General features: G+C 73.9%; 72 protein-coding genes and 3 pseudogenes. 32 read left to right on the top strand and 43 right to left on the bottom strand.

From position 1 onward, the window contains the following. Positions 1–292: 292 nt before the first annotated feature. On the bottom strand, positions 293–1,183 hold the full coding sequence (locus tag ACFVVX_RS20765; RefSeq protein WP_387947585.1) for a hypothetical protein: 891 nt from the start codon (positions 1,181–1,183) through the stop codon (positions 293–295). Positions 1,184–1,366: 183 nt separating this feature from the next. Between ACFVVX_RS20765 and ACFVVX_RS20760 the strand changes: the two genes are divergently transcribed. Further along, entirely contained in the window at positions 1,367–1,597 is a 231-nt protein-coding gene (locus ACFVVX_RS20760; protein WP_387947583.1) for a hypothetical protein, read from the top strand. A gap of 169 nt (positions 1,598–1,766) precedes the next feature. Here the strand turns inward: ACFVVX_RS20760 and ACFVVX_RS20755 are convergent, their stop codons facing one another. Together ACFVVX_RS20755 and ACFVVX_RS20750 are read right to left on the bottom strand one after the other, a co-directional pair. Then, positions 1,767–2,828, bottom strand: a complete 1,062-nt coding sequence (locus ACFVVX_RS20755; protein ID WP_387947581.1) for a FecCD family ABC transporter permease — start codon at positions 2,826–2,828, stop codon at positions 1,767–1,769. 89 nt (positions 2,829–2,917) lie between these two features. Further along, positions 2,918–3,889: pseudogene (locus ACFVVX_RS20750) on the bottom strand (FecCD family ABC transporter permease); the annotation flags it as partial. 325 nt (positions 3,890–4,214) lie between these two features. Between ACFVVX_RS20750 and ACFVVX_RS20745 the strand changes: the two are divergent. From ACFVVX_RS20745 to ACFVVX_RS20730, 4 genes are all read left to right on the top strand, one after another. Continuing rightward, complete coding sequence (locus ACFVVX_RS20745; RefSeq protein ID WP_387947579.1) at positions 4,215–5,246, top strand: ABC transporter substrate-binding protein; 1,032 nt, start codon at positions 4,215–4,217, stop codon at positions 5,244–5,246. A gap of 158 nt (positions 5,247–5,404) precedes the next feature. Next, positions 5,405–6,316 (top strand): siderophore-interacting protein, encoded by a 912-nt coding sequence (locus ACFVVX_RS20740; RefSeq protein WP_387947604.1) that lies wholly within the window; start codon positions 5,405–5,407, stop codon positions 6,314–6,316. A gap of 122 nt (positions 6,317–6,438) precedes the next feature. Then, entirely contained in the window at positions 6,439–6,549 is a 111-nt protein-coding gene (locus tag ACFVVX_RS20735) for a zinc-binding dehydrogenase (RefSeq protein ID WP_387947602.1), read from the top strand. A 34-nt stretch (positions 6,550–6,583) separates the two neighbouring features. Then, a complete protein-coding gene (locus ACFVVX_RS20730) occupies positions 6,584–7,213 on the top strand; it encodes a class I SAM-dependent methyltransferase (protein ID WP_387947577.1) in 630 nt (209 codons plus the stop codon). On the opposite strand, the gene ACFVVX_RS20725 is transcribed toward ACFVVX_RS20730, so the two are convergent. The 7 genes from ACFVVX_RS20725 to ACFVVX_RS20695 form a co-directional block, all read right to left on the bottom strand. Beyond that, positions 7,174–9,126, bottom strand: coding sequence for an alpha/beta fold hydrolase (locus ACFVVX_RS20725; protein WP_387947575.1), 1,953 nt, complete (start codon positions 9,124–9,126; stop codon positions 7,174–7,176). The two genes, ACFVVX_RS20730 and ACFVVX_RS20725, sit on opposite strands and share 40 nt — an antisense overlap. 251 nt (positions 9,127–9,377) lie before the next feature. Beyond that, positions 9,378–9,953 carry a TetR/AcrR family transcriptional regulator gene (locus tag ACFVVX_RS20720; RefSeq protein WP_387947573.1) on the bottom strand — a complete coding sequence of 192 codons (576 nt, stop codon included), beginning with the start codon at positions 9,951–9,953 and terminating at the stop codon, positions 9,378–9,380. A gap of 211 nt (positions 9,954–10,164) precedes the next feature. Beyond that, a complete protein-coding gene (locus tag ACFVVX_RS20715) occupies positions 10,165–10,518 on the bottom strand; it encodes a VOC family protein (protein ID WP_387947571.1) in 354 nt (117 codons plus the stop codon). A 377-nt stretch (positions 10,519–10,895) separates the two neighbouring features. Continuing rightward, on the bottom strand, positions 10,896–11,960 hold the full coding sequence (locus ACFVVX_RS20710) for a hypothetical protein (RefSeq protein ID WP_387947569.1): 1,065 nt from the start codon (positions 11,958–11,960) through the stop codon (positions 10,896–10,898). A 282-nt stretch (positions 11,961–12,242) separates the two neighbouring features. After that, the gene (locus ACFVVX_RS20705; protein ID WP_387947567.1) at positions 12,243–12,815 is read right to left on the bottom strand and encodes a dihydrofolate reductase family protein; all 573 of its coding nucleotides are present in this window, start codon (positions 12,813–12,815) and stop codon (positions 12,243–12,245) included. 100 nt (positions 12,816–12,915) lie between these two features. Continuing rightward, entirely contained in the window at positions 12,916–13,653 is a 738-nt protein-coding gene (locus ACFVVX_RS20700) for an SRPBCC domain-containing protein (RefSeq protein WP_387947565.1), read from the bottom strand. Continuing rightward, positions 13,650–14,324, bottom strand: coding sequence for an ArsR/SmtB family transcription factor (locus ACFVVX_RS20695; RefSeq protein WP_387947563.1), 675 nt, complete (start codon positions 14,322–14,324; stop codon positions 13,650–13,652). The genes ACFVVX_RS20700 and ACFVVX_RS20695 overlap by 4 nt, the downstream gene beginning before the upstream one ends. 248 nt (positions 14,325–14,572) lie before the next feature. Here ACFVVX_RS20695 and ACFVVX_RS20690 point away from each other — a divergent pair, with 248 nt between their 5' ends. Then, complete coding sequence (locus tag ACFVVX_RS20690; RefSeq protein ID WP_387947561.1) at positions 14,573–16,588, top strand: glycerophosphodiester phosphodiesterase family protein; 2,016 nt, start codon at positions 14,573–14,575, stop codon at positions 16,586–16,588. Positions 16,589–17,082: 494 nt separating this feature from the next. Here the strand turns inward: ACFVVX_RS20690 and ACFVVX_RS20685 are convergent, their stop codons facing one another. The 10 genes from ACFVVX_RS20685 to ACFVVX_RS20640 all read right to left on the bottom strand — a co-directional run bounded on the left by ACFVVX_RS20685 (position 17,083) and on the right by ACFVVX_RS20640 (position 29,792). Further along, positions 17,083–17,310, bottom strand: coding sequence for a hypothetical protein (locus ACFVVX_RS20685; RefSeq protein WP_387947559.1), 228 nt, complete (start codon positions 17,308–17,310; stop codon positions 17,083–17,085). A 150-nt stretch (positions 17,311–17,460) separates the two neighbouring features. Beyond that, the gene (locus tag ACFVVX_RS20680; protein WP_387947557.1) at positions 17,461–18,180 is read right to left on the bottom strand and encodes a helix-turn-helix domain-containing protein; all 720 of its coding nucleotides are present in this window, start codon (positions 18,178–18,180) and stop codon (positions 17,461–17,463) included. Between the two features lie 540 nt (positions 18,181–18,720). Continuing rightward, on the bottom strand, positions 18,721–20,232 hold the full coding sequence (locus ACFVVX_RS20675; protein ID WP_387947555.1) for a nitroreductase family protein: 1,512 nt from the start codon (positions 20,230–20,232) through the stop codon (positions 18,721–18,723). Continuing rightward, positions 20,229–21,935 (bottom strand): hypothetical protein, encoded by a 1,707-nt coding sequence (locus ACFVVX_RS20670; RefSeq protein ID WP_387947553.1) that lies wholly within the window; start codon positions 21,933–21,935, stop codon positions 20,229–20,231. The genes ACFVVX_RS20675 and ACFVVX_RS20670 overlap by 4 nt, the downstream gene beginning before the upstream one ends. Then, positions 21,932–24,154: a hypothetical protein gene (locus ACFVVX_RS20665; RefSeq protein WP_387947551.1), complete on the bottom strand. Its 2,223-nt coding sequence runs from the start codon at positions 24,152–24,154 to the stop codon at positions 21,932–21,934. Before ACFVVX_RS20665 ends, ACFVVX_RS20670 begins: the two co-directional genes overlap by 4 nt. Then, positions 24,151–25,218: an LLM class flavin-dependent oxidoreductase gene (locus tag ACFVVX_RS20660; protein WP_387947549.1), complete on the bottom strand. Its 1,068-nt coding sequence runs from the start codon at positions 25,216–25,218 to the stop codon at positions 24,151–24,153. Before ACFVVX_RS20660 ends, ACFVVX_RS20665 begins: the two co-directional genes overlap by 4 nt. 59 nt (positions 25,219–25,277) lie before the next feature. Continuing rightward, complete coding sequence (locus tag ACFVVX_RS20655) at positions 25,278–26,585, bottom strand: M16 family metallopeptidase (protein ID WP_387947547.1); 1,308 nt, start codon at positions 26,583–26,585, stop codon at positions 25,278–25,280. Further along, positions 26,582–27,892 carry a M16 family metallopeptidase gene (locus ACFVVX_RS20650; RefSeq protein WP_387947545.1) on the bottom strand — a complete coding sequence of 437 codons (1,311 nt, stop codon included), beginning with the start codon at positions 27,890–27,892 and terminating at the stop codon, positions 26,582–26,584. Before ACFVVX_RS20650 ends, ACFVVX_RS20655 begins: the two co-directional genes overlap by 4 nt. Before the next feature lie 29 nt (positions 27,893–27,921). Then, positions 27,922–28,680 (bottom strand): ABC transporter permease, encoded by a 759-nt coding sequence (locus ACFVVX_RS20645; RefSeq protein WP_387947543.1) that lies wholly within the window; start codon positions 28,678–28,680, stop codon positions 27,922–27,924. Next, the gene (locus ACFVVX_RS20640; RefSeq protein WP_387947541.1) at positions 28,677–29,792 is read right to left on the bottom strand and encodes an ATP-binding cassette domain-containing protein; all 1,116 of its coding nucleotides are present in this window, start codon (positions 29,790–29,792) and stop codon (positions 28,677–28,679) included. The genes ACFVVX_RS20645 and ACFVVX_RS20640 overlap by 4 nt, the downstream gene beginning before the upstream one ends. 392 nt (positions 29,793–30,184) lie before the next feature. Between ACFVVX_RS20640 and ACFVVX_RS20635 the strand changes: the two genes are divergently transcribed. From ACFVVX_RS20635 to ACFVVX_RS20605, 7 genes are all read left to right on the top strand, one after another. Further along, entirely contained in the window at positions 30,185–30,382 is a 198-nt protein-coding gene (locus tag ACFVVX_RS20635; RefSeq protein ID WP_387947539.1) for a hypothetical protein, read from the top strand. Positions 30,383–30,516: 134 nt separating this feature from the next. Then, positions 30,517–31,566, top strand: coding sequence for a hypothetical protein (locus ACFVVX_RS20630; RefSeq protein WP_387947537.1), 1,050 nt, complete (start codon positions 30,517–30,519; stop codon positions 31,564–31,566). Between the two features lie 2 nt (positions 31,567–31,568). Then, a complete protein-coding gene (locus tag ACFVVX_RS20625; protein ID WP_387947535.1) occupies positions 31,569–34,148 on the top strand; it encodes a lantibiotic dehydratase in 2,580 nt (859 codons plus the stop codon). Beyond that, positions 34,145–36,082 carry a hypothetical protein gene (locus tag ACFVVX_RS20620; RefSeq protein ID WP_387947531.1) on the top strand — a complete coding sequence of 646 codons (1,938 nt, stop codon included), beginning with the start codon at positions 34,145–34,147 and terminating at the stop codon, positions 36,080–36,082. The genes ACFVVX_RS20625 and ACFVVX_RS20620 overlap by 4 nt, the downstream gene beginning before the upstream one ends. Then, the gene (locus ACFVVX_RS20615) at positions 36,079–38,064 is read left to right on the top strand and encodes a YcaO-like family protein (RefSeq protein WP_387947529.1); all 1,986 of its coding nucleotides are present in this window, start codon (positions 36,079–36,081) and stop codon (positions 38,062–38,064) included. The genes ACFVVX_RS20620 and ACFVVX_RS20615 overlap by 4 nt, the downstream gene beginning before the upstream one ends. Positions 38,065–38,102: 38 nt before the next feature. Further along, complete coding sequence (locus ACFVVX_RS20610) at positions 38,103–39,755, top strand: hypothetical protein (protein ID WP_387947527.1); 1,653 nt, start codon at positions 38,103–38,105, stop codon at positions 39,753–39,755. Positions 39,756–39,817: 62 nt separating this feature from the next. Beyond that, entirely contained in the window at positions 39,818–40,846 is a 1,029-nt protein-coding gene (locus ACFVVX_RS20605; protein WP_387947525.1) for a thiopeptide-type bacteriocin biosynthesis protein, read from the top strand. Positions 40,847–40,870: 24 nt separating this feature from the next. Here the strand turns inward: ACFVVX_RS20605 and ACFVVX_RS20600 are convergent, their stop codons facing one another. The 5 genes from ACFVVX_RS20600 to ACFVVX_RS20580 all read right to left on the bottom strand — a co-directional run bounded on the left by ACFVVX_RS20600 (position 40,871) and on the right by ACFVVX_RS20580 (position 45,467). Continuing rightward, positions 40,871–42,343: a cytochrome P450 gene (locus ACFVVX_RS20600; RefSeq protein WP_387947523.1), complete on the bottom strand. Its 1,473-nt coding sequence runs from the start codon at positions 42,341–42,343 to the stop codon at positions 40,871–40,873. Positions 42,344–42,433: 90 nt separating this feature from the next. Next, complete coding sequence (locus ACFVVX_RS20595; RefSeq protein WP_387947521.1) at positions 42,434–43,051, bottom strand: ATP/GTP-binding protein; 618 nt, start codon at positions 43,049–43,051, stop codon at positions 42,434–42,436. Further along, the gene (locus tag ACFVVX_RS20590; RefSeq protein ID WP_387947519.1) at positions 43,032–43,391 is read right to left on the bottom strand and encodes a DUF742 domain-containing protein; all 360 of its coding nucleotides are present in this window, start codon (positions 43,389–43,391) and stop codon (positions 43,032–43,034) included. The genes ACFVVX_RS20595 and ACFVVX_RS20590 overlap by 20 nt, the downstream gene beginning before the upstream one ends. A gap of 73 nt (positions 43,392–43,464) precedes the next feature. Continuing rightward, the gene (locus ACFVVX_RS20585; protein ID WP_387947517.1) at positions 43,465–43,872 is read right to left on the bottom strand and encodes a roadblock/LC7 domain-containing protein; all 408 of its coding nucleotides are present in this window, start codon (positions 43,870–43,872) and stop codon (positions 43,465–43,467) included. Continuing rightward, complete coding sequence (locus ACFVVX_RS20580) at positions 43,869–45,467, bottom strand: ATP-binding protein (protein WP_387947600.1); 1,599 nt, start codon at positions 45,465–45,467, stop codon at positions 43,869–43,871. The genes ACFVVX_RS20585 and ACFVVX_RS20580 overlap by 4 nt, the downstream gene beginning before the upstream one ends. Before the next feature lie 608 nt (positions 45,468–46,075). Between ACFVVX_RS20580 and ACFVVX_RS20575 the strand changes: the two genes are divergently transcribed. Then, complete coding sequence (locus tag ACFVVX_RS20575; RefSeq protein WP_387947515.1) at positions 46,076–47,179, top strand: ATP-binding cassette domain-containing protein; 1,104 nt, start codon at positions 46,076–46,078, stop codon at positions 47,177–47,179. Further along, a complete protein-coding gene (locus tag ACFVVX_RS20570; RefSeq protein ID WP_387947513.1) occupies positions 47,176–47,979 on the top strand; it encodes an ABC transporter permease in 804 nt (267 codons plus the stop codon). Before ACFVVX_RS20575 ends, ACFVVX_RS20570 begins: the two co-directional genes overlap by 4 nt. 137 nt (positions 47,980–48,116) lie before the next feature. Here the strand turns inward: ACFVVX_RS20570 and ACFVVX_RS20565 are convergent, their stop codons facing one another. Next, the gene (locus tag ACFVVX_RS20565; RefSeq protein WP_387947511.1) at positions 48,117–49,652 is read right to left on the bottom strand and encodes an MFS transporter; all 1,536 of its coding nucleotides are present in this window, start codon (positions 49,650–49,652) and stop codon (positions 48,117–48,119) included. A 129-nt stretch (positions 49,653–49,781) separates the two neighbouring features. Between ACFVVX_RS20565 and ACFVVX_RS20560 the strand changes: the two genes are divergently transcribed. Beyond that, positions 49,782–50,504: a TetR/AcrR family transcriptional regulator gene (locus ACFVVX_RS20560; RefSeq protein WP_387947509.1), complete on the top strand. Its 723-nt coding sequence runs from the start codon at positions 49,782–49,784 to the stop codon at positions 50,502–50,504. Positions 50,505–50,678: 174 nt separating this feature from the next. Here ACFVVX_RS20560 and ACFVVX_RS20555 read toward each other — a convergent pair whose 3' ends face one another. Together ACFVVX_RS20555 and ACFVVX_RS20550 are read right to left on the bottom strand one after the other, a co-directional pair. Further along, positions 50,679–50,948 (bottom strand): amphi-Trp domain-containing protein, encoded by a 270-nt coding sequence (locus ACFVVX_RS20555; RefSeq protein ID WP_387947507.1) that lies wholly within the window; start codon positions 50,946–50,948, stop codon positions 50,679–50,681. Positions 50,949–51,111: 163 nt separating this feature from the next. Then, a complete protein-coding gene (locus ACFVVX_RS20550) occupies positions 51,112–52,488 on the bottom strand; it encodes a diacylglycerol/lipid kinase family protein (protein ID WP_387947505.1) in 1,377 nt (458 codons plus the stop codon). Positions 52,489–52,746: 258 nt separating this feature from the next. Between ACFVVX_RS20550 and ACFVVX_RS20545 the strand changes: the two genes are divergently transcribed. Together ACFVVX_RS20545 and ACFVVX_RS20540 are read left to right on the top strand one after the other, a co-directional pair. Beyond that, positions 52,747–53,463: a flavodoxin family protein gene (locus ACFVVX_RS20545; RefSeq protein ID WP_387947503.1), complete on the top strand. Its 717-nt coding sequence runs from the start codon at positions 52,747–52,749 to the stop codon at positions 53,461–53,463. 470 nt (positions 53,464–53,933) lie between these two features. Further along, positions 53,934–56,210, top strand: coding sequence for a PAS domain S-box protein (locus ACFVVX_RS20540; protein ID WP_387947501.1), 2,277 nt, complete (start codon positions 53,934–53,936; stop codon positions 56,208–56,210). 114 nt (positions 56,211–56,324) lie between these two features. Here ACFVVX_RS20540 and ACFVVX_RS20535 read toward each other — a convergent pair whose 3' ends face one another. Continuing rightward, on the bottom strand, positions 56,325–56,519 hold the full coding sequence (locus ACFVVX_RS20535) for a hypothetical protein (RefSeq protein WP_387947500.1): 195 nt from the start codon (positions 56,517–56,519) through the stop codon (positions 56,325–56,327). A 389-nt stretch (positions 56,520–56,908) separates the two neighbouring features. Here ACFVVX_RS20535 and ACFVVX_RS20530 point away from each other — a divergent pair, with 389 nt between their 5' ends. After that, the gene (locus ACFVVX_RS20530; RefSeq protein ID WP_387947498.1) at positions 56,909–58,276 is read left to right on the top strand and encodes a PhoH family protein; all 1,368 of its coding nucleotides are present in this window, start codon (positions 56,909–56,911) and stop codon (positions 58,274–58,276) included. A gap of 146 nt (positions 58,277–58,422) precedes the next feature. Here ACFVVX_RS20530 and ACFVVX_RS20525 read toward each other — a convergent pair whose 3' ends face one another. Together ACFVVX_RS20525 and ACFVVX_RS20520 are read right to left on the bottom strand one after the other, a co-directional pair. Then, on the bottom strand, positions 58,423–59,085 hold the full coding sequence (locus tag ACFVVX_RS20525; protein WP_387947496.1) for a response regulator: 663 nt from the start codon (positions 59,083–59,085) through the stop codon (positions 58,423–58,425). Continuing rightward, positions 59,060–60,232, bottom strand: coding sequence for a sensor histidine kinase (locus ACFVVX_RS20520; RefSeq protein WP_387947494.1), 1,173 nt, complete (start codon positions 60,230–60,232; stop codon positions 59,060–59,062). The genes ACFVVX_RS20525 and ACFVVX_RS20520 overlap by 26 nt, the downstream gene beginning before the upstream one ends. 175 nt (positions 60,233–60,407) lie before the next feature. Between ACFVVX_RS20520 and ACFVVX_RS20515 the strand changes: the two genes are divergently transcribed. The 3 genes and pseudogenes from ACFVVX_RS20515 to ACFVVX_RS20505 form a co-directional block, all read left to right on the top strand. Then, complete coding sequence (locus tag ACFVVX_RS20515) at positions 60,408–62,687, top strand: MMPL family transporter (protein WP_387947492.1); 2,280 nt, start codon at positions 60,408–60,410, stop codon at positions 62,685–62,687. Between the two features lie 251 nt (positions 62,688–62,938). Beyond that, positions 62,939–64,552 carry a peptide chain release factor 3 gene (locus ACFVVX_RS20510; RefSeq protein WP_387947490.1) on the top strand — a complete coding sequence of 538 codons (1,614 nt, stop codon included), beginning with the start codon at positions 62,939–62,941 and terminating at the stop codon, positions 64,550–64,552. Between the two features lie 18 nt (positions 64,553–64,570). Further along, positions 64,571–64,813: pseudogene (locus ACFVVX_RS20505) on the top strand (flavodoxin family protein); the annotation flags it as partial. Between the two features lie 2 nt (positions 64,814–64,815). Here the strand turns inward: ACFVVX_RS20505 and ACFVVX_RS20500 are convergent. Together ACFVVX_RS20500 and ACFVVX_RS20495 are read right to left on the bottom strand one after the other, a co-directional pair. Continuing rightward, positions 64,816–65,898: a substrate-binding domain-containing protein gene (locus tag ACFVVX_RS20500; RefSeq protein ID WP_387947488.1), complete on the bottom strand. Its 1,083-nt coding sequence runs from the start codon at positions 65,896–65,898 to the stop codon at positions 64,816–64,818. A 214-nt stretch (positions 65,899–66,112) separates the two neighbouring features. After that, on the bottom strand, positions 66,113–68,962 hold the full coding sequence (locus tag ACFVVX_RS20495; RefSeq protein ID WP_387947486.1) for a polysaccharide lyase family 8 super-sandwich domain-containing protein: 2,850 nt from the start codon (positions 68,960–68,962) through the stop codon (positions 66,113–66,115). Between the two features lie 341 nt (positions 68,963–69,303). Between ACFVVX_RS20495 and ACFVVX_RS20490 the strand changes: the two genes are divergently transcribed. From ACFVVX_RS20490 to ACFVVX_RS20465, 6 genes are all read left to right on the top strand, one after another. Next, on the top strand, positions 69,304–70,353 hold the full coding sequence (locus ACFVVX_RS20490; protein ID WP_387947484.1) for a substrate-binding domain-containing protein: 1,050 nt from the start codon (positions 69,304–69,306) through the stop codon (positions 70,351–70,353). A gap of 319 nt (positions 70,354–70,672) precedes the next feature. Then, entirely contained in the window at positions 70,673–72,130 is a 1,458-nt protein-coding gene (locus ACFVVX_RS20485) for a sugar ABC transporter ATP-binding protein (RefSeq protein WP_387947482.1), read from the top strand. Next, a complete protein-coding gene (locus tag ACFVVX_RS20480) occupies positions 72,127–73,158 on the top strand; it encodes an ABC transporter permease (RefSeq protein WP_387947480.1) in 1,032 nt (343 codons plus the stop codon). The genes ACFVVX_RS20485 and ACFVVX_RS20480 overlap by 4 nt, the downstream gene beginning before the upstream one ends. A gap of 309 nt (positions 73,159–73,467) precedes the next feature. Further along, positions 73,468–73,830, top strand: a complete 363-nt coding sequence (locus ACFVVX_RS20475; RefSeq protein WP_387947478.1) for a cupin domain-containing protein — start codon at positions 73,468–73,470, stop codon at positions 73,828–73,830. Positions 73,831–73,966: 136 nt separating this feature from the next. Beyond that, positions 73,967–74,551: a TetR/AcrR family transcriptional regulator gene (locus tag ACFVVX_RS20470; RefSeq protein WP_387947476.1), complete on the top strand. Its 585-nt coding sequence runs from the start codon at positions 73,967–73,969 to the stop codon at positions 74,549–74,551. 84 nt (positions 74,552–74,635) lie between these two features. Then, positions 74,636–75,616 (top strand): zinc-binding dehydrogenase, encoded by a 981-nt coding sequence (locus tag ACFVVX_RS20465; protein WP_387947474.1) that lies wholly within the window; start codon positions 74,636–74,638, stop codon positions 75,614–75,616. A gap of 123 nt (positions 75,617–75,739) precedes the next feature. Here the strand turns inward: ACFVVX_RS20465 and ACFVVX_RS20460 are convergent, their stop codons facing one another. The 4 genes from ACFVVX_RS20460 to ACFVVX_RS20445 form a co-directional block, all read right to left on the bottom strand. Next, positions 75,740–76,633, bottom strand: coding sequence for a hypothetical protein (locus ACFVVX_RS20460; RefSeq protein ID WP_387947472.1), 894 nt, complete (start codon positions 76,631–76,633; stop codon positions 75,740–75,742). A gap of 504 nt (positions 76,634–77,137) precedes the next feature. Further along, entirely contained in the window at positions 77,138–78,127 is a 990-nt protein-coding gene (locus ACFVVX_RS20455) for an aldo/keto reductase (protein ID WP_387947470.1), read from the bottom strand. Between the two features lie 236 nt (positions 78,128–78,363). Then, positions 78,364–79,278, bottom strand: coding sequence for an arginase family protein (locus tag ACFVVX_RS20450; protein ID WP_387947468.1), 915 nt, complete (start codon positions 79,276–79,278; stop codon positions 78,364–78,366). A 53-nt stretch (positions 79,279–79,331) separates the two neighbouring features. Beyond that, positions 79,332–79,586 (bottom strand): hypothetical protein, encoded by a 255-nt coding sequence (locus tag ACFVVX_RS20445; protein WP_387947466.1) that lies wholly within the window; start codon positions 79,584–79,586, stop codon positions 79,332–79,334. On the opposite strand from ACFVVX_RS20445, the gene ACFVVX_RS20440 reads away from it, so the two are divergent. Then, positions 79,579–80,013, top strand: coding sequence for a DegT/DnrJ/EryC1/StrS family aminotransferase (locus ACFVVX_RS20440; RefSeq protein WP_387947464.1), 435 nt, complete (start codon positions 79,579–79,581; stop codon positions 80,011–80,013). The genes ACFVVX_RS20445 and ACFVVX_RS20440 overlap by 8 nt on opposite strands. A gap of 23 nt (positions 80,014–80,036) precedes the next feature. Here the strand turns inward: ACFVVX_RS20440 and ACFVVX_RS20435 are convergent, their stop codons facing one another. Continuing rightward, positions 80,037–80,915, bottom strand: coding sequence for a glycosyltransferase family 2 protein (locus ACFVVX_RS20435; RefSeq protein ID WP_387947462.1), 879 nt, complete (start codon positions 80,913–80,915; stop codon positions 80,037–80,039). Positions 80,916–80,944: 29 nt separating this feature from the next. On the opposite strand from ACFVVX_RS20435, the gene ACFVVX_RS20430 reads away from it, so the two are divergent. Further along, the gene (locus tag ACFVVX_RS20430) at positions 80,945–81,187 is read left to right on the top strand and encodes a hypothetical protein (protein WP_387947460.1); all 243 of its coding nucleotides are present in this window, start codon (positions 80,945–80,947) and stop codon (positions 81,185–81,187) included. A gap of 121 nt (positions 81,188–81,308) precedes the next feature. Beyond that, positions 81,309–81,653, top strand: coding sequence for a hypothetical protein (locus tag ACFVVX_RS20425; RefSeq protein ID WP_387947458.1), 345 nt, complete (start codon positions 81,309–81,311; stop codon positions 81,651–81,653). A gap of 188 nt (positions 81,654–81,841) precedes the next feature. Here the strand turns inward: ACFVVX_RS20425 and ACFVVX_RS20420 are convergent, their stop codons facing one another. From ACFVVX_RS20420 to ACFVVX_RS20400, 5 genes and pseudogenes are all read right to left on the bottom strand, one after another. Beyond that, entirely contained in the window at positions 81,842–82,546 is a 705-nt protein-coding gene (locus ACFVVX_RS20420) for a hypothetical protein (RefSeq protein ID WP_387947456.1), read from the bottom strand. Positions 82,547–82,657: 111 nt separating this feature from the next. After that, entirely contained in the window at positions 82,658–83,356 is a 699-nt protein-coding gene (locus tag ACFVVX_RS20415; RefSeq protein ID WP_387947598.1) for a hypothetical protein, read from the bottom strand. A 57-nt stretch (positions 83,357–83,413) separates the two neighbouring features. Next, positions 83,414–84,448, bottom strand: coding sequence for a LuxR C-terminal-related transcriptional regulator (locus tag ACFVVX_RS20410; RefSeq protein WP_387947454.1), 1,035 nt, complete (start codon positions 84,446–84,448; stop codon positions 83,414–83,416). Positions 84,449–84,468: 20 nt separating this feature from the next. Then, complete coding sequence (locus ACFVVX_RS20405) at positions 84,469–84,909, bottom strand: ester cyclase (RefSeq protein ID WP_387947452.1); 441 nt, start codon at positions 84,907–84,909, stop codon at positions 84,469–84,471. Between the two features lie 182 nt (positions 84,910–85,091). Beyond that, positions 85,092–85,238 (bottom strand): annotated as a pseudogene (locus ACFVVX_RS20400) (hypothetical protein); the annotation flags it as partial. Positions 85,239–85,840: 602 nt separating this feature from the next. Here ACFVVX_RS20400 and ACFVVX_RS20395 point away from each other — a divergent pair. Beyond that, entirely contained in the window at positions 85,841–86,008 is a 168-nt protein-coding gene (locus tag ACFVVX_RS20395) for a hypothetical protein (RefSeq protein ID WP_387947450.1), read from the top strand. The last annotated feature ends 145 nt before the right edge of the window (positions 86,009–86,153 follow it).

The following is an 86,153-nucleotide window of genomic DNA, read 5'->3' as shown; positions in this document are numbered from 1 at the left end:
CCGGGGGGGGGCCCCGGGGGGGGGGCGGGGGGGGGCCCGCGGTGTTGGGGGGGGGGGCCCCGCGCCGGGGGGACCCCGGCCCGCGGGCCCCCACCGTCGTTCGGGTGCCGGGTTGCCGGGTTGCCGGGTTGCCGGGTTGCTGGGTTGCTGGGGTCGCTGGTCGCTCGGGTCGCTGAAGGGCTGGGGCCCCGGGGCGCTGGTGGCTTTCGGGGCCCTGGAGCTGTTTGCAAAGTCGCGTCGGATCCGACGGGACTTTGCAAACAGCTCCCGCTGCCTCGGGGACCGGGTGGGTTCAGCCGTAGATGCTGTGGCAGAGGCGGGCCTGTTCCGAACCGGCCGGCCAGCGGCCGAGGTGCTCCGCCTGGTCGCAGATCGAGCCCGGTGCGACGGTCGGGGCCGATCCGCCGGGGGCCGCACCGGGCGCCGAGGACGGCGGCGGTGCGGGTGCCGGAGCCGGTGCCCTGGCGGGCGTTCCCGGGGCGCCGGGGGCGGGGGCGATGGTCCGGGAGGGCAGCGGCCGGGCCGTCCGGCCTGGCTTCGGCCGGGTGGTGGCGGCCCCGGGGGTCGCGCCCGGGTCCGTACCGGCGGTCGCGGCCTCCGGCTGTTCGGCCTGCTCGCCGTCCGGGGGCGCGGGTGCGGACGCCATGGCGTCGGCGACCGTCGGGGGAGCCTCGGGCGAAGGGGCGGGCGTCACCCGCAGGGGCGGCGGTGCGGGCAGCAGGCCCGGGGTGGTCGGGGACGGCGAGGCCTCCGGGAGGGCCGCCAGCCCGGACAGCTCAGGCTTCGACCCCGGCCCGCACATCACCAGGACGGACGCCAGGACCACGGCCGTCCCGACCGCGGCGGCCGGCGCCACCCAGCGCGGGCGCCGCCGGGCGGGCGCGGTGACTGCTCCGGAGGCCGGTGGCAGGTACGGGGGCAGCTTGGCACCGGAGGACTGCGGCGCGGGAGCCGGGGGTGGCGCGCCGGTCGCCCCGGCCGGGGGCAGGGGCGGCTGCCAGGTCTGCTGCGGCCACTGCCACGGCGTGGCGGTCGACCGGCTGCCGGTCGGCGGTCCGCCGCTCGGTGGCCCGCCGGTTGGTGATCCGCCGCTTGGTGGCCCGCTGTGCGGTTGGCCGCCGCCCGGTTGGCCGCTGACCGGTTGTGTGCCGCTCGGCCGTGCGCCCCAGGGTTGCCCGTCCATGCCGTTGTCCTCCTGCCGCCGAACCCGTCGCCGTGCTCAACGAGCGCGCCGACGCCGGGACATGACCCGTAAGAGGGTTCCGGTGCATCACCGCCGGCCGACCGGTACGCCGTGCGGGCGCCCCCGTCCGCTGCCTGCCGCGGCCCGCGTGCGGAGCCAGGGGGGCCGTCACATGCTGGGGGCATGGAAACCAACAGCACGGCAAGTCCCCTGGTCGACATCGCGGAGTTCCGCACCGACAGCCGCTACCGGCTGGTCCACTTCGAGGGCCACGGCTGGGAGCCCCTGGCCCCGGAGGAACTGGAACCCCGGATCCACCAGCTCTTTCCCGACCTGGACCCGCGCGACCCGGTGCGCGTCCACTGGACCGACCGGCCGTGGGAGTGGCCCGCCTGGCATCCGGGCGAGGCCTGAGCGGCGAGCGGCCCGGCTGGTACCCCGGCGGGGCCCGACCGGCCGCCCGCGCCGGAGCGGCGGCCGGTCGGGCCGGGGTTCCGCCACTCCGGGTGCCCTTCTGCCGGTGCCACTCGCGGAGCCGTCCGGGCTCGCGGAGGCGCCCGGTTCCTCGGGGGCGTCCGGTCTCTCAGAGCCGTCCGGCGCGGTGCTGGGTGGCGAGCAGCCACACCAGGTAGCCGCCGCCGAGGACGCCGGTCACCACGCCGACTGGCAACTGCCGCCCGCCGAAGGCCTGCTGGGCGGCCAGGTCGGCGGTGACCAGCAGGGCGGCCCCCATAACGACCGAGGGCACCAGGTTGTGCCCCGGTGCCCGGGTGAGCCGGCGGGCCAGCTGGGGTGCGGTGAGCGCTACGAAGGAGACCGGCCCGGCCGCGGCGGCGGCCGCGGAGGCGAGCAGGACGGCGGCGGCCAGCAGCGCCAGGCGGAGGCGGACGATCGGGACGCCGAGCGCGCAGGCCGCGTCGTCGCCCATCTCCAGCAGGCGCAGGCCCGGGCCGCAGAGCAGCAGGACCACGGGGACCAGCACGGTGAGCAAGGCCAGCAGCGGCAGCGCGTCCTCCCAGCCGCGGCCGTCGAGGCTGCCGGTGAGCCAGAGCAGGGCGCGGGCCGCCTCCATCAGCTTGACCCGGGTGAGCAGATAGCCGTTGACACCGGTGAGCACGGCGGCGAGCCCGATGCCGACTAGCACCAGGCGGTGGCCGGGTACGCCCTGACGCCAGGCCAGCACCCAGATCAGCAGGCCCGCCCCGGCCCCGCCGACGACCGCGCCGCCGGCCAGCGCGAGGCTGCCGCCGCCGGCGGCCACGACCAGCAGCGCGCCGGAGGCCGCGCCCTGGGTGAGCCCGAGGATGTCGGGGCTGCCGAGCGGGTTGCGGACCAGCGCCTGGAGGATGGCGCCGGACAGAGCGAGCGCGGCGCCGGTGAGCAGGGCGGTGACGACCCGGGGCAGACGCAGCTCGTTGACGATGAAGTCGGCGGCCGGGTCGCCGGCGCCGGCCAGGGCGCGCACCACCTCGGCCGGGCCGAGCGGGAAGTCGCCGCTGCCGAGCGCGGCAACCGAGACCGCGAGGGCGGCCAGCGCGCAGGCCGTGCCCGTGATCAGGGCCTGCGGCCGGTAGCGCACGGAGAGGCCGCCGGGGGTGCGGACCGCCCTGATCGGGTCGCGTCGGGGGGTCTGGGTCGGGTTCATGCCCGGGCCGCCTTTCCGCGACGGAGGAAGGGGAACTTTCCGCGACGGACGAGCGGGAGCCCTCCGCGACGGGCGAGGGGGAGTCCTCCGCGACGGACGAAGAGGAGGAAGAACGCGCCGCCGAGGACCGAGGTGACGATGCCGGCCTGGAGCTCGCCGGGGCGCCCGAGCACCCGGCCGAGCACGTCGGAGCCCAGCAGCAGTACCGGCGCCAGCACCGCGCAGTACGGCAGCGTCCAGCGCAGGTCCGGGCCGGTGAGGGCGCGGACCAGGTGGGGCACCGCCAGCCCGACGAAGACGATCGGCCCGCAGGCGGCGGTGGCCGCGCCGCAGAGCAGGGTGACCGCCACGATGGCGGCGGCGCGGATCCGGGCCGGTCGGGCGCCGAGCGCCGTCGCGGACTCCTCGCCCGTCGCCAGGGCGTTCAGCGGCCGGGCCAGCCCGAGGGCGAGCAGCAGGCCGACCAGGACGAACGGCGTGACGGCGGTGACGGTGGCGGGCAGGGCGGCGGCCAGCGAGCCGACCGTCCAGAACCGCATCCGGTCCAGTGACGCGGAGTCGAGCAGCATCACGGCGCTGACGTACGAGTAGAGCGCGGCGTTCAGCGCGGCGCCGGCGAGGGCGAGCCGGGCGGGGGTAGCCTGCCGGCCGCCGCCGACCGCGTACACCAGGACCGAGACGGCGGCGGCGCCGAGCAGGCCGAACCAGACGTAGCCGGTGAATCCGGTGACGCCGAGGAGGGCGATCGCGGAGGCGATGGCCGCCGAGGCGCCCGCGTTGATGCCCAGCAGGCCGGGGTCGGCGAGCGGGTTGCGGGTGACGGCCTGCATGACGGCCCCGGCCACGCCGAGCGCGGCGCCGACGAGCAGCCCGAGCAGGGTGCGCGGCAGCCGCATCCGGTGCACCACGGTGTACGCCGGTGAGGCCGGGTCGGTGAGGCCGTGCCAGGCCTCGGCGAGGGAGAGCGCCTTGGCGCCCAGCGCGAGGCTGAGCACCACGACGGCGGCTAGCAGGAGCAGCGCGGCGAGCAGCCCGAGGGCGCGGCCTGACCGTGGGCGGCCGGAGCCCCGGTGGGCGGGGTCTGGGTGGCCTGGGTCTGAGTGGTCTGGTTCTGAGCGGGCGGGGTCCCGGGGGAGGGGGTTCCGGGGTGGCGGGGACTGGCGGTGGTGGTCCGGTCCGCGGTGGCCCGGTCCGGGGTGCGGTCCGGTGTGTTCGGGCGGCCCCGAGCGGGGGGTGACGAGGTGCATGTTGCTGCTCCGGGAGCCTGCGGACGGATGCCGTCGACGATTGGACGGCGAGAAACTATGGTTAGGCTAACCTAATGTTGATCTCGGGTCGTCATGGCCCCGGTCCGCACGGCTCCCACCACCGAACAAAGGCACCACCATGTCCAACCCCCGGTCCCCACGACCCAGCCGCCGTACCGTGCTCACCGCCGTCGGCGTCACCGGTCTCGGCGCCGCGCTCGCCGCCTGCGGCAGCGGCTCCCAGGGCACGGGCGGTCAGGACGCCGCCGCGGGCAAGGCCTGGTCCTTCACCGACGACCGGAGGAAGACCGTCACCGCCAAGGCCACCCCCCGGCGGATCGTCGCCTTCACCGGCACCGCCGCGGCCCTCCACGACTTCGGCCTCGACGCCCAACTGGTCGGCGTCTTCGGGGAAACGAAGCTCGCGGACGGCAAGGCCGACCCGGGCGCTGGCAACCTCGACGTCGACAAGATCTCGATCATCGGCAACGCCTGGGGCGAGTTCGCCATCGAGAAGTACGCGGCGCTGCGCCCCGACCTCCTGGTCACCCACATGTACGACCCCGACGCCCTCTGGTACGTCCCGGACGAGAGCAAGGACAAGATCCTCGCGCTCGCCCCCAGCGTCGTCGTCACCACCGCCCGGGTGCCGCTCCCCGAGCCCATCAAGCGCTACGCCGAGCTGGCCGAGTCACTCGGCGCGGACCTGAAGGCCAAGCAGGTCGTCGACGCCAAGGCCCGGTTCGAGGCCGCGGCCGAGACGCTGCGCCAGGCCGCCAAGGCCGCCGGCGGCATCAAGGTGATGGCCGCCTCGGGCGGCGCCGACCTCTTCTACGTCTCCAACCCGGCGCTCAGCACCGACCTGATGTACTTCCGTGAGCTGGGCGTGGACTTCGTCGTCCCGGACACCCTCGACCCGACCGGCTACTACGAGAGCCTGAGCTGGGAGAACGCCGCCAAGTACCGGGCGGACGTGATCCTGCTCGACAACCGGAGCAGCGCGCTCCAGCCCGCCGACCTCGCGGCCAAGCCCGCCTGGTCCGAGCTGCCCGCCGTCAAGGCCGGCCAGATCACCCCGTGGGACGCCGTGCCGCGCTTCTCCTGGCTGGGCGCGGCCCCGCTGCTGGAGAACCTGGCCAAGGCCGTCCAGAGCGCCCGGAAGCTCGGGTGACCGAGGTGGGGGCCGAGGCCAAGGCCGCCGGGGGCGTCGCCGGGGAGCCTCAGGCCGCCAGGGACGTTGCCAGGGAGGCTCAGGCCGCCGGGGACGTTGCCAGGGAGGCCGAAGCCACCGGGGACGTCGAGCAGTTCCGCTTCTTCGCCGCCGAGGTCGTGGGCAGCCGCCGACTGGGCCCGACCGTGGTCCGGGTCACCCTCGGGGGAGACGGGCTGCGGGGCTTCGCGAGCGGTGGGCGGGACCAGAGCTTCTCGCTGTTCCTGCCGCACCCCGGCCAGGACGCGCCGGTACTCCCGGTCGAGGCGGGCACCGGCTGGTTCGCCGAGTGGCGCGCCCTGGACGAGTCCGTACGGGCCGTCATGCGCTCCTACACCGTGCGCGCCCAGCGCGACCTGCCGGGCGGCGGCACCGAGGTGGACGTCGACTTCGCTCTGCACGGCGATGTCGGCCCGGCCTCCCGGTGGGCGGCTCGCGCCTCGGCCGGAGACCGGGTGCTGCTGCTCGGCCCGGCCGTGGCGGACAACCGCAGCGTCGGCTTCCGCCCGCCGGCCGGCACCCGCACCGTGCTGATCGCCGCCGACGAGACGGCGCTGCCCGCCGCCGCGGCGATCCTGGAGTGGCTGCCGGCGGGCGTCGCCGTCCACGCCTTCCTCCAAGTCCCGCACGCCGAGGACGTCCAGGCGCCGGTGAGCCGGGCCGAGGTCGAGGTGCACTGGCTGGTCGGCGCCGATCTGCTGGCCGACGCCGTGCGCGCCGCGACGCTGACCGGAGTCGGGCCGGACGCGGGGGCCTACGCCTGGCTCGCGGGCGAGGCCGGCACCGTCCGGGCGCTGCGCCGCCACCTGGTGGGCGAGCGCGGACTGGACCGGCGGGCGGTGGAGTTCTCGGGCTACTGGCGCCGGGGCGCCTCCGAGGAGGACCTGCGCGCCGAGGCGCTGGCGGCCTGCGAGGCCGACGCCGCTGGCGCAGCCGACAGTGCGGGTGTGGCGGATGGTGTGGCTATGGCGGACAGTGCCGCCGCGGCCGACGGTGCGGCTGTGGCCTCGGCGGCCGGTGAGGAGAGCTGACAGATCAAGGGGTGACGCTTTCCGCTTCCCCGGCAGCTCGTTGAACCAAGCGCGGTGCTCCTGCCCCAAGAACGCCTCCATCCAGGGTTTTCAGATCGCCAAGCTGCTGGACCACGGCCACGATCCCGGTCGAGCCGGTCTTCCCGCTGGAGCGCGCGGCCGACGCCCACCGGCAGTTGGAGCAGCGCGGCAACCGGGGGAAGATCGTTCTTACCGTGACCGGGGGGCACTGACCGGCCCCCGGCTCCCGCACCCACCGGAGGACGTGTGAACCACCTTGCGAGCAACGCCGGCTACGGCGAGGCTGCCGATGAACTCGCCGTGCAGTACGAGGGCGTGACGTTCGAGGAGGTCCACCGCGAGGTGCTGCACCTCCTCCCCGGGGAGTCGGGCGCGGTCCTCGACATCGGCGCCGGAACCGGCCGGGACGCGGCGGCGCTGGCCGCGCTCGGCCACCGGGTCGTCGCCGCCGAACCCACCGCGGAGCTCCGCCGGATCGGGCAGCGCCTCCACTCCGACCGGGACATCCGGTGGGTGGACGACGCGTTGCCCGAACCGGTCTCGCTCCGGGCCGGCGGCGAGCGCTTCGACCTGATTCTGCTCACCGCCGTCTGGATGCATCTGACCGAGGAGGAGCGGGTGTTGGCGATGGACGCCCTCGTCGACCTGCTCGCCCCCACCGGCCGGGTCTTCATCTCCCTGCGGCACGGACCCGTCCCGGCCGGGCGGCGGATGTTCGACGTCTCGGCGGACGAGACGGTCGAACTCGCCCGGGAGCGCGGCCTCGACGTGCTCCACCGCACCGAACGCCTCGACCTGCACAACCGATCCGGCGTGCGGTGGAGCATCCTCGCGTTTCAGCGGTCGAGCGTGCGGCCGAACTCGGCGATCGTCTGAGCGAGTTCCCCGGGGTGGAGGAGACGCAGTCGGCGTCCGTCGCCGGGGACGGTGCGGACGGTCCGGCCGCCGGGCTGCTCCAGCGGGCCGTCCGACTCGCCCACCACCAGGCGGACCGGTACCGGGCAGCTGACCAACAGGCGGACCAGCGACACTCGTTCGGCCGGCCGCCGGGCTCGGCGGAGCCATTGCGCGGCACGTCGGTCGGCGCCGGGGCGGTGCGCCGGGTCCCGGGGAGTCGGCCCTGGGGACGCGTGCGGCGGCCTGGGGCGGCGGGGCCGGAGGAACTCCGGGGCCACCAGGACGAGGCCGGCGACCCGCTCCGGGTGCGCGGCCGCGTACTGGAGCACCGGCGCTGCGCCCGCCGCGTGTCCCACCAGGACGGGGCGGGACCGGACGGGTGCCAGCAGCTCGGCGAGCCAGTCGTCGGGCGCCATGGACGCGGGGGAGGAGCGGGCGAGCCCGGGTAGATCGGCGAGCAGCGCGGGCGCGTCCAGGTGCTCCGCCGCCGGGTGCCACGCGTCCGCGTCCTCACCCGGGCCGTGCAGCAGGACGTACCCGGGGCACTCCCGCTCCCCGGTGAGGTGGGTGCGGCTGCCCGCGACGGAGGCGAACTCGCCGGGGTGGGGAGGGGCCGAGCTTGCCCGGGGCGTGGCCGGGGTGGCCGGCGGGGCTGCGTTCGGGTGTGCGGGTGCGTTCGGGTGCGTGGCGGCGTTCGGTTGTAGGGCGGCGTTCGGTTGCAGGGCGGTGTCCGGGTGCGTGTCGGTCGCGGGCGGACCTGCGCCGAAGCGGTCGGCGACCAGCCGGGAGGACCAGCGCCGCAGCAGGTCCGTCACGGGTGGGTGGACGAGCCCGACGGCGGCGGCCAGGCGGTCGGCGGAGTCGGTGGCGTAGGTGTCCTCGGAGAGGAAGGAGAGCGTCTCCGGGTCCGCCCCGGTCAGTGCGCGCGGCAGCCGCCGCACAAGGCCGACCGGGACCAGTCGTCGTGGCGCGGGCACTCCGAGGTGCTCGGCCAGCAGGGCGATCAGATCCGGCAGATGGGGTGTGGCGGGGTCGAGCACGGTGTGGGCGTGAGCCGGTCCCTGGTCGAACTCCGGTACGGCGGCGAGGAACCGGGCCAGGTAGTCGATCGCCACCACCGGCAGGAAGGTGCGCGCGGTCCCCGGCAGCGCGGGCAGCCGGCCGCGCCACAACTGGTGCACCAACTCGGCCGGACCGATGTACTGCCCGGCCTCCCCGGTCACCGAGTGTCCGATCACGCTGCTGGGGTTGACCGTGGTGAGCGGCACCCCGAGCGTGTGGGCGGTGACCCGGACGGCGGCGTCGCCCAGTTGCTTGGAGGCCTCGTAGGCGCCGAGCCGGGCGTAGAGCGCGTCGGTCTCGGCCGTGGGCAGCGGGTAACGCGGGGCGGCGTCCCGGCCGACCCGGTAGCCGGACAGGTGGACCAGCCGGCGCAGGTCCGGTCGGGTCGCCGCCCAGTGCAGCGCGTGCAGGGCGCCGTCGACGTTGGCCGCCTCCGCCTCGGTGCGCCCGAGTCCGAACCGGTACAGCGCGGCGAGGTTGTGGATGTCGCGGACGGCTCCGAGCCGGGCGTCGTCCGCGGCGGAGAGTCCGAGCCCGGGGAGGGTGATGTCGGCGGCGACGGTGGTGAGGGCGCCGTCGTCGGCGCCGTGCCCGCGCAGCCAGTGCCGCAGCTCGCGGTCCCGTGCGGTGTCGTGGCCGCCCCGGACGGCGACGGCCACGGGCTCGCCGCGCTGGAGGAGTTCGAGTGTCAGCCAGCGCCCGAGGAAGCCGGTGGCGCCGAGGACGAGGGTGCGGCTCGGGGACGGGGGTGGGGGCGGAGTGGGGGCCGACCCTGGGGTCGGGGCCTGGCTTGGGGTCGGGTCCGTGCTTGGACCTGGGGAGTGGGGCACTTGGTGGCTCCTTTTATGTAGACCGGTCTGCATATTTTTTGGGTAAGCGTGGGGGAGGCGTAGCGGCGAGGCTGAATCTAAGTGGACCGGTCTACATAGTCCGGAGCCAGTAGACCGGTCTACATATTTTTCGACGACGAGCGTCCGCGCGCGCTCGGTCCGGTCATGTCTGGCCCGGCGCGGCCCGATCCGGCCCGGCGCGGGCGGCGGGGTGTGCCCCCGCTGCCCGCGTCAACCCCGGCCCGCGCGCCTCACTTGGCGGCGAGCAGGTGCTTCACGGCGTGCTGGGCGTCGTCCAGCGGAGTGCGGCTGCGCTGTACCCGGGCGACCAGCACCGCGCCCTCCAGGAGGGCGAGCAGCTGTCCCGAGGCGACGTCGGCCGAGGCCGGGCTGTGGCCCTCGGCCACCAGGCGGTCGGCCAGGATGCGCTGCCAACTCCCGTACACCTCGACGCAGGTGAGGCGCAGCGCCTCGTTGCTGCCGGACACCTCCAGGGCGACGGTCGCGATGGGGCAGCCCTTGGTGTAGCCGGAGGCCTCCATGCGGTCGATGAACAGGCCCGCGAGCCGGCGGGCGATGGCCACGGTGTCGAGGCCCTCGCCGACCAGCGCCTTGAGCTGCTCCTCGATCTCCTGGCCGGCCTGGATGATCGCTGCGGCGACCAACTGGTCCTTGCCTTCCGGGAAGTGGAAGTAGAGCGAGCCTCGGGGCGCGCCGCTCTCGGCCACTATCTGGTTCAGGCCCGTGCCGAAGTAGCCCTTTGCCTCGATCAGTGCGCGCGTGCCGGCGATCAGCCGGGAGCGCGTCTCCTCGCCCTTGACTCCCATGCAGAAAACAATAGACCGGCCTACATATTTTTGTCGACGAGGATTCCGCTAGGAGCCAACGGCCCGGGCGGGGTGGGTGCTCTGACGGTCGGCCGCCCCGCCCCGCCCACCCCCTCGGGGCCCGCACTGCGGCGGCACTTGGCCCACCAGCACGCCACCGCCCGGGCCGCGCCACCGCCTGGGCCGCGCCACCGCCTGCGTGCGGACACGGTCAGGCGGGCTGCCACAGTTCGACCCGGTTGCCCTCGGGATCGGTGACCCAGCCGAATCGTCCGACACCCTCCATCTCCTGGGTCTCCTCGGCCACGTCCGCTCCCTTGGCGCGCAACTGCGCGAGCATCGCCTCCAGGTCGCGGACCCGGAAGTTGAGCATCGTCTGCTGGGTCGGGGACCCGAAGTAGTCGGTCCCGGACTCGAAGGTCGCGAACACCGTCGGCCCGGCGTCCTGACGCCAGAGGCCGTTCTCGTCGGCGTCCAGGCCCAGGCAGTCGCGGTACCACGCGCTCACGGCCGCCGGGTCGGAGGCCCGCAGGAAGTATCCGCCGATTCCAAGTACACGTTCCATGACGCCATCTTGCCAGGGCGGCGATCGGGCGGCCTGGCATCACGCCATCGCCCGCCTGGCCCTCGCCTCGCGCCCCGTCTCGCCCGGCCCCAGCCCCTCCCGCACCCCCCTCCCGGTCTCTCCCCGGTCTCCCCCCGACCGCGGGGGAGGCCAGTAGTGGAACGACAAGGCCGCCGCCTTCGCCTCCTACGGCACGGTCGGCGGCGTCCGCGCCGTTGAGCACCTGTGCACCATCGCTACGGCGAAGTGACAAGTAGCAGGCGGGGACCGGGGACCTCGCCGGCTTGGAGGGCGGCGAAGTCGGTGGGGGCTTTTCTCGGCAGCTTCCGGGTACGCCTCGCCTTTGGCGTGCTCGGCACCCTGCGGGAAATGGCAGCTCAGCCGGCGCGCGCAGTCCACTTCGGCGGCGTCCACAACCGGGCATTGGCGCTGCCGACCTGGATCAGCGTTCCGGTATGCCGATCCTGACGCGTCGGGCGGAACCCCTCGATCGCGAACACCTGTTGTCCGCTGGTGACGTCGACGCCCTGAAGACCGGCCTCGTCGGCGATCAGCAGATGCTCTCCGTCGGTGAAGAAGCCGAGATCGCCGACCGGCCAGGGGAACGTCGCGACCGCCTTGATCCATCGGACGCCAGGCGAGCGCAGTTCGATCGAGGCGGGGTCGAGGACGTGGACGGTACCGCTGCCGGCATCGTCCCGGTCATACACCGCGATCCGCCCGTCGTCGATCCACACCACCGGCCAGTTCCACTCCGAGACCTCGGGATACACCGCATGGCTGGGCCCGTCCTCGGACTCATACGGGTTGTCGTGCAGCCAGGCGGTCAGGCTCCACACCGCCGGCATCCCCCACGGCTGCCACACCCAACCGCCGTCGTAGAGACGAGTCCCGTCAGGACTCAGCGACAGCGCGCCGTGGAAGTAGTCGAGGTCGCACTCCGCATCTTCCTCATCTCTGTCCCGGCTGTCCCGCGCCGTAAGCACCTCGCCGGACGCGAGATCGGTGACATCCAACCGGTTCCAGTCAGTGCGATGGACGACAACCGGCCGGCCACCGTGTTCGGCGAACGCCAACGCGAACGGGACGGTTCCACAGCAGTAGTCCCCGCCGTCCAACTTCAACGCCGGCGAACCGGTGGTGAGATCGACGACGGTGCCGTACCGACCGCGGTCCTGAACCACCGCCGCCCAACGGCCGCATCGAGACACATGAAGCCGCAGTCGAACGCCGCCACCGTATTCGGACGCCGGCCTCTCCTCCCGATACCGGGCCACGTCCTGCACCTCGCCGGTCGTCGGCGTCCACCGCGTCAGCCGTCCGTCCTCGGACAGCACCAGCCACGCCGGCCCTGCGTCACCGAGGGGCGCCGGCAACGCCGCCACATCCACGACCGGCCGCAGCGCGTCGGGAACTGCCACGTCCACCGTGATCGTCGCCATATGGATCCCCTCGGTGCGCCCGTGTGCCCCCGCGGCAATGTGAACAGCAGGTGATGTGGCACCGTATCGGCAGAGTCGGTGAGCGCCGCTATGCCGGTCACGGCGATGAGGTGAGCACGGATCTGGTCTGTGTCGGGCTCATTCTCGCGCAGGTCCGCCCAGGCGATCGTGGTCTCCGGGTGCATCAGCGGCCCTGCCCGGCGGTGGAGTCAGGATCGCCGCCCACCGCTCCCGGTCGTCGGGTATGGCCGCCAGGACCCGGTGGAGCGGGCGTGCGCCCGGTCAGCGGACGACGTCGAGGATGTTCATCTGCAGGCCGTTGGCGTACACGGCGTGCTCGACCAGTCGCAGCTTCTGGGCGTCCCGGTCCGTCGCGGGAAACAGCCGCTTGCCCGCGCCGAGGAGCAGCGGGTAGACGAGCAGGTGGTAGCGGTCGATCAGGTCGGCGTCGGCGAGGCTCCGGTTCAGGGAGGCGCTGCCGTGGACGATGATCGGGCCGCCCTCGGTCTCCTTGAGGGCGGCGACCTCGTCGAGGGAGCGCAGGATCGTGGTCTCGCCCCAGTTCGACACCAGGTCGTCGTCGGTGAGGGTGGTGGAGACGACGTACTTGGGCATCGCCTTGTAGTCGGCGAACTCCTCCATGTCCGGCCACACCGGGCTGAACGCCTCGTAGCTGGTCCGGCCCATCAGGATCGCGGTGGACTCCTTCTGCTCCCGTCCCTTGATGTCGAACGCCTCGGGGAGGAACTCGACGTCCTTGAAGGTCCAACCGGAGTTGCGGTAGCCGGGCTCACCACCGGGCGCTTCCACGACGCCGTCGAGCGAGATGAACGCGGTGCTGATCAGGGTGCGCATGGGATTCTTCCTTGCTGTCTCGTGTCGGTCTTCGAGTGGCTGCGGGTCGTTCCGGCCCGGCGGTCGCTCCGGCCCGGCGGTTGTTCCGGCCGGTCCGTGGTCAGGCGAGCACGGCGGTCAGCCACCGTTGCCAGGCGGCCTCGGCGCCGGCCGTGTCCGGTCCGAACAGGTGGTGGAACATCAGCGCCATGCCGGAGCCGTGGTGGAAGGTGTAGATCCCGTCGGCGGTGCGGACCTCCGTCCGCTCGTCGTCGGACCAGACGACCTCACCGTCCAGCGGCGGCAGTCCGGCCGGCTCGGCGTGCGCCCGGGCGCCCACGGTGACCGGGGCCGGCAGCGACAGGCCGCGGACGAGTGCCGCCCCCACCTCCTGCGGTGTCCTCCCGTGCGTCGGCGCCATGGCGAAGACGGGGACCCCGGTGCGCCCGGGGAAGTGGGCCAGGTACTCGCGGAGCGTGTGGAGGTGGAAGGGCCAGCCGCGGCGCAGGGCGTCGTACTCGTCCTGCCAGTCGTCGCCGAGCAGGCCGCTGTGGACGACGCGGAGCACGGTGCTGCCGCGGCCCCTGCCCTCGATCAGGTACTCGAAGGCCATGAACCGGCCGTCCTCGCCCTCGGTGGTCCGGGTGGCGAAGCGCTTGCCGGGTTCGTGGGCGGTGATCACCGCCTCCTCGCGGTGGCCTGCGGTGTCCATGGAGGCGACGCCGCCCTCGCGCGGCTCCACCTCGTTGCGGCCCATGAACCACGAGTCGATGCCCGGCCCTGTCGCGATCGCCTCCCAGACCTGTTCCGGGCTGGCAGGCAGGGTCGTCTCCAGCTCGATCTCGAACGGGTGCGTCATGGTCGCTCTTCCTGTCCTGTCCCGGGTTCGTGTGCGGCCGTCCCCCCGGCCCCCTGTGGCGGACCGGCCGGGTCCCCCGGGGCGCCGGGGTGGGGTACGGGGATCTGGTGGAGTCCGACGATCACGCGGTTCCGCCGCCCGCCGGGGGCGGACTCGTCGTGGTAGCGGCCGACGAGGCCGGCCACCGCCTGGGCGAGTTCGTCGGCGAAGGCCATCCGGTCGGCCGCGGAGGCGAAGCGCACCTCGGCGTCGATGCCGAAGCTTGCGACCCGCTGCCCGGCCCGGGTCGCTCCGGTCAGCAGCGTCCCGACCTCCTGCACCAGCCGGGCCCCCAGGGCCAGCAGCCAGCGGGCGGAGAGCTGGTCGGGGGATCGGGAGGGATCCGGGCTGACGGCGGCCAGGGCGTTGGGCGAGATGACGTAGGAGGCGGCGGTGGCGCGGTACACCCGTTCGGTGACGTTGCCCTTGCGTCGCTCCTCGACGAGCTCGACCAGGTCGTGGCGCTCCAGCTCCTTCAGGTGGTAGTTGACCTTCTGCCGGGGCAGCCCCAGACGGACGGCCAGCATGGTGGCCGAGCCGGGCTCGGCCAGGGCGGCGAGGATTCGGGACCGTATCGGGTCCAGCGAGGCCTCGGCCGCGGCGGGTTCTTCGATCACGGCGACATCCAGCACTCCTCCAGACTCGACCCGACGGGAAAAATTGTCAAGACAGAAAAAGTTGTCGGCGCGGGGGTGAGGGGCGAGCGACTCCCACGGCTGGGCCGGCAAGCCGCCCGCTTGCAGGCCCGGCCTCGCCAAGCCTTGGCCTGTGTCCGAGCGACGCGGCATCGCGCCATGGGAGATCGGTGCACGTCCAATCGTCACGGCCGGTTGTCGGGGCCGTGGTTTCCGGTTTGATCGGCATCCCTAGCGTGCCGGGCATGACACACGGTCAGCGCGCCCTTCAGCCAGCCCAGTCCGATGCCGACGGTTACGACGACGGCGCCCGCCGCCTGCACCGGCCGCGCCGGGTGAACGTCGGGCTGATCGCCACGGTGCTCGCCGCCGCGCTGAGCGTCACCTTCGTCGCCCTGGCCGCCCCGGCCGCGGTGTCGGTGCCGGTGCCGGTGCCCGTCGCCGACGAGCCGGCCGCCGCGACGGCCGCCCCGGCTGCGCCCGCACCTGGCGAGGTGGTGCTCGCCGAGGGCTTCTCCGGTGCCGTCCTGCCCGGTGGTTGGACCCCCGTCGAGGGCGACTGGAAGGTGGAGAACGGCCGTCTGGTCGGCACCTCCGCCAACTCCGGTCAGCAGAGCCGGATCACCTTCGGCCGCCACCTGGAGGACTTCCGCTTCGAGGCCACCGCCCGCTTCGAGAACGTCCAGGACGCGGCCCGCTGGACGGCGCTCGGCCTGGACGTCCCGGCCGACGGCGCAACCCCGTGGTCGATCGCCACCATGCGCACGGGCACCACCGCCGCCAACGGGCTGGAGTTCGCCCAGCGCACCACCGGCAACGCGTGGACCGTCACCAACACCGCCGCCGCCCCGACGGCCGCCGGCACCGGCCGCGACGTGCGGATCGCCGTCGAGGTGCACGGCACCACCGCCCGCTGGATCTTCGAGGGCAAGGAGGCGATGCGCACCACCCGGGTCGCCCGCAGCGCCGACGGCGGCCAGGCCCTGCTGGTCAACGGGGCGAAGGTCTCCTTCGACGACATCCTGGTCACCGCGCTCGCCCCGGGCGCGTGGATCCGCCCGGCCGGTTCCCCGCTGACGGTGATCGCCCACCGCGGCGCCTCGTCCGCCGCCCCCGAGAACACCCTGGTCTCCGACGAGATCGCCCGCCGCGGCGGAGCCGAGTGGATCGAGAACGACGTCCAGCCGAGCAGGGACGGCGTGCCCTACGTCCTGCACGACGACTCCGTCGACCGCACCACCAACGGCAAGGGCCGGATCCGCGACCTCACGGCGGCCCAGCTGGACGCCCTCGACGCGGGCGCCTGGTTCGGCCCGGCCTACACCGGCACGCACGTGCCGACCCTGGCCGCCCAGCTCGACGATCTGCGGACCCGCGGCGGCAACCTGCTGCTGGAGATCAAGGGCCGGCACAGCCGCGACGAGGTCGCCCGGATCGTCAAGGAGGTCCGCGACCACGGGATGGCCAACCGCGTGTTCGTGCAGAGCTTCGAGGTCGACGCGCTTCGCCTCACCCGCGAGCTGGCGCCCGAACTGCCGCTCGGGCTGCTGCGCGGTTCGCTCGACGCCGACCCGGTCGCGCTGGCCAGGGAGTTGGGCCTGGCCGCCTACAACCCGTCCGACGACGCGCTCGCCGGACGCCCGACCGCGCTCGGGGAACTGCACGCCGCCGGGGTGGCGGTGATGGTCTGGACGGTCGACAGCGCCGCCCGCTGGAAGGCGCTGGACGCCCTCGGCGCCGACGCGGTCATCACCAACCGCCCGGCGGAGCTGTCCGGTTGGAACTCCGCCCGGCTCCAGGGCGGGGGCGCCCAGCCGCCGGCCGCCCCGAAGGTGTCGATCGCCTCGCCGGCCGCCGGAGCCGTGCTGGACCGCGCCCAGCAGCCGGTCGCCGTGGTCCAGGCCACCGGCGCCGACACCGTCCGGCTGACCCTCGACGGCAAGGTGATCCCGGCCGGCACCGCCCTGGACACCGCCGCACTCGCGCTCGGCGGCCACACCCTGCTCGCCGAGGCCGCCGGCCCCGGCGGCAGCGCCCGGGCCACCGCCGAGTTCACCGTCGCCGCCACGCCCACCGGCCTGGCCGCGCTGATCCTCGGATCGGGCGCCGACCGCAACGCCGTCGCCACCCTGACCGCGATGCTCGGCCAGGGCCGGTACCAGCCGCTCGCCGCGTGGGCGGACGACCAGGCCGGCCGCACCGTGGCCGCCGACCGGGCCCGGCAGATCGCCGCCGACGCCCGGGCCCTCGACGGGCGCTGACCCCGGCCGGAGCGAGCCCCGTCGACCCTGACCACCCTGGGCTGGCCCGGCCGAGCCGTCCCTGCCGGGGCAGACCGGGGCAGCCGGGGCAGCCGGGGTCAGCCGGGGTCAGCTGGACGTCGGCAGTCGGCAGGGGCGGCAGGGACGGGAGGGCGAAGGTGAACACGGCCCCCGTAGCCCCCGGGAGCTACCGGCAGGACGGCTCTCCGACAGGCCCAACCGCCCCGCGCCCCGCGCCCCGCGCAGGACGACTCGGACGGCCCCGGCGGCCCGGGGAAGCCCCCCGCCTCCGCGAGGGAGGCCCCAGGGCGACCCCACGACGGCCCCAGGAGGGCCCTCCAGGGGCCCGAGGCCTTCCCGCGCGTCTCCGGCATGCCGACAGCCCCGGCCATGGTTCAGACGGGGCTGTCGGTGGGTCGCCGCCGGACATACGCGCAGGGCCACCCGTCGCCTCGGATTCGAGACGCCGGGTGTTCCACAGCACCACGGCGTGGTCAGAGTTTGAACATCATGTCGTACGGCTGAGTGATCCGCTCCTGCCGTGAACCGAAGTCCACGAGTACCGCGATGTCGCCGTCGCCCTCGACGCTGATGGCCCGACCGAGGCCGTACATGTCGTGGGTGACCCGGTCGCCTACGGCGAAACGCTTGCGAGGCGCTTCGACCGGGGCTTTGAAGGGGCTGGTGGGCAGGGGTCGCCGGACTGCTGGTGGTTTCGTCATCGGCTCCAGTATGCGCCGGATCCGACGGCCGTGGACCCCACCTGGCGGCTCGAACTTTCCGGTGCGTCCGAAAAAGGCCTCCGCGGGACGTACTTCTCCTCCTCCCGGGTGCCCGGCGGAGGCCGCGAAACCGGCCCGTCGGGGCGGTGGTCAGCGCTGTGCCGGGAGCGAGACGAGGCCGATCGCCACCGCGTTGACGCCCGCCTGGAACCGGCTGGCGGCGTTGAGCGCGTGGAGGATGGCCGCCACGTGGCGGCGGCAGGTGCGCAGCGAGATGCCGGTGCGGCGGCAGATCGCCTCGTCCTTGGCGCCCTCGGCGAGGAGCTGGAGGATCTGCAGTTTGAGCGGGTCGTCGGCGATGCTCGCGGTGTCCGCGGCGACGGGCTCCGGGCCCCGGTCGGCCGGCGGCGGTGCCGCGGCCGACCACGAGGTCTCGAAGAGGTCACGGGCCAGGCCGATCGCCGCCGGTTCGCGGAACACGGCGATACAGAGCCCGTCCAGGCTCCGCGGGGGCCGGGGGACGAGGACGACCGCCTCGTCCACCAGGAGCACCTCCTGGGGCAGGTCCGGGCTGGTGCGCACGGCCGTCCGGCCGCGGTCCGGCCGGGTGGCCAGTAACCGGGCCGCCTTGGCCGCGCCGTGGTCGGAGTCCAGCAGGGCCCGTACGGAGACGCCGGCGGCCAGTCCGGCGACCTGGCCGCCCAGGAACGGTTCGAGACTCGACGTGCCGTCCGGCGCGCAGCGCATCCAGCGGACCTCCGACCGGCAGCCGGCGGCCAGCGAACCCAGCAGGGCCGCCAGTGCGGACCGGTCGACGACCAGGTCCGCGGCGGTGCCCCGCGGTGCCGCCAGCCGCGCCTGCAGCTTCACCAGCGAGTCCAGTCGGCTGCCCGCCAGTTCGAGGACCGACTGCCAGTGCGCGCTCTCGTCGGCGAGTACGGTGTCCAGCGCGGGTGTCGCGACCTCCCGGGTATCGCGGGCGTCTCGACTTTCACGAGCCTCACGAGCCTCTCGGGTCTCGCGGACAGCTCGGGTATCTCGGCTCTCCGGGGTCTCCGGGATTGCCGGGCGAGGGGTGGCCGCCGTCGCGGTCCGTTCGGCCGGCCGGCCCGCCGCCGGGCCGGGGGTGGTGAGTGCCGGGACTCTTCCCGGGGTGGCGGGGTGGTCGGTGGCGGTTCGATCCGCGGCTGCCGCGCGGCGATGGGTCATTCGGGCTCTCCTGGCTCAAGGGTGACGGGCCGAGGTCGCAGTCGGCACCCCTGTGGTGAAAAGGTGTCGTAGCGATGATTCTTCGCATGTCGACCTTCACCTGATATCCGTACGAGTACCTAGAAGTACTCAGCTTCGACTCACTGTTGACGGTGCGTCAACCGCCGTCGGGTGGTCGCGGAGGAGCGCCCGCCGACCGGCTCACGGCCGTAGGTCGAGCATCGGCTCGGCGTACCGGGAGCGCCCGCAGACCGCCATCAGGACGGGCGACTCCTCCGGCGGCAGCCGCAGCAGGGCGGCGAGGTGGTGTTCGTCGAAGGAGCGGGCCGGCCGGGCGAACAGGCCGTGCGCGGTGGCGCCCAGGCTCAGCCCGTGCGCCACCCAGCCGCACCGGACCTGGAGCAGGCCCCAGGCGGCCGGTCCGAGCCGGGCGGTCAGCGCGCGCAGGTCGGCCGAGAGCACGACCAGCGCCGCGGCGTGCCGCACACCGCAGTCGTTGGCCGGGCCGAGCGGGTAGCCGAAGACCTGCTCGATCCGGCGCGGCAGCTCCGGATCGGCCTCCAGGGCCCGCAGCCCGCCGTCGGCCACCTCGTAGCGGCCGGTGGGCAGGCCGCCCAGCCGCTGCGCCACCACCGTCGTCCGCACGCCCGCGCCGGCCTCCCGCAGCGGGCCGCCGGGCGCCGGCACGCCCGCCCAGGCGAGCAGGTCGCGCAGACAGTCCTCGCCGAGTACGGCGGGCCGCGCGGAGAACCCGCTCAGCGGCAGCGGGACCCGCCCGGCCGACCGCTGCCACCAGACCCGGGCCCAGTCCGGGCCGTCCGGCGCGGCGGGCAGGTCGGGCACCCCCGGCCCGGGTCCGGCCGGTGCGGTCAGCCGGGGGGCGGCCTCGGCGGTGAGCCGGGGGGCGACCACGGCGGCGGTCTCGGCCAGGCTGGGGTGGGCGCTCTCCCGGACCAGCAGGGCGTCCAGCTCGGCGTCGAGCGCGCCGCCGCCCGCCTCCTCCAGCGCCGCCGACGGCGGCAGCGGACCCACCCCGCGCAGGGTGACCAGCACCGGCGCCGTCCAGCTGCCCGGCCCGGCCGTGCCGACCAGCCGGGCCGCGTGCGCGACCTCGGGCCCGGTCACCCGCACCTCGGCCGCGACGGCGCACACCTCGGCCGCCACCAGCAGGCTGCGCAGCTGGACGCCCGTCTCCAGATCCGCCAGCGCGCACCGCAGCACGCCGTACGGGGTGGGCAGATCGGTGTGCCGCCCGGCGAGGACGACGGTCAGATCGCCCTCGGCGGGCCGCAGCGGCCCGCACGCCCCGTCGGCGGCCGGCAGGTCGACCAGGGCGTGCCGGTAGGGGTCGAGGTAGCCCGCCGGGCCGTGCGGCGGCACGGCGAACACGTGCACCGGGAACTTGCTGCGCACCGAGGCCGTCACCCGGTGGTCGTTCGCCGGGTTGGCGGGTTCGCGGCGGAGCAGCCCGAAGGCCGCGACCAGCACATCGCCGGCGGTCGCGCCCCGGATGCGGCCCGCCGGGTGGCGTGCGGTGGCGAGCCGGTCGGCCGTCCCGGTCGGCAGCGGGCGGCCGAGGTTGCCGCGGGCGCCCGGCGGGGGCATCCCGGACGTGGTCGCCACGCGCTCGTCCACCTCGATCGGCTCGTGCAGCAGACCGCGCAGCGGGCCCTGCCGCAGGGCGAAGCGGTAGACGTCGTCGGTGCTGGTCATGCGTCCTCCAGCGGGTCGGGGCCGGTCAGCCAGACGGGGCCGCAGGGCAGCGGGAGGGGGCCGAGGACGGCGTCGTCGGGGCACCGGCGGTGGCCCGGGGTGCGGCCGCGCAGGACGCCGGGTGCGTGGAGGGCGGCCTGCAGGGCGGTCAGGTCGGCCGGGGCGGCCCACTCCAGGGCCCGGGTGCCGGTCGAGGGGTCGGGTGCGGCGGGGCGCCTGCCCTGCTGGAGGACGGCCAGCGCCCGGGCCAGGGCGGCCTGGGCGGCGGCCGGGGCGTTCGGGCCCCACTGGGCGGCGAGCCGGCGGCCGTCCGCGGGGTCCGCGGCCTCCACCAGGCACCACGCCGTCCCGGGCAGCGGGTGGCGGCGGAGGTGGACCGGCTGGTCGTGGTAGTCGGTGAGCGCGCGGCGCAGGGCCCGCGTCCGGGGGCCGTCGACCTCCGGCCACGGCAGCGCGGACCACGCGGCGGCCTCCGCTCCGAGCAGGCGCAGCAGGCCGTCGAGCAGCCACCGCTGCTCGGTGGTGCCGGCGGCGGCCACGACAACCGGAGCGGAGGCGGCGGCCGGATCGGCCGGGGCGGGCTCACCCAGGGCGGCGGGCTCACCCGGGGCGGCGGGCTCACCCGGGGCGGCGGCGGTTGCGGCCTCCGCCTGGGCCCGGAGCAGGGCGAGCAGCGCGTCGCGGCGGGCGTCCTGCGGGTCGGTTCCCCAGCCGGTGAGCACCGGTCGGCCGGGCAGGGTGAGGGCTTCGATCGCGGCCAGCCGGAACGGCAGTTGCGGCAGGGCGAGGTCCTCCCGGTGGCGGCCGGGGCCGAGCCACGGCTCGGTGAGCGCGGTGACGTCCGGCGGTTCGCCGGGCCGGAGCACGGCGGGCGGCGGTGCCGCCGGGCAGTCGGTGGTGCGCAGGGTGCGCCCGTGGACGATCCGCAGCGCTCCGGGGTCGGCGCCGGTCGCGCCGATCAGGTCGAGGAGCCGTCGGGCGGCGAGCGCCCCGGCCAGGGTGGCGGCGGTCAGGGCGGGGGCGCGGCCCACGGGGTCGACCCGGCACCAGGCACCGGCCCGCGCGGCCCGGGCGAAGAAGGGCCCGGCGGCGGCCGGCCCGTCCAGCACCGGGCCGACCACCGCGTGGCCGGGCGCGGTCAGCACCGGTACCCAGGGCGTTCCGGGCGGGAGGGCGGCGGCCTGCGCGCGCAACCGGTCGGGGCCCTCGGCGGCGACCACGGCGGCGGTGGTCCCCGGGCCCGGCCGCCCGGGCGTCGAGCCCGCGCCGAGGGCGGTCAGCGAGCGGGCCGCGCTGCGGGCGGCCGGGCCCTCGCCGAGGACGGCGGTCTCGGCTCGGCGCAGCGCGGCGAAGGCCGCGTACGGCTCGGCGCAGTGCTGTTCCAGGTGGGCGAGCGTGTCGGCGTGGCGCCGGGCGGTGCGGGCGTCGGGTGCCGGGCCGCCGGCCAGGTCGAGGTCGAACAGCACGTCCTCGGCGAGCAGGGCCGCCAGCGCCCGGTGGAGCAGCGCGGCGGCCGCCGGGGCCCCGGCGGAGTCGGCCAGGGTGTCGGCGTCGACGCCGTCGGTGAGCTCGCCGAGCCGGTCGTCCAGCAGCCGCGCGACGGCGGGTGGCACGGCGAGGACGAACGCGCGCCCGCCCCGGGCGCAGTGCAGACCGCGCGCGGTGGGCACGAAGTGCGCCCCCGGCCGCAGTTTCACCCTCATGCGGTGCCTCCGAGTCGGAAGCCGCCACCCTCGGTCCGGCCGTACTCGACGAGCCATTCCAGGGCCGGGACGCCGTCCTGCACACCGACCGGCAGCTCCTCCAGGTGGCCGCCGTCGGGCAGGGCCCGGACGGTGTCGGCGAGCAGCGCGCTGGAGAGGTCGGCGTAGCGGGGGCGGAAGTCGGCGGTGGCCGGTCCGTGGATGCCGTCCGGATCGTCGCCGGGCAGTGCGGGGCCGGCCAGCAGGACCTGCTCGGGGACGCCGTGGACGGCCCGCCAGCGGGCGAGCGCTCCGATCAGCTCGGCGCCGTGCCCGGCGGGCAGCTCGCCGCCGGGGTACCAGCGGCGGCCCTGGAGGAGTACCCGTCCGGCCCGCAGGCGGGGCAGCGCGACGGTCCCGCCGCCGGGGTCGGCGGCGCGGGCTCGGGCGGCGGCGTCGCCCAGCGGGTCGGGCCGCAGGCGGCCGGTGCCGCCGAGCCACCAGGCGATCCGCAGGGGCGCGGCGAGCAGGCCGGGCCGGGCCGGTGCGGGCCGGTCGGCGGCCACCGCGGTGCCGTCCTCGTCGAGCAGGTCCAGTGCGTCGCGGTCGGGGTCGTGGGCGAGGACCAGCCGCAGCCGGTCGGTCGGGTAGACCGGGCTGGTCGGGCCGGCCGGGTTGGACTGGTCGCGGGCGGGCGGGTGGTGGAGCCGGGCGGCGAGCGCTCCGCCGCCCGGGTGGAAGCCGCGGACCGCCAGCCGGTCGCCGAGCGGTTCGACCGCGACCGCGTAGCGGCCCGGGCGGCTGCGGAAGCGCTCGGGGAGGCCGTCGGCGAGGGAGGCCAGCCAGGCCGGGTCCAGCCGCACCTCGTCGGGCCGGTCCGCTGCGTGCCCGGCGCCGATCCGGTCCGCGAGGCGGTGGCGGGCGGTGGCGCGCAGGCGCAGCAGGCCGGCCAGCGAGCCGTCGGCCGGGCCGAAGTCGGCGGCGGTGGCCTCGGTCAACAGCTGGGCCCGGCGGGCGACCATGGTGACCAGGTCCTCGGCGTGGAGGTGCAGCGGCACGCGGGCGCCGCGGCCGAACCGCTCGGTGAACGCCGCGGTCAGCAGGGCCCGGGCCTCGTGGGTCGGGTCGAAGGCGGCGGCGTACTCCAGCACCGGGCCGAGGTCGTCGAGCGCCGGTCGGTGCCGTCCCGCGGCGACGGCGAACGGCGCCGACACGTTCTCCTCGGTGACGGGCAGTGGGACGGGGTGGGGCAGCAGGCGGTTGAGGGCGGCGCGGTCGCCGGCGAGGCCGGCGAGCGCTTCGGTGCGCCGCTGCGGGTCCGCACCGGCGGCGGCGTCGAGCCGGTCCTGGACGGCGGCGAGCACCTCGGCCGCCTCGGGGCGCGGCCCGGCCAGGATCGCGGCGGCGGCGCCGGCCGTCTCGGGTGTGCCGAACCCGGAGGCCGGCACCAGGAGTTGGAGGCGGAGGGCCTCGTCGGTGAACGCCTCGACGGCCGGCTCCCCGACCTGCAGGGCGGTCGCCAGTTCGCGGACGAGGTCGGCGCGCGGCAGCGGGCCGGGCTCCAGCAGCTGCAGCAGGGTGCGCACCCGGCGCGTCGAGGGGGTGCCGATCAGGCGCAGTCGGTCGCCGTCCCGGCGGTGGAAGCGGGCCTGGGCGGGGGTGCTCCGCAGGGTCGGGTTGACCCGTACGGCCGCCGGTCCGGCCGGCGGCTGGTCCCCGGCGAGCAGCAGGTCGACGACGGTGGCCAGCATCGCCCGGTCCACCGTCAGGGTGGTCCGGGCGGCGGCCGGGTCGAGCCGGGGCCGGTCCATCGCCGCCCCGTCCTCGGCCCAGTGGGCGGCGGCCACCAGGGTGTGGGCGCCGGGCGGTCCGGTCCGGACGGTCGCCCGGAGCAGTTCGGCGAGGGCGGCGGCCTCGTCCTCGCCGGTGGACAGGAAGCGCTCCACGGCACGGTCCGCCCGCCCGGCCGCGGCGATCAGCGGGGTGCGGAGGGCCGGGTCGGCCAGGGCCGTCCGCAGCGCGGCGCGCTCCTCCGCCAAGGCCTGCGGGTGGGCGGCGGCCACCGCCTGCCTGGCCGTGGCGGCCGCGGCGCCGTCCCCGGCGGCCGCGAGGGCGGCCAGGGCGGCGTGCAGCGCGGGCGAGGCGAGGCGGCGGCCGGGGACCCGGCCGAGCAGGGCCAGGGGCGGCGCGGCGGCCCCGGCGGCCGGAGAGGCCCCGGCGGCGCCGGGGGTGGCGGTCATGCCGCACCTCCCCGGGCGGCGGTGAACCGCGGCCGCACCTGCTCGGCGAACAGCTCGACCGAGCGCACGGCGTCGGCGCCGCCGAAACCGCCGAAGTCGACCTGCCAGAGGATGCCGTCCGCGCCGACCCGCTCCTGGAACCGGCCGATCTGGTCGGTGACGTGCTCCGGCGAGCCGACGAAGGCGGTGCCGGTGGCGCGCAGGTCCCTGGCGGTCATGGTCCGGACGACCCGGCCCAGGCCGGTGTACTGCGCGTAGTCGGTGGAGACGGTGTCGTCCCAGCCGTCCAGCGCCGAGGCCCAGACCCGCAGGTACGCGTCGAGGTGCGGGTCGGCCAGCTCGCGCGCCTTCTGGTCGGTGTCGGCCACCAGCAGCGGCAGGCTCGCCATCACCCGGGGCGTGCCGTCCGGGTGGTGGGCGGCGAAGGACTCGCGGTACCGGGTGGTCAGCGCGGTGTCGAACTCCCGGCCGGTGGGCGTGATCAGCAGGCCGTGGCCGAACCGGCCGATCCGTTCGAAGCTGTCCGGGGTCTGCACGGCGGCGACCCAGAACGGCGGCCGGGGCGACTGGGTGGGCCGCGGCAGCACGGTGGCGTCGCGGAAGGAGAAGTACGGGGTGTCCTCGTCGACTCCCTCCTCGGTCAGCAGCCGGTGGACGGCGGCGATCGTCGCCTCGAAGCGCCCGCGGCTGCCGTCCATCGGCACCTGGAAGGTCCGGAACTCGTGCGGCAGGTAGGCGCGGGCGAAGCCGACCTCCAGCCGGCCCTCGCTGATCGCGTCGACCATGGCGATGTAGGACGCGAGCTTCACCGGGTGGTGGAACACCGGCAGGGTGCACCCGGTGATCAGCCGGATCGAGCGGGTCCGGGCGGCGACGGCGGCCAGGAAGGTCAGCGGGCTGGGACAGTAGCCGCCGTAGGGGTGCAGGTAGTGCTCGGTCATCTTGACGTAGTCCAGCCCGGACTCGTCCGCGAGCCGGCACAGGTCGAGCACCTCGCGGTAGTAGTCGACGGGTGACTTGGTGTCCGGGGAGGCGTCGGGGAGGAACGAAACGCCGAAACGCATGGTGGCTCCTGGGAGGTCGGTGGGTCGGCGGGCGGCGCGCTGCGCGGCCCGGCGGTGGGTCAGTCGGCGGCGGTGCCCGGCTCCGGCGGGCCGAGCAGGACGGCCGTGTACGCCTCGGGCCGCAGGTGGCGGGCGGCGGCCTCGCGCACCTCCTCGTCGGGGACGGCCCGCAGCCGGGCGGCCAGCCCTTCGGGCCAGTCGGCCGGCAGTCCGGCGGTCACCGGCCCGTACAGCGCGTCGGCCAGGCCCTTCTGGGTGGAGCGGGCGAGCGCGTGGTGGCCCAGGGCGTGGCCGCGGGCCGCGGCGATCTCCTCGGTGGTGGGCGGGTGCGGGCCGGAGATCGCGGCCAGCTCGGCGAGGGCGCCGTCGAGTGCGGCCCGGGCGTGCCGGGGCGCGGCGGCGAACTCCACGGTGGCGAGGGCCGCGCCGGTGCGCTGCTCGACGCCGGAGCGGCCGGTGTAGATCCAGCCGCGGCGTTCGCGCAGCTCCTGGACCAGCCGGGCGGAGAAGAAGCCGCCGAGGACCTGGTCGGCCAGGTACAGCGCCGGGTGGTCCGGGTCGGAGCGCACCGGGGCGGGGGCGGCGAGCCGGATCTCGCACTGGCGGGCGCCGGGCGAGGGGACGGCCGCTGCCGGCTGGCCGCGGTGGGCGGGTGCCGGCAGCGGGGCCATCCGCACGGCGGGCCGGGGGTCGGACCAGCCGCCGAGCAGGGCCGCCGCCAGGTCGGCCGTGCGCGCCGGGTCCAGGTCGCCGACGAGTACCAGGGCGGAGCCGCGGGGCAGCAGGCGGTCGCGGTGCAGCGCCGCCACCTCGGCGGGGCCGACGCCGGCCACCTCGGCCGCGTCCGGGGTCTCCCGGGTGGCCGGGTGGTCGCCGAAGCACCGGCGCAGCAGGGCCGCCCGGGCGGCCCGGGCCGGCAGCGCGCCGGTCAGGCCGATCCGGTGCAGCAGGCGCTCCCGCTCGCTCTCCACCAGGGGCGCGGGGTAGGCGGCGCCGGTCAGGCAGTCGGCGAGCACGGCGAGCAGCCGGGGCAGTCCTTCGGCCAGGACCACGCCGGTGACCAGCAGGTTCTCGGGGCCGACGACGGCCTTCAGGGAGCCGCCGACGGCGGCCAGTTCGTCCTCCAGCGCGGTACGCGGCCGGGTGGCGGTGCCGCCGAGCAGGGTGCAGGCCAGCAGTTCGGCGACGGCCGCGTGCCGGGGGTCGGTGCCGCCGAACGGCACGCCCAGGCGCAGCTGGACCACCGGGGCGGTGGCGCGCCGGGCGGCGACCACCCGCAGGCCGGTGTCCAGGAGGGCGTCGACGGTCTCCGGGGGTGCGCTCGGGCGGGGCGGGGCCGGTGGCGGCGGCGTCCGGGTGGGGCTCATCGGGTCTCCTTCCGGCCCGGCACCACGTGCAGCAGCGCCGGGTGCTGGGCGGCCAGGTCGGCCGCGGCCGACCGGACCTCCGCGGCGCCGACCGTGGCGAACCTGCTCGCCGCGTCCAGCGCCAACCCGCCGTCGTCCAGCAGCAGTTCGTAGCCGGCCAGCCGCCGGGCGCGGACCCCGACCGGGTCGGTGGCGGCGTACCAGGAGGTCTGCAGCCGGCGGACGGCGCGGTGGAGCTCGGCCGGTCCGGGGCCGTCGCCGGCGAGCGAGCCGAGCTCGGCGGCGATCGCGTCCACGACGTCCCGGGCGGCGACGCCGGGCGGGTGGAGGGCGCTCACCACGAAGGCGTCCGGGTCGCGCGCGTCGAACGGCCCGCCCAGCCCGGCCGTCGCGGTCGCCTGCGTCGCGAGGCCCCGTTCGCGGACCAGCGAGCGGCGCAGGCGCCCGGTCTCGCCGTCGCCGAGCAGCGCGGCGGTGACCACGGCGGCCAGGTGGGCGCGGGAGCCGGCCGGGGGCATCCGCAGGCCCAGGGCCAGGGCGGGCAGCGGCGCCAGCGGGTCGGCGTGCTCCACGGTGCGGGGCGCGGCGAGCGGTGGCTCGTCGAGGTCGGGGCCGGCGGCGGTGGGCCGGGCCGGGATCGGCCCGAAGTACCTTTCGGCGAGCTCCACGGCCTGTTCGGGCCGGACGCCGCCGCAGAGGGCGAGCACCGCGTTGCCCGGGGTGTAGTGGCGGTCGAAGAAGGCGGCGCACTCCTCGACGGTGGCCTCGCCGAGGGCGGTGTGGTCGCCGTAGCCGTCGTGGGTGTTGGCCCAGCCCCGGAAGAGCACCGGCGGCAGTAGAAAGGTCGGGAACCCGCCGTACGGGCGGTTGAGCACGCTGCGGTGGATCTCCTCGGCGACCACCGAGGCCTGGGTGGCGATCGCCCGCGGGGTGATCCGGGGCGCCCGCATCCGGTCGGCCTCCAGGAACAGGCCGAGCTCCAGGGCCTCGGCGGGCAGCGCCTGGAAGTAGTCGGTGTGGTCGCGGTGGGTGGTGCCGTTGAACGCGCCGCCGTTGGCCTGGACGAGGCGGGCGTGCTCCTGGGCGGCGAGGTTCGCGCCGCCCTGGAACATCAGGTGCTCGAAGAGGTGGGCGAAGCCGGAGCGGGACTCGGAGCGGTAGCCCACGCCGTAGGCCACCGCGATGCCCACCGCCGGGCAGTCGGGGTCGGGGGCGACCAGCAGGCGGAGGCCGTTGCCGAGCCGGTGCCGGTGCAGCGGCCGGGCGGCGGTGCGCTCCGGTGCGGGGACGGAAGGCACTGCGGGCACGGGGGGCGCTGCGGGCGCTGGGACCGGGGTCACGAGCCGCTGCGGATCGCTCGGGCGGCGAACCAGGTGGTGAACGCCGCGAGGCCGGCTGCCACCGCCACCCCGACCACGGTGTCGGTGCCGGTGAACTCGCCGGCGAACAGCGCCCGTTCGGCGTCGACGATATGCGACAGCGGATTGGCCCTGGCCAGTCCGGCCAGCCAACCCGGGGCGAGCGCGAGCGGCAGCAGGACGCCGGACAGCAGCAGGGTGGGCAGCATCAGCGCGTTCAGCAGCTGGCCGTACGCCTCCTCGTTGCCGACCAACAGGGCCAGTCCGTAGGCGAATCCGGCCATGGCCAGGCCGACCACGGTGACCAGCGCGAACGCCGCCAGCACCCCGCCGACCGGCGCGCGCAGGCCGGCCACGAACGCGCCGCCGGTCAGCAGGACGGCCTGGGCGGTGAGCACCACGGCGTCCCGGAGCATCCGGCCGAGCAGCAGGCCGAGCTCGCCGGCGGCCGAGACCTTCATCCGGTCGAGCACCCCGGAGCGGCGCTCGGAGATGATCCCGAAGCCGACGAAGACGGCCGAGAACACGCCCTGCTGGACGAGCAGGCCGGGGACGAAGACCCGCCAGGTGTTGCCGCCGTCGAAGCCCGGCGCCTCGCCGATCCGGTTCAGCAGCGGCCCGAACAGGACCAGGTAGAGCAGGGGTTGTACGAGTCCGAAGACGACCCAGGCGGGGTTGCGCAGGGTGTAGCGCATCGAGCGCTGGAAGATGACCCAGCTGGTCGCGGCGGTGGTCACTTGGTCACCTCGGTGGGCAGGTTCGCGGTGGGCAGGCCGTTGGCGGGCAGCTTCTCGGTGGTTGGGCCCGAGGTGTCCGGTGCGGTGGTGCCCGGTGCCGAGGTGCCCGGTGCCGCGGGGTCGGCCGCGGGGCCGCGCCGGGCGGGCAGGCCGTCCTCGCGCAGCGAACGGCCGGTCAGCCGGAGGAACACGTCGTCCAGCGTGGGCCGTTTGACGGCCACCGACGCCAGGTCGACGCCGGCCTGGTCGAGCGCGCGCAGCAGCTCCGGGAGCAGCCGCTGCGCCTGGGCGACGTGGAAGCGCACACCGTCCGGCGCGGTGTCCAGGTCGCAGCCGGGCACGACCCGCGCGACCACGGTCGCCGCGTCGCTGATCCGGCTGGTCTCCAGCGTCACGACGTCCCCGCCGATCCGGTTCTTCAGCGCCTCCGCGGTGTCGGAGGCGATCACCCGGCCGCCGTCGATCACGATGATCCGGTCGCTGAGCAGGTCGGCCTCGTCGAGGTAGTGGGTGGTGAGGAACACCGTGGTGCCGTGGCGGGCGCGCAGCGTTCGCAGGTGGTCCCAGAGGTTGGCGCGGCTCTGCGGGTCGAGACCGGCGCTGGGCTCGTCGAGGAAGAGCACGGCGGGGTCGTTCACCAGCCCCAACGCGAGGTCCACCCGGCGGCGCTGGCCGCCGGAGAGCCGGGCCACCGCACGCTCGGCGAAGCCGCCCAGGTCGAAGCGTTCGACCAACTCCGTTGCCCTGTCGACAGACTGACGTGTCGACAGGCCGTGCAGCCGGGCCTGGGTGCGGAGTTCGTCCAGCACCCGGTGCTCGGATCCGCCGGAGGACTGGCTGACGTAGCCGATGGCCCGCCGTACCGCCGCCCGCTCGCGGACCACGTCGTGGCCCGCCACGGTGGCGCTCCCGCCGGTGGGCCGCTGCAGCGTGGCGAGCATCCGTACCGTGGTGGTCTTGCCGGCGCCGTTCGGGCCGAGGAAGGCCACCGTCTCGCCCGCGGCCACCTCCAGGTCGATGCCCTGGACGGCGTGCACGGTGCCGTTGCGGACGGCTTCGGCGGTCCCCACACGGGTCCGGTAGGTGTAGGTGAGGTCTTGCGCGCTGATCACGGGTGTTCCTCCGCTTCTGAGCCGGGCAGGCTGCGGCGCACCGGTGCGGACGGGGGCGCAGGGCTGCGGGGCGCCCCGCCGGCTGCGGGCCGCGGCGGCGTTTCGGGTGCTGCCGGGCCACTGTGACCACGGCGGAGGCGGCCAGTCCAGCTCCGGCAGCCCGTGGACGGGAGCACTGACACCTATGTGCCAGCACATCCGAGCGGTAGGGGTGCGAATGTCCGATCTTGTCTGCGGGCGCACCACCAGCGCTTTCATGCCCACATCAACTCCGTTGCGGGGACGGCACGTTGGTGCCGCCGTAAGCCCTTGCCGGGCCCGCCCGGCAGCGGGTTAGCTCGTTGCCAAGCCGCCGGCAGCCCGCCGGCCGAAACCCGAAAAGGGGCCAACTCATGAGCACTGCTGTGGACTTCGCCGCGTTCGACGTCAACGAGCTCGGCGTGCTGGACGCCAACGACGCCGTCGCGCTGCCCGACATGGGCGCGTCCGTCATCATCGTCATCCCGTTCACCGAGGACGGCGAGGAGATCCTCACCGAGGACGCGCTGAACGGCAGCGGCTCGGCCAGCACCTCCTCCTCCTGCTGCTGACCTCCCGCAGCTGACCACCCCCGGCTTCTCCTAGCCGGGCACCGGCACAGCCGGTAACACCCGCCAACGGCCGTCAGCGATCACGACGCCGGTCTCGCGCCGGCCGACCGATTCGTGCACCACCTGGAGTCGTCATGAGAACCATCGATCCGGGCCTGGCCATCAGGGTCTTCGACTACTCGGACAATCCGCGGGAGCTGCTGCGGGAGATCGCGGTGCCACTGGAGCACCTCAAGAACTCGCAGCAGCTTCCCGTGGTCCACCTGCGCAGGGGCTGGCTGCACGGCTCCCACGTCCAGATCACCCTCCGCCCCTACGGCGAACGGCCCGTCGACGCGGCCGAGTTCGCCGCCACCGCGGAACGGCTCGCCACCGCCCGACCGGCCACCGCGCCGGACCCCGACCGCTACCTCGCCCGCGCCGCCGAACTGGCCCGCTGGGAGAACGTCCGGGACGAACTGCTGCCCTGCCACCCGCAGGGCCGGGTCCTCGTCGAACCGCACCGCCCGCGCACCGGCTCGCCCGCCCTCGCCCAGGCCGTCGACCAGATCACCGGCCGCTTCCTGGAGCCGGTGCTCGCCTCCCTCGCCGTACCCGAGGACCGGCTCCTGCCGCACCTCGCGGGCGTCCTGGCCGTCCTCGCCCGCTCCCACCCGCGCGGCATCAGCGCCGGAGCCCTGCCCTACCGCTCGCACGCCGAGGGAGCCGCCTCCGCGACCGGCCGGCACACCGACATCCGCGCCGCCTTCGCCGCCCGGTACGCCAAGGACCGCGAGACCTTCCTCGACGCACTGAGCGCCCCGCTGCCGGACGGCACCCTGCGCACCTGGGAACGCGCCGTGCAGTACTCCTGGGGCGTCGCCGAGGCGCTCACCGCCTCCGCGGCCGTCGACGAGCGCGTCCTGCAGGCCGCCGTCGGCGCGCACTGGCAGCACCCCCTCGGCGAACCCGTCCGCAGCGACTTCATCGGCGAGGTCCTCGACGGCGGCATGCTGCGCAACCCCTCCTACCGCCACATCGCGCACCGGATCGTCCTCAACGCCCTCTACACCGCCCTCACCTGCTTCGGCATCACCCCGATGCAGCGCTACTACCTCTGCTACGGACTCGGCGAGGGCACCGACGAACTGACCGGGCAGTCCTCCATCGACCGGGTGCGCGCCTTCAGCAGGGAGCTGGCCTGACCATGACGCCGACCCACCGCACCGGCCACCACCCCGTCGCACCGCCGCGGACCTGGACCCCCGCCGACACCCCCGTCCTGCGGGTCAACCCGACTGCGGGCCTGCGCCTCGGCGGCGACCGCCTGCACACCGCCGTCCGCGCCCTGTTCGCCGCCCAGCGGCAGTGCGACGCACTCGCCGACGAGGCCTGCGAGCGGCTCTACCGGCTGGCCGGCAGCGCGACCGGCCGCGAACGCCACCGACTGCTCCGGCTCAAACGGGACGTCTTCAACCATCGGGACCCGCTGCCGGCCGACCTCGACGACACCTGGCACACCCCGCTGCCACCCGCCGTCGCCGACTGGCTCGCCGCCCACGAACGCGGCCGACTCGCCCGGACCGCCCTGGAGACCGGCCACGCGGCCCTCCTCGCCGAGGAACGCGAGCGGTTCGCCCACGCCCTCGGCTCCGAACCCTTCCAGCTCTCCCTTGCCCTCAACTCGCCCCAGGTCCTCGACGCCGTCCAGCGCTACCGCGCCGCCGGCGGCCGACCGACCGCCCGGCTGCGCAAGTCCGAGCGCGGCCTGGTCCAGCACCTGGCCCGCGCCGTCCTGCGGGTCAGCCCGCTCTCCCGGTTCACCGCCGTCGGCTTCGCCACCTGGGCACCGACCGGCCCGCGCCTGGACCAGACCGGCTTCGACCGGCGCCGCGCCCACCACCGGCTCACCCCCGACCGCGCCCTCCTCTCCGGCCTGGTCAACGGCATCCTCGCCGCACCGCGCGCCGGAGAACTGCCGGACACCCTGCAGCGCAACCCGATGCTCCGCCGCGAGGGCGACCGCATCCGCTTCCAGCACGCCGCCGACGGCCGCCGCCGCACCCTCGCCGCCGAACTCAACGAGCAGCTGACCGCCCTGCTGCGCCTCACCGCCCTGGGAGCGCTGCCCGCCGACCGGCTCGCCGACGAACTCGCCCGCCGCTTCGGCGTACCGCCGGCCGACGCCCATCGCCTGGTCGCCGCCGCCGCCGACACCCAGATCCTGGTCGCCGGCCCGGTCCTCGACGAACAGGCCGCCGACCCGCTGCCCGCCGCCGAGAAGCTCCTCGCGGACGAGCACCCCGAGGCGGCCGGCCTGGTCGCCGCGATCCGCGCCGACCTCGACCTGATGGCCCGCGACTCGGTCGGCGGCCGCCGCGCCGCCCTCACCCGCATCCGCACCGCCGAGACCGCGCTCAACGCACTGAGCACCTGCCCCGCACGGTTCCAGGTCAACGAGGACTGCCTGCTCGAACCCGCCACCGTCTCGCCCGAGGGCTACCGGCGGGCCCTCGCCGACCTCGGCCGGGTCGCCGCCTTCCAGAGCCTCTTCGACCGCCACCACGAGATCCGCGCCCTGCTCACCCGCGCGTTCACCGACCGCTTCGGCCCCGGCGCGCAGGTCGACCTGGTCGACCACGCCGAGGACCTGGTCGACCTCGTCCGCACCCGTGAGCCCGCGCTCACCCCGGACCGCGCCGCCCGGTGGGGCCCCGCCGACGGCTCCCTCCCGGAACTCCTCCGGCACCGGGCGGCCGCCACCGCCGAGCTCGCCGCCGCCCTGCGCGAAGCCGGCGACGACGCCGAGGCCCACGTCGACCCCGCCCTGCTCGCCGAGGCCGCCGACCGGCTCCCCGAGCGCTTCCGGCTCCCCGCCGCCTCGTACGGCCTGCTGGTGCAGCCCCTCAACGGCCGCCTCGTGCTCAACGCCTGCTACACCGGCCACGGCCAGCTCGCCACCCGCTTCCTCGGGGCCCAGACCGCACTCGGCGGCGACGCCGCCGAGCGGATCGCCCGGCTCATCGCCCGCCGCCACGCGGCCGACGGCGTCCGCCTCCGCGAGGACCACGGGCTGCACCGGGCCAACATCAACCACCGCGTCCGGCTCCTCGACGAGGAGGTCACCCCCGGGCAGTGGCTCGGTGTCCGGCTCGCACACGACCCCGACACCGACCGGCTCGGCCTGCTCGACGCCGACGGACGGCCGCTGCGGGTGATGGCGCTCGGCATGAAGTGGATCGAACTCCAGCCGGCCCCGCTCACCGTCGCCGTCTGGCTGCACGACACCGGCCGGGTCGCCTTCGACCCGATCGGCGACCTGCACGCGCGCCGCACCCGCCCGGCCACCGCCACCACCGTCCGCTACCCGCGGCTGGTCGCCGGCGACGTCGTGCTGCAACGCCGCCGCTGGTACCCGGGCGAGGACCTGCCGCACGGCACCGAGCCGGAGGACGAGGCCGCCCACCTGATCGCCCTGACCCGCTGGCGCGCCGCCCACGACGTCCCCGAGGAGATCGTGCTGAAGACCCCGCTGGCGATGCCGGCCGGCGCCGAAGCGGACGGCGAGAGCGCCGCCGACCGGCTCACCCGCTACCTCAGGGCCCGCGGCCGGGAGAAGCCCCAGTACCTCGACCTCGGCAGCGCCCTGATGGCCCGGGTCCTGCCGAAGTTCCTGGAACGCCGCGGTGCCGGGTACTTCGAGGAGGCCCTGCCCGGAGTGCGCAACGGAGTCCACGCCGCCGAGTGGCTGCTGGAGTACGACCAGGAGCCGGAGACCGCCGGATGAGGATCAAACTGCGCCCCGGGACCCACCTCGCCCCCGTCCGCCAGGGCGTGTACGTCTCCCGGGCGGGCCGGTCCTTCGTCCTCGCCGGACCGCCCGCGCTCTACGGCGTCCTCGACAGCCGACTGGCGGAGCTGACCGACGGCACCGACCTGGACGCCCTGGTGGCCGCCTTCGGCGACGAGGCGGCGCGGCCGGTCCTCGACCGGGTGGTCCGCGCCCTGCTCGACCACGACGTCCTGCTCGACCTCGACGCGCTCGCCACCCCGCCGCCCGACCCGGCCACCGCCGCGCGCTACGCCGAGGTGCTCGCCCACCTGGAGGCCCACAGCGGCGACCCGTACCGGGACTTCGCCCGGCTGCGGGCCGCCCGGGTGCGGGTGCTGGGGGAGGGGCCGGCGGCCGCCACCGCGGCCCGCTCGCTGGCCCGGCACGGGATCGGCGGGCCGGCCGGACGCGGCGCACCTGGCGGGCCCGGTGCATCTGGCGGGCCTGGCGCACCTGGCGCGCCGGCCGGGCCCGGCGCGCCGGAGGACGGCACGGCGGGTACCCCCGCGTGGGCGGTGCTGATCGACGACCACGACCACCCCGCCGACCTCGCGGCCCTGGCCGCCGACCTGCCGCCCGGCACCCGGGTGGTCACCGTCCGGGCGGGCGAGCGGATCGCCGTCGTCGGCGAGCCGGCCGGCGCCGCCACGGAGGCGCTCCGGGCCGCGGCTCAGCGCGCCGAGCAGTGGGCCGCCGACGACCCGGAGGCCTGCGCGCCGCGCCCGCTGAGCGCCGTCCTGGCCGGCGCCCTCGCGGCCCGCCAGGTCCTCGCGGGTCTGACCGGACTCGCCGGACTCGCCGACGCCACCGGCACGGACCCGGAGCCGGACTCGGACCCGAACCCGCACTCGGACCCGGACCCGGACCCGCACTCGGACCCGGACCCGCACTCGGACCCGGACCCGCACTCGGACCCGGACCCGCACTCGGACCTGGATACGGCCACGGGTCCGGCGGACGGGGTTGCCACGGTCGTCCACGGCCGGCTGCTGCGCACCACCCGGATCGCCCTGTCCTCGGTCACCGCCCCACCCGCCCCGCAGGCGCAGCCCGAGCCCGAGGAGCGCCCCGACACCGAGGCACTGCTCGCCGCCTGGTCCGGACTCACCGCCCGGTGGACCGGGCCCCTGCGGCGCGGACGCGACCTCGACCTCGACCAGCTGCCGTTCGCCCTGGAGACCGTCGAGGTCGTCGAGGCAGCCGAGGCCATCGAGCCCGTCGGAGCCCCGCCCGGCCACCGCCGGGCGGCCGGCTGGGGCGTCGACCGGCCGGCCGCGGGACTGAGCGCCCTCCTGGCTGGCGCCCGGCTGCTCGCCGCCCGCGCCGCGCCGGCCACCGGCGTGCCCGCAGCCGGAACCACCGCCGACCGCTGGCTGCTCGACGGCCTGCTGCGCATCCTCGGAGCCGAGGAGCTCGCCGCCGAGGAGCTCGCCGCACCCCCGGCCCGCGAACTCGGCTGGGACGACCTCGCGGACCTGGAGGCCCGCACCCTGCTCGGCCTCCTGGAGACGTACTTCGGACGGTCCGTCACCCTGGTCGAGCGCCGCCCGGACGGACCCGGGTGGTCCCTGGTGACAGTGACCGACCGGTTCAAGGGGGGGACCGCGACCGCGACCGAGTGGGGGCCGACCACGGTCGCCGCCGCCCGCACCGCCCTCGGTGCGGCCGTCGCGCGGGCCCAGGCCGACCCGGAGGTCCGGGCGCTGCTGGCCGCGCAGCCGGTCGGCACCGCCGTCCTGGAGCGCTGTCCCGAGCAGAGCGTCCGCGAGGCCCTCCAGCGGACCACCGCCGCCCTCGCCGCCCGGGGCCGCACCCCGGTCGCCCACCGGCTCGCCCCCGACCCGGTGGCCGCCGGACCGGCCCCCTTCCACGGGACGGTGGCCCTGTGACCGCCCGCACCGATGCCCCCGGCACCACCGGCACCTCCGCCGACGGCCCCCGGATCGGCCCGGGCGCGCCGGCCGGCTGGGACTGGTCGCGCTGGGCCGCCGCCCTCGGCGACTGCCTGCTCACCGCCCACGGCGATCTCGACCTCGACTGGGAACGCGAGGCGATGTCCGCCGCCCGCGCCACCGGGCGCGACCTGCTCTCGGTCCGGATCGGCGCCGGGGAGGTCCAGCTCGGACCACGCTGGACCCCGGACGGCCGCCACGCCTGCGCCGGATGCGCCGGAGCCGCCGACGCGCAGCGCCGCTGGCCGGCCGCCGACCGGCCGGAACGCGACCGGCGGGAACGCGAACTGCTCACCGCCGCAGCCGCCGCCGCCCCCGCGACCGCCGCCCCCGCGACCGCCGCCCCGCCCGTCCCGGCCCCCGCCGTCGCCCCGGGGCTGGCGGAGATCGTCGGCGCGGTGCTGGCGCCCGGCGCGGCCCCCGGCCCCGGCGAACTGGTCACCGTCTCGTACCGCGGCACGGTCACCCGGCACCGGGTCATCCGTACCTTCCGCTGCCGGCTCTGCGGCACGGCGCCCGCCCTGCTGGCGACCGCCGCCGAGGGCCCGCCCCCGCTGCCGACCGCCACCGCGCGCCCCACCACCGCGGCCGTGCCGACCCGGCAGGACACCGCGCCGTTCGAGCAGGACCCGGACCGCATGCGGGCGGCATTCGCCGACCCCCGCTTCGGCCCGGTCGTGCGGATCACCCGCAACTCCTCCGGCGGCCTCCCGATGACCGAGGTCGGTGTCCTGGCCGGCACGCCCGCGGGCCTGGGCCGCGGCGTGCGATTCCGCGAGTCCGAGGCGATCGGCATCTACGAGGCGATGGAACGGCTCGCGGGGTACCCGCACGCCGCGACCGTCGTCCCGGACGCCACCCGCCGCGAGCTGGGCGACCTGGCCCTCGAACCGGCGGGCCTGGGCGGCTACACCGCCGCGCAGCTCGCCCACCCGAGCAGCCACGTCGAGCCGTACACCGAGGACACCCCGCTCGACTGGGTCTGGGCGGCGCCGCCGCTCGGCGACGGCGCCCCGCGACTCGTCCCCGCGGAGATCGGCTTCTACCGGTACGGCTACGGCATCCGCCCGGGCCAGTCCGGCGCGCGGCGCCGCGGCTGCTTCCTGGACTCCTCCAGCGGCAGCGCCCTGGGGGCGGGCTTCGAGGAGGCCGCCCTGCACTCGCTGCTCGAACTCGCCGAACGCGACGCCTTCCTCCAGGCCTGGCACCTGGCCCGCCCGCTGCCCGCGCTCGACCCGGCCACCGTCCGGGACCGGAGGTCGCGCCTGCTGCTGCGGCTGGCCCGTCGGCACGGCTACGAGGTGCACCTGCTCGACGCCCGGGCCGACATCCCCGTCCCGGTGGTCTGGGCGCTCGCCGTCCGCCGTGACCGCGGCCTTCCGGCCAGCTTCAGCACCGCCGGCTGCCACCCCGACCCGGAGCTCGCCGTCCGCGCCGCGCTCTGGGAGCTGGCCCAGCTGGTCACCGCGGGCCTCGCCTGGGATCCGGCGCCGCTGGAGCCCCTGATCGACGATCCGTGGCAGGTGGTGGAACTCGCCCACCACTGGCGCCGCTACACCTTCCCCGAGCTGCTGCCCCGGGTGGAGCGCGTCCTCGGCGGCCCGGTGCTCGCGGTTGCCGAGGCGTTCGGTGACTGGCCGCAGCCGCTGGTCCGCGCCGCCGCAGGCGACGTACGCGGCGCGCTCGCCCATGTGGTCGAGCTGTACCGCGAGGCAGGCCTCGGCACGGTGCTGGCCGTCGACCAGTCGACCCCCGACCACACCGCGCTCGGCCTGTCCGTGGTCAAGTGCGTCGTCCCCGGCATCCTGCCGATGTGCTTCGGCCAGGCCCACCAGCGGCTGACCGGGCTCGACCGGCTGCTCGCCCGGCTCGACGCCACCCCGACCGAACCGCCCTTCGACCCCCACCCGTTTCCATGACCGATTCCCCTCCCATGACCGAACCCGCGACCGATCCCATGACTGACGTCCCCGCTCCGGACGTGCCCGGGGTGGCGCCGCCCCGCCCGCGCCTGACCTCCGACGAGGTCCGCCGGTTCGCCTTCCGGCAGGGCCCGGGCAAGGCCCACCTCGGCGAACAGCACCTCGTCGACGACGCGGCCCCGACCACCAGCGCCCTCCCGCCCCGCCGGGCCCGCTCGGGGACGGGACGGCCACTGCCCCTGGGCACCTGCGACCTGCTCGCCGCCACCCCCTACCCGCAGCCCTGCGACCGGGCGGCCGTCGCCGGCCTCGGCCCCGACGCCCGGCTGGGCCACCTGCTGGTCGGTGCCCTCGGACTGCAACGGCGCGAGCCCTCCCACCGGTACGCCGACCACCGGGCCGTCCCCTCCGGCCGGGCCAAGTTCCCGGTGCACGCCTTCGCCGCCCAGGGACCGGTCCTGCGGTACCTGGACGTCCACCGGCACGCCCTGGTCGACGTCCGCGCCGACGGCGGCACGGACGTCGTGGACCTCGTGGGCGCAGAGGACGTGTCGGTCCTGCTCGCCGCCCGCTACAGCGATCTTCCCGCCGCCTACGGCCGGATGCGCTTCGCCGTGAGCGAGGCCGAACTCGGGGTCAGCCTGCGGTCGTTGTGCGTCACGGCCGACCTGCTCGGCATCCCGGCCCGGCTCGCCCTGGACGGCCCCGCCACCGCGCGGGCCGAGTCGGCGATCCGCTCGGCCGGCCCCGGCACCTGGTCGGCGCCGCTCACACTCCGGCTCGGCGGCCTCGGCCGGCCCGCGCCGTCCGTCCCGCTGCCCGGTCCGCCCGGTCCGGAGCACGACGAACGCGACCCACTGCTCGCCGGGGCCGCCCACGACCCCTCGGTACGGGACGCGGCAGCGGTCAGCGCCCAGCGTCACGGACTGCCCGCACCCGACCCCGCACCCGACCCCGCGGCCAGTCCCGCCGCCAGTCCCGACCGCGGCCCCGCCGCAGACCTCACCGACGATCCTGCGGCCAAGCCCGGCCCGGCCCACGGCCTGCCCGCCGCGGCCGGCGCCCCCGCCCACCGGCCCGACTGGGCCAGGGTGTTGTGGGACCGCAGCGCGGGCCGCGCCGCCGACCGGCGCTACGGCTTCAGCCTGCGCCCCGCGCCGCTGACCGACGACTGCCTGACCGACCTGCTCGCCTGGGCGATGCAGCCGCCACCGGACCGGCTGCTCGCCGAGATCGCCGGCAGGCTGCGGCTGACCGTCGCCCTGCACCGGGTCGGCGGACGCGCGGACGGCCTGCACCGCGTCGAGGAGGACGGGCTGACGCTCCACCGCCGACAGCCGCGGATCATGGCCGTCCTCCAGGCGGGCTTCGCCCAGCCGCCCTCCCACAACACCGACAACGGCGTGCGCCACGCCGCGATGGTGTGGATCCACTCGATCGACGTCGACGCGCTCGTCGACGACCTCGGCCCGGCCGCGCTCGGGCTGCTCCAGCTCTGCCTCGGCTGGAGCGTCCACGGCCTCTGCCTCGGCGCGGCCGCGCACGGGCTGGTGGCCCGCCCGGCCCGCTCCTTCGTCGAGTACCGCGTCCAACCCCTGCTCGGCCTCGCCCGCCAGGAGACCCCGGTGTTCATGACCGTCTGCGGCACCTCCCGCTTCACCGAACCGATGCTGGACCTGCGCACATGACCCCACCGACCCCACTGACCCCGCCGACCCCATCGACCCCGCCACCTGCCGGGGTCCCGCCCGTGGCCTCCGACCCCTGGCACAGCTGGCACCTGCACGTCGACTCGCTGCGGCCCGAGGCCCTGGAGACGCTCCTGCTGGAGGCCCTGCTCCCGGCCGTCGACCTGCTGCCGCCCGCACCCGACGGCACCCCGAGACCGTGGTTCTTCCTCCGCTACTGGCAGGGCGGCCCGCACCTGCGGCTGCGGATCGCCGGCCTCGACGCCGTCGCGGCCGCCCGGACGACCGCCGAACTGGAGCGGCGGACGGCCGCCGTCGACGCTGCGCTGCCACCTGGCGACCGGCTCACCCCGCAGGCGTACCGGCAGGCGGTCGAGCCGCTGGCCGCGCTCGGCGAGGGCGGCCGCCCACTGCCCCCGGAGGAGCTGCGCCCGCCCGGCGTCCACCCGGCCGGGTACGAGCCCGAGGACCGGCGGTACGGCGGCACCGACCTGATGGCGCTCAGCGAGCAGCTGTTCTTCGCGTCCAGCGTCGTGACGGCGCGCGCCTGCCGGTCCCGGCCGGGGCACGGGCGCAGTCTGCTGGACGGCCTGGAGGCGATGGCCGCCACCCTCGCCGCCTGGCCGGGTGACCGGGTGGTCCTGCTCCGCGCGGTGCGCGACGGCTGGAGCGGCCTGACCGCCACCGCCGGTGGCGCCGACAGCGTCGCGGCCCGGGCCGACCGGCTGCGCCCGGCGGCCGGTGCGCTGCGGGCGCTCGCGGACGGCGCCCCCTCCCGCTGGAGCGCGTGGACGGCGCGGCTGCGTCCTGCCGCGCAGCTCTGGTCGGACCGGCACGGGCTGCCGGGCGCGGGCCGCATCCTCGGCTCCCATCTGCACATGACCCAGAACCGGCTGGGCGTGGGCGCGGGCCGCGAAGGGCTGCTGGCCGCGCTCCTGCTGGACCTGCTCGGGCTGCCCGACCCGCCCGGAGCCCGCACACCTGCGGCCCCCGCCCGCCCTGCCGCGCCTTTCAGCCCGGCCGACCGGTCCGGCTCGTCCAGCTCGTTCGGCCCGGAAGGCCCGGAAAGCCCGGACGGAGAACGCCCGTGACGCCCCGGTGCTGCTGCCGCCGCGTCAGCGCCGGAAGATCCCGGTCAGCACACTCCACCAGCCGCGCCGCTGCCGGGGGACGGAGACGGCGGCGGCCGGGTACCCGGGCGGGGCCGGGGCCGGAGGCGCGGCGGGCGGCACGGTCGGCAGAGGCGCGGCAGGCGCAGCGGGCGGCGTCGCCGGTACGGCGCCCCGGGCGGCCGCCTCCTCCTCGGTCTCCGTCCGCGGGGTGAAACTCACCGGAAGCTCGGCCAGGTGCCGGGAGATCCAGGCCGAGGTCCACGTCAACTCCTCCTCCGGGACGGCGAGTCGGATGTCCGGCAGGCGGGTCAGCAGGATGTCGATGCCGGTCTCCGCGATGGCCCGCCCGATGTCCTGGCCGGGGCACTCGTGCGGGCCGCCGCCGAAGGACAGGTGGGAGCGGTTGCCGTAGAGCGGCTTGGCCAGGTCGGGGCGGACGACCGGGTCGACGTTGCCGGCCGCGAGGCCGAGCAGCAGCATGTCGCCGGTCCTGATCTCCTGACCGCCGAGCTGGGTGTCGCCGGTGGCCCAGCGGCCCGCGACCAGCGACATCGGCGCGGAGTCCCAGAGGACCTGGTCCAGGGCGTCGGGCAGGGTCATGTGGCCGCCGGACAGGTGGGCGCGGAACCGCACGTCGGTGAGCACCAGCTTGAGGGTGTCCGCGATCAGGTTGACGGTGGTCTCGTTCGCGGCGAGCAGCACCACCCGCAGGTGTTCCAGCACCTCGTCGTCGGTCAGCCCGGCCTCGTGCTGCATCAGCCACGACACGAGGTCGGGGCCGGGCGCGACCCGCTTGCGCTCCATCATCCGGCGCAGCGTCGCCACGACGTAGTCGTTGCTCGCGATGGCCGTCTCGGTGCCCTTCATCAGGTCCCGGGCGGCGTCGACCAGCCGGGGCCCGTACTCCTCGGGCATGCCGACCAGCTGCGTCATCACCAGCATCGGCAGGTGTTCGGCGAACTGCGCCACCAGCTCGGCCCGGCCGGTCGGCCCGAACTCCTGGATCAGCTGGTCGGCGAAGCGGGTGACGTAGCGGCGGGTCCCGCGTCCGTCGAAGCGGTTCAGGCTGTCGGTCACCGCCTCGCGCAGCCGCCGGTGCTCCTCGCCGTCCGCGAAGACGCACAGCGGCTGCCAGGCGATCACCGGCATCAGCGGGGAGTCCGGGGTGACCAGGCCCTCCTGGAAGGCCGACCAGCGGCGGGAGTCCCGGGAGAACCGGGAGGGCGTGCGCATCGCGGTGAGGTTCGCGGAGTGGCCGAGGATCAGCCAGGCCGGGAGGTCGCCGTGCAGCAGCACGGGCGCCACCTCGCCGTGCTCGGCGCGCAGCTTCTCGTACAGGCCGGCGGGGTCGGCTTCGGCCTCGGGCCCGTAGATCCGCCGGAGGCCCTCGGCGGCGAGCCCCTCGCCGCCCGCCGCGTGGGCGGGGCAGCCGGGCGGCGGGGTGGGAGCGGCATCGTCACGGAACGGGGTGGTCACGGTGTCTCCGGGGTCGGGGAGGGGTTGGGGCGGCGTCGGGCGGCGCCACGGGTGGGGTCGGTCGGAGGGATCAGGGGCAGGGCGGCGCGGTCACCGCGCGGGCGGCGCCGAGAGGTTGTACAGGTAGCGCATCAGGGCCAGCAGGACGTCCCGGCTGGACTCCCGGGTCCGGGCGTCGCACGCGACGATCGGCACCTCGGGCGGCAGGTCCAGCGCAGCCCGCAGCTCCTCCACCGGGTAGCCCGGCGACTCGGGGAAGGTGTTGGCCGCGACGACGAACGGCACGCCGCGGTCCTCCAGCCGCCCGATCACGTCGAAGCTGACCTCCAGCCGGCGGGTGTCGACCAGTACGACCGCGCCGAGGGCCCCCTCGAACAGGCCGTTCCAGAGGAACCAGAACCGCTCCTGCCCGGGGGTGCCGAACACGTACAGCACCAGTTCCTCGCTGATGCTGATCCGGCCGAAGTCCATCGCGACCGTGGTGCAGGTCTTGCGTTCGACCCCGGCGGTGTCGTCGACGTCCGCTCCGGCCTGCGTCATCGTCTCCTCGGTGGTCAGCGGGCGGATCTCGCTCACCGAGCCGACCAGGGTCGTCTTGCCGACGCCGAAACCGCCCACGATGACCACCTTGACCGCCATGGCGGCCGTGGCCGGGAGCAGGTCCGCGCTCGGCGGTCCCACCACCGTGTCAGAGCCTCTGAAGTCCATGCATCACCGCTTCCAACAGGGCACGTTCGGGCAGGATCGCGGGCGGGACGGGCGCGCGGGCCTCGATCCGCTCCTCGGCGAGGAGGTCCGCCAGCAGTACGGTGACCACGCTCATCGGCAGCCGCAGGTAGGCGGAGATCTCGGCCACGGACAGCGGCGAGCCGCAGATCCGCAGGATCGCCGCGTGCTCCGGCTGCATCGCGGGTGTCGGCTCCGCGCGGGCGACGATCAGGGTGACCAGGTCGAACACGGTCTGCTCGGCCAGTCCGCTGCGGCCGCGCGTGATCACGTAGAGACGTTCGGGTTCACCGTCGTCCCAGCCCCGGCCGGGGGTGCTCATGTCCCCACCCCGCCGCGCTCGGGAGGCACCTTGCCCGGGCCGCACCCCTCGACGGTGCGCTCGCCCCGGCCCCTCACGCGGCCTGCCCGCCGTTGCGCGGAGGCGTGCTGAGGTGCTCGCCGATCCGTGCGACCAGGTCCCGCATCCGCTGGCCCATCAGCCCGGCGTCGACGCTCTCGTCGGCCAGTACCGCGAGGTAGGCCCGGGCGCCGGCCGCCATCAGGTAGAAGAAGCCGCCGCCCATCTCGATCACGACCAGCCGCATCCGGCCGTCCCCGTGCGGGAACTCGTTGCCCACCGCGGCGGCCAGGCTCTGCAGTCCGGCGCAGGCGGCGGCGAGGCGGTCGGCGGTGTCGTTGTCGGTGCCGTGCTGGGCCATCCGCAGTCCGTCGGCGGAGAGCACGACGACATGGCGGGTGTGTGGGACACCGTCCGCCAGTTCCTTGAGCATCCAGTCCATGTTGGTCCGCTGCTGAATCACTGCTCGCCCTTCCCTGCCGACTCGTCACTGGTGTGGCCGCCCGCGTCGGTGGACGGCGCGTGGCCGTTCACCCCCTCGTGGAACGCGGCCAGCCACAAACCGGGCTGGACCGGTGCCTGGGCCGGCTCGGGGGCCTTGGCGGCCTCGGGAACGCCCGCCCGGGAGGGTGCGGCGTGGCGGCGGCGCTGGGGCAGGCCGTTCGCGGCCCGCTCGGTCACCACCGGAATCCCGCCGTCGGCCGGGGCCGACCCCGTCACCGACCCCGCGATCGACCCTGGAGCGGATCCCGGGACGGCCCTGGGGACGGACGACCCGTAGGACGACCTGGCGGAGGACGCGGGCGCCGTCCGCGACCCCCACGGCCGTGGTCCGCCCACCGGCCGGCGGGCGCCCGACGAGGCCGTCCGCGGACCGGAGGACGCGCCGATGCCGTGTGCCCGGCCGGTGGCGGGCGCCGTGGTGATGAGGTCCTGCGGCACGATCAGCACGGCCCGCACCCCGCCGTACGCGGACGGGCGGAGCGAGACCTGGAAGCCGTACGCCCGCGCGAGGCGGCCGACCACGGCCAGACCGAGCCGGGGGGACTCCCCGAGGTCGTTGAGGTCGATACCGGCCTGCGCCTCCAGGAGCATCCGCTCGGCGCGCGCCCGCCCCTCCTCGCTCAGGCTGAGGCCGCCGTCCTCGATCTCGATCGCTATACCGGTCTGCACCTCGACGGCGGTCAGGTGCACGTTGGTCTGCGGCGGGGAGTAGCGGGTGGCGTTGTCCAGCAGCTCGGCGACCGCGTGGATGAGCGGTTCGACGGCCGGTCCGACCACGGCCACCTCGGACACCGGGTGCAGTTCCACCCGCTGGTAGTCGAGGATGCGCGACATGCCGCCGCGCAGCACGCTGTACAGCGGCACGGCCCTGCTCCACTGCCGGCCGGGGCGGGCGCCGCCGAGCACCGCGATGCTGTCCGCGAGGCGGCCGATCAGCGCGTTGCCGTGGTCCAGGCGCAGCAGGTCGTCGAAGACGGCCGGGTCGTTGCCGTGCCGGTCCTCCATCTCGCGCAGGTCCTGGGCCTGCCGGTGGATGATCGCCTGAACACGGCGGGCGATGTTGACGAAGGCCCGCTGGGCGGACTCGCGCATCGACTCCTCGTTGTCGACGGCCTCCAGGACGGCGTGCAGCACGGCGTGCCGGGCGGCGTCGAAGTCCGTTCCGACGACGGGGTCGGGGGCCTCGTAGGTTCTCAGCACGTCCGCGGGGAACTCGCCGCGCTGGAGCCGGGCGATGGCCTCGGGCAGGGAGACCTTGGCCAGGTGGACCGTCTCGGCCTCCTGCCGGGCCAGCCGGCGGCGCAGCTCGCGCTCCTGCTGGGCGTGCCGCTCGCGCAGTCGCACCAGTGCGCGCCCCCGGCGCGCCGCCTCGACGGCGACCACGGCCACCGCGGCGGTGCCCACCACCCCGCACCAGACGACCCCCGTGCGGGCGCCGGCGGAGGCCAGTGACGCGGCGACCACAGCGGCGGCGGCCGTCACGACCGTGGGCAGGAGCCACACCAGAACGGGAGCGGAGCGCCGACCACCGGGTGACGATCCAGCACGAAGCATCAGCATCCTCAAACGATCGAAAGAGTTACGAAAGGGCGGGTGGGGGCCGGCTCCGGCGGCGTGGGGGCTGCGTCCCGCCTGCAGTCCGATGCCCGCGCAGGTCCGTGTGGACCTGGTGCGACGGGGGTGCAGCGGGCTGGGCCGGAAGTAGCATAGCCGGTTTCAGAACATTTCTGACTAAGCATCAAAAACCTTGTGCAATAGACGATTTACTGCCTTCTTGGCGGACATGTCAGGACCTCGCACACCTGTCGGACAGGCTCGGACCGGATGGCCATCCGTCGGCCCGGCGGCGGTGTTGGCACCAGGTTTGCCCCGTCCGGGCTTGTCGTACCTGCGTCCGGGGTCCGGTTCGCTCAAGAGAGGGGTCTCCCCGGCAACTTGCCGCGCGGCAGTGGCGATCCGTGGTACCGCGGGCTCCGCGACCCGGTCCGGCTGTCGCGCGCGGGGCCCCGGGAGGACGATGGAGTGGGCTCCGGCCGGTCGACCGGAGCCGTCACCCCGAGCAGGGCCGTCCCTTCGAACGGAGCCGCCCCCGAGCACAGTCACCGCAGGCACAGTCGTCAGCTCAGCTCAGGCACAGTCGTCACCTCACGTCGGGAGAGGCGATGGGACAGGCGAGGGGACAGGCCGCCATCAGCGTCGTCGGTCTCAGCAAGCGGTTCGGGTCGGTGGCCGCCCTGGAGGGGGTGGACTTCGAGGTCCGGTCGGGGACGGTCTTCGGCCTGCTCGGGCCGAACGGCGCGGGCAAGACGACGACCATCCGGATCCTCACGACGATCCTGCGGCCGAGCGGCGGTCGCGCCACCGTCCTCGGGCACGACGTGGTCCACGAGGCCCCCGTGGTCCGGCGGCTGATCGGGCTGGCCGGGCAGTACGCGGCGGTGGACCCCAACCTCACCGGTCGCGAGAACCTGCGGCTGATCGGGCGCCTCACCCAGCTGCCCGGCCGGCGGATCCGCCCCCGGGCGGGCGAGCTCCTGGACCGGTTCGACCTCGCGTCGGCCGGGGACCGCCCGGTACGGACGTACTCCGGCGGCATGCGGCGACGGCTCGACGTGGCCGCGGCCCTCGTCCCGGAACCGCCGGTGCTGTTCCTCGACGAGCCGACCACGGGCCTGGACCCGCAGAGCCGCACCGCTCTGTGGGAGCTGATCCGCGAGCTGGTGGGGGACGGCACGACCGTGCTGCTCACCACCCAGTACCTGGAGGAGGCGGACCGGCTGGCCTCCCGGGTGGTGGTGGTCAACGAGGGCCGGATCATCGCCGACGACACCCCGGCCGTCCTCAAGGCGCGCCTGGGCAACACCGTGATCGAGCTGGGCATGGGCGACGAGGCGCGCGCCGGGCGGGCGGCCGCCGTCATCGCGGACCGGGTCGCCGAGTCCCCCGAACGGGAGGGCGCCCTGCTCAGACTGGCCTCCCGGGACGGCTCCCGGCTGCTGATCGACGTCCTGCACGCGCTGGAGGCGAACGCGCTGGTGCCGCGGACGGTCACCGTCCGCGAGTCCAGTCTCGACGATGTCTTCCTGGCGCTGACCGGGCACCGCACCCGGACCGGCGACACCGCGAATGCCGGCGGTGCCACCGGTGCCGGTGCCGGTGCTGGAGCTGGAGCTGGAGCTGGGACCGGTGCCGGGTCCGGTGCTTCCGGGTCCGGTGCGCCGGGTGGCGGGGCCGGGGGCCCCGCACCGCGCGGGGACGCGCCGTGAGCGCCGTCGACACAGGGCGGCTCGGCAACCGGATCGCCGCACCGGTCCGGGACGGCCTCGCGGTGGCCTGGCGCAACCTGATCGCGCTGCGCCGGGTGCCGCGCCTGCTGGTCTTCTCGACCATCCAGCCGCTGGTCTTCGTGCTGATGTTCCGCTACGTGTTCGGCGGGGTGGTCGGCCCGGCGCTGCCGCCCGGGGTCTCCTACGTCGACTTCCTGATCCCGGGCATCTTCGTGCAGACCGCCGTCTTCGGGTCGATGAACACCGCGATCGGCCTGGCCACCGACATGCAGACCGGTCTGATGGAGCGGTTCCGCTCGCTTCCGATGGCGCGCTCGGCCGTGCTCTCCGGCCGGACCATGGCGGACCTCGCGCGGAACGTCTTCGTGGTGGCCCTGATGACGGCGGTCGGCTTCGCGATCGGGTTCCGGATCCATGCGGGTGTGCTGTCGTTCCTGGGCGGCGTCCTGCTGGTGCTGGCGTTCGGCTTCGCGATGTCGTGGATCTTCGCGGTGGTGGGGATGGCGGTCGGGGATCCGGAGACCGCCCAGGCAGCCACCTTCCCCATCCTCGCGCCGCTCGTCTTCGCCTCCGCGGCCTTCGTCCCGGTGGCCACCATGCCCGGCTGGCTGCAGGCCTTCGCCAACCACCAGCCGGTATCCAAGACCGCCGAGGCCGTCCGGGTCCTGGTGCTCGGCGGGCCGGCCACCGGCGCGGTCTGGGAGGCGCTCGCCTGGGACATCGGAATCGTCGCGGTGTTCGCGCCGCTCGGCGTCTGGTTCTACCGCCGGGCCGTGTAGCGCTCGCAGTCGGGGGCCGCGGTCCTCGGTCTGTAGCCCGCTGCCGGCTGCCCGCTACCCGTGGCCCGCGGCCCGGAGCTCCGCCGGGCGCGCGGACGGCCGGCACCCCGTCGGGGCACCGGCCGTCCGCGTTCCGGTCAGGCGACGAGTTCGGGACCGTTCGCCGGGGTGTCCGCGGGACCGCCCGCCGAACCGCCCGCCGTGGCGGCCGCGCGCTCGGGCCTGCCGCCGCGCATCACCAGGGTGGCCAGCAGGGCGGCGGCGAGGACGCCGATCGCGCTGATGGTGAAGGTGGTCGACATCGAGCTGGTGAAGGCCTCGCGGGCGGCCTTGACCAGGCCCGCGTCCCCCTGGGCGGCGGCCAGCGCGCCGGCGATGGAGTGCTTGGCCTGCTCGGGGGCGTCGGCGGGCATCCCGTCGGCGAAGCCGCTGGTGAGCAGCGAGCCGAGGATCGCGATGCCGAGCGCGGTGCCGGCCTGCTGGATGGTGTCGTTGAGGGCGGAGCCGACGCCGGCCTTCTCCGCCGGGATGGTTCCCATCAGGGCGCCGACCGCGGCCGGCATCGCGAGGCCCGCACCCAGGCCGAGCAGGCCCAGTGCGACGGCCGGGACGGTGAAGCCGGTGGTGGCGGAGACGGTCGCCAGCAGCGCGAACGCGGTGGCCATCACGAGCATTCCGGCCAGTACCAGGAGGCGGTGGCCGATCCGGGCCGTGAGCCCGGCACCGGCGGCGTTGCCGATCAGCGCGGCGACCGCCAGCGGGACGAACGCGAGGCCCGCCTTGACCGGCGAGTAGTCGAGGACGAACTGCAGGTACTGGGTGAGGACCAGCAGCAAGCCGCCGTTGCCGACCTGCACCAGGGTCAGCGAGAGCGACCCGCCGCTGAAGTTGCGGTGCCGGAACAGGACCAGCGGCACCATCGGTGCGGAGGTGGTGTTCTCCCAGACCACGAACCCGCCGAGGGCGAGGACCGCGACGACCAGGGTGATCGTGGACCGGCCGCCGAAGGCGCCGTGCTGCGGGAGCTCGATGATCCACCAGATCAGGGCGGTCATGCCGGCCGCGGAGAGCACCGCGCCGAGCGGGTCGGGCTTCTGCCACGGGCCCTTCGACTCCGGCATGAGGGTGAGGGCCGCCAGGACGGCCAGGCCGACCACCGGGACGTTGATGAAGAAGATCGAGTGCCAGGAGAAGTGGTCGATCAGGACCCCGCCGAGCACCGGGCTGCCGACCAGGCCGAGCATCGACACCGAGCCCCAGGCCGCCATCGCCCTGCCGCGCTCCTCGTCGTCGAAGACGGTGATCAGGATCGACAGCGTCGACGGCATGATCAGCGCTCCGCCGACGCCCATCGCGATGCGCACGGCGATCACCTCGCCGGGGTCGGTGCAGACGGTCGCGGCCAGCGACGCCGCCCCGAAGAGCACCAGGCCGATGACCATGATCCTTCGTCGGCCGAACCGGTCACCCAGGCTGCCGGAGGTGAGCAGCAGCCCGGCGAAGACCAGGATGTAGGAGTCGAGGATCCACTGGATGTCCTGGGCGGTCGCGTCGATGTCCTCGGTCATCGACGGCACCGCGACCGTCAGGGCCATGCTGTCGACCACCAGGACCAGCGTGCTGAGGCACAGCACGAGGAGGATCCACCAGCGGCGTGGATTGCGGGTTTCCATGGGGTCGTCCCTTTCGGATGCGGACACTGTTCCGTCGATGCGCACACTGTACTCATCGGAGAACAGTGTGCGCAATCACTTGCTCCTGTACGCTCGACGCGAACGGCGTACGCAGCGAAGGAGGGCCCAGTGGCCGCCAAGACCAACCCGATTCCGTCCGTGTGGGCCCGGCAGCCGCGCGAGTCCGAGCAGCCCGCGCTCAGCCGGGCCGCGATCGTCCGGGAGGCGATCGCCATGCTGGACGCGGAGGGCGCCGAGGCGCTCAGCATGCGCAAGCTCGGCAGCCGCCTCAACGCCGGCGCGACCTCCCTCTACCGGCACGTCGCGACCAAGGACGAGCTGATGGAGCTCGCCCTGGACGAGATCTTCGGCGAGATCGCCGTCCCGGCCGCGGACGGCCCCGACTGGCGCGCCGCCGCGGCCGAGGCCGCCCGGTCCTTCCGTGCGACCGTCCTGCGCCACCCCTGGATGCCCGCGCTGCTCGGCCAGGCCGGCCTCGCCTACCTGGGCCCCAACCTGATCTCCTACTCCGAGCGGCTGGCCGCGCTGTTCACCGTCGCCGGCTTCCCCGAGCCGAGCCGCGCGATCGACACGCTGCTCTCCTACACGATCGGCATGAGCACCACGGAGGCGGCCTGGCTCACCACGGTCGCCCGCTCCGGCGAGACCGAGGCCGCCTTCATCGCCCGCCTGATGCCCGCCGCCCAGCAGGTCGCGGCCGCCCACGAGCACCTGGCCGCCGCCTACGCCGACGCAGCCGCGGCGACCGATCCGGTCGAGCTCCGGAACGCCAAGTTCGCCTACGGCCTGGAGGTCTTCCTCGACGGCCTGGCGCTGCGCCTGCCGCGCTGACCGGAGCCGGGCTGACCGGACCCGCGCTGGCCGAAGCCGGGCTGACCGGACCCGCGCTGGCCGGACCCGGGCAGGCCGAACGGCGCCCCGCTCGAAGCGCGGGACGCCGTTCGGACGGAGCGCCGCCAGGGGCCTGCCGAGCCTGTCCGGCCTGCCGGGCCGGGGCCGGTCGCGTCAGCCGTGGGAGCCTCCCGTGGGACGCGACGCCGTCCCGGTCTGCGCGGTCGGCCACTTGAACTCGATCTCCAGCTCGATCTCCCCGTCGCCGACCTCGACCTCGATCTCGCTGCGGAGCTCCTCGGGGATCCGCAGGGTCAGCCGCCCCGGGCCGAGGTCCAGTTCGGCGCTGCCGCCGTGCCTCAGCGCGTCCGCGAGCGCGGCGAGCTGGTCAGCGGCCTCAAGACGTGACAGTGAGGCCTTCTGCTCGAAACTGAGGTCCTTCACGGATGTCTCCAATCCGGTGGGCACGGCGGTCGACGGGCAGGGCGGACGGCCGCTCGTCCTTCCAGCCTGCGCGTCGTCGCAGGCTCCTGCACCTCGGACCGGTGGAGCCCGGGGCCCGTGCCCGGCTGCCGTCCGGCCGCCGCCCGGCCCGCCGTTCCGATGCTCAACCCCGCGCGCCCGGGCCGGGCCGGGACTGGGTGAAGGCCAGAGCCACGACCGCGTGCCAGTCCATCGGCGGCCGCGCCACCGGGGGACCGGGTCGGTGCCTCGGGACGCGCACCCGCAGGGCGCCCGGGCGGATGCCGCAGGTCACGGGAGACGGCAGGGACAGGGCCTCGCCGTCCACGGCAACCGGGATGCTCCCGCTGTCCGGCCCGATGGTGATCCGGTGGGAGGTCAGCACCTGGAGGCCCGCCGCCCTGGTCCCGCGGAGCGCGAGCTCGGCCGCCTGGGCCGCGTTGCCCACCCGGATCCCGACGACACCCAGCACCCCGAGGTCCAGCCGCGGCCGGCGGCCGCCCGCCGCCATCGGACCGGGGGCGGCGTACGGGTTGTTGCTGACCAGGAGCGCCTGCTGGGCCTCCAGCCGGGCGTCGTCGGTCTGCGCGTCGAGCGGCCGGCCGGCGTACCCGAGCAGCAGGTCGGGCAGCGCGTCCAGGGCCGAGCCCGCCTTGGCGTCGCGGTACTCCGGCCGCTGCACGATCTCCGCGTACACCCCGAACGAGGCCGTGTTGACGAAGGTGAGGCCGCCCACCGTCCCGAGATCGACCCGCAGCTCCTCCCCGTCGGTCAGCGCGTCCAGACAGCGGGACGGGTCCTCCCGGTCCAGCCCGAGATCCATCGCGAAGTGGTTCCGGGTGCCCGCGGACACCACCAGGAACGGCAGGTCGTGCTCGGCCGCCACCTCGGCCACCAGGGCCTGGGTGCCGTCGCCGCCCGCCACCCCCAGCAGGTCCGCGCCCTCGGCCACCGCCCGGCGGGCGATCGCGGCGACGTCCACGGTGGCCGAGGTGTCCAGCAGCACGACCCGGGCGCCCAGCACCTCGGCCTTCCCGACCAGCCCGAACCGGCCGACCTTGCCGCCGCCGGACTTCGGGTTCATGATCAGCACCGGTCGCCGCGGAGGGGTACAGGCCGTCGCCCGCATGCCGCCGGGCCGGTGCAGCCTGAACAGCGCCGCCCGCGCGCACAGCACGGCCGCTCCCCACAGCACGATCGCGGCCAGGGCCGCGGGCCACACGTCCGCCCGGGCGTAGAGCACCAGGACGGCCACCGGCGCGACCACCGCGAGCAGCACCCCGGCCGCCCGCACGAGCCCCCGATGGGACAGCACCCACCAGGTACCGGCCGCCGTGCCGATCGCACCGGCCAGCCCGACGGCGAGCACGAACAGCCCGCCGGGCCCGCTCGCCGCCACCAGCGCCGCCACCGCGGCCAGCGTGCAGGCCAGCGCCAGCCGGGCCAGCGACCGGGCCGCCCGCCAAGCGGACGACCGGGCCGACGACGGGGCGTGTACCGGTCCGCCGGAATGGGGCGACATCGTCCTCACGTCCTCCGACCGGCCCTGACGGCGGTCCTCCTGGGCGGTTCCCCCCGTGTATCGACCTTAGGAACAATCGGCCCCGCCTGCATCCGGATCCCGCCCCTGCCCCGCCGTACCCCGCCGTACCCCACCGCGCCCTGCCGCGCCCCCACGGCCGGGCAAGCGGCCTAGCCCGGCGGGCGCCCCCGCGGCCGGGCTGCTCAAGTGGATGCCGACGACCCCCGCCGCCGCCCCGGCCCCCGAAGGAGCTGCACCGTGCCCGACCCCGCCCCGTCCTACCGCGACCTCCGCGCCCTGGTGATCAACTGCACCCTCAAGCGTTCCCCAGAGCGCAGCCACACCCAGGGCCTGATCGACGTCAGCACCGGCATCCTGGAGCGCCAGGGCGTCCAGGTCGACGTCATCAGGGCAGTGGACATCGACATCGCCACCGGCGTCTGGCCCGACATGACCGAACACGGCTGGGAGACCGACGAGTGGCCCGTCATCTACTCCCAGGTGATGTCCGCCGACATCCTCACCCTCGCCGGCCCCGTCTGGCTGGGAGACAACTCCTCCGTGATGAAGAAGGTGATCGAGCGGCTGTACGCCTGCTCCTCGATCCTCAACTCCGATGGCCAGTACGCCTACTACGGCCGGGTCGGCGGCTGTCTGATCACCGGGAACGAGGACGGTGCCAAGCACTGCGCGATGAACGTCCTCTACAGCCTCCAGCACCTCGGCTACACCATCCCGCCGCAGGCCGACGCGGGCTGGGTCGGCGAGGCGGGCCCCGGCCCCTCCTACCTCGACCCCGGTTCCGGTGGCCCGGACAACGACTTCACCAACCGCAACGCCACCTTCATGACCTGGAACCAGCTCCACCTCGCCCGCATGCTCAAGGACGCCGGCGGCATCCCCGCCCACGGCAACCAGCGCTCCCAGTGGGACGCCGGCTGCCGCTTCGACTTCGAGAACCCCGAACACCGCTGAAGGCTGGTGCTGGGCCTTCGGAGAAAGATCGTTGAGCGGGCGCTTTGGCCGGCTGTCCCCGGCCGAGATGCTGTCCTTCGTCGGATCACAACGCCGCGGCCGCAGCCGTCCCCACCCGTTCAAAGGAATCGCCCCCGGCGGGACCACCCGAGCAGTCAGGACCGCCTAGCCTGCAGTCCGACTACCGAGCGGCCGTCGATGCATCATGTCGGAATCCGCTGGCCGGGGCTCGCGATGGACTTGTCCGTTGTGGGCTCCAGAAGCCGACCGGCCGCGTTCGCAGGGGGAGTGGACCCAAGCCCGCGACATATGGTCATTTTTAATCTCCTCTTATGAATATTCAAATGTCAACGGCCAATTGTGGACATATAAAGGCGCCCGGAGTCCTGATGCGCTGGGGTGGAGCAGCACCACCGGTACAGCAAGGCGAGGGAGCAGGCGTGGGTGACGTGGCGGGTCGGAGACCGGGTATGGACACGGCTGCCGGCCAGGGGACGGACTGCCGGGGTGTCACGCTGGGTGTGGGGGTGGTGGAGGAACGCTTCCGGGCGCTGTTGGAGGCGGCGCCGGACGCGATGGTGATCGCGGACGATGCGGGGGTCATCACGCTGGTGAACGCGCAGACGGAGGCGCTGTTCGGGTATCCGCGTGAGGAGCTGCTGGGGCGCCCGGTGGAGTTGCTGGTGCCGACGCGGTTCCGGGGTCAGCATCATCGGCATCGCGACGAGTACGCGGCGAACCGGCAGGTGCGTCCGATGGGGGCGGGGCTGGAGCTGTACGGGTTGCGCAAGGACGGCACGGAGTTCCCGGTCGAGATCAGTCTCAGCCCGCTGGAGACCGCGGACGGTCTGCTCTTCTCCGCCGCCGTGCGCGACGTCAGCGACCGCAAGGCCGCCGAAGCCCGCTTCCGGGCGCTGTTGGAGGCGGCGCCGGACGCGATGGTGATCGCGGACGATGCGGGGGTCATCACGCTGGTGAACGCGCAGACGGAGGCGCTGTTCGGGTATCCGCGTGAGGAACTGCTGGGGCGCCCGGTGGAGTTGCTGGTGCCGACGCGGTTCCGGGGTCAGCATCATCGGCATCGCGACGAGTACGCGGCGAACCGGCAGGTGCGTCCGATGGGGGCGGGGCTGGAGCTGTACGGGTTGCGCAAGGACGGCACGGAGTTCCCCGTCGAGATCAGTCTCAGCCCGCTGGAGACCGCGGACGGTCTGCTCTTCTCCGCCGCCGTGCGCGACGTCAGCGACCGCAAGGCCGCCGAAGCCCGCATCAACGAGCTTGCCGCGCTGGTCGAGTCCTCCCAGGACGCCATCCTCGCCAAGACCCTCGACGGCCGCATCACCTACTGGAACGCCGCCGCCCACTCGCTGTACGGCTACACGGCCGCCGAGGCGCTCGGCCGCAATGTGGCCATGCTGGCCCTGCCCGAGTACCAGGAGGAAGTCACAACGCTGCTGAAGCGACTGGGAGACGGTGAGAAGGTCGAGCACTTCGAGACGCTGCGGGTCACCCGCACCGGCCGGCTGATCGACGTGGACGTGACCTTGTGGCCCACCCGGACCTCCGACGGTACGGTGACCGGCGCCTGCGCCATCGTCCGCGACATCAGCGACCGAAAACGAGCGGAGGCGGAGCTCACCGCCCTGTACGAACAGCAGCGGCACATCGCCCTCACCTTGCAGCGCAGCCTGATGGGCACCCCGCCCGCCATCCCGGGCCTGGCCACCGCCAGCCGCTACCTGCCCGCCACCCAGGGCGCCGGGGTCGGCGGCGACTGGTTCGACCTCATCCCCCTGGGCGCCGGCCGCGTCGGCGTCCTGATCGGCGACGTCATGGGCCGCGGGCTGGAGGCGGCCGCGGTCATGGGGCAGCTGCGCTCCGCCGCCCACGCGCTGGCCAAGACCGGTATGGAACCCCGCCAGCTGATGCAGGCCCTGGACGCGGCCGTCACCGACCTGGAGCTGCCCGACCAGCTGGTCACCTGCTGCTACCTCGTCATCGCCCCGGACACCGGCGAGGTCACGATCTGCTCGGCCGGGCACCTGCCAGTCCTCCTGGCCGTACCCGGCGAGAGCATCCGGGCGCTGCCTGCCCCGGTGAGTGCCCCGCTGGGCGTCGGCGGCATCCCCCACCAGCAGGCCTGTCTGGCCGTACCGCCAGGTGCCACCCTGCTGCTCTACACCGACGGCCTGGTCGAGACCCCCGGCGGCGACATCGAGGCCCAGATCACCGAGCTGGCCGTGACCGTCGGCCGCGCCTTCACCGGCGATGGCGGACTGGAAGCCGTCGCCGACCACGTCCTCTCCGTCGTGCTGCCCGACACCGACGGCCACAATGACGACGTCACCCTCCTCCTGCTACAGCTTCCCGCCGCCCCGCTGGCCACCGTCACCACCGACCTGCCCACCGTTCCCTCCTCCGTCGGCGAGGCCCGCGCCTTCCTCAGCAGGACGCTCACCGCCTGGGGCTGCGCCGAGCGAACCGACGACGCCTGCCTGCTACTGTCCGAGATCCTCACCAACTCTGTCCGGCACGGCCGGGGGCCGATCGAACTGCAGCTGCGCCGCACCAGCACCGAACTCACCGTCGAGATCGGCGACCGCAGCTCCCAGCTGCCCCACCCCCGCCTTGCCACCAGCGAGGAGGAGTCCGGCCGGGGGCTCATCATCGTCGACGCCCTGGCCGATGCCTGGGGGGTCCGCCCCAGCGGCAGCGGCAAGACCACCTGGTTCACCGTCCGGCTCTGAACGGCCGGCCGGAGTCGCATCATCCACACATGCAGGTCAGGCAGGGTGCCAGAGTGTTCCGCCGATCTGGCTGGGGGACAACTCCTCCGTGATGAAGAAGGTCGTCGAGAGGCTCTACGCCTGCTCCTCGATCCTCAACGCCGAGGGCCAGTCGGAGGCTGTGCCGTCCGGCATCCCGGCTACAGCCCGGACACCGAGGCCCACCCACGCTCCGGCAGCCGGCTCCTCGCCGACCCCGTCCTCGTCCCCGACGTCGACGGCTGCCCCTTTCACCGCACCCGCCGCGTCGCCCTCCTGAGCTCCGGGCATCCGTAGCCAGGCTCCTGGCTGCGCCCTCGGACGAGCACCCCGGGGGAGCGACCGAACACCCTGGGCGACCGGGGTGGGGCGGGACAGCACCCTCCGGTCACGGTTTCCGGAACACCTTCGGCCCACCCTTGACAGCCCCACCGGCGACAGCGTCAACTCGCTGATCAGGGCGAAGCTCGCTGAACGGTGGGCCGGCCGCCCTGCACCCGAACGGCAGCCATGCCGCCCTGCGACCAGCCGGAGGCCCGCCACAGCCGACCGCCGCTTCCCCGCGAAGCGCGGTCCTCCCGTCCGAGAAACGCTCCGAACAACGCCCGGAGCACACGGCGACCCAACGACGGTCCCGGATTTCCGAGGGACCAGGACCAGCTGCCTGAGGAGACGAGCACATGGATGACCGAGCCTTCATGGCCGACGGATCCCACCGGGACTCCCGGTCCCGCAAGGGCGACCGGCGCTCGTACGTTCTCGACACCAGCGTGCTCCTGGCAGACCCTCTCGCCATGACCCGCTTCGAGGAGCACGAGGTCGTCCTGCCCGTGGTGGTGGTGACCGAGCTGGAGGCCAAACGCCACCACCCGGAGCTGGGTTACTTCGCCCGCCAGGCGCTGCGCCTGCTCGACGACTACCGGATCCGGCACGGCCGCCTCGACGAGCCGATCCCGGTGGGCGAGCTGGGCGGCACGATCCGGGTGGAGCTCAACCACTCGGACACGTCGACACTGCCGGCCGGCTACCGCATCGGCGGCGGCGAGGCGGACACCCGCATCCTCGCAGTCGCCCGCAACCTGCAGGCCGAGGGGTACGACGTCACCGTCGTCTCCAAGGACCTGCCGCTGCGGATCAAGGCCAGTTCGGTCGGCCTGCTGGCCGAGGAGTACCGCGCCGAGCTGGCGGTGACGTCCGGTTGGACCGGTATGTCCGAACTGCACGTCTCCGGTGACCAGGTGGACGCGCTGTTCGGCGCGGGCCACGACGCCACCGTCGAGGTGGACGGCGTCGAGGAACTGCCGGTCCACACCGGACTGGTGCTCACCTCGGAGCGCGGCAAGGCCTTGGGCCGGGTGGTCGGCGACGGCCGGGTGCGGCTGGTGCGCGGGGACCGCGAGGCCTTCGGGCTGCGCGGGCGCAGCGCCGAACAGCGGGTCGCGCTGGACCTGCTGCTCGACCCGGAGGTCGGCATCGTCTCGATGGGCGGGCGGGCCGGCACCGGCAAGTCCGCGCTGGCGCTCTGCGCCGGGCTGGAGGCCGTGCTGGAGCGCCAGCAGCACCGCAAGGTGATGGTGTTCCGGCCGCTGTACGCGGTCGGCGGCCAGGAGCTCGGCTACCTGCCGGGCTCCGAGACGGAGAAGATGAGCCCCTGGGCGCAGGCGGTCTTCGACACCCTCTCCGCCGTCACCACCCCGGCCGTGATCGAGGAGGTCATCTCCCGCGGGATGCTGGAGGTCCTGCCGCTGACCCACATCCGCGGGCGCTCGCTGCACGACGCGTTCGTGATCGTGGACGAGGCGCAGTCGCTGGAGCGCAACGTGCTGCTGACGGTGCTGTCCCGGATCGGGCAGGGCTCGCGGGTGGTGCTCACCCACGACGTGGCGCAGCGGGACAACCTCCGGGTCGGTCGCTACGACGGCGTGGTGGCGGTGGTGGAGAAGCTCAAGGGGCACCCACTGTTCGCCCACATCACGCTGACGCGTTCGGAGCGTTCGCCGATCGCGGCCCTGGTCACCGAAATGCTCGAACACCCCGACCAGCAATGACCCGACGCGGCGCGAGCACGGTCGGCATTGTCCTCCCGCGGCGGCCACACGCTCACGTCGGGCTCGACGTGAGCGAGTCGGTCTCGCCCCGCCCGCCGGTGACCGCCCATCTTGTGCTCGTGATGGGACATGGCCCGGCACCCGGCTCAGGTTCCGGGGAGGATACGGCGCGTTTCGTAGGCCCACATCGCGATCTCGACCCGGTTGCGGGCGCCGAGTTTGGCCATCAGGCTGGCCAGATGCGTCTTCACCGTGCTGAGGCTGATGTGCAGTGCATCGGCGATCTCGGTGTTGGTCAGCCCGCGAGCTACGGCGAGGAGCACCTGCTCCTCGCGGGCCGTGACGGGTGAGACCGGCTGGGCCGCGGGCCGGCCGGCGGGCAGGTCCGCGAATGCCTGGAGCAGACGGACGGTGACACTGGGCGCGATGAGCGCCTCCCCGTCGGACGCCGACCGTACGGCCTGGGCCAGAAGGTCTGGTCCCGTGTCCTTGAGGAGGAATCCGCGGGCGCCGGCACGCAGCGAGCCGTAGACGTACTCGTCGAGGTCGAACGTGGTGATGACGACCACGGTCAGCGGGTCGGCGACGCCCGGGCCGGCGACCAGCCGGGTGGCCTCGAGCCCGTCGAGTACGGGCATGCGGATGTCGAACAGGCAGACGTCGGGCCGCAGTTCGCGGGCCGAACGTACCGCTTCCCGTCCGTCGGCGGCCTCGCCGACCACCTCGATGCCGGGCTGGGCGTTCAGCATGATCCGCAGCCCGGTGCGGATGATCGTCTGGTCGTCAGCTACGAGGACGCGTATGGACACCGCTCTCGCTCCTCGCTCTTGGCAGCTCGGCTTCGACATGCCAGCCCCGGTCGGTGCCCGGGCCCGCTCGTAGTGTGCCGCCGATCAGGGTCGCGCGCTCGCGCAGTCCAGTAAGTCCGTATCCGTCGCGACCCCGGCCGGTGCGCCGGCCGTTGTCCCGCACGCTCACCCGTACCGTGTGCCGTTCCGCGGCGACCCGGACGACGACCTCGGTCGCGTCGACCGCGTGGCGCAGCGCGTTGGTCACCGACTCCTGCACGATCCGGTAGACGGCGGCGTCCACGGCCGGGGGCAGCGTGTCCAGCTCGCCGTCGAGCCCCAGATCGACCCTGATGCGACCGCCGGGGGTGCGCACCAGGCGCTCCAGATCCGCGACGCCGGCAGGGGGCGCCAGCTCGGTGCCCACCCCGCGGTCGCGCAGCGCGGCGACCATGGCGCGCATTTCCTCCAGCGTGCGCGCCCCTTCCTCCTCGATCCCCTCCAGCGCCTCCACCGCGGCGGACGGGTCGGTGCCCGCGAGTACCCGGCCCGCCTGGGCGATGATCACCATGGCCGACACGTGGTGGGCCACCGTGTCGTGCAGTTCCCGGGCGAGCTGCTCGCGCTCGCGGGAGCGCACCTGCTCCAACTCCCGCTCGCGAGCGGTCACCCGGAACCGCACCGCAGCCCCGAGCACGCCGGGCAGCAGCCCGAAGACGAAGCCCACGACCTGTTCGACGACCGGGGTCTCGTCCGTGAAGGCACACAGCGCGCACGCGGCGACGATCATCGCGCCGCCCAGCACGATCTCCCGTCCCGATCCCCACCGGGGCAGCGCGTACACCAGCACGAGCACGACCGCGCCGGTGTACAGGCCGACGGGCTCGCGCGGTGCGGCGACGAGCGAGGCCACCTGAAGCAGGATCACCGAGCCGAACGCCAGCGTGGCCATCGCCAGCGGGCGGGCCCGGCGCCACAGGGGCAGCAGGCACAGCCATACGGCGAACACCACCGCCACCGGACGCCACACGAGGTTCTCGCGCAGAGTGGCCTCCAGCGCCACACCGGCAAGGCCCGCGGTGAGCAGCGCCCAATCCCGCCGCACCCGGGCGGGCGCGTCGGGCGGCCGGGGTTCGGTCCACAGGGTTCGCAGGTCGTCTCTGAGCACGGTTCCCAGCCTAGGGACCGCGGCGTGCCGCGCATCGGCCGAAAGGACGGGTCGTCACTCCGCCCCGGGGCCGGCGGATCCGCGACCCGCGGGCCGATGCCGCGGAGCGCCGTGGCGACGAGCCTCGACATCGGCGGCCGTACAAGGACGGCCGACGAAGTGGTTGGAGGACCCGATGCTCTCGAAAGCCCTGTTGCGCCTGGGCGCAGGCGCCGCCCGCCATCCCTGGCGGGTGATCGCGGCATGGCTGGCCGTCGCCACGCTCGCCGTCCTCGCAGCCGTCGCCTTCGGCGGGCGGAACGCGGATTCGATGACCGCTCCGGGACTGGACTCCCAACGGGCCGCGGAACTGATCGAGCGGGCCGGCACCGGCCAGGAGGGGATGACCGCCCACGTGGTCGTCACCCCCCTCGACGGCGCTGCGACGTTCCTCGACCACGACGGTGCGCGCACCGCTCTCGTGCGGCTGCAGACCGAGGTGCAGCGGCTGCCGCACGTGCTCGGCACGAGCGACCCGGCGGGGGCACTCGACGCAGGCGGGGACACCGCCGTGCGCGGCGGCCTCGTCTCGGTCGACGGGCGGATCGCGGTCGTCCGGGTGCAGTACCCCGACCAGAGCCGACTGTCGGCCGAAGACCTCGACGCCCTCGTCGATCTCGGCGATCGGCTGCGCGCCGAACTGCCCCTGCGCATCGAGATGGGCGGGAGCCTCTTCTACGCCTTCTCCGACCCCGACGGCGGCGCGAGCGAGTTGATCGGCCTCCTCGCCGCGGCCGCGATCCTGTTCCTGGCGTTCGGTTCGCTGGTCGCCGCCGCGCTGCCTATCGGCATGGCGGTCTTCGGGCTCACCGTCGGGGTCGCCACGATGACAGTACTGGCGGGGGTGACGGACGTCCCCACCTTCGCACCTGTCCTCGGCAGCATGGTCGGGCTCGGAGTGGGCATCGACTACGCGTTGTTCGTGCTCGCCAGGCACCGGGAGTACCTCGCGCGCGGGCTCGATCCCCGCGAGGCGGCGGGGCGAGCGGTGGCCACGGCGGGGAGGCCCGTGGTCTTCGCCGGCGGCACCGTCGTCGTATCGATCCTCGGCCTGGCGGTCGCGAACGTACCGTTCATGACGGTGGGCGGGCTCGCCGTCTCGATCGTCGTCCTGATCATGGTGGTCGCGTCGGTGACGCTGCTGCCGGCCTTCCTCGGCGCCGCCGGCCCACGCCTGGCCCGGGCCGGCCGCATCGGCCGGATCGGCCGGGCTCTGCAGACCGGCAAGCCGGGCCGACTCGCACGGCGGCGGGACCCGGCGGCAGGCGCCGTCCACGCCGCCGGGTGGCGTCGCTGGATCGGGCACGTCAGCCGGCACCCGGTGCCGTACGCGGTAGGCGCGGCGGGGCTGCTGCTGACCGCGACGCTGCCCGTGCTCGGCCTGCGCGTCGGCCTGCCCGACGACGGCTCACTGCCCCGCAGCCGTACCGAGCGCCGGGCCTACGACCTCGTCGCCGAGGGGTTCGGCCCGGGCACCAACGGTCCCCTCGTCATCGCCGCGGACCCCGCCGGTGATCCGGGAGTGCTGGACCGAATCGTCGCAACGGTCGCGGCGGATCCGGGCATCGCATCCGTCGCGCCGACGCACATCGATCGGGCCACCGGCATCGCCACCCTCGTGGTGTTCCCGACCACCAGCCCTCAGGACAAGGCCACGGCCGACACCATCGCCCGGCTGCGCACCGACGTGCTGCCCGCGGCGATCGGGCACGGCCCGGCCAGGGCCCACGTCGACGGCGGCGCCGCGAGCCTGTCCGATGTGGGCCGACGCACCAGCCAACGCCTGCCGGTGCTCGTCGCCGCCGTGCTGGCGATGTCCTTCCTGCTGCTGATGCTGGTCTTCCGCTCGGTACTCGTACCGCTCAAGGCGGTACTGCTGAATCTGCTGAGCATCGGCGCGGCCTACGGCATCATGGTCGCGGTCTTCCAGTGGGGCTGGGGAGGCGCACTCATCGGGCTGGAAGCGACCGTTCCGATCGTGTCGTTCATCCCGATGTTCCTCTTCGCCATCCTGTTCGGCCTGTCGATGGACTACGAGGTGTTCCTCCTCTCCCGCGTACGCGAGGAGTACCTGCGCACCGGCGACAACGGCACGGCGATCGTCGAGGGCGTCTCGCGCACCGCCCGGATCATCACCTCGGCCGCCCTCATCATGGTGGCGGTCTTCCTGTCCTTCGCCGTCGCCGAGGACCCCTCCACCAAGATGTTCGGGCTCGGCCTGGCCACCGCGATCTTCATCGACGCCACGGTCGTCCGCATGGTGCTGGTACCGGCGACCATGACACTCCTCGGCCGGACCAACTGGTGGCTGCCCAAGTGGCTGGACCGGATGCTTCCCCGCGGGAGCGATGCTCAAGACCTGTGGACCGGTTCCGGGAGGGACGCGGAGGGCGTACCTTCCCGAATGATCCTGTGACGGTCACCGACAGGACCTCATGACGCCGGAGGCGGCCGCAGAGACCATTCGGACCCCCGGTCCCGTCTCGCGTCGAGCAGCGAGGCACGAGGTGGGTGCCAGGCGGTCTTCCTCCGGGGTGCAACCGGGCCGGTTGGGGGAAACTCCGTCGGGCTGGCTAGAATCGCTGTTCGGCCTGTGGAATCACGAGGCTCGGTCCAGCAGGTACGGAGGCGTCACCGGCCTGATACCTCCCGCACCCGAGGAAACACGTGAGCAGCGAACAGTCCATCCCCGTCATCCAGGTCCTCAACGAGGCCGGTCGTCGCCGGACCTTCGCCGTGATCAGCCACCCGGACGCCGGCAAGTCCACCCTCACGGAAGCCCTGGCCCTGCACGCGCGGGCGATCACCTCGGCCGGCGCGGTCCACGCCAAGGGCGGGCGGCGCGGCGTGACCAGCGACTGGATGGAGCTGGAACGCGAGCGCGGTATCTCGGTGACCTCGGCGGCCCTCCAGTTCGACCACCGCGGCCATGTGATGAACCTGGTCGACACCCCCGGTCACGCCGACTTCTCCGAGGACACCTACCGGGTGCTGGCGGCCGTCGACTGCGCGATCATGCTCGTCGACGCGGCCAAGGGCCTGGAGGAACAGACCCGCAAGCTCTTCGCGGTCTGCCGCCACCGCGGCGTCCCGGTGATCACCTTCATCAACAAGTGGGACCGCCGGGGCCGCGATGCGCTCACCCTGCTCGAGGACATTGAGACCCACCTGGGGATCACTCCGGTGCCGGTGGTCTGGCCGGTCGGAGTCGCCGGCGACCTGCGCGGTCTGGTCGAGGCCGAGAACACCGAGCAGATGCTCCGCTACACCAGGGTGCCCGCCGGCACGCACGCCGCCCTTGAGGAGAAGCTCACCGCCGAGCAGGCCGCCGAGCGGGAGGGCGAGGCGTGGGAGACCGCGCTGGAGGAACTGGAGCTGGTGCTCTCCTCCGGTCCCGGCTACGACCAGCAGGCGTTCGAGGAGGGCAGGATCAGCCCGGTCTTCTTCGGTGCGGCGCTGACGAACATCGGTGTGAAGCTCCTGCTGGACGCCGTGGTCGACCTGGCCCCGTCGCCCGGGCCGCGTCCGCTGGCCAACGGTGGGGCCCGTGAGGTCGGCGAGGAGTTCTCGGGTCTCGTGTTCAAGATCCAGGCGAACATGGACCCGGCGCACCGCGACCGGATCGCGTTCATCCGGGTCTGCTCCGGCGTCTTCGAGCGCGGCATGAACGTGACCCGGGCGGCCAGCGGCCGCTCCCTGACCACGAAGTACGCGCACACCGTGTTCGGCGCCGAGCGCACGGTCGTCGACAAGGCGTACCCCGGCGACGTGGTCGGCCTGATCAACGCGAGCGCGCTGCGCGTCGGCGACACCCTGTACACGGGCAGGAAGGCGGAGTTCCCCGGACTGCCGGCCTTCGCCCCCGAGTACTTCGCGGTGGCCCGTCCGAAGGACATCAGCCGCTCCAAGCAGTTCCGTAGGGGCGTCTCGCAGCTGGACGAGGAAGGCGTCGTCCAGGTGCTGGTCTCCGACCGACGTGGTGACCAGGCGCCGGTGATGGCGGCGGTCGGCCCGATGCAGTTCGATGTCGTCCTGCACCGGATGGAGCATGAGTTCTCCTCCCCGATCGCCCTCGACCACCTCCCGTACCGTCTTGCCCGCCTCACCGACGCCGCCGGCGCCGACGTGTTGGCCAAGGACCGTCTCACCAACGCCGAGGTCTTCACCCGCCGCTCGGACGACGTCCTGTTGGCCGTCTTCGCCGACAAGTGGCACCTGAACTCCTTCCAGCGCGCCAAGCCGGACGTCCTGCTGCAGCCGCTGATCGCCACTGCGGACTGACCGGCGGTCAGCCAACCGCAAAAGGTCATCGAGCGGCTGTACGTCTGCTCCTCGATCCTCAACGCCGAGGGCCAGTAGGCCTGCTACGGCCGGGTCGGCGGCTGTCTGATCACCGGGAACGAGGACGGCGCGAAGCACTGCGCGACGAACGTCCTCCACAGCCTCCAGCACCTCGGCTACACCATCCCGCCGCAGGCCGACGCGGGCTGGGTGGGGGAGGCTGGCCCCGGCACGTCCTACCTCGACGGCGGCCTCGACGGGGGTCACCGGCTTCGGGAGGAGTCCCGGATGTGCAGGGCGGGCAGCAGCTGGAGGTGGCTCAGGGTCGGCCTGCGGTCGGCGGCGAGCACCGTCAGCAGGCGTTGGGCGGCGGTGTGGCCGATGACGCGGCGCGGCGGGGCGACCGCGGTGATGGGGACGTCGGCGAACGCGGCGACCTCGTCGTCGTAGGAGACCAGGGCCACGTCGTCGGGCACGCTGAGATCGCGCGCGTTGAGCCACTGCAGGAGCAGCACGGCCTTGTCGTCCGAGTGCGCCAGGATCGCGGTCGCCCCTGCGGCCAGGGCGGCGTCGAGGAAGTCCTCCAGCGCCTTCACGTCGTAGGGCGTGTTCACCTTCGGCATGCCGGGGTCCAGGTCGAACATCCGCCGGGCGGCGTCGTAGCCGCGGTGGATCCACGGGCTGGTCGGGGTGGAGTCGGAGAAGACCGCGATCCGGCGGTGACCCTGGGCGGCGAGGTGCCGGAAGGCGAGGAAGGCGCCGTATTCGTGATCGGAGGCGACGTAGTCGACCGGGTCGAGTTCGAGCGGCTGGCGGCGCTCGACCAGGACGAACGGCACCTTCAGGTCGTTCAGCCAGAGCGGGACCGGGGTGGTGGCGGTCGTCAGGAGCAGGCCCTCCACCCCGAGTGCCACCAGGCGCTGGACCTCGCGCAGGTCGCACTCGGCGTCCCCGTCGGCGAGATCGCCGGGATCGCCGGGGTCGCCGGGATCGTGGCCGGAGACGGCGAGTACCAGGCGCACCCGGTGGGCGTCCGCGTACGCCTGCGCGCCGAGGACCAGCTCGTGGAAGTAGTACCGGGTGGAGGGCACCAGCATGCCGATCGAGCGCATCCGCGCCGGAGCGGGCGCTGCCGCCCGCCGGGCGGGACGCTCGGCCTTCGGCGGACGGCGCAGCATCGCCCCGCCGTGTACCCGCACCAGCAGACCGCGCTGCTCCATCGAGACGATGTCGCGACGGACGGTGATCAGCGAGACGCCGAGCTGCTCCGCCAGCTCGGCGACCCGCACCGAGCCGCTGCGGCGCAGCCGCCGCAGGATCGCGTCGTGGCGTTGGGCGGCGTTCACGGGCGGCTCCGACGGCTGCGGCAGAGGTGGGAGGTGCGAGCACCCTAACGCCCCGACGGGCAGGATCGAAGCGCTCGGGTGCTGCGCCGGCGGTCGGATCCCCCTGGTCGGATCCCCGCGGTCGGTGCGGTCGGTGCGGTCGGTGCGGTCGGTGCGGTCGGTGCGGTCGGTGCGGCCCGGTGCAGTCGAGGGCGCACCGGGCCGCGGAGCGGGATCAGTACAGGACTTCGAGGATCGGCCGGTCGCCGGCCGTGCCGGTCCGGGAGGCGAGGTTGACGAGCGGGCCGGAGTCGGTCTGGGTGAGCGCCACCGTCAACGGGCCGGTGGCACCGTAGCGGGCGGCGACGTGGGAGGTGACGTCGAGGGGGATCCACTCCGCGGTGGCGCCGACGGGTGCGTCGGCGAGGGCGCTGCCCAGGGCGGGCTGGTTGTTCCAGGTGACACCGGTTTCGCTCCAGGCGGCGGTGACGGCGCGTGCGGTGAGGGTGGTCTGGGTGCCGGCGCTGTCGTCGGTGCGGCCGTTGACCCAGAGCACGGCTCGCCTGGGGGTGGCGGTGACGCCGGACAGGCTGAAGGAGAGCAGGCTGCGGCGGGAGTACCCGGTGGTGCTGTTCTTGACGACGAGTTGGGTGTCGTTGCCGTAGTTCGTGCCGGCGGAGGAGCCGTCGCGGACGAACGAGTCGGCGGTGGCGGGCAGTAGTGCCGAGCGGACCGGTGTCACGGTGGAGCCGGTGCCGAAGGTGATGGTGCGGCTGCCGCCGAGGGTGCCGCCGACCTCGGCGATCACCGTGACGGGGTCGAGGCCGAGTACGGAGATGCCGGGGCCGCCGGAGGCGGTCGTGTAGCCCTTGCGGGCGACGGTGACGGTGATGGTGGCGGCGTCACGGGCGGAGTCCGCGACGGCGATGGTCAGCCGGCCGCCGCTCTCGCGTACGAGCACGGAGCAGGGCGCCGAGACGGTGATGGGTCCGGCCGTCCCGGCGGTCCAGAAGTTGGCCGCCGTCACGCCGGTCGCGGTGTCGGTGACGGCCTGAACCGAGGCGGTGTTGGCGATGACGGTGATCCCGGGGTTCGCGGCGCGGGAGGCGGTGGCGGTGGCGGTGGCGCCCGGCAGCAGGAGGTAGGCGTACCCGCCGCCGGTGGGGTCGGTGCCGTGGTCGATCCACAGGGTGAGGTAGCGGCGGGTCTGCGGGGTGGTCGGGCCGCGCTTGGAGAGGTCGCTCCACTTGCCGGTGCGCTGCTCGCGCAGGGCCTTGAGGGTGGTGTTCTGCAGCAGGACGTAGCCGGCCTGGCCGGCGATGTTCGCCCAGCCCGCGTCTGCGAAGTCCTGCGACCAGCCGAGTGTGTTCGGTTGGGCGGTGCCGTCGACGGTCAGCGCGGGGGTGCCGGTGGCACCGAGGTTGCGGTTGTCGACCACGGTCTCCACGGGGACGCCGTCGGTGGCGGTGATGCCCGCGCCGAGGCAGACCACGCCGTCGGCGAGGCAGAACCAGGACTTGCGGGCCGCCAGGGTGGACTGCACCCCGCGGGTGTCCTGGCCGACGACGGCGAACTCGCCGTCGGTCGCGCCGCCGGCCCAGGTGTTGCCGGGCCGCTGGGCCGGGAGTCCGCCGCCCGCCCCGTCGGCGAGCGCCTTGGTGGAGACGGTGGTGCCGGGCAGCCGGTAGGGGTTGACGGTGGGCCAGAACTGGTCGGTGTACTGGCCGCCGTTGCCGGTGGACGGCCACCAGTAGGTCATGCCGGAGCCGGTGTGCCAACCGCGCTGGTTCTCGCCGACGGAGTTGATGTTGCCCTCGTAGAAGGCGACCCGCTGGGAGGACATGGCCAGGGCGAGGGCGAAGCCGGGCCGGCGGTGCACGGATCGGTCCGCGCCCCCCTGGATGCGGTGCTCGACCGGTTCGGGGGCGGCGGTCAGCGTGCTGTCGGCGAGCACCGCCGCGTAGGTTGCCAGCCGGGGCAGGCTCAGGGCGGGGTCGGCGAGCGGCGGGGAGTAGGTGTCGCGTTGCAGCCAGCCCTTGGCGCGGGCCCGCCAGCGGGCGGCGGAGGCGGTGTCCGCGCAGGCGGCGAGGTCGAGCACGGTGGAGACGGCGTCGCGGCCGCGGGTGTGGTCGTCGGTGTTCCTCGGGTCGCCGGGGCTGCCGGAGGCGATGAACCGTCCGGAGACGGCGTCCATCGTCAGACCGTTGTGGACGAACGGGGACACGGCGGCGTCCACCGCGGTGAAGACGTTCTGCACCTGCGGGTCGGTCACCGTCCAGGTGGTGCCCTTGAGCAGGGTGAGCAGGGTCGCGACCCCGTCGAGGAGGATCAGGCCGTAGTGGCCGATGTAGGGGATGCTGTCGTGCTGGATGAAGGAGCCGTCGCGGTACAGGCCCTCGCCGGAGACCACGAAGGGGAACACCGGGGACAGCGCGTCCCTGGCCAGGGCGAGCTTGGCGGCGTTCTTGCCGACGATCCCGCGCATCGCGTAGACGAGGCAGTAGTCCACGCGGTTGGCACCGGTGCTGGAGCCGGTGTAGGAGGCGACCTTCGAGTCGGGAACGTAGTGGTCGACGGCCGCGGTGTAGGCGCTGACCTGCGCGGGGGTGAGCTTGTCGAACATGGCTGCGGTGATGGTCATCGACAGCTGCGGGGTGCCGATCTGCCAGTCCCACCAGTTGTCGTAGTTGCTGCCGGTGGGGGTGTAGGCATGGGCGGCGAGCCAGTCGAGTGCGGTGACGATGTCGGCGGCGAGCCCGGCGTCTCCGGTCAGCCCGGTCGCCGGGTAGCGGTAGGCGTCGAGCAGCTGCAGAACGCGCCGGTAGCTGCTGGTGACGCGCCCGGAGACCGAGCCGATCGGCAGGTCGGGCCAGAGCGAGGACGCGGTCGGGGCCATCGCGGTCCGGATCGCCGAGGCGTCGGTGCCGAGAGCGGAGAGCCGGTCGGCGAACGGCGCGTCGGTGGCGGTGAACGACGGCAGGGCGGTGAAGCGGGCGCGGAGCTGGTCGAACTCGTCACCGGCGGCGAACGCGGGGAGTCCGGGCAGCAGGAGGGTTCCTACCGCGCCCAGGCCGGCCGTGATCATAAAACGTCTGCGGGACAGATCCATGGTGAACCTCCGGGTGGGGAAGGGTGACCGCACCCTAGGAGCCCCGCCCCGTCATCCACCAGAAATCCAAGCGAAACGATCAGAAGCGAACATGCCCGACCCGGCGCGAGAGCCGGATGGCCCGGGGTTGTCGCCGCCGAGTGGCTCGTTATCGATCAGAAGCAAACACCAATCAGTGGGTTCCGCGTATGAAGCGTTGACATCTGATCGGTTCACCGGTTTCCTGTGACCCGTCATGTTCGACCATGTCTGTAAGTGATCGATATTGAGGGTTTCGGTCGACGTTCCCACCCTTCTCCCACCTCAAGGGGACACTCATGCTCAGCGCACACACCCGCAGACTCGCCGCCGCCGCGACAGTCGCACTGGTTCTCCCGCTCACCCTCACGGCCTGCTCCACCGGCCGGGAAGCCGCCTCCGGGGGCGACGCCCCGGTGGCGAAGGTCGACGGCAAGATCTCGATCACCTACCTGCAGAAGCAGGGCGACCAGGAGTACTTCGTCGGCGAGGCCGCCGGGGCGAAGGCGAAGGCCGCCGAGCTGGGGGCCGACCTGAAGGTCGTGAACCTCGGCAACGACGCCAACAAGACGATCAGCGAGGTGCAGGCGGCCATCGCACAGAAGTCCAACGGCCTGATCATCGTGGTGCCGGATCCGGCGGTCGGACCGCAGGTGGTCCAGGCCGCGAAGGACGCCAAGGTGGCGCTGCTGACCTCGGACGACCAGATCTGCACCAACGGGCCCGACCCGGCGGTGTGCGCGAAGGACAACCTCGTCCCGCGGATCGGGTTCTCCGGCGCCCAGATGGGCGGCGAGGTCGGCAAGCGCGCGGCCGAGGAGTTCAGGAAGGCCGGCTGGAACCCGGCCGAGACCCGCACCATCTCGGCCTGGAAGCAGGACGTCACGGTGTGCGGCGACCGCGTGAAGGCGGCGAAGGAGGCGTTCGGCACTGCCGCCCCAAGTGTGCAGAACATCGATGTGGCGACCGACAACACCCCCACCGGCGCCCAGGACAGGGTCGCCGCGACGGTGACCGCCAACCCCGGTGTGAAGAACTGGGTGGTGTGGGGCTGCAACGACGAGAACGTCCAGGGCGGTGTCACCGCGCTGGCGAACGCCGGCATCGGGGCCGACCGGGTGATCGGTGTGGGCCTGGGCGCCTACCTCGCTTGCAAGAACTGGGGTTCCGGCAAGCCGTCCGGGATGAAGGCCGCGCTGTTCATCAACGGCAGGGACGTCGGAGCGCTGGCCGTGCAGACGATGTACGACAAGCTCAAGAACGGCAGGGAGTTCCCGAAGGAGGCGTTCGCGCCGACCACGATGGTCGACGCCGCCACCTGGAAGTCCGCCGGCGTCAGCTGCAGCTGACCCCCCCGGAGCGGCCGGCGCTGCGCGTCGGCCCGCCGCGCCTCCGGTTCCCGAGGCTGCCCTGACCACGGAGCCGGAGGCGCGCGCGAACCTCTCGCGCCGACGCCGAGCAACCGCCTTGCCCGACACCTGCCGCCTCGCGGCGGATCCGCGTCCCGAACAGCTCCGCCCGCCTCCGTCCGATCCCTGAGGACCTCCTGTGAGCTATGCCCATGACCCGGTTCCCGGCCCCCGTCCACCCGGCGGTTCGGATACCGCACCGGCCGTCGGCGTGCGGCACCTGTCCAAGCACTTCGGTGCCGTGCGAGCCCTTGAGGGCGTGACCCTGAACTTTCCGGCCGGTCAGGTGACCGCCCTGATGGGGGAGAACGGTGCCGGGAAATCGACCCTGCTGAAGATCCTCACCGGCGATCACCAGCCCACCGAAGGCAGCGTGGTCATCGACGGCGAACCGGTCCGGTTCGCCTCGCCCACCGCCGCCCGCCGCGCCGGGATCCGGATCATCCCCCAGGAACCTGAGATCATCCCGCACGTCTCGGTCGCTGAGAACGTCTACGCCGGCGCCCTTCCCCGTACGGCCGGCCGACGACTCGACCGTGCCGGACTGCGCCGACGGATCACCGCCGACCTCGAACGCCTCGGCTTCGAGAAGGTCATCGACCCGGACCTCCTCGGGTCGCAACTGACTCCAGCGCAGAGGCAGTTGGTGGAGATCCTGCGCGCCCTGACCGGGCCGGCGAAGGTGATCGCCTTCGACGAGCCCACGTCCTCGCTCTCCGAGCACGAGGTCGACGCCCTCTTCGCGCTGATCCGCCGCCTGCGGGACCAGGGCGTCGCCGTCGTCTACGTCTCCCACCGGATGCAGGAGATCTTCCAACTCGCCGACCGCATCGCCGTCCTGCGCGACGGCACGCTCGCGGGCGTCCAGGACGCCGCCTCCACCGACGAAGGCGCACTCGTCCGCCTCATGGTGGGCCGCGACCTCTCCGCGATGTTCACCCGCCGGTACGTCGCCACCGACCGCCTCGTTCTCGACGTGCGGGGCGTCACCACCGACCACGTCACCGGCATCGACCTGCGGATCCACGCCGGCGAGGTGGTCGCACTGGCCGGTCTGATCGGCGCCGGACGCTCCGAACTCGCCCTCGCCCTGGCCGGCGACCTGCCGATCCGCTCCGGCACCGTCACCCTCGACGGCAAGCCGCTGCCCTCCGGCCGGACCGGCCCCGTCGTCCGTGCCGGGCTCGGCCTCGCCCCGGAGGAGCGCAAGGCCCAGGCGCTGTTCCTGCACCGCTCGATCCGCGACAACACCTCCACTGTCGTCCTGGAGCGCCTGCGCCGCTTCCGCTTCGTGCGCCGCGCCGCGGAACGTGAACTCGCCCAGGAGTACACCGACCGGCTGCGGGTCCGCACCCCCTCCATCGAGCACGAGGTCCGCAATCTCTCGGGGGGAAACCAGCAGAAGGTGGTCCTGGCCCGCTGGCTGGCCCGCAAACCCAAGGTCCTCATCCTGGACGAGCCGACCCGCGGCATCGACGTCGGCGCGAAGGCCGAGATCTACCGGATCATCGCCGACCTCGCCGAGGAGGGCGTCGCGGTCCTCGTCATCTCCTCCGAGCTTCCCGAGGTCCTCGGCCTCGCCGACCGCGTCGTCGTCATGCAGAACGGCCGCATCACCGGCGAACTCGACCGCGCCGACGCCACCGAGGAGGCCGTTCTCCACCTCGCCATGGCCGACGACCTCACCCCCGCCCGCATCCCTGGAGCATCCTCATGAGCGCCACGACCACCACCCCCCGGGCCGGCGGCCCCGACGCCCACGAGAAGGCGAGCCCGCTGTCGGTCCTGGCCTCGGTGGGCGGGCAGAACCTGAGCCTGATCGGCGCCCTGGTCGTGGTCCTCGCCCTGTTCGGCCTCCTGAACGACAACTACCTCAGCATCGCCAACATCCAGGTCATCGCCGAGGCCGCCACCATCACCGGGCTGCTCGCCATCGTGCAGACCGTGGTCATCATCTGCGGCGGACTCGACATCTCCGTCGGTTCCCAGGCCGGTGTCGCCTCCGTCGTCTCCGCGATGGCCTTCACCTCGGCCGGATCCAACGCCTACCTCGGCATGGCCGCGGCCTTCGGCGTCGGTGTCCTGGTCGGCATCTTCAACGGTGTGGTCATCGTCTACGGCCGGGTCAACCCCACCATCGCCACCCTCGCCGGCCTGGCCGCCTACAAGGGCCTCGCCCAACTCCTGTCCGACGGCCGCGCGCAGGGGTACGTCCTCAACGACGACGTCTTCGTCTTCCTCGGCCGCGGCAAGCTCGCCGGCCTGCCCGTCATGGTCTGGATCCTGATCCTCACCGCCCTCGCCGCCCACGTCCTGCTCAAGTACACCGACATCGGCCGCAACCTCTACGCCATCGGCGGCAACGACACCGCCGCCCGCCTCGCAGGCATCAACATCAACAAGTACCTGATCGCCGTCTACGCCCTGATCGGCGTCGTCGCCGCGCTCGCCGGTGTCCTGCTCACCGCCCGTACCGGCTCCGGGCAGCCCGTCTCCGGCAGCGAGGGCCTCGAACTCAAGGCCATCACGGCCGCCGCCCTCGGCGGCGCCGCACTCAAGGGCGGCAAGGGCGGCATCGGCGGCACCCTCCTCGCCGTCGCCCTCCTCGGCTGCCTGGAGAACGGTCTCACCGTCCAGGGCATCAACTCCTTCTGGCAGAACCTCGCCCAGGGCGCCCTCCTGGTCGTCGCGGTGGTCATCCAGCAGCGCCGCAGCGGCGGACGAGCGGTCGGTCTCCCCGCCTGACCGGCACCCGGACCGCTCCGGGCGGCCCGCCGCAGGCCACCTCGTCGCAGCGGTGGCCGGGCCGGCCACGGAGACGGGCCGGCGGTACGGCCGCCGAGGGCCGGCCGTACCGGCTGCCGCTTCGACTCCGAGAACCCGGGGCACCGCCGACCTGTACGGGTGGGGGAGAAGGCGGCAGGGGAGAAGACGGCACGGGCCACGAGCCACGGGCCTGTCGCCGTCGACCTCGCGGTCCGTCCGTGCGGAGTCGAGACTGGAGGGAGAAGTCCCGGTGTTTCGGTGTTTCGGTGTTTCGGTGAGGAGCACGCCATGTCCGGTCTCGTACGCAAGAGCCTCGACACGCCCGAGGAAGTCCGTCCCTTCGAGCAGAACGCGGGGAAGGTGGAGCTGGTCAACCTGGACGCCGGAGCGGTGGGCCGGGGAACGTTCGAGCCGGGATGGAAGTGGTCGACGCACGTCGGGCCCATCGCGGGCACGGAGAGCTGTCAGGCCTCGCACATGGGTTACGTGATCTCCGGCCGGATGCACATCGTCATGGACGACGGCGAGTCGGCGGAATTCGGTCCCGGTGACGTCATGGTCTGCCCGCCGGGACACGACGCCTGGGTCCTGGGCGACGAGGCCTGCGTCGTCATCGACTGGCAGGGCTTCACCGACTACGCCAAGAAGTGACGCGTCGGCCCTGACCCGCACCGCTCACGGCACGCTCCACACCGGCTCGGCCGGCCCTCCGGGCGCCGCGGGCCTCCGGGGCCCGGTCCGCTCAGCGACCCTTGTTCTTGAATGGTCGCTCATGTATGTTCCTTCCATGCCCAGGCCCCGCGAGTTCGACCCCGACACCGTGCTCGACCAGGCGATGCGGCGGTTCTGGGAGCGCGGATACCGGGCCACGTCCATCGAGGACCTGGTGAAGGCCACGGGCGTCAAGCCCGGCAGCATCTACAGTGCGTTCCCCGGCGGAAAGCACGCGCTCTTCGTGAAGTCGCTGGAGCGCTACTCGAAGCTGGTCGTGCCCCAGAAGCTGGGGGAGCTGGAGGCGCCGGGCGCATCGGTGGCGGAGGTCCGGGGCTACTTCGACGGGCTGGTGCGCGACCTGCTCAGCCCCGAAGGGCGCCAGGGCTGCCTCCTGGTCAACACGGCGATCGAGAAGGCCGCCGAGGACGACGAGGCGGCGGCCGTCGTGCGCGGCCACCTGGCTCGCCTGGAGCGGTGCATGACCCGTGCCCTGGAGAGTGCCGTCCGCCGGGGTGAGGTCCGTGCCTCGCTGGACGCGGGGGGCAGCGCCAAGCTGCTGGTCGCGACCTGTCAGGGGCTCATGGTCGTCGGCAAGGCGAACCCCGACGAGGCGCTCCTGCGGGCCATCGTCGACAACGCCTTTGCCGTGCTCGCCTGACGGCACAGGACTTGGGGCCACCGTGCGCGGTGGCCCTTTCGTCGGCCCAATACTTGAATGACTAATCAAGAATGAGGTTCGGACATGAAGGCCATTGTCATATCCGCCCACGGCGGCCCCGAGGTGCTCACCGTCACCGAACTGCCAGACCCGGTGGCAGGGCCGGGCGAGATCCTGGTCAGGGTCAAGGCGTTCGGCCTCAACCACGCCGAGGCGTACATGCGCAGCGGGGCCTGGGGCCAGGTGGCCGCCGTCCCCGGGATCGAGTGCGCCGGCCTGGTCGAGACCGACCCCTCGGGTGAACTCGCGGCAGGGACGCGGGTGGTGGCGATTCTCGGCGGTATGGGACGGACCCGCAACGGCAGCTACGCGGAGCTGGTGAGCGTCCCGGCGGCGAATGTGGTGGCCGTGAACTCGCGGCTGCCCTGGGCCGATCTGGCCGCGGTGCCCGAGGTGTACGCCACGGCGTACAGCGCCCTGTTCGGCAACCTCGCCCTCAAGACCGGGGAGACGCTGCTGGTCCGCGGCGCGACCTCGGCGCTCGGGCAGGCCGCGGTCAACCTCGGCGTCCGGCACGGAGCGAGCGTGCTCGCCACGACCCGCAACCCGGCGCACGCGGCCCTGCTCAAGGAACTGGGGGCCACCGACGTCCTGATCGACGACGGCCGCCTGGCGGTGGAGGCCGACCGGCGGGGCGTCGCCGTCGACGCGCTTCTCGACATCGTCGGCAACACCGTGCTGCGTGACTCGCTCGCCGTGGTCGGGCCGCGCGGGCGGGTCTGCCAGGCCGGCTTCCTCGGCGGATTCGCACCGGTGGCGGACTTCGACCCGATCGCCGACCTGCCCAGCGGCGTCCAACTCAGCTTCTTCGGCAGCGCCTTCGTCCTGGGAACCGCCGCCTTCCCCCTCTCGGACGTTCCGCTGGACGCGATCTATGCCCAGGTCGAGGCCGGTGCCCTGAAGGCCCGCCCCACCAGGATCTTCGCCTTTGACGAGATCGTCGAAGCCCACCGGGTCATGGAGGCCGGCCGGGCCCTGGGAAAGATGGTCGTCACTCTCGACTGACCTGTCTGCGGCTCCGCGGGGCCCGCGGGCCCCGGCAGGCCCGGCAGGCTCGACGTCCAGCCCCACACGGGATGTGGCGCCCCGCCCGGGAGTCGGGTACTGCCCGGGCGGGGGCGAGGTGGGTCAGCCGGTGGTGGCGGGGGCGGTGAACTGCTCGCGGGGCCCGAAGTCCGTGTAGGTCACGGTGATGGCGGAGGTGACGGTCGTGGCGCCGCGCGGGACCTTCATGGACTGGCTCTGCGCCAGGATGCGGCCGGCCCGGTCGATCCAGACGTCGTAGTCCTTCCCGTTGACGCCCTGATCGGACATCTTCTGGGCTTCCTTGGGGTCGATGGCCTTGATCTGGTCGACCGTCATACGAGCGCCGAGGTGGTACGCCGCGACCCCGTTCTTCTGCTCCATGCCCTTGCGGGCACCGGGGCCGGCCTCGACGAGCGCCTTGGCGAAGAGGGCGCCGGTGTCCTGGGGCGAGGAGGCTTCGCTGTTGCTCAGGCTCCAGGCGCTGTCCGCCTTGGTCTTGTCACGCATGTAGGTGCCCTTGCCGGTGGCGAGCGCCTCCATCCAGAGCGTCGGCTCCTCGCCCTCGCCGAGCATCATCTTCGTCTCGGTCCGGGCCTCATAGGTGGGCGTGTTCACGTTGACCCGGCCGCTCGCGGTGATCACGGACCCCTGGCCGTCGGCCGTCGCGGTCGTCTTCATGGCCAGCGTCGCGGAGTACGGCGTCCGGTCGGCCTGGGCCAGTGCCACCGCGGGGTCGAACGCTCCGGAGGCGTCGACCGGGGCGCCCGTGGCACCCGCGGTCGCGGCCGGCGTCGGCGTGGTGGTCGCCGTGGGGCTGGGCGTTGCCGCCGACGCGGTCGCGGTCGGCGTGGCACTCGCGCTCACGGTGGCACCGGTCGTCGCCGAGGCGCTGGCGGTCGGCGGGGCGGACTGTGCGTCGCCGTCGTTGCAGGCAGCCACGGCGGACAGGGCGAGCAGCGCGGCGGCGGTGGTCAGGGTGGTGCGGCGGATCGTCACAGAGGTCTCCGGTCAGGTGGATGAACAGGAGAACACTTTCACGAAAAATACCCACCTCTCGACGCCGCTTGCGATCGTCCCGCCGTGGTGGAGCCCGCTGCCCTGGGCAGGACCGGCTGCCCCGCGCGGCACCGGGCGGCCTCCGGTGTGTCCGCCCTGGACAGGACGGTCAGTGCATCGGCGTTCCCGGGCTCCGCTTCGGCCCACTTCTGCAGGGCCCGGAGATCGATGGCACGGTCGGACAGGTACTGCACCCGGTGGTCCTTGAGCGCCCAGTCGTCGCCCCACGGACGCGGACGCCGGGGGCCGGGCTGCCGGGGCGCAACGGCGGCCGCCGTCCCGCGAACGGGACGACGGCCGCAACACCCCGGTGAGCGGGGCGGCTACGCGCCGAGCGCGAACATCTCGTTCACCGCCGCCGCCTTCTCAGCTCAGCCGCGGTCATGCGACCTCGGCCACCTGGAGGAGGCGTCCGGCCAGCGGAGGCCGGTCAGCGGCGGTCGTTCAGCGGTTGACCGTGCGCATTCCGTTCTCGTCGTAGCGCTCGCCCTCCACCTGGGGCAACTCGGTCTCGATGCGGGCCAGGTCGTCATCGGTCAACTCGACGTCGACCGCACCCGCGTTCTGCTCCAGGTAGGTGCGGCGCTTGGTACCGGGGATCGGCACGAGGTCCTCGCCGCGGGCCAGTACCCAGGCGATCGCCAGTTGGGCCGGGGTGACGTGCTTCTCCGCGGCGATCTCCTTCACCTTCTCGGCGAGCCGGAGGTTGGCCGTCAGATTGGCCTCGGCGAAGCGCGGGTTGGTGCGGCGGAAGTCGTCCTTGTCGAGCTCGTCCGGGGAGCTGAAGCGGCCCGCGAGGAAGCCGCGGCCGAGCGGGGAGTACGGCACGAAGCCGATTCCGAGCTCCCGGCAGGTGGGGAGCACCTCGGCCTCCACGTCCCGCGTCCAGAGCGAGTACTCGCTCTGGACTGCGGTGACCGGGTGGACGGCGTTGGCGCGGCGGATGGTCTCGCCGCTCGCCTCGCTCAGCCCGATGTACCGCACCTTCCCCTCGGCGACCAGTTCACCGAGCGCGCCGACGGTCTCCTCGATGGGCACGGCCGGGTCGACCCGGTGCTGGTAGTACAGATCGATCCGGTCGGTGCCGAGCCGCGCGAGTGAGCCGTGGACCGAACTGCGGACGTGCTCGGCCGAGCCGTCCTGGCGGCCCACGGTCGACATGTCGCCCGGAACGGCGTCGTCCATGCGGTAGTTGAACTTCGTGGCGATCACGTACTCGTCACGGTGCCCCCGGACGGCCTCGCCGACCAGGGACTCGTTGGTGAGCGGTCCGTAGACCTGCGCCGTGTCGAGGAAGGTGATGCCGAGGTCCAGGGCGCGCCGGATGGTCGCGACGCCCTCGTCCTGGTCGGCCGTGCCGTAGAAGGCGGACATCCCCATGCAGCCGAGGCCGATGGCCGACACCTGGAGGTCCCGCAGACTGCGCTGTTGCATGTGCCGTGCCAGCCCTTCGTCTTGACTCTTCCCGATTCTTCCCGTGGCCCGACGCCTTCCGACGCCCCGGTCCGGGCGGCCGGTCGGCCTCGTCTCCCCGGAGAGGACCTTACGGCGCCGGGGTCTTCCGGAGGCGGACCGGCACGGCCGGGTGCGGGACGTCGGGTGCGAGGCCTTGCCGTACCGGCGTACCGGCGTACCGGCGTACCGGCGTACCGGCGCACCGGCGTACCGGCTCACGGGGCCGAGGGTGTTGCGCGCAGGGCGTGTTGAAGGCTTGCGATGAACCGGTGGAGAACGGCGGGGTGTCCGGCGGCGCGGGCGGGGTTGAGCTCGCAGATCGAGAGCACCCGGAAGCGCGGGTCCCGGCAGGCGGTGTCCAGCGCCTCGGACAGCGCGTCGAGCGTGGGGCCGCTGTTGCGGCCGTCCGTGCTCTCGGCGAGCGGCGCGTCGGTGAAGTCCAGGACGTCGACATCGAGGTGCACGGCCAGGGGACCTGACGGAAGTGCACCGAGGGCCCGTGTCACCTCGGGTCCAGGCCTGGTGGCGAGATCGGTGTGCGAGCCCCACCACAGGCCCAGGCCGCTTGCCTGCTCGCGTTCCCAGGAGGTGGCGGCCTCGGGGTCGATGCCGAGGAGGTGGACCTGGCCCGGGGTGAGCAGCGGGCGGCGGGCGAAGGCGGCCGCCAGCGGCTCCGCGGCTCCGGGCAGGTCCAGTCCGTGGGCGAGCCCCATCCAGTCGAGAGCGCCCTCGCGGGTGCTCGCAGGTGTGTTGAGGTCGAAGTGCCGGTCGATGTAGAGCAGGCCGGCGTCCGGATCGCGTTCTGTGAGAGCCGCCATCACGCCCAGTGCGACGGTGCAGTTGCCGCCGATGACCAGAACGTCCGCGTCCTCCTCCAGCGCTCCGGCGACGTGGTCGGCGACCGCCCTGACGGCCTGGACCACCGCTGCGAGGTTCTGGGCCCGCGGGTGCTGCGGGTCGGGCGCCCACACGTGCAGCGGCCCGTCCCCCGCATCCCGCACCCGCCGGCCCACCGCCCTCAGACGCTCGACCAGGCCCAGCTCGCGCAACACGCCAGGCGCGGCCTCCTGTCCGGGCGCGTAGCTGCCCGCACTGGTCGGCGCGCCCACCACAACGAGATCCCGTCGCATCCACCCATCATCGCCGTCCCCCCGGACGGGCGCGAGCGGGCTGCGTCTGCGAGTCACCACGGGGAGTGGCGGTGCCGCACGGAGGAGAAGCGGGTGGCTGCCTCGGTTGCGCGCTGCGCAAGATCGGCGGCCCCGGGGATGCCTCGCCGCGAGTAGACGGCCATCGCGGAGTTCAGGGTGATGACCTCCCTGCTGTTCCGTTGGGAGGCCACACCGTCCGTGGTGTCGAGGAACTGGTTCCAGAGGGCCACGGCTTCCTCGTGCCGGTGTTGGGAGGCCACCGATTTGGCCAGGTTTGCGATGGTCAAGCCACGGACCCGGGACATCACCGCCGCGGTCGGCCTCCAGCAATGGCGCAAGCTGCCTGACTTCACCGAGCGCCGGGCCCGGATTGCCGCCGCCTACGACCGTTCGCTGGCCGGTTTGCCGGGGCTGCGACTGCCGACCGTCCTGGACGGCGTCCGACACGGCTGGTTCCTCTACGCCGTCCTGATCGACCCTGTCGGCGGCAGGAGCCGGGACGGCGTGGCAGACGAATTGCGGGAGATCCACGGGATCGGCACGAGCGTCCACTTCAAGCCGGTCCACCGGCTCGCCGCGTACCGGCACGTCGAAACGGATCTGCCCGTCACCGAACAGATCGCGGCCCGGCAGCTGTCCCTGCCCTGCTATCCGGCCATGACCGCGTCGGACGTGCAGCGCGTCATCGAAGCCGTCCACACCGTCTGGACCTGACGCAGGGGGTACTGCGCCGGCTGTCAGAAGACGGGCGGCCGGCCCAGCTTCGCCATCCGCCACACCGTGCTCCACCGCATCGGCCGACGCGGCGGACACGGCACCCGCACACCCTCGAAGAACCCGCCCCACCATGCCTTCAATCCCGCCAACGGCGGGCGGCGCAGCAGGGTGTAGGCGATCCAGGAGGTGAGGTAGACCGGCACCAGAGGAGCGGGAAGGTGCCTCTTGGCCAGCCAGACGCGGTTGCGTGCGGTCATCCGGTAGTAGGCGGCGTGCCGGGCGGGGTCGGTACGCGGGTGCTGGAGCACCAGGTCCGCGCGGTAGTCGATGCCCCAGTCGGCGTCCAGGGCCCGCCAGGCGAAGTCGGTCTCCTCGTGCGCGTAGAAGAACTCGGCGGGGAACAGACCGACCTGGTCGATGACGCTCATGCGGATGGCGTGGCCGCCGCCGAGGAACGTCGTCACCGGCCCGGACTCCATGGGGTCGCTCGCGCCGAGGCGGGGGACGTGGCGGCGCTGGGTGAACCCGGTCTCGTCCGCGATCCGGAAGGAGGCGATACCAAGCTTCGGGTCCTGCTCGAACGCCTCCCGGATCAGCCGGAAGGTGTCGGTGCGCGGAAGTAGGCCGTCGTCGTCAAGGACCACCAGCACGTCCGTGCCGCCGATCTCCCGTAGCCGCTCGACGCCGGCGTTCCGGCCGCCGGGGATGCCCAGGTTCTCCGGCACCTCCACCGCGTCCACCCAGTCGGGCAACGGGGGCAGCCTGATGCCCTGCCCCAGCACCACGGTCCGAACCCCGCTGTCGCCGCCCTCCTGGGCCTCGACCGAGTGCAGGAGCGCGAGCAGCTCCGCAGGCCGGTTTCCCATCGTCAGCACCACCACGCCCAGCGTGACGCCCATCGCACCCGATCCCAACTGAGGAGCCCTTCATGATCACATCGACACCCCGGTCCGACGGCGCGCCGCTGCGCGAGCTCGCCGAGGCGGGCCGGCTTCCGGACCACCAGTACATGGACCGGGCCACGCTCTCCTGGATCGCCTGCAACCGTCCCACCGGTCCGGGAATCGGGGCCACCCTGCCACACCGCCCGCTCCTGCTGGTACCCGACGACTCCTGGTTCGCCCACTGGTGGCCCGACCCCGACCGGATGCCCGGGCCCGTTCCCTCCTGAGCCCCACCGCTCGCCCACGACCTCGTGGTGCTCAGCGAACAGGCCCGCCTCGACGGCGCCACCAACACCCGGGCCCTGGAACTCGCCCTCCACGCCGCCCTGCCGGAGTAGGAGAAGCCCCGTGCACGCCGACTGGCACCATGCCCACACCGACTACGACGGCCCACCGGTCCACCCGGCTCCCGTCGGGCTCGCCGAGACCGAAGCCGACTGGTGCCAGCGCCTCGAACAGACTCCCAACGGGCGGCTGCTGCGCGACAACGCCATGCTCCGCACGCTCACCGGCCACGCCCCGATGTACCTCCTGCACCTGACCCGGTCCCTGGACGCAGTCCGTGCCAGCGGGCAGCTCCTCGCCTCCACCGGCTGCCTGGTCGGCGCTGTCTACGGCTCCCCGCTCACCCCGGTGCCAGGCGGCGGACTGCGGCCCCACAATCTCGGCGAACCGCGCTTCGGCGGCTCCTAGTGCCGCGTCAGGCAACTTTTGCCCGTCAAGGAGCGGCGTCCGGTGCGTGCTGTCGGCGTGCCGGCCGGAAGTCCTCGTACTGGACGTACTTGGGCTTTCGGCCGGTGCGGCGAGAGTGCGTGCCGGGCGTCGCGACGGGGCGAAGGTTGCCTGACGCGGCACTAGCGCTCTGCGATGATGCGCCGGATTCAGGCGGGCCCGCGGATGCCCGAACGGTCGACCCGTTTGCGGCACCACGCTTGGCCGGCCGCGGAGTTGGCGGACCAGCCGTCCCTCAGATGGTGCCGGACCAGCCACGGCCGGAGCGGTGGCGGGAGGCACTGCGGGTAGGGCACGCGATGGCAGGTGTCCGCGACTGCCTCGACTGCGGCCCACTGGGGGCCGTCCGCCGAGCGGGTGGGGCCGACGAGGGCGAGGATGTCCTCGAACCCGGCCGTGAGGACGGCGTCGCACCAGCCGGTCGCCCCCACCCGGCGTCCTCGGCCGGGGGTCGGAGCCTGGACCTGGACCTGGACCTGGACCGGGGTTGTGGCAGGCCCGGACCGAACGGCGGCCGGGAGCGCGGCGCAGGCGGCGGCCAGTTCGGCGGCAGCCTGGGGGCCTGCGAACTCTCGGACCGTCGTCGTCAGCCAGGCCCGACCGACCGGATCGGCCGCCGACCAGCCGGCGACCAGCGCCGCCGTCCCGTCCGCCCCCTGCGCCCGGGATGTTCTGACGGCCAGGCAGGCACCCGCGAGCCCGGCGACACAGCGATCTGCCTCGGCGAACCCGGGTGTCAGGCCGAACACCGCCGCCTCGGCCGGTAGGACGCCGTGGCGCGCGGTCGCCCGGATGGCGAGGAACCCCCTGGTCGTGCAGTGCCACAGGGCCCGCAGGGATCCGGCGCTCTCCATCAAGGTCCCTCCTGAACGGTGGTGGTGGAGTGACACGTCGAGGTGTTCCGTGTAGGGCTGGACGTCGCCACGGACGGCTGGACTCCCCAACGAATCAAAGGCAGTTGAAGCTCAGATCACATCCCCGGCCGGCTGCGGGTAGCCGATCTCGGAGATGTCCTCGGCCAGGTCTGTGAGGGTGGCCTCCGAGTTGAGTGAGGACACGAGTGTCTGGCTCAGCGGTCGCAAGGCGTACACGTCGCGTACCGCGTCCAGGTCCACGGGAACCTCGTAGTAGTCCTCGGCGTAGCGCTGGAACGCTTCCGGCGAGCGGTCGACCAGGAGCGCGAAGAGACCCGTTGCCCCGTCCGGGTCGGAGCAACCGGTGGGGAAGTCGATCACGCCGTGCTGCCACCGATCGTCCGTCGCCCCCCGCCACAGGCAGGCCGTCACGACGGGCACGTCGTCCTCGTCGGTGAACGCCGGCTCCGTTACGAAGTGACTGAAGACCTCCGGGACATCGTCGATCACACCCGGCCAGGGCTCGCCGTCGTTGCCGTACGGGCTCATCGGAGCTTCGTGGTCGAAGCCGCGGACACAAGCCCCGGCCGCCGAGAACACGATGGAGTACTCGTCGCCCGACCCGTTGCGCATCGAGGCCATCTCCTCGCGGTCGGCCCACCCGGCGTTGAAGGAGTAGTACCGGCCTTCCCAGTCCGGGCTCAGGATCGCATCGAGCATCGCCAGCGAGCGGCACAGGTTCTGCAGGTCGGCGATGGAGGGGAGCTGGCGAGCGATGTCATAAACAGTCACGTGCTCATCCAAGCGGATGCCTCCGACACCCGGTGTCGTCCGGCCGGGTCTCGACCTGCGGCTCGGTCGGCCTTCCTATGCGAACCGTGGCAGGTCGGCCAGCACTACGGCGACCAGCTCGCGGCGGCTGCGGACACCGAACTTGTCGAAGACGGCGGTCAGGTGCTCCTGCACGGTGTTGGCGGAGATGTGGAGCTCGTCGACCAGTTGGCGGGTGGAGTATCCCCGGATGACCAGGGCTGCGACGCGGGTCTGGGCGTCGGTGAGTCCGTGGGCGCTGAGCAGGACCGCTCCGAGTTCCGCCGGTCGGGCCGGTTCCACCACCACGCCGATCTGCTGGCCCAGGCGGCTGGTGTGCAGGGCGATCCACCGGCCCGAGCGCCCTCGGACACGGACGGTCGAGGGCACCGGGCCGGCGGCGGCCGCGAGCACGCTGACCGGGAGCCGGCCCGCGTCCTGCCGGTCGTGGTCGGGGAAGTCGGCCAGCCAGTGCTCGGCTTCGGGGCTCATCGACACGGTCCTGAGCGTGGCGTCGAGCAGGATGAGACCCACCCCGTCCGGGTCGGCGGTGGCCGTGGACGGCGGGGATGCGGTCACCGCGGTGCGCAGACCGGTCGCCAGCACCGGAGCGATGCGCCGGACCAGGCCGACTTCCTCGCTGGTGAAGCCCGAGGAGGAGGCCTCCCGGTGCAGGCAGAGCACGCCCCAGCAGCGGTGCCCGGTGACCAGCGCGGCGCGCAGTTCGTCGCCCAGCCCGAGGGGGGCCATGATCTCCCGGTAGCGGGCGCTGTCCGTCCGGCTGCCGTCGGTGGCCCGGTCCAATGAGCCGACCGGATCCGCCGCCCGGGCAAGGCCGGCGAACTTGTTGACGTCCGCCCGCCCGAACTCGTTGTCGAGGAACAGCGCCGTCGCGGGACCCAGCGGGTCCTCGGCGGTCGCCGAGGTGAACAGCAGGGTCACCGGATCGACGGTCGCGAAGAAGGCCGCCTCCGCCGGCACCACCCGGCGCAGACGGCCGAGAATGTCCGTGCCCGGCGCGGTGGTGTCCAGCCCGCCGCGGCACCGTCGTTCGATGTCGGCGAGTCGGCGCTCCACCGCCGCACCTGCCACAAACACGACTGTACTCCCGGCTACCCCGGGCCCTGGGCGAGCCCGAGCTGGCGCAGCAGCCCCAGCTCGTCGAGCCGGCCCCAGCGCTCGACGATGCGGCCCTCCCGGACCCGGAAGATGTTGATCCCGCGAAGCGTGACCGTGCGGCCGGTGGCCGGCGCGCCGAAGATCTCGCCGAGCTGGGTGCCGGTGGCGCTGAAGTGCTCCACGACCAGGTCGTTCTCGGCGACGAGGAAGTCGGCCGTGGCGTGCCAGTCGGGGAAAGCACCGCGGAACAGGGCGGCGGCCGTGCGCATGCCCTCACGGGTGCTATCGGAGCCGACGGGCGGGTCGTGGTTGAGGAAGTCCTCGGCGAGGTACTCGTCGACCGCTGCGAGGTCGCCCTTGGTGAACAGTGCGTCGATGAAGTCGCGCACGGTCTGTCGGTTGTCTGCGATTTGGTTCTTCTCGATGACGTCCATAGCCACAGTCTTCGACGTCGCCCGGGTGCCCGGTACCCCAAGAAGCTGGGGTTTCTCACCGTGCACTCGCACCGCGTACCCGCACCCCGGCACGGATCATCGGTGGAGGCCATGGAGGGGTCACCTACGGAGGGGGTACCGGGGCCGGCCGTGACCGGGCATGGCGAGCAGCGATACGCGTGTCACTCGGTGTCGGTGGCTACCGGGACCTCGTCCTCTCGAATGATGATGTGCTCCTCGCCTTCGATCTTGATCTCAGTGCCTGCGTACTTGCCGGACGGAGTCTTGTCCTCGGCGGGCACCGTCGCGTTGCTGTCCTCGGTCATGTCTTCTACTTCTCCTTCCGGTCGACAGGGTGCCGACCCGCACTGATCCTGTCATGACTGACCGTCACCTGGCTGTCAACCTTGACGGATCGGGAGGGGTCTTGGAGGTGCCAACTGGTTGAAACGACAAGCAATCTGATGTGATATCAGGACTTTGAGAAGTTTCAGATGGCACCGGCCCACCGCGGGCCGAAGGTGAGTATCCCGGTCCATGGTGATCTGCCGGTCGAAGAGGCCTGGCGCGCGGGCTCCCTCCGTGCCCGGTCGATCTCCTCGTACCCGGTGATGCCGCCATTGAGCAGGCCTTCCCGCGTGGCCTGATTTGTGCGAACGGATTGTCGAGATGGTGTCGAAGTGTCCGGTTGTGCTGGTCGTTCTCCTAGGCTCGCGGCAACACGGGCGGACCGTCGCAGTCCCGCCTGCTCCTGAGCCCGTGGAGCGGCGGGCCCGTGTTTCGTCGATGAAGGAAGAGCGAGGAAGAGATGGCTTCTACGCCTAGCGAGCCTTATGGGACCGTCGTGAGCGACATCGGGGTCCGCCAACGGGAGTACCCCAGCACCGACTCCTCCGTCGTCGGTAGCTTGCCCGAAGGCGCCAAGGTCGGCTTGCGAGCGAAGGTGAGGGCCCAGAACGTCGACGGCAACGACATCTGGTACCTCCTGCGCGACCAGCGCACGTGGGTCGCGGCCCGGTACGTGATGAACACCGGCGATGTGAAGTGGGCCAAGGACGCGGTGGTGCCCGGGGCGGCGGGCCAGGAGGCGGCGGGGTAGCAGGGGGAACACCGGCGGTCGGCAGCCGCGTTGCTCTGAGGCGCCGGCTGCTGCCCGGCGAGGAAGCGCCAAGGCCGAGCTCCGGTCCGCGGTCGGCCGCCATGCCGGCGGTGGGGCCGTGCACGAGATCCGCGCCAGGTTCCGG

It is taken from the genome of Kitasatospora sp. NPDC058170 (genome assembly GCF_042883905.1).
Taxonomy (GTDB): domain Bacteria; phylum Actinomycetota; class Actinomycetes; order Streptomycetales; family Streptomycetaceae; genus Kitasatospora.
The sequence above is the reverse complement of the archived record's forward strand: the minus strand, read 5'-3'. Positions and strand labels throughout refer to the sequence as shown.

Bases quoted from the DNA above. Each gene is read 5' to 3' on its own strand.
- ACFVVX_RS20765 (WP_387947585.1), bottom strand. From the start codon at position 1,183: ATGGACGGGCAACCCTGGGGCGCACGGCCGAGCGGCACACAACCGGTC.
- ACFVVX_RS20760 (WP_387947583.1), top strand. From the start codon at position 1,367: ATGGAAACCAACAGCACGGCAAGTCCCCTGGTCGACATCGCGGAGTTC.
- ACFVVX_RS20755 (WP_387947581.1), bottom strand. From the start codon at position 2,828: ATGAACCCGACCCAGACCCCCCGACGCGACCCGATCAGGGCGGTCCGC.
- ACFVVX_RS20745 (WP_387947579.1), top strand. From the start codon at position 4,215: ATGTCCAACCCCCGGTCCCCACGACCCAGCCGCCGTACCGTGCTCACC.
- ACFVVX_RS20720 (WP_387947573.1), bottom strand. From the start codon at position 9,953: ATGGGAGTCAAGGGCGAGGAGACGCGCTCCCGGCTGATCGCCGGCACG.
- ACFVVX_RS20715 (WP_387947571.1), bottom strand. From the start codon at position 10,518: ATGGAACGTGTACTTGGAATCGGCGGATACTTCCTGCGGGCCTCCGAC.
- ACFVVX_RS20710 (WP_387947569.1), bottom strand. From the start codon at position 11,960: ATGGCGACGATCACGGTGGACGTGGCAGTTCCCGACGCGCTGCGGCCG.
- ACFVVX_RS20705 (WP_387947567.1), bottom strand. From the start codon at position 12,815: ATGCGCACCCTGATCAGCACCGCGTTCATCTCGCTCGACGGCGTCGTG.
- ACFVVX_RS20700 (WP_387947565.1), bottom strand. From the start codon at position 13,653: ATGACGCACCCGTTCGAGATCGAGCTGGAGACGACCCTGCCTGCCAGC.
- ACFVVX_RS20690 (WP_387947561.1), top strand. From the start codon at position 14,573: ATGACACACGGTCAGCGCGCCCTTCAGCCAGCCCAGTCCGATGCCGAC.
- ACFVVX_RS20685 (WP_387947559.1), bottom strand. From the start codon at position 17,310: ATGACGAAACCACCAGCAGTCCGGCGACCCCTGCCCACCAGCCCCTTC.
- ACFVVX_RS20675 (WP_387947555.1), bottom strand. From the start codon at position 20,232: ATGACCAGCACCGACGACGTCTACCGCTTCGCCCTGCGGCAGGGCCCG.
- ACFVVX_RS20670 (WP_387947553.1), bottom strand. From the start codon at position 21,935: ATGAGGGTGAAACTGCGGCCGGGGGCGCACTTCGTGCCCACCGCGCGC.
- ACFVVX_RS20665 (WP_387947551.1), bottom strand. From the start codon at position 24,154: ATGACCGCCACCCCCGGCGCCGCCGGGGCCTCTCCGGCCGCCGGGGCC.
- ACFVVX_RS20660 (WP_387947549.1), bottom strand. From the start codon at position 25,218: ATGCGTTTCGGCGTTTCGTTCCTCCCCGACGCCTCCCCGGACACCAAG.
- ACFVVX_RS20655 (WP_387947547.1), bottom strand. From the start codon at position 26,585: ATGAGCCCCACCCGGACGCCGCCGCCACCGGCCCCGCCCCGCCCGAGC.
- ACFVVX_RS20635 (WP_387947539.1), top strand. From the start codon at position 30,185: ATGAGCACTGCTGTGGACTTCGCCGCGTTCGACGTCAACGAGCTCGGC.
- ACFVVX_RS20630 (WP_387947537.1), top strand. From the start codon at position 30,517: ATGAGAACCATCGATCCGGGCCTGGCCATCAGGGTCTTCGACTACTCG.
- ACFVVX_RS20625 (WP_387947535.1), top strand. From the start codon at position 31,569: ATGACGCCGACCCACCGCACCGGCCACCACCCCGTCGCACCGCCGCGG.
- ACFVVX_RS20620 (WP_387947531.1), top strand. From the start codon at position 34,145: ATGAGGATCAAACTGCGCCCCGGGACCCACCTCGCCCCCGTCCGCCAG.
- ACFVVX_RS20610 (WP_387947527.1), top strand. From the start codon at position 38,103: ATGACTGACGTCCCCGCTCCGGACGTGCCCGGGGTGGCGCCGCCCCGC.
- ACFVVX_RS20595 (WP_387947521.1), bottom strand. From the start codon at position 43,051: ATGGACTTCAGAGGCTCTGACACGGTGGTGGGACCGCCGAGCGCGGAC.
- ACFVVX_RS20590 (WP_387947519.1), bottom strand. From the start codon at position 43,391: ATGAGCACCCCCGGCCGGGGCTGGGACGACGGTGAACCCGAACGTCTC.
- ACFVVX_RS20580 (WP_387947600.1), bottom strand. From the start codon at position 45,467: ATGCTTCGTGCTGGATCGTCACCCGGTGGTCGGCGCTCCGCTCCCGTT.
- ACFVVX_RS20575 (WP_387947515.1), top strand. From the start codon at position 46,076: ATGGGACAGGCGAGGGGACAGGCCGCCATCAGCGTCGTCGGTCTCAGC.
- ACFVVX_RS20565 (WP_387947511.1), bottom strand. From the start codon at position 49,652: ATGGAAACCCGCAATCCACGCCGCTGGTGGATCCTCCTCGTGCTGTGC.
- ACFVVX_RS20550 (WP_387947505.1), bottom strand. From the start codon at position 52,488: ATGTCGCCCCATTCCGGCGGACCGGTACACGCCCCGTCGTCGGCCCGG.
- ACFVVX_RS20540 (WP_387947501.1), top strand. From the start codon at position 53,934: ATGGACACGGCTGCCGGCCAGGGGACGGACTGCCGGGGTGTCACGCTG.
- ACFVVX_RS20535 (WP_387947500.1), bottom strand. From the start codon at position 56,519: ATGCCCGGAGCTCAGGAGGGCGACGCGGCGGGTGCGGTGAAAGGGGCA.
- ACFVVX_RS20530 (WP_387947498.1), top strand. From the start codon at position 56,909: ATGGATGACCGAGCCTTCATGGCCGACGGATCCCACCGGGACTCCCGG.
- ACFVVX_RS20515 (WP_387947492.1), top strand. From the start codon at position 60,408: ATGCTCTCGAAAGCCCTGTTGCGCCTGGGCGCAGGCGCCGCCCGCCAT.
- ACFVVX_RS20495 (WP_387947486.1), bottom strand. From the start codon at position 68,962: ATGATCACGGCCGGCCTGGGCGCGGTAGGAACCCTCCTGCTGCCCGGA.
- ACFVVX_RS20490 (WP_387947484.1), top strand. From the start codon at position 69,304: ATGCTCAGCGCACACACCCGCAGACTCGCCGCCGCCGCGACAGTCGCA.
- ACFVVX_RS20480 (WP_387947480.1), top strand. From the start codon at position 72,127: ATGAGCGCCACGACCACCACCCCCCGGGCCGGCGGCCCCGACGCCCAC.
- ACFVVX_RS20475 (WP_387947478.1), top strand. From the start codon at position 73,468: ATGTCCGGTCTCGTACGCAAGAGCCTCGACACGCCCGAGGAAGTCCGT.
- ACFVVX_RS20470 (WP_387947476.1), top strand. From the start codon at position 73,967: ATGCCCAGGCCCCGCGAGTTCGACCCCGACACCGTGCTCGACCAGGCG.
- ACFVVX_RS20465 (WP_387947474.1), top strand. From the start codon at position 74,636: ATGAAGGCCATTGTCATATCCGCCCACGGCGGCCCCGAGGTGCTCACC.
- ACFVVX_RS20455 (WP_387947470.1), bottom strand. From the start codon at position 78,127: ATGCAACAGCGCAGTCTGCGGGACCTCCAGGTGTCGGCCATCGGCCTC.
- ACFVVX_RS20450 (WP_387947468.1), bottom strand. From the start codon at position 79,278: ATGCGACGGGATCTCGTTGTGGTGGGCGCGCCGACCAGTGCGGGCAGC.
- ACFVVX_RS20440 (WP_387947464.1), top strand. From the start codon at position 79,579: ATGGTCAAGCCACGGACCCGGGACATCACCGCCGCGGTCGGCCTCCAG.
- ACFVVX_RS20435 (WP_387947462.1), bottom strand. From the start codon at position 80,915: ATGGGCGTCACGCTGGGCGTGGTGGTGCTGACGATGGGAAACCGGCCT.
- ACFVVX_RS20430 (WP_387947460.1), top strand. From the start codon at position 80,945: ATGATCACATCGACACCCCGGTCCGACGGCGCGCCGCTGCGCGAGCTC.
- ACFVVX_RS20420 (WP_387947456.1), bottom strand. From the start codon at position 82,546: ATGGAGAGCGCCGGATCCCTGCGGGCCCTGTGGCACTGCACGACCAGG.
- ACFVVX_RS20405 (WP_387947452.1), bottom strand. From the start codon at position 84,909: ATGGACGTCATCGAGAAGAACCAAATCGCAGACAACCGACAGACCGTG.